Source organism: Streptomyces sp. NRRL S-37 (assembly GCF_000721605.1).
Classification (GTDB): Bacteria; Actinomycetota; Actinomycetes; order Streptomycetales; family Streptomycetaceae; genus Streptomyces.
On sequence record NZ_JOIZ01000006.1, the window covers coordinates 1 to 114434 of the forward strand.

99 protein-coding genes and 4 pseudogenes (1 of these 103 running past the window's edge) are annotated in these 114434 nt (G+C 71.5%); 60 read left to right on the plus strand and 43 right to left on the minus strand.

Annotated features, from left to right (window positions below):
- From IH50_RS42485 to hutH, 4 genes and pseudogenes are all read left to right on the plus strand, one after another.
- Positions 1-234: pseudogene (locus tag IH50_RS42485) on the plus strand (hypothetical protein); the annotation flags it as partial.
- 417 nt (positions 235-651) lie between these two features.
- Positions 652-1452, plus strand: a complete 801-nt coding sequence (locus IH50_RS0110620) for an enoyl-CoA hydratase/isomerase family protein (RefSeq protein WP_030859776.1) — start codon at positions 652-654, stop codon at positions 1450-1452.
- A 67-nt stretch (positions 1453-1519) separates the two neighbouring features.
- Positions 1520-2668 carry a GGDEF domain-containing protein gene (locus IH50_RS0110625; RefSeq protein WP_030859778.1) on the plus strand — a complete coding sequence of 383 codons (1149 nt, stop codon included), beginning with the start codon at positions 1520-1522 and terminating at the stop codon, positions 2666-2668.
- Between the two features lie 75 nt (positions 2669-2743).
- Complete coding sequence (gene hutH / locus IH50_RS0110630; RefSeq protein WP_030859780.1) at positions 2744-4282, plus strand: histidine ammonia-lyase; 1539 nt, start codon at positions 2744-2746, stop codon at positions 4280-4282.
- Between the two features lie 46 nt (positions 4283-4328).
- Here the strand turns inward: hutH and IH50_RS0110635 are convergent, their stop codons facing one another.
- Positions 4329-4643, minus strand: a complete 315-nt coding sequence (locus IH50_RS0110635; RefSeq protein ID WP_030859783.1) for an LAETG motif-containing sortase-dependent surface protein — start codon at positions 4641-4643, stop codon at positions 4329-4331.
- 109 nt (positions 4644-4752) lie between these two features.
- Between IH50_RS0110635 and IH50_RS0110640 the strand changes: the two genes are divergently transcribed.
- The 5 genes from IH50_RS0110640 (at position 4753) to IH50_RS0110660 (ending at position 12517) form a co-directional block, all read left to right on the plus strand.
- Positions 4753-5115: a hypothetical protein gene (locus IH50_RS0110640; protein WP_030859785.1), complete on the plus strand. Its 363-nt coding sequence runs from the start codon at positions 4753-4755 to the stop codon at positions 5113-5115.
- Between the two features lie 240 nt (positions 5116-5355).
- A complete protein-coding gene (locus IH50_RS0110645) occupies positions 5356-6606 on the plus strand; it encodes a L,D-transpeptidase (RefSeq protein WP_030859787.1) in 1251 nt (416 codons plus the stop codon).
- Between the two features lie 153 nt (positions 6607-6759).
- Entirely contained in the window at positions 6760-8229 is a 1470-nt protein-coding gene (locus IH50_RS0110650) for an ABC transporter permease (protein ID WP_030859797.1), read from the plus strand.
- 77 nt (positions 8230-8306) lie between these two features.
- Positions 8307-8999: an ABC transporter ATP-binding protein gene (locus tag IH50_RS0110655; protein ID WP_030859799.1), complete on the plus strand. Its 693-nt coding sequence runs from the start codon at positions 8307-8309 to the stop codon at positions 8997-8999.
- Positions 9000-9178: 179 nt separating this feature from the next.
- On the plus strand, positions 9179-12517 hold the full coding sequence (locus IH50_RS0110660) for a S8 family peptidase (RefSeq protein ID WP_030859802.1): 3339 nt from the start codon (positions 9179-9181) through the stop codon (positions 12515-12517).
- 292 nt (positions 12518-12809) lie between these two features.
- On the opposite strand, the gene IH50_RS0110665 is transcribed toward IH50_RS0110660, so the two are convergent.
- On the minus strand, positions 12810-13727 hold the full coding sequence (locus IH50_RS0110665; protein ID WP_030859803.1) for a helix-turn-helix transcriptional regulator: 918 nt from the start codon (positions 13725-13727) through the stop codon (positions 12810-12812).
- A gap of 174 nt (positions 13728-13901) precedes the next feature.
- Here IH50_RS0110665 and IH50_RS0110670 point away from each other — a divergent pair, with 174 nt between their 5' ends.
- Positions 13902-14945, plus strand: coding sequence for an NAD(P)-dependent alcohol dehydrogenase (locus IH50_RS0110670; RefSeq protein WP_030859805.1), 1044 nt, complete (start codon positions 13902-13904; stop codon positions 14943-14945).
- Between the two features lie 88 nt (positions 14946-15033).
- Here IH50_RS0110670 and IH50_RS0110675 read toward each other — a convergent pair whose 3' ends face one another.
- Positions 15034-16152 (minus strand): hypothetical protein, encoded by a 1119-nt coding sequence (locus IH50_RS0110675; RefSeq protein ID WP_030859807.1) that lies wholly within the window; start codon positions 16150-16152, stop codon positions 15034-15036.
- Between the two features lie 144 nt (positions 16153-16296).
- Between IH50_RS0110675 and IH50_RS0110680 the strand changes: the two genes are divergently transcribed.
- Positions 16297-17454: a cystathionine gamma-synthase gene (locus IH50_RS0110680; protein WP_030859809.1), complete on the plus strand. Its 1158-nt coding sequence runs from the start codon at positions 16297-16299 to the stop codon at positions 17452-17454.
- A 7-nt stretch (positions 17455-17461) separates the two neighbouring features.
- Here the strand turns inward: IH50_RS0110680 and IH50_RS42490 are convergent, their stop codons facing one another.
- The 3 genes from IH50_RS42490 to IH50_RS0110695 form a co-directional block, all read right to left on the minus strand.
- Positions 17462-17710: a hypothetical protein gene (locus IH50_RS42490; protein WP_030859811.1), complete on the minus strand. Its 249-nt coding sequence runs from the start codon at positions 17708-17710 to the stop codon at positions 17462-17464.
- Entirely contained in the window at positions 17707-18210 is a 504-nt protein-coding gene (locus IH50_RS42000) for a sigma factor-like helix-turn-helix DNA-binding protein (RefSeq protein ID WP_030859812.1), read from the minus strand. The genes IH50_RS42490 and IH50_RS42000 overlap by 4 nt, the downstream gene beginning before the upstream one ends.
- A gap of 214 nt (positions 18211-18424) precedes the next feature.
- Positions 18425-18913, minus strand: a complete 489-nt coding sequence (locus tag IH50_RS0110695) for a MarR family winged helix-turn-helix transcriptional regulator (RefSeq protein WP_030859814.1) — start codon at positions 18911-18913, stop codon at positions 18425-18427.
- A gap of 174 nt (positions 18914-19087) precedes the next feature.
- Between IH50_RS0110695 and ilvA the strand changes: the two genes are divergently transcribed.
- From ilvA to IH50_RS0110710, 3 genes are all read left to right on the plus strand, one after another.
- A complete protein-coding gene (gene ilvA / locus IH50_RS0110700) occupies positions 19088-20317 on the plus strand; it encodes a threonine ammonia-lyase (RefSeq protein WP_030859816.1) in 1230 nt (409 codons plus the stop codon).
- A gap of 183 nt (positions 20318-20500) precedes the next feature.
- Complete coding sequence (locus IH50_RS0110705) at positions 20501-21493, plus strand: daunorubicin resistance protein DrrA family ABC transporter ATP-binding protein (protein ID WP_030859819.1); 993 nt, start codon at positions 20501-20503, stop codon at positions 21491-21493.
- Positions 21490-22338, plus strand: a complete 849-nt coding sequence (locus IH50_RS0110710) for an ABC transporter permease (protein WP_030859821.1) — start codon at positions 21490-21492, stop codon at positions 22336-22338. The genes IH50_RS0110705 and IH50_RS0110710 overlap by 4 nt, the downstream gene beginning before the upstream one ends.
- Before the next feature lie 57 nt (positions 22339-22395).
- Here the strand turns inward: IH50_RS0110710 and greA are convergent, their stop codons facing one another.
- Together greA and IH50_RS0110720 are read right to left on the minus strand one after the other, a co-directional pair.
- A complete protein-coding gene (gene greA / locus IH50_RS0110715) occupies positions 22396-22893 on the minus strand; it encodes a transcription elongation factor GreA (protein ID WP_030859823.1) in 498 nt (165 codons plus the stop codon).
- A gap of 168 nt (positions 22894-23061) precedes the next feature.
- Entirely contained in the window at positions 23062-23460 is a 399-nt protein-coding gene (locus tag IH50_RS0110720; protein ID WP_030859825.1) for a DUF4307 domain-containing protein, read from the minus strand.
- 148 nt (positions 23461-23608) lie between these two features.
- Between IH50_RS0110720 and mca the strand changes: the two genes are divergently transcribed.
- Positions 23609-24490, plus strand: coding sequence for a mycothiol conjugate amidase Mca (mca, locus tag IH50_RS0110725; protein ID WP_030859827.1), 882 nt, complete (start codon positions 23609-23611; stop codon positions 24488-24490).
- Complete coding sequence (locus IH50_RS0110730; RefSeq protein ID WP_037872263.1) at positions 24483-24728, plus strand: hypothetical protein; 246 nt, start codon at positions 24483-24485, stop codon at positions 24726-24728. Before mca ends, IH50_RS0110730 begins: the two co-directional genes overlap by 8 nt.
- 211 nt (positions 24729-24939) lie before the next feature.
- Here the strand turns inward: IH50_RS0110730 and IH50_RS0110735 are convergent, their stop codons facing one another.
- Positions 24940-28140 carry a tetratricopeptide repeat protein gene (locus IH50_RS0110735; RefSeq protein WP_030859831.1) on the minus strand — a complete coding sequence of 1067 codons (3201 nt, stop codon included), beginning with the start codon at positions 28138-28140 and terminating at the stop codon, positions 24940-24942.
- 150 nt (positions 28141-28290) lie between these two features.
- Between IH50_RS0110735 and IH50_RS0110740 the strand changes: the two genes are divergently transcribed.
- Positions 28291-30324, plus strand: coding sequence for a thioredoxin domain-containing protein (locus tag IH50_RS0110740; protein ID WP_030859834.1), 2034 nt, complete (start codon positions 28291-28293; stop codon positions 30322-30324).
- 411 nt (positions 30325-30735) lie between these two features.
- Here the strand turns inward: IH50_RS0110740 and IH50_RS0110745 are convergent, their stop codons facing one another.
- The 4 genes from IH50_RS0110745 to trhA all read right to left on the minus strand — a co-directional run bounded on the left by IH50_RS0110745 (position 30736) and on the right by trhA (position 34548).
- Positions 30736-31467, minus strand: a complete 732-nt coding sequence (locus tag IH50_RS0110745) for a Mut7-C RNAse domain-containing protein (protein ID WP_030859836.1) — start codon at positions 31465-31467, stop codon at positions 30736-30738.
- A 33-nt stretch (positions 31468-31500) separates the two neighbouring features.
- Positions 31501-32145, minus strand: a complete 645-nt coding sequence (locus IH50_RS0110750; protein WP_030859838.1) for a TetR/AcrR family transcriptional regulator — start codon at positions 32143-32145, stop codon at positions 31501-31503.
- Complete coding sequence (locus tag IH50_RS0110755; protein WP_030859840.1) at positions 32142-33704, minus strand: MFS transporter; 1563 nt, start codon at positions 33702-33704, stop codon at positions 32142-32144. The genes IH50_RS0110750 and IH50_RS0110755 overlap by 4 nt, the downstream gene beginning before the upstream one ends.
- 130 nt (positions 33705-33834) lie before the next feature.
- Positions 33835-34548, minus strand: a complete 714-nt coding sequence (gene trhA / locus IH50_RS0110760; RefSeq protein ID WP_030859841.1) for a PAQR family membrane homeostasis protein TrhA — start codon at positions 34546-34548, stop codon at positions 33835-33837.
- Between the two features lie 326 nt (positions 34549-34874).
- Between trhA and IH50_RS0110765 the strand changes: the two genes are divergently transcribed.
- Complete coding sequence (locus tag IH50_RS0110765; RefSeq protein ID WP_030859842.1) at positions 34875-36695, plus strand: phosphoenolpyruvate carboxykinase (GTP); 1821 nt, start codon at positions 34875-34877, stop codon at positions 36693-36695.
- A gap of 288 nt (positions 36696-36983) precedes the next feature.
- On the opposite strand, the gene IH50_RS0110770 is transcribed toward IH50_RS0110765, so the two are convergent.
- Positions 36984-37490 (minus strand): MarR family winged helix-turn-helix transcriptional regulator, encoded by a 507-nt coding sequence (locus IH50_RS0110770; RefSeq protein ID WP_030859844.1) that lies wholly within the window; start codon positions 37488-37490, stop codon positions 36984-36986.
- A 113-nt stretch (positions 37491-37603) separates the two neighbouring features.
- Between IH50_RS0110770 and IH50_RS0110775 the strand changes: the two genes are divergently transcribed.
- The 3 genes from IH50_RS0110775 to IH50_RS0110785 all read left to right on the plus strand — a co-directional run bounded on the left by IH50_RS0110775 (position 37604) and on the right by IH50_RS0110785 (position 42000).
- Positions 37604-38104 (plus strand): cupin domain-containing protein, encoded by a 501-nt coding sequence (locus IH50_RS0110775; protein ID WP_030859846.1) that lies wholly within the window; start codon positions 37604-37606, stop codon positions 38102-38104.
- A gap of 431 nt (positions 38105-38535) precedes the next feature.
- A complete protein-coding gene (locus tag IH50_RS0110780) occupies positions 38536-40326 on the plus strand; it encodes an Ig-like domain repeat protein (RefSeq protein WP_420709046.1) in 1791 nt (596 codons plus the stop codon).
- 399 nt (positions 40327-40725) lie between these two features.
- The gene (locus IH50_RS0110785) at positions 40726-42000 is read left to right on the plus strand and encodes a serine hydrolase domain-containing protein (RefSeq protein WP_030859850.1); all 1275 of its coding nucleotides are present in this window, start codon (positions 40726-40728) and stop codon (positions 41998-42000) included.
- Between the two features lie 104 nt (positions 42001-42104).
- Here the strand turns inward: IH50_RS0110785 and IH50_RS0110790 are convergent, their stop codons facing one another.
- Together IH50_RS0110790 and IH50_RS0110795 are read right to left on the minus strand one after the other, a co-directional pair.
- Entirely contained in the window at positions 42105-42530 is a 426-nt protein-coding gene (locus IH50_RS0110790; RefSeq protein ID WP_030859851.1) for a hypothetical protein, read from the minus strand.
- Positions 42531-42655: 125 nt separating this feature from the next.
- Positions 42656-43867 (minus strand): pyridoxal phosphate-dependent aminotransferase, encoded by a 1212-nt coding sequence (locus tag IH50_RS0110795; protein ID WP_030859853.1) that lies wholly within the window; start codon positions 43865-43867, stop codon positions 42656-42658.
- A 298-nt stretch (positions 43868-44165) separates the two neighbouring features.
- Between IH50_RS0110795 and IH50_RS0110800 the strand changes: the two genes are divergently transcribed.
- Positions 44166-45098 (plus strand): trypsin-like serine peptidase, encoded by a 933-nt coding sequence (locus IH50_RS0110800; RefSeq protein WP_030859855.1) that lies wholly within the window; start codon positions 44166-44168, stop codon positions 45096-45098.
- Positions 45099-45119: 21 nt separating this feature from the next.
- Here the strand turns inward: IH50_RS0110800 and IH50_RS0110805 are convergent, their stop codons facing one another.
- Both IH50_RS0110805 and IH50_RS0110810 read right to left on the minus strand, forming a co-directional pair.
- Positions 45120-46730 (minus strand): N-acyl-D-amino-acid deacylase family protein, encoded by a 1611-nt coding sequence (locus tag IH50_RS0110805; RefSeq protein WP_030859856.1) that lies wholly within the window; start codon positions 46728-46730, stop codon positions 45120-45122.
- Between the two features lie 9 nt (positions 46731-46739).
- Positions 46740-48011 carry an amino acid deaminase gene (locus IH50_RS0110810; RefSeq protein WP_030859858.1) on the minus strand — a complete coding sequence of 424 codons (1272 nt, stop codon included), beginning with the start codon at positions 48009-48011 and terminating at the stop codon, positions 46740-46742.
- 159 nt (positions 48012-48170) lie between these two features.
- Between IH50_RS0110810 and IH50_RS0110815 the strand changes: the two genes are divergently transcribed.
- The 6 genes from IH50_RS0110815 to IH50_RS0110840 all read left to right on the plus strand — a co-directional run bounded on the left by IH50_RS0110815 (position 48171) and on the right by IH50_RS0110840 (position 54192).
- On the plus strand, positions 48171-49340 hold the full coding sequence (locus IH50_RS0110815; RefSeq protein ID WP_234328134.1) for a sugar kinase: 1170 nt from the start codon (positions 48171-48173) through the stop codon (positions 49338-49340).
- Positions 49337-50101, plus strand: coding sequence for an IclR family transcriptional regulator (locus tag IH50_RS0110820; protein WP_030859862.1), 765 nt, complete (start codon positions 49337-49339; stop codon positions 50099-50101). Before IH50_RS0110815 ends, IH50_RS0110820 begins: the two co-directional genes overlap by 4 nt.
- Positions 50098-50508 (plus strand): RidA family protein, encoded by a 411-nt coding sequence (locus IH50_RS0110825; RefSeq protein ID WP_030859864.1) that lies wholly within the window; start codon positions 50098-50100, stop codon positions 50506-50508. Before IH50_RS0110820 ends, IH50_RS0110825 begins: the two co-directional genes overlap by 4 nt.
- Positions 50509-50630: 122 nt before the next feature.
- Positions 50631-52118 (plus strand): GntP family permease, encoded by a 1488-nt coding sequence (locus IH50_RS0110830; protein WP_030859866.1) that lies wholly within the window; start codon positions 50631-50633, stop codon positions 52116-52118.
- 84 nt (positions 52119-52202) lie between these two features.
- Entirely contained in the window at positions 52203-52802 is a 600-nt protein-coding gene (locus tag IH50_RS0110835; RefSeq protein ID WP_030859868.1) for a hypothetical protein, read from the plus strand.
- 67 nt (positions 52803-52869) lie between these two features.
- On the plus strand, positions 52870-54192 hold the full coding sequence (locus tag IH50_RS0110840; protein ID WP_030859870.1) for an Nramp family divalent metal transporter: 1323 nt from the start codon (positions 52870-52872) through the stop codon (positions 54190-54192).
- Here IH50_RS0110840 and IH50_RS0110845 read toward each other — a convergent pair.
- Positions 54189-56429: a serine/threonine-protein kinase gene (locus IH50_RS0110845; RefSeq protein WP_030859872.1), complete on the minus strand. Its 2241-nt coding sequence runs from the start codon at positions 56427-56429 to the stop codon at positions 54189-54191. The genes IH50_RS0110840 and IH50_RS0110845 overlap by 4 nt on opposite strands.
- Positions 56430-56594: 165 nt before the next feature.
- Positions 56595-58298: a chitinase gene (locus tag IH50_RS0110850; RefSeq protein ID WP_030859874.1), complete on the minus strand. Its 1704-nt coding sequence runs from the start codon at positions 58296-58298 to the stop codon at positions 56595-56597.
- 410 nt (positions 58299-58708) lie between these two features.
- On the opposite strand from IH50_RS0110850, the gene IH50_RS0110855 reads away from it, so the two are divergent.
- From IH50_RS0110855 to IH50_RS0110920, 14 genes are all read left to right on the plus strand, one after another.
- Entirely contained in the window at positions 58709-59545 is an 837-nt protein-coding gene (locus IH50_RS0110855; RefSeq protein ID WP_030859876.1) for a hypothetical protein, read from the plus strand.
- Positions 59546-59615: 70 nt separating this feature from the next.
- On the plus strand, positions 59616-60323 hold the full coding sequence (cpaB, locus tag IH50_RS0110860; RefSeq protein ID WP_030859878.1) for a Flp pilus assembly protein CpaB: 708 nt from the start codon (positions 59616-59618) through the stop codon (positions 60321-60323).
- A 9-nt stretch (positions 60324-60332) separates the two neighbouring features.
- On the plus strand, positions 60333-61586 hold the full coding sequence (locus IH50_RS0110865; protein ID WP_030859880.1) for an AAA family ATPase: 1254 nt from the start codon (positions 60333-60335) through the stop codon (positions 61584-61586).
- Between the two features lie 2 nt (positions 61587-61588).
- On the plus strand, positions 61589-61975 hold the full coding sequence (locus IH50_RS0110870) for a pilus assembly protein (RefSeq protein WP_420709047.1): 387 nt from the start codon (positions 61589-61591) through the stop codon (positions 61973-61975).
- A 1-nt stretch (position 61976) separates the two neighbouring features.
- The gene (locus IH50_RS0110875; protein ID WP_030859884.1) at positions 61977-62357 is read left to right on the plus strand and encodes a TadE/TadG family type IV pilus assembly protein; all 381 of its coding nucleotides are present in this window, start codon (positions 61977-61979) and stop codon (positions 62355-62357) included.
- A 14-nt stretch (positions 62358-62371) separates the two neighbouring features.
- Positions 62372-63709 carry a CpaF family protein gene (locus IH50_RS0110880; protein WP_030859886.1) on the plus strand — a complete coding sequence of 446 codons (1338 nt, stop codon included), beginning with the start codon at positions 62372-62374 and terminating at the stop codon, positions 63707-63709.
- Between the two features lie 11 nt (positions 63710-63720).
- Positions 63721-64665 carry a type II secretion system F family protein gene (locus IH50_RS0110885; protein WP_030859888.1) on the plus strand — a complete coding sequence of 315 codons (945 nt, stop codon included), beginning with the start codon at positions 63721-63723 and terminating at the stop codon, positions 64663-64665.
- A gap of 21 nt (positions 64666-64686) precedes the next feature.
- Positions 64687-65574, plus strand: coding sequence for a DUF5936 domain-containing protein (locus tag IH50_RS0110890; RefSeq protein ID WP_030859889.1), 888 nt, complete (start codon positions 64687-64689; stop codon positions 65572-65574).
- Between the two features lie 18 nt (positions 65575-65592).
- Positions 65593-67248 carry a sensor histidine kinase gene (locus tag IH50_RS0110895; protein WP_030859891.1) on the plus strand — a complete coding sequence of 552 codons (1656 nt, stop codon included), beginning with the start codon at positions 65593-65595 and terminating at the stop codon, positions 67246-67248.
- Positions 67245-68108 carry a response regulator gene (locus IH50_RS0110900; protein ID WP_030859893.1) on the plus strand — a complete coding sequence of 288 codons (864 nt, stop codon included), beginning with the start codon at positions 67245-67247 and terminating at the stop codon, positions 68106-68108. The genes IH50_RS0110895 and IH50_RS0110900 overlap by 4 nt, the downstream gene beginning before the upstream one ends.
- Before the next feature lie 148 nt (positions 68109-68256).
- On the plus strand, positions 68257-68490 hold the full coding sequence (locus IH50_RS37585) for a hypothetical protein (RefSeq protein ID WP_030859896.1): 234 nt from the start codon (positions 68257-68259) through the stop codon (positions 68488-68490).
- Positions 68487-69089 carry a pilus assembly protein TadG-related protein gene (locus tag IH50_RS0110910; RefSeq protein WP_030859898.1) on the plus strand — a complete coding sequence of 201 codons (603 nt, stop codon included), beginning with the start codon at positions 68487-68489 and terminating at the stop codon, positions 69087-69089. Before IH50_RS37585 ends, IH50_RS0110910 begins: the two co-directional genes overlap by 4 nt.
- A gap of 33 nt (positions 69090-69122) precedes the next feature.
- A complete protein-coding gene (locus IH50_RS0110915) occupies positions 69123-69704 on the plus strand; it encodes a hypothetical protein (protein ID WP_030859900.1) in 582 nt (193 codons plus the stop codon).
- An 8-nt stretch (positions 69705-69712) separates the two neighbouring features.
- Positions 69713-70360, plus strand: a complete 648-nt coding sequence (locus tag IH50_RS0110920) for an OmpA family protein (RefSeq protein WP_030859902.1) — start codon at positions 69713-69715, stop codon at positions 70358-70360.
- A gap of 84 nt (positions 70361-70444) precedes the next feature.
- Here the strand turns inward: IH50_RS0110920 and IH50_RS0110925 are convergent, their stop codons facing one another.
- From IH50_RS0110925 to IH50_RS0110935, 3 genes are all read right to left on the minus strand, one after another.
- The gene (locus IH50_RS0110925; RefSeq protein ID WP_030859904.1) at positions 70445-70813 is read right to left on the minus strand and encodes a DUF192 domain-containing protein; all 369 of its coding nucleotides are present in this window, start codon (positions 70811-70813) and stop codon (positions 70445-70447) included.
- A gap of 78 nt (positions 70814-70891) precedes the next feature.
- Complete coding sequence (locus IH50_RS0110930) at positions 70892-72415, minus strand: hypothetical protein (RefSeq protein WP_030859906.1); 1524 nt, start codon at positions 72413-72415, stop codon at positions 70892-70894.
- Between the two features lie 93 nt (positions 72416-72508).
- Positions 72509-73189 (minus strand): DUF4232 domain-containing protein, encoded by a 681-nt coding sequence (locus IH50_RS0110935; RefSeq protein WP_030859908.1) that lies wholly within the window; start codon positions 73187-73189, stop codon positions 72509-72511.
- 299 nt (positions 73190-73488) lie between these two features.
- On the opposite strand from IH50_RS0110935, the gene IH50_RS0110940 reads away from it, so the two are divergent.
- The 9 genes and pseudogenes from IH50_RS0110940 to IH50_RS0110975 all read left to right on the plus strand — a co-directional run bounded on the left by IH50_RS0110940 (position 73489) and on the right by IH50_RS0110975 (position 82423).
- A complete protein-coding gene (locus IH50_RS0110940; RefSeq protein ID WP_051767258.1) occupies positions 73489-73725 on the plus strand; it encodes a hypothetical protein in 237 nt (78 codons plus the stop codon).
- 85 nt (positions 73726-73810) lie between these two features.
- The gene (locus tag IH50_RS0110945; RefSeq protein WP_030859911.1) at positions 73811-74470 is read left to right on the plus strand and encodes a hypothetical protein; all 660 of its coding nucleotides are present in this window, start codon (positions 73811-73813) and stop codon (positions 74468-74470) included.
- Positions 74471-74487: 17 nt separating this feature from the next.
- Positions 74488-75486 (plus strand): hypothetical protein, encoded by a 999-nt coding sequence (locus IH50_RS0110950; RefSeq protein WP_051767276.1) that lies wholly within the window; start codon positions 74488-74490, stop codon positions 75484-75486.
- Positions 75487-75617: 131 nt separating this feature from the next.
- Positions 75618-75758, plus strand: a pseudogene (locus tag IH50_RS42495) (LLM class flavin-dependent oxidoreductase); the annotation flags it as partial.
- 42 nt (positions 75759-75800) lie between these two features.
- Positions 75801-76610, plus strand: a complete 810-nt coding sequence (locus tag IH50_RS0110955; RefSeq protein WP_037872264.1) for a class I SAM-dependent methyltransferase — start codon at positions 75801-75803, stop codon at positions 76608-76610.
- 722 nt (positions 76611-77332) lie between these two features.
- Entirely contained in the window at positions 77333-78106 is a 774-nt protein-coding gene (locus tag IH50_RS0110960; RefSeq protein ID WP_030859916.1) for an isoprenyl transferase, read from the plus strand.
- Positions 78107-78411: 305 nt separating this feature from the next.
- Complete coding sequence (locus IH50_RS0110965) at positions 78412-79737, plus strand: PhoH family protein (RefSeq protein WP_030859918.1); 1326 nt, start codon at positions 78412-78414, stop codon at positions 79735-79737.
- A gap of 446 nt (positions 79738-80183) precedes the next feature.
- Positions 80184-80891: a transglycosylase SLT domain-containing protein gene (locus tag IH50_RS0110970; protein WP_030859920.1), complete on the plus strand. Its 708-nt coding sequence runs from the start codon at positions 80184-80186 to the stop codon at positions 80889-80891.
- 143 nt (positions 80892-81034) lie between these two features.
- Positions 81035-82423: an AI-2E family transporter gene (locus IH50_RS0110975; protein ID WP_030859923.1), complete on the plus strand. Its 1389-nt coding sequence runs from the start codon at positions 81035-81037 to the stop codon at positions 82421-82423.
- 457 nt (positions 82424-82880) lie between these two features.
- Here the strand turns inward: IH50_RS0110975 and IH50_RS0110980 are convergent, their stop codons facing one another.
- Together IH50_RS0110980 and IH50_RS0110985 are read right to left on the minus strand one after the other, a co-directional pair.
- Positions 82881-83414: an alkyl hydroperoxide reductase gene (locus IH50_RS0110980; RefSeq protein ID WP_030859925.1), complete on the minus strand. Its 534-nt coding sequence runs from the start codon at positions 83412-83414 to the stop codon at positions 82881-82883.
- Between the two features lie 6 nt (positions 83415-83420).
- Positions 83421-83975, minus strand: coding sequence for a peroxiredoxin (locus IH50_RS0110985; RefSeq protein WP_030859927.1), 555 nt, complete (start codon positions 83973-83975; stop codon positions 83421-83423).
- A 139-nt stretch (positions 83976-84114) separates the two neighbouring features.
- Between IH50_RS0110985 and IH50_RS0110990 the strand changes: the two genes are divergently transcribed.
- The gene (locus IH50_RS0110990) at positions 84115-85053 is read left to right on the plus strand and encodes a LysR substrate-binding domain-containing protein (RefSeq protein WP_030859929.1); all 939 of its coding nucleotides are present in this window, start codon (positions 84115-84117) and stop codon (positions 85051-85053) included.
- A gap of 133 nt (positions 85054-85186) precedes the next feature.
- On the opposite strand, the gene IH50_RS0110995 is transcribed toward IH50_RS0110990, so the two are convergent.
- The 5 genes from IH50_RS0110995 to IH50_RS0111015 form a co-directional block, all read right to left on the minus strand.
- Positions 85187-87520 carry an ABC transporter permease gene (locus tag IH50_RS0110995; protein ID WP_030859931.1) on the minus strand — a complete coding sequence of 778 codons (2334 nt, stop codon included), beginning with the start codon at positions 87518-87520 and terminating at the stop codon, positions 85187-85189.
- Entirely contained in the window at positions 87517-88212 is a 696-nt protein-coding gene (locus IH50_RS0111000; RefSeq protein ID WP_030859933.1) for an ABC transporter ATP-binding protein, read from the minus strand. Before IH50_RS0111000 ends, IH50_RS0110995 begins: the two co-directional genes overlap by 4 nt.
- Positions 88209-88733, minus strand: a complete 525-nt coding sequence (locus IH50_RS0111005) for a PadR family transcriptional regulator (RefSeq protein WP_030859935.1) — start codon at positions 88731-88733, stop codon at positions 88209-88211. The genes IH50_RS0111000 and IH50_RS0111005 overlap by 4 nt, the downstream gene beginning before the upstream one ends.
- A 186-nt stretch (positions 88734-88919) precedes the next feature.
- Entirely contained in the window at positions 88920-89174 is a 255-nt protein-coding gene (locus IH50_RS0111010; RefSeq protein WP_030859937.1) for a hypothetical protein, read from the minus strand.
- Positions 89171-90106, minus strand: coding sequence for an SPFH domain-containing protein (locus IH50_RS0111015; RefSeq protein WP_030859939.1), 936 nt, complete (start codon positions 90104-90106; stop codon positions 89171-89173). Before IH50_RS0111015 ends, IH50_RS0111010 begins: the two co-directional genes overlap by 4 nt.
- 260 nt (positions 90107-90366) lie before the next feature.
- Here IH50_RS0111015 and IH50_RS0111020 point away from each other — a divergent pair, with 260 nt between their 5' ends.
- Complete coding sequence (locus IH50_RS0111020; protein WP_030859941.1) at positions 90367-92658, plus strand: transglycosylase domain-containing protein; 2292 nt, start codon at positions 90367-90369, stop codon at positions 92656-92658.
- Between the two features lie 62 nt (positions 92659-92720).
- Here IH50_RS0111020 and IH50_RS0111025 read toward each other — a convergent pair whose 3' ends face one another.
- The 5 genes from IH50_RS0111025 to IH50_RS0111045 form a co-directional block, all read right to left on the minus strand.
- Complete coding sequence (locus IH50_RS0111025; RefSeq protein WP_030859943.1) at positions 92721-94844, minus strand: ATP-binding SpoIIE family protein phosphatase; 2124 nt, start codon at positions 94842-94844, stop codon at positions 92721-92723.
- A 273-nt stretch (positions 94845-95117) separates the two neighbouring features.
- Entirely contained in the window at positions 95118-95810 is a 693-nt protein-coding gene (locus IH50_RS0111030) for a DUF402 domain-containing protein (protein ID WP_030859946.1), read from the minus strand.
- A gap of 87 nt (positions 95811-95897) precedes the next feature.
- A complete protein-coding gene (locus IH50_RS0111035) occupies positions 95898-97301 on the minus strand; it encodes a class II fumarate hydratase (protein ID WP_030859947.1) in 1404 nt (467 codons plus the stop codon).
- 114 nt (positions 97302-97415) lie between these two features.
- Entirely contained in the window at positions 97416-98840 is a 1425-nt protein-coding gene (locus tag IH50_RS0111040; RefSeq protein WP_030859948.1) for a M20/M25/M40 family metallo-hydrolase, read from the minus strand.
- Positions 98841-99150: 310 nt separating this feature from the next.
- Entirely contained in the window at positions 99151-100830 is a 1680-nt protein-coding gene (locus tag IH50_RS0111045) for a fumarate hydratase (RefSeq protein WP_030859949.1), read from the minus strand.
- Positions 100831-101101: 271 nt separating this feature from the next.
- Between IH50_RS0111045 and IH50_RS0111050 the strand changes: the two genes are divergently transcribed.
- Both IH50_RS0111050 and IH50_RS0111055 read left to right on the plus strand, forming a co-directional pair.
- Complete coding sequence (locus IH50_RS0111050) at positions 101102-101797, plus strand: DUF1707 SHOCT-like domain-containing protein (protein ID WP_030859950.1); 696 nt, start codon at positions 101102-101104, stop codon at positions 101795-101797.
- 93 nt (positions 101798-101890) lie between these two features.
- The gene (locus IH50_RS0111055; RefSeq protein ID WP_078913925.1) at positions 101891-102265 is read left to right on the plus strand and encodes a WhiB family transcriptional regulator; all 375 of its coding nucleotides are present in this window, start codon (positions 101891-101893) and stop codon (positions 102263-102265) included.
- Positions 102266-102470: 205 nt separating this feature from the next.
- Here IH50_RS0111055 and glpX read toward each other — a convergent pair whose 3' ends face one another.
- On the minus strand, positions 102471-103505 hold the full coding sequence (glpX, locus tag IH50_RS0111060; RefSeq protein WP_030859952.1) for a class II fructose-bisphosphatase: 1035 nt from the start codon (positions 103503-103505) through the stop codon (positions 102471-102473).
- Positions 103506-103647: 142 nt separating this feature from the next.
- Between glpX and IH50_RS0111065 the strand changes: the two genes are divergently transcribed.
- The gene (locus IH50_RS0111065; protein ID WP_030859954.1) at positions 103648-104154 is read left to right on the plus strand and encodes a DUF4245 domain-containing protein; all 507 of its coding nucleotides are present in this window, start codon (positions 103648-103650) and stop codon (positions 104152-104154) included.
- 10 nt (positions 104155-104164) lie between these two features.
- Here IH50_RS0111065 and IH50_RS39580 read toward each other — a convergent pair.
- The 3 genes and pseudogenes from IH50_RS39580 to xseA all read right to left on the minus strand — a co-directional run.
- Positions 104165-104725, minus strand: a pseudogene (locus tag IH50_RS39580) (malonic semialdehyde reductase); the annotation flags it as partial.
- Between the two features lie 155 nt (positions 104726-104880).
- A complete protein-coding gene (locus IH50_RS0111075) occupies positions 104881-105141 on the minus strand; it encodes an exodeoxyribonuclease VII small subunit (RefSeq protein ID WP_030859957.1) in 261 nt (86 codons plus the stop codon).
- Entirely contained in the window at positions 105138-106361 is a 1224-nt protein-coding gene (gene xseA, locus IH50_RS0111080; RefSeq protein ID WP_030859958.1) for an exodeoxyribonuclease VII large subunit, read from the minus strand. The genes IH50_RS0111075 and xseA overlap by 4 nt, the downstream gene beginning before the upstream one ends.
- Positions 106362-106426: 65 nt before the next feature.
- Between xseA and IH50_RS0111085 the strand changes: the two genes are divergently transcribed.
- The gene (locus IH50_RS0111085) at positions 106427-107446 is read left to right on the plus strand and encodes a 4-hydroxy-3-methylbut-2-enyl diphosphate reductase (RefSeq protein WP_030859959.1); all 1020 of its coding nucleotides are present in this window, start codon (positions 106427-106429) and stop codon (positions 107444-107446) included.
- A gap of 71 nt (positions 107447-107517) precedes the next feature.
- Entirely contained in the window at positions 107518-108264 is a 747-nt protein-coding gene (gene ppgK / locus IH50_RS0111090) for a polyphosphate--glucose phosphotransferase (protein ID WP_030859960.1), read from the plus strand.
- Positions 108265-108270: 6 nt separating this feature from the next.
- On the opposite strand, the gene IH50_RS0111095 is transcribed toward ppgK, so the two are convergent.
- The gene (locus IH50_RS0111095; RefSeq protein ID WP_078913926.1) at positions 108271-108852 is read right to left on the minus strand and encodes a DUF6542 domain-containing protein; all 582 of its coding nucleotides are present in this window, start codon (positions 108850-108852) and stop codon (positions 108271-108273) included.
- Positions 108853-109034: 182 nt separating this feature from the next.
- On the opposite strand from IH50_RS0111095, the gene ychF reads away from it, so the two are divergent.
- Positions 109035-110123, plus strand: coding sequence for a redox-regulated ATPase YchF (ychF, locus tag IH50_RS0111100; RefSeq protein ID WP_030859962.1), 1089 nt, complete (start codon positions 109035-109037; stop codon positions 110121-110123).
- A gap of 127 nt (positions 110124-110250) precedes the next feature.
- Here ychF and IH50_RS0111105 read toward each other — a convergent pair whose 3' ends face one another.
- Positions 110251-110643 (minus strand): DNA-binding protein, encoded by a 393-nt coding sequence (locus IH50_RS0111105; protein ID WP_030859963.1) that lies wholly within the window; start codon positions 110641-110643, stop codon positions 110251-110253.
- The gene (locus tag IH50_RS0111110; RefSeq protein WP_018845686.1) at positions 110643-110894 is read right to left on the minus strand and encodes a hypothetical protein; all 252 of its coding nucleotides are present in this window, start codon (positions 110892-110894) and stop codon (positions 110643-110645) included. Before IH50_RS0111110 ends, IH50_RS0111105 begins: the two co-directional genes overlap by 1 nt.
- Before the next feature lie 146 nt (positions 110895-111040).
- Here IH50_RS0111110 and IH50_RS39585 point away from each other — a divergent pair.
- Positions 111041-112861 (plus strand): annotated as a pseudogene (locus IH50_RS39585) (DEAD/DEAH box helicase); the annotation flags it as partial.
- Positions 112862-113764: 903 nt separating this feature from the next.
- Here IH50_RS39585 and IH50_RS38715 read toward each other — a convergent pair.
- On the minus strand, positions 113765-114434 hold the 3' portion of the coding sequence (locus IH50_RS38715) for a glycosyltransferase (protein ID WP_030859965.1). 557 nt of this gene lie beyond the right edge of the window; the window shows 670 of its 1227 coding nt (coding positions 558-1227); its start codon lies off the right edge, out of view; it ends in the stop codon at positions 113765-113767.

Below are 114434 nucleotides of genomic sequence, written 5' to 3' on the forward strand. Positions count from 1 at the left end.
GTGGTGGGGGTGGTGGGGGTGGCCGTCGGGTCCGGGGCGGGTGTGCGGGACGGGGACGACCGTTCGGGCGGGGTGAGCGGGGCCGGGTTCTTGCCGCCCAGGGCCGTGGGGGAGGACGGGCTCGCCTCGGGGACGGAGGCGGCGGTCCCGGGTGCGGCCGGGGAACCGGTGGGTGTGCCGGCGTCCGTGTGGGGGACGGGCCGGGGGCTTGGTCCCGTGTCGATGCCGGTGTGAGGGGCGGGGCGGGGGCCCGCCTCCGTGCCGATGTCCGTGCCGCCGCCCTGGGTGGTGGCCAGGCGGACCAGGGTCACGGCGCTCGCGGCCACGGCCAGGCTTCCCGCGGCCAGCAGGACCTTGCGGGGGCGGGGCTTGCGGTGGCGGCCCCGGAGACGGGAGGTGCCCGCCGGTGGTTCATCGGTGGGTGCTGTCGGTGTCATCGTGCTTCCCTCCCCTGCGTGCGCGCCCCCGCGCGCCGCGGTGTGCGCACGCTATGCACTCCCGTGCGGGGGCGGGCCGCAGTCGGAGGGATGTCACTCGAACGGGTGGTCGGGGGGTGACAAGGGAACCGGGCGTGCGCCCTTTTCCCCGGCGGGTGCGGGCTGCGATGATCGGGACGAGCGAAAGTTAACCCGCGTTAACCGGAGGATGGCGATGAGTGAGGAACGGTTCGGGGAGTTCGTGCTGGTGCGCCGGCACGAGCGGGGGCATGTCGCGGAGCTCGTCCTCGACCGCCCCAAGGCCATGAACGCCGTGTCGACCGGGATGGCCCGCTCCATCGCCGGCGCCTGTGCGGCGCTGGGGGAGGACCGGAGCGTACGGGTGGTGGTGCTGAGCTCCTCGCACGAGCGGGCGTTCTGTGTGGGGGCCGATCTGAAGGAGCGCAATTCCTTCAGTGACGCCGATCTGGTACGTCAGCGGCCCGTGGCGCGCGGGGCGTACACCGGGGTGCTCGAGCTGCCCGTGCCGACGGTGGCGGCGGTGCACGGGTTCGCGCTCGGCGGCGGGTTCGAGCTGGCCCTGTCGTGTGACGTGATCGTCGCCGACCGTACGGCGGTCGTGGGGCTGCCCGAGGTGTCGGTCGGGGTGATCCCGGGCGGGGGCGGTACGCAATTGCTGCCGAGGCGGGTGGGAGCGGCCAGAGCCGCCGAGCTGATCTTCACGGCGCGGCGGGTGGAGGCCGCCGAGGCCCGGGAGCTGGGGCTGGTCGACGCGCTGGTGGAAGAAGGGCGGGACCGGGAGGAGGCGCTCGCCCTGGCGTCCCGGATTGCCGGGAACTCGCCGGTGGGGCTGCGGGCGGCCAAGCGGGCGCTGCGGCTCGGGCACGGGCTGGACCTGTCCGCCGGGCTGGAGGTCGAGGACGCCGCCTGGCGGTCGGTGGCGTTCTCGGGGGACCGGGCGGAAGGGGTCGCCGCCTTCAACGAGAAGCGCAGGCCGGAGTGGCCCGGGGAGTAGCGGTCCGGTGGGCCCCGTTCGCTCCCTCTATGTCACGATCCGACCTGAAACTTCCTAACCTGGAGGGATGGGTGAGGAGAGCCGGCTGGCGGCCGTGGTGGCGCTGGCCCAGGGCATGGCCGCCGCGCACGGTTCGCGGGACGCCTGGCGGGCCGCGGCCGGCGGGGCCTGCCGGGCGCTGGGCGGGAGCTTCGCCGCCCTGTCGGTGTGGGAGCGGGAGCTCGGGCGGCTGCGGGTCCTGGTGAACGTCGGGGAGCTGGCCGAGGACGAGGAGGAGTTCCCGGAGGACGAGTCCTACCCGGTGCATCAGTTCGCCGAGATCACCGAGTTCCTGCACGAGCGGTGGGCGGGGGGCGGTGAGCCCGACGCGTGGGTGGAGACCGCCGAGGGGCCCTCGGCGGGGCGTGCCGGGTACTGCCACCAGCGGGTGGCCGCGCTCAGGCGACGGGGGCGCGGGTGCTGTGTGGTCGCGCCGATCGTGCTGCACGGGCGGGCCTGGGGCGAGCTGTATGTGGCCCGGCCGGCCGGTGTGCCCGTCTTCGGGCGGGGCGACGCCGACTTCGCGACGGTCCTGGCCGCCGTCGTGGCCGCCGGGCTGGCGCAGACCGAGCGGCTGGAGGAGGCCCGGCGGCTGGCGTACACGGACTCGCTGACCGGGCTGGCCAACCGGCGCGCCGTGGACGCGCGGCTCGACGAGGCCGTGGAGCGGCACCGGCGCGACGGGGCCGTGGTCAGCCTCGTGGTGTGCGATCTGAACGGGCTGAAGCGGGTCAACGACACGCTGGGGCACGCCGTGGGGGACCGGCTCCTCGAGCGGTTCGGGACCGTGCTGTCGCTGTGCGGGGCCATGCTGCCGGGGGCCCTGGCGGCCCGGCTCGGCGGGGACGAGTTCTGTCTGCTGGCGGTGGGGCCGCCGGCCGACGAGGTCGTCAAGGCGGCCGACGAGGTGTGCCGGCGGGCCGTGGAGCTGGGGATCGGGGACGGGGTCGCCTGCGGGGTGGCGTCCACCGAGGATCCCGTCGGGCCGGTGCACTCCGCCCGGCGGCTGTTCCGGCTGGCCGACGCGGCGCAGTACCGGGCCAAGGCCGAGCGCGCCGCGCATCCCGTCGTGGCCGGACGGGAGGGGCCGGACGATCCCGTCGTACGGCTGGCGGACGAGCCGTCGCGGGCGGCGGACGGAGAGCGGCGCCGGTTCCGGGGGCGGCATTCGCCGTAGCGCATCGGTAAGGGGTGACGGCGGTTTCCAGGGGTGACATTGCTGAATTCAGTGCGTACGCTCCTGAATATGAGTATGCACACTGTGGTGGTGGGGACGTCCGGGACGACCGCGTCCGACGTGCTCGCCGTGGCGCGCGGCGGCGCCCGCGTCGAACTGTCCGCGGAGGCGGTGGCCGCCCTCACCGCGTCCCGCGAGATCGTGGACGCCCTGGCCGCCAAACCGGACCCCGTGTACGGGGTGAGCACAGGCTTCGGCGCCCTGGCGACCCGGCACATCAGCCCGGACCTGCGCGCGCGGCTCCAGCGCAACATCGTCCGCTCGCACGCCGCCGGCATGGGCCCGCGGGTGGAGCGGGAGGTCGTGCGCGCCCTGATGTTCCTGCGGCTGAAGACCGTCTGTTCCGGACGCACCGGTGTCCGGCCCGAGGTCGCGCGGACGATGGCCGACGTGCTGAACGCCGGGATCACCCCGCTCGTGCACGAGTACGGCTCCCTCGGCTGCTCCGGCGACCTCGCCCCGCTGTCCCACTGCGCCCTCGCGCTGATGGGCGAGGGGGAGGCGGAGGGCCCCGACGGCAGCGTGCGGCCGGCCGGTGAACTGCTCGCCGAGCACGGCATCCGGCCCGTCGAGCTGCGCGAGAAGGAGGGACTCGCCCTCCTCAACGGCACCGACGGCATGCTCGGCATGCTGGTCATGGCCCTCGCCGACCTGGATCTGCTGTACAAGTCCGCCGACGTCACGGCCGCCCTGAGCCTGGAGGCGCTGCTCGGCACCGACAAGGTGCTCGCCCCCGAGCTGCACGCCATCCGCCCGCACCCCGGCCAGGCCGCCAGCGCCGCCAACATGCTGGCCGTCCTCAAGGGTTCGGGACTGACGGGACATCACCAGGACGACGCGCCCCGCGTCCAGGACGCCTACTCGGTGCGCTGCGCCCCGCAGGTCGCCGGCGCCGGCCGGGACACCCTGGCGCACGCCCGGCTGGTCGCCGAGCGCGAACTCGCGGCGGCCGTGGACAATCCGGTCGTGCTGCCCGACGGCCGGGTGGAGTCCAACGGCAATTTCCACGGGGCGCCGGTCGCCTACGTACTGGACTTCCTCGCCATCGCCGTCGCCGACCTCGCCTCCATCGCCGAGCGCCGCACCGACCGGCTGCTGGACAAGAACCGCAGCCACGGGCTGCCGCCCTTCCTCGCCGACGACCCCGGCGTGGACTCCGGGCTGATGATCGCCCAGTACACGCAGGCCGCCCTGGTCGGCGAGCTGAAGCGGCTCGCCGTACCGGCGTCGGCGGACTCCATCCCGTCCTCCGCGATGCAGGAGGACCACGTCTCCATGGGCTGGTCGGCGGCGCGGAAACTGCGGACGGCCGTCGACAACCTCACCCGGGTCGTCGCCGTCGAGCTGTACGCCGCCACCCGGGCCGTGGAACTGCGCGAGGGGCTGACCCCGGCGCCGGCCACGCGGGCGGTCGTCACGGCCCTGCGGGAGGCGGGCGTGGGCGGACCCGGTGCGGACCGCTACCTCGCTCCCGACCTCGCGGCGGCGGACGCGTTCGTGCGGGACGGACGGCTGGTCGCGGCCGTGGAGACGGTCACCGGCCCGCTGAACTGAACCGTCCGGGGCCCGGCGGCCGTTGTGCCGGGCCCCGGCGGGGACGTCACAGACCCAGGCGCTCCCGGCGCACCGAGTAGACGACGAAACCGGCGCCGAGGACCAGGCAGGCCGTGCCGCCGGCGATGTACGGGGTGCTGTCGAAGCTGCCGGTGTCCGCGAGGCGGACGTCCTCGCCGGTGCTGTCGACGGACGTCGACACGACTCTCGCCTGCTGCGTGACCTGCGGAGACGGGCTCGCCGAGACCGTGTCGGCCACCGGTGTGTTCGAGGTCGCGTTCGCGGACGGGACGAACCACAGGGCGCACAGCAGGGTGCCCGCGGCGGTGGCGGTCAGCAACGGACGGAGCGCGGAAGACACGGAATATCGATCCCCTTGTGGCGCTGGCGAATTGGCCGTGTGGGCAGATGTTAGTGAAAGTCGCGGGTCACAGGAAAGTCACGGGGGCCCGGGGCCGTACGCTCCGGACATGAGCACCCCAGAGACATCACGGTTTGTACGGCTTCGCGTGGAACTCGTCCTCGAGATCGACGACGAGGAGGCGGTGACCGGAGCCGCGCTGAACAGGATCGCGGACGACGAAGGCATTCCGGACGAGGAACGGGCACACGCCGAGAGCGCTGTGACGGAGGACACGGCGGAGGCCCTCGCCCAGCTCGTCGACCCGTTCGCCCTGCTCGGCGAAGTGCCGGGCGTGGAGCTGCTCCAGGCCTCCTGGAGCGGAGAGGAGATCGACTACGACCCCGACTCGCCGGAGTGGGACCTCGACGAGGACGATGACGACGAGCCCTACGAGGACGAGGACGAGGACGGGGCGGGACGGGCCGGCTGAGGCGTTTTGGGGAAATCGTGACCCCGGACGGCAACCGCCACCGGGGTCCTGACGTCTCAAGCGGCGGAGCGCCGACCGGAAACCCCCACTGTCCGCCCTGTGGACGTGGCGAGCCCCACACCCGTGGACCGTGGGGAACGGGGGCACCCGGTCGTAGCGTTGAAGGTTGTGGACGAGCTCCCTTGTCTTCGCGACGAGGCCTCGTGGGGTTGGGATTCGGCAACGATGGAGAAGCGTGTGATGACGGACGGTAAGCGGCGCAGGGGTCTGGCGGCCGCGTCCGCTCTGCTCGGCGGAGTACTGGTGCTCTCGGCGTGTTCCGGCGGCGACGACGGTGCCTCGGGCGACGGCGACAAGGGCGGCTCACAGGCCCAGGTCGACGAGGCGGCGGCGAAGAAGTCCTCCGAGGCGCAGATCAAGATCACGCCCAAGGACGGCTCCAACAACGCCTCCATCAACAACTCCGCCACCGTGACCGTGGCCAAGGGCACGCTCACCGAGGTGAAGATGACCACCTCCGACGGCACCGCCGTCGCCGGTGAGATATCCGCCGACAAGAAGAGCTGGAAGCCCAGCGACCAGCTCGAGCGCGCCACCACCTACAAGCTGTCGGCCACCGCCGAGGACGCCGCGGGCCTCGCCGCCCACGAGAACGCCTCGTTCACCACGGTCGCCCCGGACAACAGCTTCATCGGCACCTTCACCCCGGACGACGGCACCACCGTCGGCGTCGGCATGCCGGTGTCGATCAACTTCGACAAGGCCATCACCAACAAGGCCGAGGTGCAGAAGGGCATCACCGTCACCAGCAGCAGCGGCCAGGAGGTCGTCTGCCACTGGTTCAACGCCAACCGCATGGACTGCCGGCCCGACGAGTACTGGCAGGAGAACTCCACCGTCACGCTGAAGCTGGCGCTCGACGGTGTCGAGGGCGCCGAGGGCGTCGTCGGCGTCCAGCAGAAGACGGTCACCTTCAAGATCGGCCGCAACCAGGTGACGTACGTCGACGCCAAGACCAAGCAGATGAAGGTCACGCAGGACGGCAAGACCGTCCGCACCATCCCGATCTCCGCCGGGGCGCCCGAGAACAAGACCTACGAGGGCCAGATGGTGATCTCCGAGAAGTTCAAGGAGACCCGGATGAACGGCGCGACGGTCGGCTTCACCGACGACGACGGCAAGGGCGAGTACGACATCAAGGACGTGCCGCACGCCATGCGTCTGAGCACCTCCGGCACCTTCGTCCACGGCAACTACTGGGGTGCCAAGTCCATCTTCGGCAGCGTCAACACCAGTCACGGCTGCGTGGGCCTGTCCGACACCAAGGGCGCGAACGACCCGAGCACGCCGGGCGCCTGGTTCTACGACAACTCGATCATCGGTGACGTGGTCGTCGTCCAGAACACCGGCGACAAGACCATCGCCCCGGACAACGGCCTCAACGGCTGGAACATGAGCTGGGAGGAGTGGAAGGCGGGCTCGGCGGTCTGACGCCGGCCGCGCACGCGCGGCGCTCCACCCCACCACCCGGCCGATGCCGCCGTCCGCCCCTCACGGGGAGCGGGCGGCGGCATCGGTCTTCTTCTCATGGGGCTCTTATGGAGCGCTTACCGCTTCATCACCCGCCGTCCCTAGCTTGCCGCCATGTTCTTCACCTACCTGAGGCGCGAGCTGCGCCGCCGCAGAAAGGCGGCCCTCGTCGTCGCCTCCGGGCTCGCGCTCGGCATCGCGCTGGTCATCGTGGTCGACTCCGTCTCCTCCGGCATGGGCAAGGCGCAGGAGAAGGTCCTGCAGTCCCTGTACGGGCTCGGCACGGACATGACGGTCACCAAGGCCGCGGAGGCCCAGGCCACCGGCGAACGCCCCCGGTTCCGGTTCGACGCCCAGGACGACGGCTCCGGCGAGGAACAGAGCAGCGACCGCGTCATGGTGCAGGGCTTCCAGACCCTGGCGAGCTCCACCGTGACCAAGGTCGGCGAACAGGACGGCGTCGCCGACGCGGTGGGCGGACTCAGCCTCCAAGTCATGAAGGTGAGCGGCGAGTTCACCCGGGGTCAGTTCCAGCAGGGCGGCCAGAACGCCGAGGGCGGCCAGGGCGGCGGTCCCGGTGACGGCCAGTCCTCCCCGCAGGGCCGGGTCCAGGGCGGCGGCGCCGACTTCGACGTCAACAGCTACTCCGTCTACGGCACCGACGTCACCGAGCCCGCCCTCGGCCCGCTGACCTCCTCCGAGATCACCGACGGACGCACCTTCAAGACCACCGAGACCGACGCGAAGGTCGCCGTCGCCGACTCCGCCTACGCCAAGGAGAAGGAACTCGAGACCGGTGACACCGTCACCGTCAAGGGCACGAAGTACAAGGTCATCGGCATCGCCACCGCCACCAGCGGGGACGCCGCGGCCAACCTCTACCTGCCGCTGAAGCAGGCGCAGACCCTCGCCGACGCCAAGGACAAGGTCACCACGATCTACGTCCAGGCGACCGACTCCCAGCAGATCGACAGCGTCAAGTCCGGGATCCAGAAGAACATCTCCGGTACGACCGTCACGACCTCCGCCGACCTCGCGGACACCGTCTCCGGCTCCCTGTCCACCGCCTCCTCGCTCGCCGCGGGCGTCGGCAAGTGGCTGTCGGTCGTGGTCCTCGTGGCCGCGTTCCTCGTCGCCGGCCTGCTCACCTCCTCCGCCGTCTCCCGCCGGGTGCGCGAGTTCGGCACCCTCAAGGCACTGGGCTGGAAGTCCGGCCGGGTGACCCGGCAGGTGGTCGGCGAGTCCATGGTCCAGGGCCTGATCGGCGGCGCCCTCGGCATCGCGCTCGGCCTGGCGGGCGCCTACGCCGTCACCGCCGTCAGCCCCACCCTGCAGGCCCAGCTCGGCGGCGGCAGCGGCGGAGGCGGCGGTATGGCCGGGCCCGGCGGTGGCGGCGGCATGGGCGGCCCCGGACGGCAGAGTGCCGCCAAGACCCTCGACGTCGCGCTCACCGCGCCGGTCAGCCTCACCACCCTCGCCCTCGCGGTCGGCCTCGCCGTGGCCGGCGGTCTCGTCGCCGGCGCCTTCGGCGGCTGGCGCGCCTCCCGGCTGCGGCCGGCCGACGCGCTCCGCCGCGTCGAGTAGCACCCGCCCGGCACCGGCAACCGGGGCCCGCCCGCAGCGGACGGGCCCCTCCCCGTACGCGATCCAGGAGCAGAACCATGTACGAACTCAGCGGCGTCACCCGGCGCTACACGCGCGGCAAGGAGACCGTCCACGCCCTCGACGGAATCGACCTGACCATCCCCGACGGCGACCGGCTCGTCATCCAGGGCCCCACCGGCGGCGGCAAGTCCACGCTGCTGCAGATGCTCGGCGGCCTCGACCGGCCCAGCTCCGGCGAGATCGTCCTCGACGGCACCGACCTGGCCAAACTGCCCGAGGCCCGGCTCACCCGGGTCCGCAGCGAGAACATCGGCTTCGTCTTCCAGTCGTTCAACCTGATCCCCACGCTCACCGCGCAGGAGAACGTCGAGACCGCCCTCGTCCCGCTCGGCGTGAAGGCCAAGGAGCGCAGGGAGAAGGCCGCCGAGGCGCTGGCGTCGGTCGGTCTGGGCGAGCGGCTGGGCCATCTGCCCGGCGAGATGTCCGGCGGTCAGCAGCAGCGCGTGGCCATCGCGCGGGCGCTGGTGAAGGAGCCGAAGGTGCTGCTCGCCGACGAACCCACCGGAAACCTCGACGAGTCGACGCGCGACGAGATCATGGACGTACTCATCCGCATGTGGAAGGAGCTGGGGCTGACCTTCGTCATGGTCACCCACGACTCGGCCATCGCGAAGGAGGCCCCGCGCCTGGCGACGATCCGCAAGGGGCGGATCACCGTGAAGGAGAACCCCAAGCGCGCGGTTCTGTAACGGAGTTCCGGCGGTGGTGTTACAACCACCCGGCGACTTCCGCACCCTTCCCGGCATCCCTTGAGGCGCTTGATCACCCCTCGGCATACTGCGGAATCCGGGGGGTGCGCACATGCGTACGAGACCACCCCCGGCCGGGTGGCACCGAGTTCACCCGGCGATCCCGCTAGGGGGGAACCTTGCGCAGACAAGTGAAGAGAGCGTGCGCGGCCACGGTCGCCACGGCGACCGCCGTGGCGCTCGCGGCGGGCATGGCCGGCCCGGCGTCGGCGAACGGGGAGCGCACGACCGCCGCCGCCTCCTCGACGGAGGCGTCCGCGGTGAAGGCCAAGCACCGGATCACGCTGATCACCGGTGACCGGGTCGCCGTGGACGCCAAGGGCCGCGTGGTCGGCCTGGAGCGGGCCGAGGGCCGGGAGCACATACCCGTGCAGGTCCGCCGCGCCGGCGGCCACACCCTCGTGGTGCCGGCCGACGCCGCCCGGCTGATCGCGAGCGGCAGGCTGGACCAGCGGCTGTTCGACGTCACCGAACTGAACGAGGCAGCGACCCGCGGCTCCCAGAAGCGGGGCCTGAAGGTCATCGTCGGCTACAAGGGCGCCGCCCAGGCCGCCAAGTCCGACGTCCGGGACGCGGGCACGGTCCGCCGGACCCTGAAGTCCCTGAACGCGGACGCGGTGCAGACCCCGCACGACGAGACACCCGAACTGTGGGACGCCGTCACCGACGGCGACCGCACCGCCTCCGGCATCGCCCACGTCTGGCTCGACGGGGTCCGCGAGGCCTCCCTCGACACGTCGGTGGCGCAGATCGGCACCCCGAAGGCCTGGGCGGCCGGCTACGACGGCAAGGGCGTGAAGATCGCCGTCCTCGACACCGGTGTCGACGCCACCCACCCGGACCTCAAGGGCCAGGTGACCGAGTCCAAGAACTTCACCTCCGCGGCCACCGCCGGCGACAAGGTCGGCCACGGCACCCACGTCGCCTCCATCGCGGCCGGCACCGGCGCCCAGTCCAAGGGCAAGTACAAGGGCGTCGCGCCCGGCGCGAAGATCCTCAACGGCAAGGTCCTCGACGACGCCGGCTTCGGCGACGACTCCGGCATCCTCGCCGGCATGGAGTGGGCGGCCGCGCAGGGCGCCGACGTCGTCAACATGAGCCTGGGCGGCCTGGACACCGCCGAGGTCGACCCGCTGGAAGCGGCCGTCGACAAGCTCTCCGCCGAGAAGGGCGTCCTGTTCGCCATCGCGGCCGGCAACGAGGGCCCGCAGTCGATCGGTTCGCCCGGCAGCGCGGACGCCGCGCTCACCGTCGGCGCCGTCGACGACAAGGACGCGCTCGCCGACTTCTCCTCCACCGGCCCGCGCGTCGGCGACGGCGCCGTCAAGCCGGACGTCACGGCTCCCGGCGTCGACATCACGGCCGCCTCGGCGAAGGGCAACGCCATCGCCGAGGAGGTCGGCGAGAAGCCGGCCGGCTACATGACCATCTCCGGTACGTCGATGGCGACCCCGCACGTCGCGGGCGCGGCGGCGATCCTGAAGCAGCAGCACCCCGAGTGGACCTACGCGGAGCTGAAGGGCGCGCTCACCGGCTCCACCAAGGGCGGCGCGTACACGCCGTTCGAGCAGGGGTCGGGCCGCGTCCAGGTCGACAAGGCCGTCAAGCAGACCGTGATCGCCGACCCGGTGTCGCTGAGCTTCGGCGTCCAGCAGTGGCCGCACACCGACGACAAGCCGGTCACCAAGGCGCTCACCTACCGCAACCTCGGCACGACGGACGTCACGCTGAAGCTGACGTCGACGGCGACCGGCCCCCAGGGCAAGGCGGCCCCGGCCGGCTTCTTCACGCTCGGTGCCACCACGGTCATCGTCCCGGCGGGCGGCACGGCCTCCGTGGACGCGACCGTCGACACCCGGCTGGGCGGCACGCTCGACGGCGCCTACTCGGCGTACGTGGTCGCCACCGGCGGCGGGCAGACCGTGCGCACGGCCGCCGCGGTGCAGCGCGAGGTCGAGTCGTACGACGTGACGCTGAGGTTCCTCGACCGCGCGGGCAAGCCGGCCCCCAACTACGTCACCAACCTCGCCGGCGTCTCCGGCCTGGCCACCGACCGGTGGTACCAGCCCTACGAGGCCGACGGCACCGTCACCGTCCGCGTGCCCAAGGGCGGTTACGTCCTGGACACCGGCATCTACGTCAACCCCGACCCCGCCTCGGAGAAGTACGAGGGCGCCGACTGGCTCGCCCAGCCGAAGCTGAACGTCACCAAGAACACGACGATCACCCTGGACGCCCGCAAGGCCAAGCCGGTGAAAATCACCGTGCCGGCCAAGGGAGTCAAGCAGGAGTTCGCCTCCGCCGACTACACCGTCGAGACCGACGACTCCTCCTACGGCTTCGGCTGGTGGCTGGACTCGTACGACAACTTCCGCTCCGCACACCTCGGCCCGCAGATCACCGACGGCTCGCTGAGCCAGCAGTGGGACGCCCACTTCAGCAAGGGCGCCAAGGAGCAGTACAGCGCCGTCACCGGCGCCAAGGTGAAGAACCTCGCCACCGGCTACACCCGGAACTACAAGGCCGGCGAGTTCGCCACGGTGAAGGTCGGCATGGGCGCCGCGGCGAGCGGCAAGAAGGGCGTCGTCAGCCCCTTCGGCACGTTGCCCGGGAGCAGCGGCGCCTCCTCGTTCGGCAACCCGCAGAGCCTGCCCGGCACCCGCACACTGCACCTGTCCACCGTGGCCGGGGTGAAGTGGGGCCTCGACTTCGAGCAGCAGGGCGGGGTCGACGCCGAGGGCTGGCCGATCTGGGAGGCCGGCTACGTCATCGGTTCCGCGAAGGGCTACAAGGGCGGCAAGACGTACCAGGAGACCGTGAACACGGCCGTCTTCGGGCCGCGCCTCACCTCCGACTACGGCGTCTTCCGTGACGGCAACAGCATCTCCGGGCTCGTCCCGCTGTTCGCCGACGGCAAGGGCCACGCCGGCTCCTCGGTGTTCACGTCGGCCACCACCAGCCTCTACCGCAACGGCAAGAAGGTCGGCTCGCACGACGACCCGCTGTTCGGCGAGAAGGAGTTCAAGGTCCCGTCCGGGGACGCCTCCTACAAGCTGACCACCTCGGTCAAGCGCAGCGCCAAGGTCGCCGCCGCCTCCACGCGGATCGACGCGAGCTGGACCTTCCGCTCCAAGAAGACCGCCGAGCCGAAGCAGCTCCCCGTCTCCACGGCCCGCTTCCAGGCGGCCACCGGACTGGACAGCAAGGTGACGGCCGGCAAGAAGGCCACGTTCCCGGTCACCGTCGAGGGCGCCGCCCAGGGCAAGAACCTCAAGTCCCTGTCGGTGTACGTGTCCTACGACCACGGCAAGACCTGGAAGAAGACCACGGTCACGAAGGGGAAGATCACCGTCAAGAACCCGGCGAAGGGGAAGGCCGTCTCCTTCCGCGCCAAGATCACCGACAAGAAGGGCAACACGTCGACGATCTCGGTCTACGACGCGTACTACGGCAAGTAGTCCGTGACCGGACGGCCCGCCGGAGGACTTCCCTTCCGGCGGGCCGTTCCGTGCTCTCCGGGGCCGGGGTGGACGCCCGCTCCCGCGGAGCGGGGCGAAGGGGGGGCGCGTCGCCTCCGCGGCGCCGGGCCCCGGCTGCCGGCGAGGCGGAGGCCGGGGCGGGAGGACCCGGGCGTCGAGGGCCGAGGGCCACCGCCTGTCCCGGGAAGCCGTGGCCGCCCGTCCCGGGAAGCCGTGGCGATCCGGCCCCGGGGAGCCGTGACGTCAGGCTCGGGGAGCCGTGATGTCCGCCTCAGGGAGCCGTGGCGTCCGCCCCGGCCCGCCGGGCGTCCGTGCCCCAGCTGGACAGCAGCCTCAGGGCCTCCGCCGACGGCGAACCCGGCTCCGCGAAGTACGTGACCAGCGACTGCCCGGTGTCGTCACCGGCCGGGCGGAACGACTCCCACAGCAGCGTCAGCTCACCGACCAGCGGATGCCGGACGTGCTTGACGCCGTGGCTCTTCTCCTTGACGTCGTGCGCCGCCCACAGCCTGCGGAACTCCTCGCTCTTCACGGACAGCTCGCCCACCAGCGAGGACAGCTGCGGATCGTCCGGATGGAGGCCCGCGTCCATGCGGAGGTAGGCGACCATGTCGTACGCCTTCTGCTCCCACTCCACGAACAGCTCCCGCTGGTCCGGGTGCAGGAACACCAGCCGCGCCCAGTTCCGCTCCTGCGCCGGGAGCCGGCCCCAGTCCCCGAAGACCGCCGCCGCCATCCGGTTCCAGGCGAGGATCTCCGAGCGCCGGCCCACCACGTACGCCGGGACCGCGTCCATCGACTCCAGCAGATGCCGCAGCGCGGGGCGGGCCTGCTGGGCGCGGGCCGCCGGCTTCCGCCTCTGCCGCTTCGGCTTCGCCAGATGCGTGAGGTGGGACCGCTCGGCGTCGGTGAGGCGCAGGGCGCGCGCGATCGAGTCCAGCACCTCCGCCGACACGTTCTGCCCGTTGCCCTGCTCCAGGCGTGTGTAGTACGCCACGGACACCCCGGCGAGCTGGGCCAGCTCCTCGCGGCGCAGGCCCGGCACCCGGCGGTGCCGTCCGAAGTCCGGCAGGCCCACGTCCTCCGGCTTCAGCCGGGCCCGCCGGGTGCGCAGAAACTCGCTGAGTTCCGCTCGCGGGTCGAGGCCGCCGCTCGCGGGGCCGGCCGGGTGGGTGTGCCGTTCGTCCATGACTCCAGTATTCCCGGTCGTACGCACAGCATCCTGTCCCCGTCAGTGGTACGCACGGCCAACGTAGGCAAAGCCGTGGTCTGGGTGGATCCGGGACGCTGTCGCAGGCTGGAGGCCGTGCCCGGCCGGACAGAAGGCGGCCGGGCGCACGACCTCACGAGGAGAGCACCCGGCATGACCACTGTTGCCGCATACGCCGTACCCGCCGCCAAGGCTCCGCTGGAGCGGACGACCGTCGAGCGGCGCGCGGTCGGCGAGCACGACGTCCTGATCGATATCAAGTTCGCGGGCATCTGCCACTCCGACATCCACCAGGCCCGTGAGGGCTGGGGCGAGGCGATCTTCCCGATGGTCCCCGGCCACGAGATCGCCGGCGTGGTGTCCGAGGTCGGCCCCGGCGTCACCCGGTACCGGGTGGGTGACCGCGTGGGCGTCGGCTGCATGGTCGACTCCTGCCGGGAGTGCGACAACTGCAGGGCCGGCCGGGAGCAGTACTGCACCGGCAGCGGCATGGTCGGCACGTACAACGCCGTGGACAGGAACGGCGAGCCCACTTACGGCGGCTACTCGGAGAAGATCGTCGTCGACGAGAACTACGTCGTCCGCATCCCCGACGGTCTGGCCCTCGACGTCGCCGCGCCCCTGCTGTGCGCCGGCATCACCCTGTACTCCCCGCTGAAGCGCTGGGGCGCCGGCCCCGGCAAGAAGGTCGCGGTCCTCGGCATGGGCGGCCTCGGCCACATGGGCGTCAAGATCGCGCACGCGCTGGGCGCCGAGGTGACGGTGCTGTCGCAGTCCCTGCGCAAGAAGGACGACGGCCTCAAGCTGGGCGCCGACCACTACCACGCCACCAGCGACCCGAAGACCTTCGAGGAGCTGCGGGGCACCTTCGACCTGATCGTGTCGACGGTGTCGGCCCCGCTGGACTTCAACGCCTACCTGTCCCTGCTGAAGACGGAGGGCACGCTGGCGAACGTGGGCGCTCCCGAGGAGCCGGTCGCCCTCAACCTCTTCTCGCTGCTCGGGGGCGGCAAGACCCTCGCCGGCTCGATGATCGGCGGCATCGCCGAGACCCAGGAGATGCTGGACTTCTGCGCCGCGCACGGCATCGGCGCGGAGATCGAACTGATCGGCGCGGCCGAGATCAACGAGGCGTACGAGCGCGTCCTGAACAGCGACGTCCGCTACCGCTTCGTGATCGACACGGCGACGATCTGACACCTGGCTCCGTGTCTCCGGGCCGCCGGGGCCCGGAGACACGTGGGGTCCCGCCGCCTTCGGCGGGACCCCTGCCGGGACGGCACGGTCAGTGCGGGAGGGTCGCCGGGCTGCCGCCGTTCGCCTCGTAGCCGGCCACCGCCAGGGCGCGGTAGACGGCGAACTCGGCGGCCGGGTCGGGGGAGAGGGTCCAGGGGAGGGCGCCCACGTGGCCGTCGATGTGTATGAGCTGGCTCATGGCCTCCGCCCAGCGCTCGCCGCACACCAGGAAGAAGACCAGCAGGTGCCGTACGTGCGCCGACATCGGGTCGTCGGGGCGGGCCGAGTACACCGCGTGCAGCGCGCCGTGCACCGCCTTGGTGACGGTTTCGCTCTGGTGGAAACCGGCGACCAGGTTCACCTCGGGCAGGTGCTCGAACACCGCGAAGAGCGGCATGGCGGCGAGGAGGGACCCCTGGGGCGCCCGCGCGGCCGCGGCCTCCGCGAACGCGTACGCCTGCCGCCGCGAGCCGTGCCACTTCTCGCACCAGTAGTGCAGCGCGGCCAGGTGCGCCCCCATGTGGGCCGGGGCGCGGTCCAGGATCTTCAGCCAGAGCTGCTCGAAGTCCTGCTGCGAGTAACCGAGTCCCCGCGCCACCGACAGCTCCACGATGTACGGGACCGGGTCACCAGGAGCCAGCAGCGCCGCCTCGCCGCACGCCGCCTTCGCCTCCTCCATGATGATCCGGAACTCGTCCGTCCCGGGCGCCGCCGTACGCCACGCCTGCTGCACCAGGAACTCGGCGTGCACCGCGGCTCCCCCGGCGTCCTTGGGCAGCTCGGTCCGCCACACCCGCAGCCACTGCCCGCCCGGCGCCTCGCCCACCCCGCCGGGCCGCTGCTTCAGCTCCAGCGAGGCCGCGCCCGCGAACGCCTGGACGCGCTGCCAGCGCGACTCGCCCTCCGCGTCCGTGCCGGCCAGCAGCTGCTGCGCCGCCCGGTAGTCCTGGGTGCGCTGCACCAGGTCCAGGACGTCCAGCAGGTCCTGGTCGGGGCCGGGCATGCGGACGTCCAGCTCCTCCTCGCGGGCGAAGCCGTAGGCCGCCGGGTCCGCCGCGTCCGGGTGGCCGGCGGGGACCTGCGTGATCGCCCCGCGCCCGCGCCTTATGAACGGCACCACCACGAAGCCGAGCATGACGAGCGCGATCAGGACCCAGAGAATCTCCATGTCACCAGCGAACCAGACCACGCCGACAATTGGCCAACCCGGTACCGGACCCTGTGGAAAACCCCGGCATCCGCCCCCGCCGCCGCCCGCCCCGCCCGCTCCGCGTCCGTCATCCGCACCGCACGCGCACTACCCTCGGTGCCCATGAGCGACAGGCACATCAGTCAGCACTTCGAGACACTCGCGATCCACGCGGGCAACACCGCCGACCCCCTGACGGGCGCGGTCGTCCCGCCGATCTACCAGGTGTCCACCTACAAGCAGGACGGCGTCGGCGGCCTGCGCGGCGGCTACGAGTACAGCCGCAGCGCCAATCCGACCAGGACCGCGCTGGAGGAGAACCTCGCCGCCCTGGAGGGCGGCCGCCGCGGCCTCGCGTTCGCGTCCGGACTGGCGGCCGAGGACTGCCTGTTGCGTACGCTGCTCAGCCCCGGCGACCACGTGGTGATCCCGAACGACGCGTACGGCGGCACGTTCCGCCTCTTCGCCAAGGTCGTCGCCCGCTGGGGCGTGGAGTGGTCGGTGGCCGACACCAGCGACCCGGCCGCCGTGCGGGCCGCCCTCACCCCGAAGACCAAGGCCGTCTGGGTGGAGACCCCCTCCAACCCGCTGCTCGGCATCACCGACATCGCCGCCGTGGCCCAGGTCGCCCGGGGCGCGGGCGCCCGGCTCGTCGTCGACAACACCTTCGCCACGCCGTACCTCCAGCAGCCGCTCGCGCTCGGCGCGGACGTCGTCGTGCACTCCCTGACCAAGTACATGGGCGGCCACTCCGACGTCGTCGGCGGTGCCCTGATCACCGGCGACGCGGAGCTGGGCGAGGAGCTCGCCTTCCACCAGAACGCGATGGGCGCGGTCGCAGGACCCTTCGACTCCTGGCTGGTGCTGCGCGGCACCAAGACGCTCTCGGTCCGCATGGACCGGCACAGCGAGAACGCCACGAAGGTCGCCGACATGCTCACCCGTCACGCGCGCGTGACGAGCGTCCTGTACCCGGGACTGCCCGACCACCCCGGTCACGAGGTCGCCGCCAAGCAGATGCGCGCCTTCGGCGGCATGGTCTCCTTCCGCGTGGAGGGCGGCGAGGAGGCGGCCGTCGAGGTCTGCAACCGGGCCAAGGTGTTCACGCTCGGCGAGTCCCTGGGCGGCGTCGAGTCGCTGATCGAGCACCCCGGGCGGATGACGCACGCGTCCGCGGCCGGTTCCGCGCTCGAGGTCCCCGCCGACCTGGTGCGCCTCTCCGTGGGCATCGAGAACGTCGACGACCTGCTCGAAGACCTCCAGCAGGCGCTCGGCCGGTAGGCCCCGGTCACCAGCCAGTGAGCGGTGGAGTCGTCTCCGACGGCGGCTCCACCCACGGACGGACCGTCAGCGCCCACACCACGAACGCCACGCTCCCCGCCAGCAACAGCAGCCACATCGCGCGGCGGACGAGCGTCCTGCGGCGCAGGATGCGGGCCCCGCGGCGGACCGCGTCCGCGTGGAGCTCGGGCGGTACGCGCGGCGCCGGCCGCTCCAGCATCCGCCGTACGGCCGCCTCCCGGCTCTTCCGGGTCACGACGGCACCGCCTCGACGCCGCCCACCGCGGGCGCCGGTCCCGGGGGCGGGCGCAGTACGGCGGTCATCGCGCGGTGGAGGACGGCCCGCACGCGCTCCGCGGACACACCGAGCAGAGCCGCCGTCTGTTCCTCGGCGACCCCCTCGTGCAGCCGCAGGACCAGGACCAGGCGTTCCTGCGGGGAGAGCCGGGCCAGTGGGCCCTCCAGGCGGGTGCGGGGGCGGAGCAGCCCGCCGCGCCGGTGCCAGGCGCTGTTCACGAAGCGGGTCGCCAGGTACCGGCGGGTGTGGGCGTAGGGGTCCGCGCCGTGCAGCCGGTCCCAGCTCGCGTACGTGTGGGCCAGCGCCAGGGTCAGCAGGCGCCGGGCGTGCGGGTTGGCCTCCGGCGGTTCGGCGGTGAGGAGGGTCGCGGTGTGCAGCAGGCGGGTGCCGGCGCCCGCGACGTACGCCTCGAACTCGTGGGCGCGGGGGTCGTCCTGGGACGTGTGCCGTTGTCGCAACCGCGCCTCCCCGTCGCTCCTGAGAGCCCTTGGCTCTCATATCAGGCCAGGGGGCGTCCCTCGGTCAAGAGATGTGCGCGTATGGACGAATTCCGGTTTTCTCGCCCCCGCCGCCCCTTCCCGTCCCGAAACCGGGGCTCCGCCCCGGACCCCGCTCCTCAAACTCCCCCAGAGGGGGTACCCCCGGAGGGGCTGAATCAGCCCCTCCGGAGAATCAGGAGTCCGCCCGGTCAGGGGCGGACATCCGAGCCGACAGCGCTCCGTTGAAGCGCGTCAGGAGTGCGCAGAACGCCTCGCGCTCCTCCGGGGCCCAGTCCTGCGTCAGCTCGGCCATCAACTGGCGCCGCGAGGCGCGCACTTCCTCCAGGCGCGTCTGTCCGCGCGGGGAGAGCTGGAGCACGACCGCGCGGCCGTCCTCGGGGTGCGAGGTCCGTTTGACCAGGCCGGTGTCCACGAGCGGGGCGACCTGCCGGGTGACCGTCGAGGAGTCGATGCCCATGCTCGCGGCGAGTGCCTTGACGCCCATGGGGCCTTCGTTGTCGAGGCGATTGAGCAGCAGGTACGCGGCGCGGTCCATCGAGTTGCGCACCTGGCCGACCCCGCCCAGACGCGTCTGTTCGGCACGGCGGGCGAACAGCGCCACCTCGTGCTGCAGCGTGTCGAGAAGACCGGTGTCGCCGACGGCCGTCAGGTCCGTCCTCATGTCCATCGACATATCAGGTGTTGTGGGCATGGCCGGGGGCTCACTTCGTGAAGGGCTGCTAATTGGGGGACAGGGTACGCGGCCGGACGTCGGCCCGTACCGGCGCTGCGCAAAGCCGAGTCCGCGGATTGGTCACCCCGGTCGCCGCCGGCGGCGAACTGCGATGCTGGAGTCATGAGCCACAGCACGGCCGGATCCCTGCGGGCCGTCACTCTCGACGATGTGCGCGGCGCCCGGAAGATGCTCTCGGGCGTGGCACGGACGACCGCGCTGGAGGGCAGCAGGTACCTGTCCCGGCGGGTGGGCGCACCGGTGCACCTGAAGTGCGAGAACCTGCAGCGGACGGGGTCGTTCAAGCTGCGCGGCGCGTACGTCCGGATCGCCGGGCTGCTGCCCGAGGAGCGGGCCGCCGGCGTCGTCGCGGCGAGCGCCGGCAACCACGCGCAGGGCGTCGCGCTGGCGTCGTCGCTGCTCGGGGTGCGGTCCACGGTCTTCATGCCGAAGGGCGCCCCGCTGCCGAAGATCAGCGCGACCCGGGAGTACGGCGCCGAGGTGCGCCTGGAGGGCCAGGTGGTCGACGAGACGCTGGCCGCGGCGATGGAGTACGCCCACCGGACGGGCGCCGTGTTCATCCACCCCTTCGACCACCCGGATGTCATCGCGGGCCAGGGCACGGTGGGCCTGGAGATCCTGGACCAGTGCCCCGAGGTGCGCACGATCGTCGTCGGGGTCGGTGGGGGCGGGCTGGCCGCCGGGATCGCGGTCGCGGTGAAGGAGCTGCGGCCCGATGTGCGGATCGTCGGCGTGCAGGCGGCGGGCGCGGCGGCGTATCCGCCCTCGCTGGCGGCCGGGCGTCCGGTGGCGGTGCGCGACCCGGTGACGATGGCCGACGGGATCAAGGTGGGGCGGCCCGGTGACGTGCCGTTCGGGATCGTCGGCGAGCTGGTGGACGAGGTGTGCACGGTCACCGAGGACGAGCTGTCGGCCGCGCTGCTGCTCTGCCTGGAGCGGGCCAAGCTGGTCGTCGAGCCGGCCGGGGCGAGTCCGGTCGCGGCGCTGCTGAGCCGGCCCGGTGCCTTCGAGGGGCCGGTCGTCGCGGTGCTGTCCGGCGGCAACGTGGACCCGGTGCTGATGGAGCGGGTGCTGCGGCACGGCATGGCCGCGCAGGGCCGCTACCTGGCCGTACGGCTGCGCCTGACGGACCGGCCGGGCGCGCTCGCCTCGCTTCTGGGGGCGTTGTCAGTGGCGGACGCCAACGTCCTCGACGTGAGCCATGTACGGACCGACCCACGGCTCGGGCTCACGGAGGCGGAGGTCGAGCTGCACCTGGAGACCAAGGGCCCGGAGCACTGCGCGGAGGTCAACAGGGCTCTGAGCGAGGCGGGTTACACGGTCATGGGCTGACGCCCGGCGGGGTGTCACTCCTTCGGGTGACTCCATTGTGAGACGCGATACATCGCGTTATTGTGTGTCCTGCCGCCGGGTGGCCGCCGTCCGTCCCGCCGCCCGCGCCCGGCGAAAAATCCGAGCACACCACAGCGCGCAAACCTAGGCTTTCCGAAGAATCACGATGACGTGGAGACTCATATGCCAGGCGCCATCTATGCCGAAGGTCTGGTCAAGACCTTCGGGAACGTAAGGGCACTGGACGGCGTCGACCTGGAGGTCCCCGAGGGCACCGTCCTGGGCCTGCTCGGGCCCAACGGCGCGGGGAAGACCACCACCGTCCGCTGCCTGACCACCCTGCTGCGGCCCGACAGCGGCAAGGCGGTCGTCGCCGGCCTCGACGTGCTGAAACAGCCCGACGCCGTACGCCGCTCCATCGGCCTGTCCGGCCAGTTCGCCGCCGTCGACGAGTACCTGACCGGCCGCGAGAACCTGCGGATGGTCGGACAGCTCTACCAGTTGAAGGCGAAGGCGGCGAAGGCCCGCGCGGACGAACTGCTGGAGCAGTTCCACCTCGCGGACGCCGCCGACCGCACCGCCAAGACCTACTCCGGGGGCATGCGCCGCCGCCTCGACCTCGCCGCCGCCCTGGTCGTCTCACCGCCCGTGATGTTCATGGACGAGCCGACCACCGGCCTCGACCCACGCAATCGCCAGCAGTTGTGGGAGGTGATCAAACAGCTCGTCTCCGACGGTACGACCCTGCTGCTCACCACCCAGTACCTGGAGGAGGCCGACCACCTCGCGCACGACATCGCGGTCGTCGACCACGGCAAGGTCATCGCCCAGGGGACCTCCGACCAGCTCAAGGCCCGCACCGGCGGCGAACGCGTCGAGGTCGTGGTGCACGAACGCGAGCACATCCGGTCGGCGTCCGCCCTCCTCGACAAGTACAGCCTGCGCGGCGCCGGCCAGGGCGACACCACGGTCGAGGACCACATGCGCAAGATCACCACACCGGTCTCCGGCGGCGCCAAGCTCCTCGCCGAGATCATCCGTGACCTCGACACCGAAGGCATCGAGATCGACGACATCGGCCTGCGCCGCCCCACCCTCGACGACGTCTTCCTCTCCCTCACCGGCCACGTCGCGGAGGCCAAGGACGACGAGGACACCAAGGAGACCGCGAAATGAGCGCCGTCACCGACACCGTCCGGATCACGGCCCCCGGCAACCCCATCGGCCGGTCGATCCGGGACTCCCTGGTCGTCGCCCGCAGGAATCTGATCCGCATGGCCCGGATTCCCGAGATGCTCATCTTCGGGCTGTTCCAGCCCATCATGTTCGTGGTGCTGTTCACCTACGTGTTCGGCGGCTCGATCCAGGTCGGCTCGTCCAGCTCCACCCAGGCCTACCGCGAGTTCCTGATGGCCGGCATCTTCGCCCAGACCGTCACGTTCGCCACGGCGGGAGCGGGGGCGGGCATCGCCGACGACATGCACAAGGGACTCATCGACCGCTTCCGCTCCCTGCCGATGTCACGGGGCGCGGTGCTGACCGGCCGCACCATGGCCGACCTGGTGCAGACGGCGCTCACCCTCGTCGTGCTGGCGGTCGTCGCCGTGCTCGTCGGCTGGCGCACGCACGAGAATTTCGGCAAGGTGCTCGTCGGATTCGGCCTGCTCCTGCTGCTGGGGTACGCGTTCTCCTGGATCGGCGCACTCATCGGCCTGTCCGTGCGCACTCCCGAAGCGGCGACCTCGGGCGGCTTGATCTGGCTGTTTCCGCTGACGTTCATCTCGAACGCGTTCGTGGACGCGAACCAGATGCCGTCCTTCCTCCGGCACATCGCGGAGTGGAACCCGTTCAGCGCCACCGTGCAGGCATGCCGTGAGATGTTCGGCAACCTTCCCCCGGGCTTCCGGACACCCGACGCGTGGCCCATGCAGCACCCCGTCTGGGCCTCGTTGATCTGGTCGGTCCTGATCATCGCGTTCTTCCGGACGCTCGCCGTGCGCAAGTACCGCTCGGCGGCATGACGAAGCCCCCGGCACCGCAAGGGTGCCGGGGGCCCGTCGGGGACTCGCGGGGGCCGGTCAGCCGTTGTACGGCTTCGCCTCCAGGATCTTCACCGAGGCCTTCTTGCCGTTCGGCAGCTCGTACTCCGCGTCCTCACCGACCTTGTGGCCGATGACGCCCGAGCCGAGCGGGGACTGCGGCGAGTAGGTCTCGATGTCGGCGCTCGCGTACTCGCGGGAGGCGAGCAGGAAGGACAGCGTGTCGTCCTCGTCGCCGTCGAAGGCGATGGTCACGACCATGCCGGGCGCCACCACGCCGTCGGCCGCCGGGGCCTCGCCGACCTTGGCGTTCTCGAGGAGCTGGGTCAGCTGGCGCACACGGAGCTCCTGCTTGCCCTGCTCCTCCTTGGCCGCGTGGTACCCGCCGTTCTCCCGCAGGTCGCCCTCCTCGCGCGCGGCGGCGATCTTCGCGGCGATCTCCGTGCGCGCGGGACCAGTAAGGTACGCAAGCTCGTCCTTGAGCTTGTTGTACGCCTCCTGGGTCAGCCAGGTGACGTTCTCGCTGGTCTGGGTCACAGGTGCTCCTCGTAGGTACTGGGAATACAAAGCATCGCCCTACCCAGAAGGATGTTCCTCCAGGGATGGGCGAAACCACGAGCCTAACAATTGAGTGCCCGCAGGGGGAGGACATAAGCCACCTGACTCATATCAGCGCAGGTCAGTGGCCGGGTATTCCCCGCTGTGTCAGTTCGTGTGGCAGCCGATGAGCTCGGCCGAGGTGCCCTGGGAGGTGGTGCGGAGTGTGACGACCTGGTCGACGCGCGTGGCGTCCTCGCCGAAACGGAAGTCGGCGCGGCCCACCTCGGTGCCGTCCTCGGACTGGGAGCGGACCGTGCAGTAGCCGGCGACACCCGCGTCCTTGTGCACCTCCAGGTGCACCTTCACGGAGTCCTCGGAGGTGTCGAAACCGATCACCTCGGCGCTGATCTCGTTCTGGGCGACGTAGTGGTAGCCGAACCAGCCGATCAGCCCGAGCATCAGCACCGCCAGCACGGCGCCGACGACCTTGAGCGTGCGGTCGGCACGCTCGTCCGAGGAGCGGCCGTAACGGCCCTCGGGCAGCCGCGTGCTCGACGTACTCATGATCGTCTCCTCGGCAGGAAGGGACCGTTGTCCCCGGGCGGGCCCCGGAGCGCGGACTCCGGAATTTTTCGTCCCCCGATTCGGTCACTATAGAAGCCTGCGACCGGGCCGCCGCACTGAGGGCGCCTACCGACTTGAGGATTGAGTCTTGACTGACCAGCTGCGACTGATGGCCGTGCACGCCCACCCCGACGACGAGTCGAGCAAGGGCGCGGCCACCATGGCGAAGTACGTGTCCGAGGGGGTGGACGTGCTGGTGGTGACCTGCACGGGCGGGGAGCGCGGCTCCATCCTCAACCCGAAACTGCAGGGCGACGCGTACATCGAGGAGCACATCCACGAGGTGCGCAAGAAGGAGATGGACGAGGCCCGCGAGATCCTCGGGGTCAAGCAGGAGTGGCTGGGCTTCGTCGACTCCGGGCTGCCCGAGGGCGACCCGCTGCCGCCGCTGCCGGAGGGCTGCTTCGCCCTGGAGGACGTCGACAAGGCGGCCGGTGAGCTGGTGCGGAAGATCCGCTCCTTCCGTCCCCAGGTGATCACCACCTATGACGAGAACGGCGGCTACCCGCACCCCGACCACATCATGACCCACAAGATCACGATGGTGGCGTTCGAGGGGGCGGCGGACACCGCGAAGTACCCGGAGGGCGAGTACGGCCCGGCGTACCAGCCGCTGAAGGTGTACTACAACCAGGGGTTCAACCGTCCCCGCACCGAGGCGCTGCACCAGGCGATGCTGGACCGCGGCCTGGAGTCGCCGTACGGGGACTGGCTGAAGCGCTGGAGCGAGTTCGAGCGCAAGGAGCGCACGCTCACCACGCACGTGCCGTGCGCCGACTTCTTCGAGATCCGCGACAAGGCGCTGATCGCGCACGCGACGCAGATCGACCCCGACGGGGGCTGGTTCCGGGTGCCGATGGACCTCCAGCGGGAGGTCTGGCCGACGGAGGAGTACGAGCTGGCGAAGTCCCTCGTCGATACCTCCCTCCCCGAGGACGACCTCTTCGCGGGCATCCGGGACAATGCCTGACATGAGCGCAAGCGCAAGCCTGGCAATGACCCACCTGGTGCCTCTGGCCAAGGAACTCGACGAGGACAAGGTGACCCCCGGTGTTCTCGGGTTCGTCGTGTTCGCGGTGATGGCTCTGGCGGTGTGGGCCCTGATGAAGTCCATGAACCGCCACATGGGCCGCGTCGACTTCACCGAGTCCGAGGAGTCCGGGGCGGAGAGGTCCGGGGCGACGGCCGCCGCCGAGAAGCGGGGCTGAGCAGGTACGGCCCTCCGCATCCGCTGGAGGGCCGCACAGCCGTGTGATCCGGGCACCCGGTGCCGGGGCGGGTGACGCAGCCCGGCGCCGGCGGGGTGAGGTCGCGCCCCCTTGTGCCGCCCTGGGGGACCTCCCAGGCCCTTGAGGCACTGGGGGAGACACGACTGCCCGCGGAAGCGGTGGCAGTGGTGTGACTGCCCGCGGGAGCGGGTCACGCCTTCTCGTCCACCGGTACGCCCATCACCTCCCGGGCGTGGCGGCCGGGGACCATGCCCAGGTGCCAGGCCTGCCAGCCCGCCTCCAGGCTGACGCCCCGCTCCAGGAGGAGCTGGTACGCCTCCACGCAGTCGGCCAGTTTCCCGTCGCGCGAGGCGTGGCCGGCCCGGCCCAGCCGGGACAGCTCCTCCTGCGCCACCGCCGTACCGACCTCCGTACCGCCCGGCGCCGCGTACGGCAGCAGCGTGCAGCGCAGGAAGCGCGCCCAGTCCTCGCCGCGCCGGTCGCCGTACGACACGAACAGCGACACCGCCTCGTCGCACAGCGCCAGCGCCTGCTGCGTGCGCGCGTTGCCCGCGTCGACGACCGCCAGCTCCAGGCAGGACCACGCCTCCCCGTGCGCCACCCCGATGCGCTGGAAGTCGGCGCGCGCGTCCACCAGGAGCTGCCGGGCGAACCCGGAGTTGCGCAGCGACCCCGTCCGGGCCGCCCGCTGGTCCCGGGTCACCCGCGCCGAGTGGTGCCGGGCGCAGGCCAGGCCGTACACGTCCCGCATCCGGGAGAACATCGTGCGGGCGCGTTCCAGCTCCCGCACCGCCCGGTCCAGGTCACCGGTCTCCTCCAGCGCCTGGCCCAGGTAGTACAGCGTCCACGCCTCGCCCCGCGCGTCCTCGTTGTCCCGGTGCCGGGCGGCGGCCCGGCGCAGGTCCTCCACCGCCGGTGAGGCGTCCCCGTCGACCAGCCGGGCCCGCGCCAGCTCGGTCAGCGCCCACGCCTCACCGCGGGCGTCACGGGTCCGGCCGTACAGCTCCAGGGCGGTGCGCAGCTCGGCCTCGGCGCGCGGCACGTCGTCCGTCCGCAGGTGCAGCTGCCCGAGCTGGAAGTGCGCCCACGCCTGCCCGTGCACCGACTCGCCCGCGCGGTGCAGCACCAGCGACTCGGTGAGCAGCTCCAGCGCCTCGGCCAGCCGCGCCCGGTCCCGCTCCACCGCCGCCAGCGCGTGCATCGTCCAGGCGCGGTCGGTGGCCAGCCCGGGCGCGGCCTGCAGCTCCAGCGCCTCCCGCAGCCTCGCCGACGCCTCCGTCAGGTTGCCCTGGTGGTGCAGGGTGATGCCCAGCGAGGTCAGCGCCCGCGCCGCGCCCGCGTCGTGCCGCGACTCCCGGTACAGGTCCACCACCGACGTCAGCGTGGTCCGCGCCGTGTCCAGCTCGCCCAGCTGCCGTGCCGCGATACCGGTGCGCCACTGCACGGAGCGCACCAGCAGCCCCTCGTCCACGGCCTGCGCCAGCTCGTTGATCTCACCCAGCCGGTACAGGTCGCCGCGCAGCAGGCAGTAGTCGCACAGCGCGCCGAGCAGGTTCAGCACCACCCGCCGGTCCACGCCCTCCGCGTGCCGCAGCGCCGCCGTGATGAAGCTCGACTCGTCGTCCAGCCAGCGCAGCGCCTCGTCCAGCGAGGTGAAGCCGTACGGGCTGAAACGGTCGGAGCGGGTCGACATGTTGCCGTCGACCAGCCGCAGCACCGAGTCGGCCAGCTCGGCGTAGTTCACGATCAGCCGCTCCTGCGCGGCCGCGCGCTCGGCGGGTTCCTCCTCGTCGAGGAGCCGGGCGAGGGCGAAGGCGCGGACGAGGTCGTGCAGCCGGTAGCGGCTGTGCCGTACGCGGTCGATCAGACCGGCGCGGTGCAGCGCGACCAGGTGCCGGGACGCCTCGGCCTCGTCGGTGGAGAGGAGGGCCGCCGCCGCGGCGGCGCCCAGGGAGGCCCGGCCGGCCAGGGCGAGCCGCCGCAGCAGCCGCCGCAGGGTCTCCGGCTGGTCGGTGTAGCGCAGCCACAGCGCCCGCTCGACCGGCTCGACGGGCCCGTACGCGTCCAGGCCGGCGGCGAGCGCGAGGGGAGAGCGGGGGCCCAGAGCCGCACCGGCCATCCGCAGCGCCAGCGGCAGGCCCCCGCACAGCTCCCGCACCCGCTCGGCGGAATCGGCGTCGTAGGGCCCCGAGGAGTCCTGCGCGGCGGCCGCGAGCAGCTCCTCCGCACCGGCCGCGTCCAGCGGCTCCACCGGGAGCTGATGGACCCGGGCCGGCAGATCGTCCGGCAGCCCGAGCGGCGCGCGGGAGGTGACCAGGACCAGGCTGTCGGACCGTTCCGGTATCAGTGTGCGCACCTGCTGCGGATCGGAGGCGTCGTCCAGCACCACCGTCACCGGCATCCCGGTCAGATGCTGGTGGTACAGCTCGCTCAGCCGCCTGACCTGCTGGTCGGGGGAGGACCGCTCACGGAACAGCAGCTGCTCGCGGGGCGCCCCGAGCCGGTTCAGCAGGTGCAGCAGCGCGTCCCGGGTGGACAGCGGGGGCTCGCCGGGGCTGTCGCCGCGCAGGTCGACGACGCAGGCGCCGCGGAAGTGGTCCTTCAGGTCGTGCGCGGCGCGCACCGCGAGCGTCGTACGGCCGCTGCCGGACGCCCCGTGCAGCACGACCACCGTCGGCCGGGTCTCCGTGGTCGCGCGGGCCGCCCGCACCCACTGCCGGATGCGCTCCATCTCCCGCCGCCGTCCCGCGAACGGGCCCAGCGGCTCCGGGAGCTGCCCGAACGACTGCTCCAGCACGCTCCGCCCGCGGGCGGCCGCGCTCTTGTCGGTGCCGCGCAGCCGGGGCCCCGCCTGCTTCGGCCCGGTGGACGCGGCCAGCACCCGCTGCTGGTCCAGGAACGGGCGGATCCCCCGTACCTCCAGTGCCGTCAGCCACTGCAGCCGCAACTGCTGCGGCCCGCCCGGCTGGCCCACCGCGCCGGCCCGGTGGTGTGCGGCGGGCAGATGCGTGCCGGCCACCTTCACCACCGTCGCCGCCGCGCCGGCGACCCCGACGGTCACGCCCGCGCCCAGCGCCGTCCCGGTGCCCGTCCCGAGCGCCATGTCGGCGACCACGGCCGCGATCCCCGCGACCCCGGCCACCAGCAGCGGGGTCCCGGTGCCCTCGCGGGCGTAACGCTGCCGGAAGGTGAGCTGTCCGGCCTCCGCCTCGTCCAGGGCGCGGGTGTACGCCTCGTACTCCTCGGCCGCCGCCCGCGCCATCGTGTCCAGTGCCCCGCGCGCCCGCGCGAGCAGCACCTTGCCGTCGGTGCGCCCGCCCGACCGGCGCACCTCCTCCTCCACGGCCCGCGCCAACAGCCGCTCGGCGTCCGCCCGTTGAGCGTCCCGCATCCGCTGTCCCCCTCCGGTGGCGTCGGCCGGTCCCGGCCGCGTTCCCCGGCCACAAGTGTGGCGTGCGGGGGCCGTCGTGGGGAGAGGGCCGGATCCTCCCGGCTGTGTGCTGCCGGGCTCCGGGGCGGGTACTGCGGCAGGATGGACACCATGCCGAACCGACTGGCCCATGAGACCTCCCCTTACCTGCTGCAGCACGCCGACAACCCGGTCGACTGGTGGCCGTGGTCCCCGGAGGCGTTCGAGGAGGCGCGGCGGCGGCAGGTGCCGGTGCTGCTGAGCGTCGGCTACTCGAGCTGCCACTGGTGCCATGTGATGGCGCACGAGTCCTTCGAGGACCGGGCCACCGCCGACGAGATGAACGCGCACTTCGTCAGCGTCAAGGTGGACCGCGAGGAGCGCCCGGACGTCGACGCCGTCTACATGGAGGCGGTGCAGGCGGCGACCGGGCAGGGCGGCTGGCCCATGACCGTGTTCCTCACCCCGGACGCGGAGCCGTTCTACTTCGGTACGTACTTCCCGCCCGCCCCCCGGCACGGCATGCCCTCCTTCCGGCAGGTGCTCCAGGGCGTCCACCAGGCGTGGGACGAGCGGCGCGGCGAGGTCGACGAGGTGGCCGGGAAGATCGCCCGGGATCTGGCGGGGCGGGAGCTGTCCTACGGCGACGACCAGGTGCCCGGCGAGCAGGAGCTCTCCCAGGCGCTGCTCGGGCTGACCAGGGAGTACGACCCGCAGCGGGGCGGGTTCGGCGGGGCGCCGAAGTTCCCGCCGTCCATGGTGCTGGAGTTCCTGCTGCGCCACCACGCCCGCACCGGCGCCGAGGGCGCGCTGCAGATGGCGGCGGACACCTGCGAGCGCATGGCGCGCGGCGGGATCTACGACCAGCTCGGCGGCGGCTTCGCCCGGTACTCCGTCGACCGCGACTGGATCGTGCCGCACTTCGAGAAGATGCTCTACGACAACGCCCTGCTGTGCCGGGTCTACGCCCATCTGTGGCGGGCCACCGGTTCGGAGCTCGCCCGCCGGGTCGCGCTGGAGACCGCCGACTTCATGGTCCGCGAACTGCGCACTTCCGAGGGCGGGTTCGCGTCCGCGCTGGACGCCGACAGTGACGACGGCACGGGGCGCCATGTCGAGGGTGCGTACTACGTCTGGACGCCCGCGCGGTTGCGTGAGGTCCTCGGGGACGAGGACGCGGAACTCGCCGCGCGGTACTTCGGGGTGACCGTGGAGGGCACCTTCGAGGAGGGCGCCTCGGTGCTGCAACTCCCGCAGCGCGAGGAGGTGTTCGACGCCGGGCGGATCGACGGCATCAGGGAGCGGCTGTTCGCGGCGCGCTCCGCCCGGCCCGCGCCCGGCCGGGACGACAAGGTGGTCGCCGCCTGGAACGGCCTCGCGATCGCCGCGCTCGCCGAGACCGGCGCCTACTTCGGCCGGCCGGACCTCGTCGAGGCCGCCGTCGCCGCCGGTGACCTGCTGGTCCGGCTGCACCTGGACGACCGGGCCCGCATCGCCCGCACCAGCAAGGACGGCCGCGCCGGGGCCAACGCGGGGGTGCTGGAGGACTACGCCGATGTCGCCGAGGGCTTCCTGGCGCTGGCGTCGGTGACCGGCGAGGGTGTCTGGCTGGAGTTCGCCGGGCTGCTCCTCGATCATGTCCTGGCCCGCTTCACCGACCCCGGATCGGGCGCCCTGTACGACACGGCGTCCGACGCGGAGCGCCTCATCCGGCGTCCGCAGGACCCGACCGACAACGCCGCCCCGTCCGGCTGGACCGCTGCCGCGGGCGCCCTGCTGGGTTATGCCGCGCACACCGGTTCCGAGCCGCACCGCACCGCCGCCGAACGGGCGCTGGGCGTGGTGAAGGCGCTCGGCCCGCGCGTCCCGCGGTTCATCGGGTGGGGGCTCGCGGTCGCCGAGGCCGCACTGGACGGGCCGCGGGAGGTCGCGGTGGTCGGCCCGGCGCTCGACGACCCGGCCACGGCCGCCCTGCACCGCACGGCGCTCCTGGGTTCCGCGCCCGGCGCGGTGGTCGCCGCCGGCACCCCGGAGAGCGACGAGTTCCCGCTGCTCGCCGACCGTCCGCTGGTCCAGGGCGGACCGGCGGCCTACGTCTGCCGCAACTTCACCTGCGACGCGCCGACGACCGACGCCGGCCGGCTGCGGGCGGCGCTGGGCGGCTGAACCGACGCCGTACCGGCGGTCATGCCGGTGCCGTACCGGTCGCCCGCCGTACCGACCGTCATGCCGGCGCCGTACCGGCTGCCCGTCGGTTCAGCCGTCCGCCGCCCGCAGCCCTCGGCGAGAACCGCGACGGTCCAGCCCGCAGCAGGACAGGAACGGCCCGACGGTGCGCCGAGCACCCTCGCGAGGGCGCTCGGCCGCGCCGGGCCTGCGGTTCTCCGCGCCCCGGTTCCGCGGGTCCGCGCCCTGGGCCTGTGGTTTCCCGCGCCTTGGGTCTGTGGTTCTCCGTGCTTTGGGTCCGTGGGTCCGCGCCCCGGTTCCGTGGGGCCGCGCTCCTGGCCTGTGGTTCCCCCCGCTCCGGGCCCGGGGTTTCCCGCGCCCCGGGCCCGTGGTCCCCGCGGCGTTACCGCGTCAGCCCCGCTCGGCCCGCGACGCGACCGCCCGCTCCACGATCGCGACCAGTTGCTCGTGGTGCGCCCCCTTCCAGTACGCGCGGCCGCACTCCGCGCACTGGGCGAACACGTCGTACGTGCGGTGCGTCCCGCTCCTCAACTGGTCGGCGACCTCGTCCTTGGTGACCTGCCGCAGCAGCCCGTTGCAGGCGGTGCACCGGCTCCACGGCCGCAGCTCGGGACGGAACCGGTCGAGCACGTACGTGAGTTGCTCCTCGGGCCGGGTGCTGTACACGAACGCCCCCGCCCACAGTTCCCGCCGCCGCAGCAGCCCCCGGTCCCGGCTGAGCATCACCCGCCGCTCCGCCGCCGACCGCGCGGCCAGCGCCGGATCGCCGATGTCCGTCGACTCGTACGCCGTGTCCACGCCCAGCAGCCGCAGCCGGCGCGCCAGCGTGCCGAGGTGTACGTCGAGCAGGAAGCGCAGGGGAGCGCCCGGCACCCGCTGGGGGTGTGCGACGGCCCGCACCGTCACCGACTCGCCCGCGGCCGGCACATGGCCGGCCGGCACCTCGCGGCCGTCCACGAGCAGCGCGCCGACCTCGGTCAGCGGGACTCCGAGGGACTCGACGACGTGGCCGAGGGTGGAGACGCCGTCGGTGGCGGCCTTCGTGGCACCGGTGGGCCGTGCCCTGGGGACGAAGAGCAGCAGTTCGGGGGCGAACTCGACGTGGATCTCGGGACCGTTCACCCGGTCAGGATGCCATGGCGCGGGGGCGCGGCCTCAGGTTTTCCCGGCGGCGGACAGACCGTTCTCGAGGACGTCCAGGGCGCGGTCGACCAGGTCGGCCAGGTCGTCGCGGTGGTCGTGCTCGGCCCAGTACTGGGAGGTTTCCATCAGGCCGCCGGTCAGCGACATCGACAGGACCCGCACCTCCAGGCCGTCGGGGTCGAGGCCGGTGCGCCCGGCGATGACGCGGGCGAGCATGCGGCCGGTGGCCGACATGCTCTCCAGCATCCGGGAGCGCACCGCGGGGACCTCGGCCAGCAGCTGTGTCCGCAGCCGGGTCACCTCGCGTTCCTCGCCGACCCCGAGCGCGATGGCCTTGCGCATGACGTGCCGCAGGGAGACCGCCCACGGTTCGTCGGCGGGCCGGGCCGAGAACTCCTCCATGAGGACCGTGTCGTACTCGTCCGTGAGGACGATGTCCTCCTTGGTCGGGAAGTAGCGGAAGACGGTCGACGGCGACACCTCGGCGCGGTCGGCGATCTGCTCGATCGTCGTGGCGTCGTATCCCTGCTCCCGGATCAGCCCGTAGGCCGCGGTGCGGATCGCCTCACGGGTTTTGATCTTCTTCCGCTCCCGCAGGCCCGGCTGCGGGCGGTCGGCGGGGGAGAGGGGGGAGCGTGCGGCCGTCATGCGGATCATTGTCGGGCATCCGTGGGGGGCGTGGCCACGGCCGGTGCGGTGTCCGCTTGTGCCGCCGGCCGGCCGGCCGGCAGGAGCGAGGCCGCCGACAGGGCGGTGACCAGCGCGGCGACGCCGCACACCAGCAGGACGACGCCCATGCCGTGCGCGTACGCGCCGTTCGCGGAGACGGCCAGGTCGGCCGCGCCCGTCCGGTCGGCGACGAGGTGCGCCGCGACCACGGACTCCCCGGCGGTGTCGGCGGCGCCGGGGGGCAGCCCGGTGACGTCGAGCCGGTCGCGGTAGGCGGCGGTGAGCAGGCTGCCCAGCAGGGCGATGCCGATCGCGCCGCCGACCTGGCGCAGCGTCATCAGCAGCCCGGAGCCGCTGCCCGCCCGGTCGGCGGGGAGCGCGGCGAGGGCGCCGTCCATCGCCGGGATCATCGAGAAGCCGAAGCCGATGCCGGTGACCGACAGCCACAGCGCGGTGAAGCCGTAGCCGGAGTCCACCGTCGTACGGCTGCCGAGGACCGCGGCGAAGGCGAGGACCGCCAGGCCCGCGCTCACCACGGTCCGGGGCCCGAACCGGGCGACCAGCGGTTGCGCGGCCCGCGCGGCGACGAGCAGACCGCCCATCATCGGCAGCAGCCGCAGCCCCGTGCCGAAGGCGTCGTGGCCGAGGACGGCCTGGAGGTACGGCGGCAGCACGAACAGCAGGCCCGAGAGCACGAAGGTCACCAGGGTCGCGACGACGCTGTTCAGCAGGAAGCCGCGATGGCCGAGCAGCGTCATGTCCAGCATGGGGCGTACGGCCCGCCGTTCGCGCCGCACCAGAGCGGCGATCAGCAGCAGGGACGCCGCGATCGGGACCAGGACGCGGACGTCGCCCCAGCCGCGTACGGGTGCCTCGATGATCGCGTAGACGAGGGCGCCCAGCCCGGTCGCGGTGAGCGCGGTGGAGACGGTGTCGATCCTGGGGGAGGCCGGGTCGCGCGTCTCGGGGAGCAGGAGGAGGCAGGCGACGACGCCGAGGCCGGCCATCGGCACGTTGATCAGGAAGACCGAGCCCCACCAGAAGTGGTCCAGCAGCCAGCCGCCGATGACCGGGCCGAGCGGCATGCCGAGGGCGGAGGCGGCCGAGATGGCGCCGACGGCCTTGGCGCGTTCGTCCGGTCCGAAGAGCGAGGGCAGTACGGAGAGGGCCAGCGGCATCACCAGGGCGCCGCCGATCCCCATCACCGCGCGGGCCGCGACGACGGTGTCCACGTCCCCGGCCAGGGCGCCGGCCACCGATCCGGCGAGGAAGACCAGCAGCCCGGTCACCAGCATCCGCCGCCGGCCGAACCGGTCGCCGAGCAGTCCGGCGGGGAGCATCAGCGCCGCGAAGACGACGATGTACGCGTCCGCCATCCACTGTTGTTCGCCGGTGGTGGCGCCGAGTTCCGCGGCCATCGTCGGCAGCGCGACGTTGAGGATCGTCAGGTCGAAGCCGAGCACGAGCATGCTCGCGACCAGCGCGCCGAGGGCCCACCAGCGGCGGGGGTCGGGACGCCCGTCGTTCGATTGATTGACAGTAGCCATGATTTGAAAGTAACTCTCAAATCATGGCTACTGTCAATCGATGGTCCGTGTCCGGACTTCGGGCATGCGAGAACGGCCCCGGCTCGTCGAGCCGGGGCCGTTCAGGGGTTCAGGGGTCCTGGGGGGACCGTTACGCGTGCTGGTAGGCCACCAGGGAGATGCCGATGTAGTGGGCGATGAAGGCGGCCAGGGTGAGGGAGTGGAAGACCTCGTGGAAGCCGAACCAGCGCGGTGACGGGTTGGGCTTCTTGAGACCGTAGATCACTCCGCCCACGCTGTAGAGCAGCCCGCCGACGACCACCAGGACGAGTACGGCGATGCCGCCCGTGCGCATGAAGTCCGGCAGGAAGAAGACGGCCGCCCAGCCCATCGCGATGTAGCAGGGCGTGTAGAGCCAGCGGGGGGCGCCGACCCAGAAGACCCGGAAGACGATCCCGGCCGCCGCGGCGGCCCAGATGCCCCACAGCAGCCACCGCCCCTTGGAGTCCGGCAGCAGCAGGATGGTCAGCGGGGTGTAGGTGCCCGCGATGATCAGGAAGATGTTGGCGTGGTCGAGGCGGCGCAGCACCCCGTCCATGCGGGGGCTCCAGTTGCCCCGGTGGTACAGCGCGCTCACGCCGAAGAGCAGGCAGGCCGTGAGGGCGTACACCCCGCAGGCGAGGCGTCCGCGGGCAGAGTCGGCGAAGGCGGTGAGCGCCAGTCCGGCGACCAGGGCGGCGGGGAACATGCCCAGGTGCAGCCAGCCGCGGAGCTTGGGCTTGACCGGATGCGGGAGGGAGGTCGCCACCGGACCGCGGCCGTCGGCCGGCGGGTCCGTGGGCGCGTCGGGGGCGAACGCAGTCATGTCTCGCATCGTACCTACGGAACCGTAAGTTATGCCTCCCGGCGGCCGATTGGGGCCGTCGAGTGGTCATCATCTCACGCCGCCCGGCCGGGGCGGTCACGCAAAGAAATCGTCAGGTGTACCCAACGTGCGCGTAAAGGCCCATGAAAACCGTGGCCATCGTCACGTTGCTCACCTGTGCGGCCCTCTGGACAGATGGGCGCTCCCGTCGGATGATCAAATGAGTGCGGTCGACACCGGATGAGCGCGCAGCGCACCACCGTGCAGCATCCGGGTCGCAGCCCCCACGGGGCCTCCCAACAAAAAACCCTCATCTAGGAGCAAACGTGGCGCGCGACATCGCGGAACCCGGCGTCCCCACCACCCACCAGGGACTGATCTCCTGGGTCGACGAGATCGCAGAGCTGACCCAGCCGGACAACGTGGTCTGGTGCGACGGTTCGGAGGCCGAGTACGAGCGCCTGTGCGAGGAGCTCGTGGCCAAGGGCACGTTCAGGAAACTCGACCCGGTCAAGCGCCCCAACTCCTACTACGCGGCCTCCGACCCCACCGACGTCGCCCGCGTCGAGGACCGGACCTTCATCTGCTCCGAGAAGGAGGAGGACGCCGGCCCGACCAACCACTGGAAGGCCCCCGCCGAGATGCGGGAGATCTTCCAGGGCGAGAAGGGCGTCTTCCGCGGCTCCATGCGCGGCCGCACCCTGTACGTCGTGCCCTTCTGCATGGGCCCGCTCGGCTCGCCGCTGTCCGCCATCGGCGTCGAGATCACCGACTCGGCGTACGTCGCCGTCTCCATGCGCACCATGACCCGGATGGGCCGCCCGGTCCTGGACGAACTCGGCTCCGACGGCTTCTTCGTCAAGGCCGTGCACTCCGTCGGCGCCCCGCTGGAGCCCGGCCAGGAGGACGTCCCCTGGCCCTGCAACAGCACCAAGTACATCTCCCACTTCCCCGAGGACCGCGAGATCTGGTCCTACGGCTCCGGCTACGGCGGCAACGCCCTGCTCGGCAAGAAGTGCTACGCCCTGCGCATCGCCTCCGTCATGGCCCGCGACGAGGGCTGGCTGGCCGAGCACATGCTCATCCTGAAGCTCACCCCGCCCACCGGCGAGTCCAAGTACGTCGCCGCCGCCTTCCCGTCCGCCTGCGGCAAGACCAACCTCGCCATGCTGGAGCCCACGGTCTCCGGCTGGACGGTCGAGACGATCGGCGACGACATCGCCTGGATGCGCTTCGGCGAGGACGGCCGCCTGTACGCCATCAACCCCGAGGCCGGTTTCTTCGGCGTCGCCCCCGGTACGGGTGAGCACACCAACGCCAACGCCATGAAGACCCTGTGGGGCAACTCCGTCTTCACCAACGTCGCCCTCACCGACGACGGCGACGTGTGGTGGGAGGGCATGACCGAGGAGACCCCCACCCACCTCACCGACTGGAGGGGCAACGACTGGACCCCCGAGTCCGGCACCCCCGCCGCCCACCCCAACGCCCGCTTCACCACCCCGGCCGCGCAGTGCCCGATCATCGCGCCCGAGTGGGAGGACCCCAAGGGCGTGCCGATCTCCGCGATTCTCTTCGGCGGGCGCCGCGCCAGCGCCGTACCGCTGGTGACGGAGTCCTTCGACTGGAACCACGGCGTCTTCCTCGGCGCCAACGTGGCCAGCGAGAAGACCGCCGCCGCCGAGGGCAAGGTCGGCGAGCTGCGCCGCGACCCGTTCGCCATGCTGCCGTTCTGCGGCTACAACATGGGCGACTACATGGCGCACTGGATCGACGTGGCCAAGGACAAGGACCCGTCCAAGCTGCCGAGGATCTACTACGTCAACTGGTTCCGCAAGAACGACGAGGGCCGGTTCGTCTGGCCCGGCTTCGGTGAGAACTCCCGCGTCCTGAAGTGGATCGTGGAGCGCCTGGAGGGCCGCGCGGAGGGCGTCGAGACCCCGATCGGCGTGCTGCCGGCCAAGGGCGCGCTGGACACCGAGGGGCTGGACCTTTCCGAGGCCGACCTGGACTTCCTGCTCACCGTCGACAAGGAGGTGTGGCGCGAGGAGGCCGCCCTGGTCCCCGAGCACCTGAACACCTTCGGCGACCACACGCCCAAGGAACTGTGGGACCAGTACCACGCGCTGGTGAAGCGCCTGGGCTGACGCCCGCACAGACCCCGCGGCCGGTCGCCACTCGGTTTGAGGATGCCCTGACCAGCGATCGTCACGCCACGACCGGCCGCGGAACACACCGGCGAGGCCCGCACAACGGCGTGCGGGCCATGGGGCCTGTCGTCCCCTCCCCGCCCGCCCCGGCGGTGAGACCGACGACAGGCCCTCGCCCATGCCGGGCCCGCGGGCCGGGGCCGGTCGCGTCGCGCGGCCCCTCGCGGAGGACGGCGGTGAGGAGGCCGGGCCGGCGAGCGCGATCGGCGGGCCGTCGGACGGTTCTTACGTGAGGGCCGTGTCGCCGAGGTTCTCCAGCACCTGCCGCAGGCTCCCGGCGGTCCTCTCGACCAGGTCGCGGTCCATGCCGTCGAGCAGGCGCGCGTAGTTCGTCAGAAGGTCGGCGAAGGCGGCCCGGGTGACCTCGTGGCCGTGCTCGGTGAGGCGGATCCTGACGGTGCGCCGGTCGCCGCCTTCGCGCACCCGCTCGACGAGGCCCTTGGCCTCCATCCGGTCGATGCGGTTGGTGATCGCTCCGGAGGTCACCATGGACGCTTTGAGGAAGGCCCCGGCGGTGAGGGTGTAGGGCGGCCCGGAGCGCTGCAGCGTGGTGAGCACGTCGAACTCGCCGTGTTCCACTCCGTGCGCGGCGACCGTGGCGGCGGCGGACCTGTCGATCACCCGGGCCAGCCGCTGGACCCGTGACAGGAGTTCCACCGGCCAGAGGTCCTCCACCACATCGGGGCGCTCCTGCGCCCACTGGCCGATGATCATGTCCACGATGTCGCTCATCCCCATCGCTCCTCTCTGTCCCTGTCTTCTCAACGTTAAGAGACTTGACGTTGAGGCATCCATGTTGTTTTATCTTAACGTTGAGATTATCAAGGTTGAAGGAGGAGCTCATCATGTCCGTGCCCCACACTCCGCCCGCGCCCGTGCTGACCCGTCGTGCGGACGCCGAGACCTGTTCCGACCCGAGCAGCGTGATGACCCTGCTGGCCGATTCGGACGCCGGCGCGGGCGGGTTCACGAGCTACCGGTCCACCTTCGCGAAGGGCGCGGCAGGAGCGCCGGCCCACTTCCACACCCGGGCGTCGGAGCTGTTCTTCGTGATCAGCGGCTCCCTGCGGGTGCTGGTGGGCGAGGAGGTCACCGTCCTGGAGGAAGGCGACTTCCTCGCGGTCCCGCCCCACACCCCGCACGCCTTCGCGGCCGCCCCGGACTGCGAGGCGGACGTCCTGTTCGTCTTCACCCCCGGCATGGGCAGGTTCGACTACCTGCGCCTGCTCGGCCGGGTGATGCGCGGTGAGGCCGACCCGAAGGAGATCGCCGAGTCGTCGGAGCGCTTCGACAACCACTACGTCGACAGCCCCGTGTGGCGTGCCGCCCTGGAGGGCTCCGCGTGACCGGCTCCGCGGCCCGGGTCCGGGTGGCCCGGCCCGCGGGGGACCGGGTCGCCGCGGAGCGGCTTCCGCGGGGAGGGCCCCGGGCTCGAAGTGCTCCGGCGGACCGCTGAACGGGTCCTGCCGGGGCCGGTCCGGCCCGTCGCGCCACCGCGGGACGCGGTGAGCCGCTCCGCGCCGGACGCCCGCACGACCCGCGGCGGCTCCCGGGCGGCGAGAGCGCGTACCGAGGACGACGGCGTTCTCCCGACGGTCCGTCGAAGGGGAAGCGGCCGCTCGCGGCAGGGCGGTTCCCGGGCCCGGGACCGGCCACCGGCGGTGCCGTTCCCGCGTGCGGCCGGCGCGGCGCCACGCCGACGGAAACCCGCCGCGACGCGCGGGGTGCCGGTGTACGCTCCCGATCTTGTACGACCCGAACGGCTGTTCCCCGTTCCATGGTTGGGGGGCGGCTTTCCTGTACGGGTCGCCGACACAGCCTGTGGGGGGCACAGTTGAATACAGCACGACGATCCAGACGTCTCGCGGCCACCGTTCTCGCCGCCGCACTCGCCGGAACCGGACTCACCGTCGCCGTCGCGCCCGCGGCGCACGCGGCCACCGCCGACGCCGTCGCCAAGCTGCCGTTCACCACGTACTCGGCGCTGGCCGTCGACAACGTCCACCAGCGCGTCTTCCTCGCCGACGCCGCCGTGGGCTCCAGCTCCAACGACGGCCAGATCGCCGTCTACACCTTCCAGGGCGAGCGGATCTCCCTCATCAGGACCGAAAACCACGTCTCCGGCCTGGCGCTCAGCGCCGACGCGAGCACGCTCTACGTCGGTGAGCGCTACCGGATCTCCGCGTACGACACCACCACGCTCGCTCTCAAGAGCACGGCCAACGCCAACAGCGACTACTGCGGGCGGGAAGTCGTCGTCGCGGGCGGTAAGCCGTACTACACCTCGCAGGTGGCCGACCCTCTCCCCCTGTGCTCCACGGCCACGTCCCACGTGGACGCGGTCGTCAACGGCAGCTGGCAGCGCACCGGCTGGAACGACTCCGGCAAGCTCCTGCTGGAGGGCGGCCCGAACGACACGTTCGTGATGGGCCAGGGGGTGCTCAACTCCTCGGCACCCAACCCGTTCGTCAGCGTCTTCGACGGCAGCGGACAGACCCCCGTACGGAACGCCACCCGCCGGTTCGCCGACAGCGCGGGCAACGGCGCCCTGAACCTGAAGGACATCGCCGTCTCCCCGGACGGCACGAAGGTCGCCCTCGCCGACGCCTCCGCCGGCACCCGGCTGCTGAACACCGGCGACCTGTCGGACGCCGCCGACGGCTACCGGGCCCTGCCCGCGGGCGCCACCGCCAGCTCGGTCGCCTTCAGCGGCGACGGAAAGTACGTCGCACGCGGCGCCTCGGCCACCGGCGCCACCCCCGACCTGCTGATCCAGCCCGCCGACCCGGCCGACTCGACCGCGCCGCTGGAGTTCGTCTTCGAGGGCAGCCAGGACGGCGACCGCGTCGTGCCGCGCGGCACGGAATGGTCCGCCGACGGTTCCCGGCTCTTCGCGGTCACCACCAACGCGGCCGGCAACCAGTTCTGGCTGCACATCGTCCAGCCCCCGGCCGTCCAGTACGACGTCCGCCTCGGTGAGACGCTGACCCACAGCCCCGCCCGGGCCGTCGTGGGCGAGCCGCTGTCGGTGCGGGGCCGGCTGGAACACGACGGACCGGCGCCCGCCGAGCCGCTGAAGGTCAAGGCGACCCGCACGGACGCGGACGGCACCCACGACCTGGGCACCTTCACCGTCAAGGAGGACGGCTCCTACACCGTCCTCGACGAGCCCGGCCTGATCGGCGACGCCACCTACACCGTCTCCTACCTCGGCGACCTCACCCACCGCCCGGCCACCGACGTCACCCACACCGTGTCCGTCGGCAAGGCGGCCAGCTCGATCACGCTCACCGCCCCGGAGGAGGCGTCGATGAGCACGGGCGTCCACCTCACCGGGACGTTCACCGCGCAGGGCAAGGCGCTGCCGGAGCGGGCCGTGCTGAAGGTGGAGCGCACCGACCGGAAGGGGAGCGGCACGCTGTCGTCGGTGACGGTCGCCGCCGACGGCACCTTCACCGTCGACGACCTGCCGCGCACCCGCAAGGAGACGACCTACACGGTGAGCTGGCCCGGCGACGACCTGCACGAGGCGTCCACGGCGTCGGCGACGGTTCACGTCACCCGCTGACCCCGCCGTTCCCGGGAGAGGTGCTCCCGGGAGGACCCGCGCCGGCCCGGCATCCCGGGCCGGCGCGGCTCGTTCCGGGACGCCGTCCGGCGCCGGGCGACGATCCGAGTCCCCGGACGACCCCCTCGGCGCGGGCGTCGGCTTGGGCCTCCCCGGCCCTCGACCGCGCGTATGCCGTGCGGGACCCCGTGAACCGGCGTCAACCGCGGTCCCCGGGACGGGGCAACGGGTGGAGGCGGCCTTCACGTCCCCTTCCGCGGCGGCCGGCTGTCCGCGCGTAGGTGGCCGGAGGCCGGTTTTCGATCGTTCCCCGGATGGATGTGAGGGCCATCCGTTTCCCCTGAGGATGATCTGGATCGATCATCCGTCAGTCCCGAAGGCGATTGAAAGGACAGGAAGTTGCGCATTGCCCGACTCCTCGGAGCCATCCTGGGCACCACGTTGCTGACGACCACCGCCGTCCTCACCCAACCGGCCGTCGCCGCCTCCAAAGGCTCCACGTCCCTGGACGGAACCGCGCTGCGCGACGCGCTGGACGCCGTCCACGAGGCGGGCATGTACGGCGTCTTCTCGTCCGTCCGGGACGGTGACGAGCGGTGGACCGGGGCGGCGGGGGTCGCGGACGTGGACACCGGCCGCCCGGTCACACCGGGCATGCGGCAGCGGGTGGGCAGCATCAGCAAGACCTTCACCGCCGTGGGCCTGCTCCAGCAGGCGGAACGCGGCCGGATCCGGCTCGACGCGCCTGTCTCCGACTACCTGCCGGACCTGATACCCGGGGAGCGCGGACGGCAGATCACCGTACGCATGCTCCTCAACCACACCAGCGGGATCGGCGACTACATCGCGGGCGCCTTCCCCTCCCTCACCCAGGGCTCGACGGCCAGCCTCGACGAGGAGCGCTTCCGCTCCGTCCGCCCGCGGGAACTGGTCCGGCTGGGCCTCGCGGCCCCCGCGACCGGAACCCCCGGCTCGGTGCCGGGCACGTACTCCAACACCAACTACGTCGTCGCCGGGCTCCTTCTGGAGAAGGTCACCGGCCAGAAGGCCTCCACGTACCTCACCCGCCACGTCATCGACCGGGCCGGGCTGCGCCACACGTACCTGCCGCGCACCCCGTACATCAAGGGCCCGCACCCGCGGATGTACGAGTCGTTCTACGGTCTGATCGACCCGCCCCGCGACTACAGCGTCTACGACATGTCGTGGGCGTACACGGCGGGATCGGTCGTCTCCACCACCGACGACCTCAACCGCTTCTACCGCGCCCTGCTCGGCGGGAAGCTGGTCGGCGCGGCGTTCCTCGACGAGATGACGCGCACGGTCCCCGTCTCCGGTATGGACTACGGTCTCGGCATCTACGCCCTGGACCTGCCCTGCGGACGCTTCTGGGGCCATGACGGCGCGGTGTTCGGGGCCGGCACGATCGCGCTGTCCAGCCGGGACGGCAAGCGTCAGATGGCCGTCGCGCAGAACCTGATGAAGTACCAGGAGCTCGACGAGAACGGCGTACCGCGGGTGCACCCGATCGACAACGCCCTCGGCGCGTACGTCGTCGGCGCGCTCTGTCCGGCCGAGGCCGGGGCGGCGAGCCCGGAGGCCCGCCGGGAGCGGCTCACGCGGCTGCCCCGCATCGACGACTCCCCGCTGACCGGCGGTGTCCCGGCCGTCTAGTCCCGCTCGCCGGCCGCCCGGCCGGGAGGAAGTGTGGCGCCCGGTCCGCGCGTCTCTGCGGGTGCGCGCGGACCGGGGCCGTCGGGGGGAGCCCGTGTGGGGGCTCAGTGGGAGGACGCGAGGGTGCGCGGCTGCAGGGCCGCGGTGTGCGCGTCCATCCGCTCGGCGGCGAGGATCGCCGCCGCCGTGTCGGCGCGGGAGGCGGCGACGACCAGGGCGCGTCCGGCGAGCGCGTGCGCCCGCCGGTGCAGGGCCGCCGCGTCCGGCGCGCGGCCCGTCGTGGCCGCCGGCGCGCGGGCCGGCGTACGTCCTCCCCGCAGGCGGGCGACCTCCCCGGCGAGCCGCTCGGCCGCGGTGTCCAGATCGGCCGAGGGTGCCGCCACGCGCAGCTCGTCGGTGACGGCGAGCAGCGCGGCGAGGTGCCCCGCGAGCTGGATGTCCAGCTCTTCCTCACGGGAGCGGTGGGGGAAGTCGTGGGGAGTGCCGGCCATCGTGCTGTGGACCGACTTGGCGCGGATCGGTTCGTACATGGATGGCCTCCTGTGGTGCAACAGGAAACCATCCTACCTTGGATTCAGTCTAAAGTTGAGTCGTTCGTAAAAGGTCGTCCGCGAGGAGGCCGCCCGTGTACGGGGGCTCAGCCCGCACGCGGGGCTCAGGACTGGCCGTAACCGTCCAGGAAGCGGGCGATCCGCCCGACCGCGTCCCGCAGGTCGGTCACCGACGGCAGGGTCACCACCCGGAAGTGGTCCGGCTCCGGCCAGTTGAAGCCGGTGCCCTGGACGACCATGATCTTCTCGCGGCGCAGCAGGTCCAGGACCATCCGCCGGTCGTCCTTGATCTTGAAGACGTCGGGGTCGAGGCGGGGGAACAGGTACAGCGCCCCCTTCGGCTTCACGCAGCTCACGCCCGGGATCTGGGTCAGCAGCTCGTACGCCACATCCCGCTGCTCGCGCAGCCGTCCGCCGGGCAGCACCAGGTCGTTGATCGTCTGGCGTCCGCTGAGCGCCGCGACCACCCCGTGCTGGCCCGGCATGTTTGCACACAGGCGCATGTTCGCCAGGATCGTCAGGCCCTCGATGTAGGAGTCGGCGTGGGCGCGCGGACCCGAGATCGACATCCAGCCCACCCGGTAGCCGGCCACCCGGTACGCCTTCGACATGCCGTTGAAGGTGAGGGTGAGCAGGTCGGGGGCGACGGAGGCGGTCGGGATGTGCCGCGCGTCGTCGTAGAGGATCTTGTCGTAGATCTCGTCCGAGCAGACCAGCAGGTTGTGGCGGCGGGCGATGTCCGTCAGGCCCTTGATGACCGCCTCGTCGTAGACCGCGCCGGTCGGGTTGTTCGGGTTGATGATCACGATCGCCTTGGTGCGGTCGGTGACCTTGCGCTCCACGTCGGCGAGGTCCGGCATCCAGTCGGACTGCTCGTCGCAGCGGTAGTGCACCGCCGTGCCGCCGGAGAGGGAGACGGCCGCCGTCCACAGCGGGTAGTCGGGCGCGGGGACGAGCACCTCGTCGCCGTCGTCCAGCAGGCCCTGCATCGCCATCACGATCAGCTCGGAGACGCCGTTGCCGATGAAGACGTGTTCGACGTCGGTCTCGATGCCGAGGGTCTGGTTGTGCATGACCACCGCCCGGCGCGCGGCCAGCAGGCCCTTCGCGTCGCCGTAGCCGTGTGCCGTCGACACGTTGCGGAGGATGTCCTCCAGGATCTCGGGCGGGCACTCGAATCCGAACGCCGCCGGGTTGCCGGTGTTCAGCTTGAGGATGCGGTGACCGGCCGCTTCCAGCCGCATCGCCTCCTCGAGCACCGGGCCCCGGATCTCGTAACAGACGTTGGAGAGCTTGGTCGACTGGATCACCTGCATGCTGGGAGCTTACGGCCCGGTATGGCCCTTCGGGCCGTGTTTTCCGCCACGTGAGACGCGTCGTTTCGGGTGGTTATGTCCGCGAGGCACATGCCTCCATCACCCCCGCACCGGCCCTCCCCTCCGTGACCCCCGCTTTCTCCCCACTTCCGGGCCATCCTGGGGCCCTTGCCGCGCCCGGGCACCGGTCGGAAACCAAGCCTTGCCTCCTCGTCGCCCCCGTGTTGACAATGCGCATGACAACTACGTGGGCGGCCTGGAGCTCTCCGGCCGCCCGACGCCGCAAGAGGGGACCCCCATGAGAAAACCTCTCGTCGTCGCGCTCTGCGCCCTGGCCTTCGCCGGGGCGGGCGTGACCCCCGCGGTCGCCGCCGCGCCTTCCCCCACGGGCGCGGACACGACCACGGACGCGGCCCCGACCACGCTGACGGATGTCGTCAACGGCGTGGTCGGGACCGCGGCGGACACCCTGTCCGGACTCACCGCGCCCCGGGAGGGCGCGGTGAGCTTCGCCGGCACGGTCTCGCTCAGCAACTGCTCCGGCTCCGTCGTCCGCATGCCCGGCTCGGCGGACGACGACCCGGCGCTCGTGCTCACCAACGGCCACTGCCTGGAGAGCGGCTTCCCCGCCCCCGGACAGGTCCTCGTCGACCGGGCGTCCAGCCGCACCTTCGGACTGCTGAACTCCTCCGGCTCCAAGGTCGCCACCCTGCGCGCCGACCGGCTCGTCTACGCGACCATGACCGACACGGACGCCGCGATCTACCGGCTGAACACGACATACGCGCGGATCAGGAGCGCGTACGGCATCGACGCGCTGCCCCTGAGCGGCACCCGCCCGGCGGCCGGTACGTCCATCAGCGTGGTGTCCGGGTACTGGAAACGCGTCTACAACTGCTCCGTCGACGGGTTCGCGTACCGCATGAAGGAGGGGAACTGGACCTGGAAGGACTCGGTCCGTTACACCTCCGCCTGCGACACCATCGGCGGCACCTCCGGTTCACCGGTCGTCGACGGCGCCACCGGCCAGGTGGTCGCCGTCAACAACACCGGCAACGAGGACGGCGAGCGCTGCACGGTGAACAACCCGTGCGAGGTCGACGAGAACGGGCAGGTCACGGTCCGCCAGGGCATCAACTACGCCCAGCAGACCTACCTCTTCCCCGCCTGCTTCGGCGTCGACAACACGCTCGACCTGAACGCGAGCGGCTGCGCGGTCCCCAAGCCGTAGAAGGCCGGTGAGGGCGGGCGGTCAGCGGGGAGTCCCGCGGACCGCCCGCCCCGCCAGCACGTCCGTGCGCCGCCCGTCCTCGATCACGAACCGCCCGTCGACCAGCACATGCGGGATGCCCGTCGGCAGCGTCCGGGGCTCGTCGAAGGTCGACCCCGCGGCCACCGTCCTCGGGTCGAACAGCACCAGGTCCGCCTTGTAGCCCTCGCGGACCAGCCCCCGGTCCGCCAGCCGCAGCCGCGCCGCCGGACGCGACGTCAGATGCGCCACGCACTCCTCCAGCGACAGCACCCCCAACTCCCGCACATAGTGCCCGAGGTAGTGCGGGAACGTGCCGTACGCGCGCGGATGCGGCTTCGCGCCCTGGAGGATGCCGTCCGAGCCGCCGGTGTGCACCCGGTGCCGCATGATCGCCCGTACGTTCTCCTCGTGACCGACGTGCTGGAGGATCGTCGGGGCGAGCCTGTCCTTCAGCAGCAGCTCCCGCGCCACCACCCAGGGCGACTCGCCGCGCACCCGCGCCGACTCCAGGACCGTACGGCCCACGTACTCACCCAGCGCCGGGTCACCGACACCCGAGATCTCGATGGTCTCCCACTCCACCGGCACGCCGTGGCAGCCGTCCGAGCCGGTGACCTCCAGGTGGTGCCGGATCCGCTCGGCCGTGTCGTCGTCCGCGAGCCGCCGCAGGATCTCCTCGGGCCCGCCCTCGCTCGCCCAGCTCGGCAGCAGCGCCACCAGGGTGGTGCAGCCCGGGGTGTAGGGGTAGGTGTCGAGGCTGATGTCGGCGCCGGCGTCGAGCGCGTCGTCGAGGAGGGCCAGCAGTTCGTGCGCCCGGCCCTTGTTCACGCCGAAGTTCATCGTGGCGTGCGCCAGGTGCAGCGGGCAGCCCGCCTCCCGCGTCAGCGCCACCATCTCCTCGTACGCCTCCAGCGCCCCGGCGCCGTAGGAGCGGTGGTGCGGGCAGTAGTAGCCGCCGTACGACGCCACCACCCGGCACAGCTCGGTCAGTTCGGCGTCCTTGGCGTACATGCCCGGCGTGTACGTCAGCCCCGACGACATGCCGACCGCGCCCTGCTCCATGCCCTCCGCGACCAGCCGCCGCATCCGGTCCAGCTCCTCGGGCGTCGCCTCCCGGTCCTCCCAGCCGACGGCGAGCGCCCGGACCGTGCCCTGCGGGATCAGGTACGCGGCGTTGACCGCGATGCCCCGGTCGAGCCGGTCCAGGTACTCGCCGACCGACCGCCAGTCGAAGTCGATGTCGTCGCCCGGGCCGTTCCACCCCGCGATCGCCCGGCGTACCTCACCGAGCGTGCGGTCGTCGACCGGCGCGTACGACAGCCCGTCCTGGCCCAGGACCTCGAGGGTGACGCCCTGCGCGGCCTTGGCGCTGTGGTCGGGGTCGCGCAGCAGCGCCAGATCGCTGTGGGCGTGCATGTCGATGAAACCGGGCGCCAGCACCAGCCCCTCGGCGTCCAGCTCACGGCGGGCCTTCGGGCGCTGACAGCCCGCGTCCGCCGCCTCCTTCACGATCGAGACGATGCGACCACCGTCCACGACCACGTCCGCGCGGTACGCATAGTCGCCGGAGCCGTCGACGACGTCCGCGTCCCGGATGACGAGCTCTTCCATGCCGGCCTCCTAGAAGAACGTACGGATGTAGTCGACCACCGTGCCGTCCGCCTCCGCCACGGGGATGAGCCCCCACTTGTCGAAGGACGTGCACGGGTGGGACAGCCCGAGCCCCACCCAGTCCCCGACCTCCAGATCGGCCTCCCCGGTGGTGCGCAGCCACGCGTGCTGGTCGGACAGCCCGGTCACCGAGATCCCGGTGGCCGGGCGCTCGCTCCCGTCCCGGCGCACCACCTGGGCGAACGGCAGATCGAGGTCGTAGGCCGCGTCCCGCTTGCCCGCGTTGGCGAACGCCTGCCCGTCGGACGGCCGCGACACCACCTGCGTCCACAGCCGGAACGCCGGCTCCAGCGCACCCTCCTCCGGGACCCGGTTGAAGGGGGTCAGCTCGCGGTAGTGGCCGTCGTCGTGCGAGACGTACGCCCCCGAGCGCAGCAGCTTCAGCACGGGCGCGGACAGCTCCGGGAGCCCGGCGAAGACGTCGGCCACCGCGTCGAACCAGGCGCTGCCGCCCGCGCTCACCATAATCTCGTCGAGCCCCGCGAACCGCCCGGCCTTGTCGAAGTCCACGGCGAGCGCCACCAGCCGCCGCAGCCAGGCCCGCACCCGACCCGGATCGGCCTGCGGCACCTCGCCCTCGTACCCGGCGACCCCGGCCAGCCGCAGCCGGCGCGCGCCTGCCACGGCATCGGCGACGGCGGCGCACCCGTCCTCCGTCCGCACACCGGTGCGGGCCCCCTCACCGGCGCCGAGCTCGACGACGACGTCCACCGGGCGGGAGGCTCCCGCCTCACTCAGGGCCGCGTCCATCAGCTCGACCCCGCGCACGGAGTCGACATAGCAGACGAACCGGAAACCGGGGTCGGCGTCCAGCTCGCGTGCGATCCACTTCAGGGCCGCCGCGTCCACCAGCTCGTTGGCGAGGAAGACCCGCCGGACCCCGAACGCCCGCGCCACCCGCACCTGGTGCGGAACGGCCAGCGTGATGCCCCACGCCCCGTGCTCGATCTGCCGCTGGAAGAGCTGCGGAGCCATGGACGTCTTGCCGTGCGGCGCGAAGGCGAGCCCGTGCCGGGCCGCGTACGTCTCCATCAGCCTCAGGTTGTGCTCCAGGCGCTCGGCGGAGAGCGCGAGCACGGGGGTGGTGAAGCCGTCGGTGAAGAGGTTGCGGCGCTGCGCGGCCAGCTCGCCGACGGTCAGCCCCTCGGCGTCCGGCGGGAGGCCCTTGAAGCGGTGGCCGACCCGTTCCTCGGTGAGGCGGGCGAGAGCGTCGAGGACCATCGGAACCTCCCTGATCATGCATGTTGCAGTACTTGCAACACCCATTGCGTATATCGCTTAACGCTGTCTAACATCTCGGCCACGTGCGGTCAACGGAGACCGCCCCACCCGCAGAAGAGAAGGAGTCACGCCGTGGACGTTGTCGCACTCGGCGAGTCCATGGTGACGTTCCTGCCCACCCGGCCGGGCCGCCTCGCCGACGTGCCGTCCTTCGACCGGGGCATCGGCGGCGCGGAGTCGAACGTGGCGTGCGTGCTCGCGGCGGCGGGCCACGCGACCCGCTGGGTCAGCAGGGTCGGCGCCGACGCCTTCGGCGACCACCTCGTCGAGGCGATCGGCGGCTACGGCGTCGACGTGTCCCACGTCCGCCGCGACCCGGACCGCCCGACCGGCATCTACTTCCGCACGGCCGGTGACCGCTCCACCGACGCCCACGAGGTCGCCTACTACCGGGCGGGCTCGGCGGCCTCCGCGATGACGGCCGCGAACCTCGACCTGGAGGCGGTACGCGCGGGCCGCGTCCTGCATCTGTCCGGCATCACGGCGGCACTGTCGGCCGACTGCCTGACCCTGATGCGCGAACTCACCGCCCGTCGCCCCGGCCGCCCCCTGATCTCCTTCGACGTCAACCACCGCCCGGGCCTGTGGCGCGACGCCCACGGCCCCGAGGTCCTCCTGGACCTGGCCCGCGGTGCGGACATCGTCTTCGTGGGAGAGGACGAGGCGGAGGAGGCCTGGGGCATCACAGGCGGCCCGTCCAAGATCCGCGAGGCCTTGCCGGAACCGGAAATCCTGGTCGTCAAACAGGGCGCCCACGCAGCAGTCGCCTTCTCCACTCCCGCGGGCAGTACTGCCGCCGGCCGCGGGCAGTCGTGCCGCTGGGGCGATGGGGGTCCCCCCGCTCATGGGGGTCCCCCCGCTCGAGCGAAGCCGAGAGTGGGGGAGAAGCCGAGAGTGGGGGAGGGTGGGCGCGACGGCACCTCGTCAGCGCCGGGCAGCGCGACCACCCCCCGCCCAGCCGCAGCACAGGGCACCTGTGAGCCCGCCCTCAAAGTCGACGTAGTCGCACCCACCGGCGCCGGCGACGCCTTCGCCGCCGGCTTCCTCTCCGCGACCCTCCGCGACCTCCCCCTCCGCGCCCGCCTCCGCCACGGCCACCTCACCGCCGCCGCCACCCTCACCACCCCCGGCGACCTTGCCCCGCCCCCACCCCGCGCCCTCGCGGAGCGCCTCGTCGCCCTCGACGACACCGCGTGGGGGAGACTGCGACTCGGCCCCGGCTGGACACAGGCCGACGAAAAGGCCGAAGAGGAGGCACGCACCCCATGAGCCAGACCGTAGACCGCGCCCTGAGCATCCTCCCCCTGCTCGCGGAGGGCCCCGCCGACCTCGGCCAGGTCGCCGACCGGCTCGGCGTGCACAAGTCCACCGCCCTCCGCCTCCTGCGCACCCTCCACGAGCACGGCCTGGTCTACCGCCAGTCCGACCAGCGCTACCGCCTCGGCGCCCGCCTCTTCGCCCTCGCCCAGGAGGCGATGGAGAACCTCGACGTCCGCGAGATCGCCCACGCCCACCTCGTACGCCTCAACGAGACCTGCGGACACACCGTCCACCTCGCCGTCTACGAGGAGAACGAGGTCCTCTACATCGACAAGGTCGAGAGCCGCTACCCGGTCCGCATGTACTCGCGGATCGGCAAACCCGTCGCCATCACCGTCGCGGCCGTCGCCAAACTCCTCCTCGCCGACCTGCCCGAACACGAGCGCCGCCCCCTCGCGGAGAAGCTCGACTACCCCATGTACACGCCCCGTTCGACACCCCACGCCGCCGCGTTCCTCCAGGAACTGGCCAAGGTGCGCGAACAGGGCTGGGCCACCGACCTCGGCGGCCACGAGGAGTCCATCAACTGCGTCGCCGCGCCGATCCGCGGCGCCGACGGCCGGGTGGTCGCCGCGATGTCGGTCTCCGCGCCGAACGTCGTCGTCACCGCCGACGAACTCCTCACCCTGCTCCCGCTGGTGCGCCGTACGGCGGACGCGATCAGCGGCGAGTACTCCGGCAGAACCCCAGTGAAGGACACCCCCGCATGACCGAGAAGACCGCGCTCACCCCCGCCACCCACACCACCCCGCCCGCGAAGTTCTCCCACGGCGTCCGCAAGGGCAACATCCTCCAGGTCGCCGGCCAGGTCGGCTTCCTCCCGCACGAGGAGGGCAAGGCCCCCACCCCCGCCGGCCCCACCCTGCGCGAGCAGACCCTCCAGACCTTCGCCAACGTCAAGGCGATCCTCGAAGAGGGCGGCGCGAGCTGGGACGACGTGATGATGATCCGCGTCTACCTCACCGACGTGGACCACTTCGCGGAGATGAACGAGATCTACAACGCCTACTTCGAGGAGCAGGGCCTCACCCAGCCGCCCGCCGCCCGCACGACCGTCTACGTCGGTCTGCCCGCCGGCCTCCTCATCGAGATCGACGCGCTCGCCGTCCTCGGCTGACCCGCGCCGCCCCCCACCGCACCGCCGTACGACGTCACGGCACGGCGTCCCGCACCCCTGGGACGCCGTGCCGCGATCCCCCCTGCCCGAAAGCCCCATGCCCTTACCCAGAGGACCCCCGCATGTCCCATCCGCTCCTCCCGCTCGCCGCCTCCGCACCGGCCGAGGCACCACCGCACACCGGAGGACTGCTCGTCCTCCTCGACGGCACGGCGGGTCTGCTGACCGTCGCCGCCATCGGCATCGCGCTGCTCCTCTTCCTGATCATCAAGGTCCGGCTCCAGCCGTTCGTCGCGCTGCTCGCCGTCTCCATAGCCGTCGGCCTGCTGGCGGGTCTGTCGGTCACCGAACTCTTCGGCACGGTCCAGCGGTCGGACGCGGTGTCCACCATCGAGTCCGGGATGGGCGGCATCCTCGGCCATGTCGCGATCATCATCGGCCTGGGCACCATGCTCGGCGCGATCCTCGAGGTCAGCGGCGGCGCCGAGGTGCTGGCGGGACGGCTGCTCGGCCTGTTCGGCGAGAAGCGGGCCCCGCTCGCGATGGGCCTCACCGGTCTGATCTTCGGCATCCCGGTCTTCTTCGACGTCGGCATCTTCGTCCTCGCGCCGATCGTGTACGCCGCCGCCAAGCGCTCCGGCAAGTCGATCCTGCTCTACTGCCTCCCCCTCCTCGCCGGCCTCTCCGTCACCCACGCCTTCCTGCCCCCGCACCCGGGCCCGGTGGCCGCCGCCGGACTGCTCCACGTCGACCTCGGCTGGGTCATCCTCATGGGCGTCGTCTGCGGTCTGCCGGCCGTCGCCGCCGCCTGGGTCTACTCCGCCTGGATCGGCAAGCGCGTCTTCGTCGCCGTACCGCAGGACATGGTCGAGGCCGCCCAGGAGGCCAAGGACGCCGTCGCCGCCGAGCAGCGCGCCTCCGGTGTCACACCGCGGGAGGCGCCGGTGCCGCTCGGCACGGTCCTCGGCATCATCGGTACGCCGCTGGTCCTGATCCTCGCGGCGACCTTCTCCTCGATCGCGCTGGACCCCTCCACCCTCCGCTCGGTCATCGAGTTCTTCGGCCACCCCTTCGTGGCCCTCACCCTCGCCCTGTTCCTCGCGTACTACCTGCTGGGCATCCGGCGCGGATGGTCCCGCAAGTCCCTGGAGACCGTCTCCACGTCCTCCCTCAAGCCGGTCGGCAACATCCTGCTGGTGGTCGGCGCGGGCGGGGTCTTCGGCGCCGTCCTCAAGGCCAGCGGGGTCGCCCAGGCGCTCTCGGACACCTTCAACGACGTCGGCCTCCCGGTGATCGTCCTCTCCTACCTGATCTCCGTGGTGCTGCGGGTCGCGCAGGGTTCGGCGACGGTGGCGATCGTGACGACGGCGGGCATCGTGGCCCCGCTGCTGGCCGAGGGCGACCACTCACAGGCGTTCGTCGCGCTGGTCATCATGGCCATCTCGGCGGGCTCGATCTTCGCCTCGCACGTCAACGACGGCGGCTTCTGGATGGTCGCCAAGTACTTCGGCATCAGCGAGCGGGACACGCTCAAGACGTGGACGGTGCTGGAGAGCGTGCTCTCCGTGGCCGGGTTCGTGGTCGCCGCCGCGCTCAGTCTCGTCGTGTGAGCCGTGGTGCCCATGTAGGCGTCTGATAACGAAGTTGGGGGCTGGCTGTGTCCGTCACAGGTTCGTCGACCATACTCCTGCGGTGTGGAGCAGCGCATAGGATCGAGCAGCCAGCCCCTGGAAGGCGCCGGATTCGACCCGGCATTCATCCCCGGGCTCACCTCGCCCGTGTCCGGCCGGGAGGAGGACGCGAAGGCGAAGCCGGAGGAGCCGGAGGACACGGCCCCGGAGGAGGACACGACTCCGGAACCGGCCCCCGAGGCGGAGGAGGACTCCGCCCCCGAGGAGCCGACGGCCCCCGACGGCCCCGTCTTCGAGGCGTCCGACCGCCGCGCCAAGGTGGTCGCCGACCACAGGGGCGTACGACTGCGCCTGGACGACCAGGAGTGCGAGTTCCGCTGGGACGAGATCGGCGCGGTGGAGACGGAGACCGCCCGTTTCGGCAAGCGTTACACGCTCACCGTCCACACCCCGGACCGCCGCTGGTACCCGATCGAGGTCGAGGCCCCGTCCCGCGGCAGCTTCGCGGAATGGGACACCGCCCTGGACGCGGTCCTGGACGCGTACTTCGAGGACGGCGAGGAGCGGTCCGAGAAGGACGACCGGCCGGACGAAGCGAAGGACGAAGCGAAGGCCGACGCGGAGGACAGCGGGGACGACGGCGACGGAACCGACGCCGACTAGGCACATCGGGTGAAGATCCGCGCACGCCCTCTTGTCCCCCCGGCCGCCATGGGCTTTCTTGACCCCCATGGCGGACACCACGGGCAACACCAGAGACGTAGGCGTACCGGACGGGGCCGACTCGGCTCCCCGTAAGTCCAGTTGGCGTTACATCGGTCCCGGCATCGTCGTCGCCGCGACCGGTGTCGGCGCCGGCGACCTCGTCGCCACCCTCATCGCGGGCAGCAACTTCGGCTACACCCTGCTGTGGGCGGCGATCCTCGGCTGCCTGGTGAAGATCTCCCTCGCGGAGGCGTGCGGACGCTGGCACCTGTCCACCGGCCGCACCCTCTTCGACGGCTGGGCGAGCCTCGGCCGCTGGACGACCTGGTTCTTCGCGGTCTACGCCGTGATCTGGGGCTTCGTCTACGGCGCGGCGGCGATGTCGTCCAGCGCCCTGCCGCTCCAGGCCCTCTTCCCGGACGTGATGGGCCTCGAATGGTGGGGCATCGCCTGCGGCCTGGTCGGCCTGGTCTTCGTCTGGTTCAACAAGTACGACGTGTTCGAGAAGGTCATGACGGTCCTGGTGGGCGTCATGTTCGTCGTCACCGTCTACCTGGCGATCCGCGTCACCCCCCACCTCGGCGACGCCTTCGCCGGCCTCCTCCCGGTCCTCCCGGACGAGAAGGACTCGGTCCTCAACACCCTCGGCCTGATCGGCGGCGTCGGCGGCACCATCACGCTGGCCGCGTACGGCTACTGGGTCAACGCCAAGGGCTGGACGAACACCGGCTGGATGAAGGTGATGCGCCTGGACAACCGGGTCGCCTACGCCACCACCGGCGTCTTCGTCATCGCGATGCTCCTCGTCGGCGCCGAGCTGCTGCACTCGGCGAACATCGCGATCGCGAGCGGCGACAAGGGCCTGATCCAGCTCGGCGACATCCTGGAGGAGGAGTACGGCACGGCCACCGGCAAGCTCTTCCTGATCGGCTTCTTCGCCACCTCCTTCACCTCCCTGATCGGTGTCTGGCACGGTGTGAGCCTGATGTTCGCCGACTTCCTTGCCCGGCAGCGCGGCGAGCGCGAGGCGCGGGGCGACGAGCTGGCCTCCGGACGCCGCGAACGCTCCTGGGCCTTCCGCGCCTACCTGCTCTGGCTCACCTTCCCGCCCGTCGTCCTGCTCTTCCAGGACGAGCCCTTCCGCCTGATCATCATCTACGGCGTCCTGGGCGCCGCCTTCATGCCCTTCCTCGCCCTCACCCTGCTCTGGCTCCTCAACTCCTCCCGCACGCCCCGCGAGTGGCGCAACGGCCCGCTGAGCAACGGCATGCTCGCGATCGCGGGCCTGCTGTTCCTGGTCCTGTGCGTGAAGCAGGTCTGGGACCAGCCGTGGTCGGAGTTCTTCTAGTCCGCGCGACGGTAGACCGACGGAGGCTGGTCGTCACCGAGCACGGTCACGGCCAGCTGGTCGGCGCTCTTGAGCCGCAGCGTCTCCGTGTTGCCGTCCTCGCACTGGTCCTCCGGTTCCGCGACCGTGACGACCGGCGGGCCGAGCCGCACCCCCGTGCCGGTGGCGTCCACCACGACGCTCTCCCACTCGCAGTGGTACGCCGCCCCGTCACCGGTCCATTTGGCCACCACCTCGCCGTAGGCCCCTTGCTCCAGCACGAGAGACATGCTCTCGCCGGAGTCGGGGCCCTCGCGCTTCCAGGTGCCGAGGAAGGGTTCCGGGATGGGGGTGTCGGACGGTTCGGTCCTGGTGAGGATCGCGGTCTCGCCGCCGTCGCCGCTGGTCCAGGTGATCGAGCCGTCGTCGCCCAGGCGCAGGGTCTGCTCGCCGCCGTCGGTGCAGCCGGACTCGGGGATGCTGGTGACCGCGCGGGACTCCAGCACCATCAGGCTGCCGAACGAGACGAGTTTCCCGGCGCCGGTGCACAGCACGTCCTCGAAGGAGTTGAACGTCGTCGCGACGTCCTCGCCCTCTATGCCCTGGGTGATCGTGATGCGCCGGAGCGATCGCACGTTCCCGTCGGAGTCCTTGCCCTGGCCCTGCCAGGTGCCCAGGTACTCGTCGGCGATCGCGCCCTCGATGGAGGCCGAGGGGGCCGGGCCCGAGGAGGTGTCCTCCTCGTCCTGGGTGGGGTCGTCCGCGGGTTCTCCGGTGTCGTCGTCGGCGGGCTGCCCGGAGCCGTCCGTCCTCCCGGCGCTGGTGTTCCTGCCGTCGTCCTTGTCGTCGCCCAGGTTCATGGCGGCGTACGTGATGCCGCCGGCGAGCAGGGCGACGGCCAGGGCGACGGAGCCGACGACCAGCCGGGTCCGCCTGCGGGCCGCCGGGGCGGGCGCGGGGGCCGGCGCCGGAACGGGGTCCCCGAACACACCGAGCGGCGGCGCGACCGGTGTCGGTGCGGGCGCCGGGGCCGGGGTGGGGGCGGGCGCCGGGTCCGCGGCGGGCGGTGCCGGGCTCATGGCGGCCGGCCTCGGGTCCACGGCGGGCGGGTCCGCAGCGGGCGGCGGGACCGGGTCCGGCATGGGCTGCGGAGTGGCCGGCGCGCCCGTCGGCGGCGGGGCCGCGGGCGGCGTCGAGGGCGGAGCGGAGGGCGGCGTCGCGGGCGGAGCCGCCGACGGGACCGGCGGCGCCCCGGGCGGTGGCGGGGTGGCCGCGGGCGGCCCGGTGACGGGCATCGGCGGCACGGTCGGCGGTGCGGCCGGAGGCGCGGGGACGGCCCGGGTGCCCGGTGCCTCCGAGTCCAGCAACCGGGCCGCCCTGCGGCCCAGTTCCGCGATCAGGCCGGCCGGCAGCCACGGCTCGGTGTCCGCGCTCGCCGCGTCGGCGGCCGTGCGCTCCACCAGATCGGCGGGCGTCGGCCGGGCGGCGGGGTCCTTGGCCAGGCAGTCGCGTACGAGTTCCGACAGGCCCTCGGGCAGCCCGGTCAGGTCCGGCGGCTCCTGCGCGATCCGGTACATCACCGCGTGCATCCCGCTGTCCGACGAGCTGAACGGCTGGCGCCGGGTCGCCGCGAAGGCCAGCACCGAGCCGAGCGAGAAGACGTCGCTGGCCGTGGTGAGCGGCTCGCCGCGGACCTGCTCGGGGGACATGTAGCCGGGCGAGCCGATCACCGCGCCGGTACGGGTCAGCTTGCCGTCGGCGGTCACCGCGTCCAGCGCGCGGGCGATGCCGAAGTCGATGACGCGCGGCCCGTCGATCGTCACCAGGATGTTCGCCGGCTTGAGGTCGCGGTGGACGAGTCCCGCCTCGTGGACGGCGGTGAGCGCCCGGGCGAGCCGGTTGGCGAGGATGCGCACCGACCGCTCGGGCAGCGGCTCCGGCCGTTCGGCGATCACCTCGTGCAGCGAAGGGCCGGGGACGTATCCGGTGGCGACCCACGGCGACTCGGCGTCGGTGTCCGCGTCCAGCACGGGCGCGGTCCACTCGCCGCCCACGCGCCGCGCGGACGCGATCTCCTGGGCGAAGCGCCTGCGGAACTCGGGCTCCGACGCGAGTTCGGAGCGGACGAGTTTCACGGCGAGGGTGCGGCCACCGGCCGAACGGGCCAGATAGACCTCGCCCATGCCGCCCGCGCCGAGGCGGGCGAGGAGCCGGTAGGGGCCGATACGTGACGGGTCGTCGGGTCTCAGCTCATCCACGGGCCGATCCTCGCACAGCGGCCGCGCCGGGAGGCGTACGGAGACGTATCGGTTACTTCCGTATCCCGCTCGTGACCTGCGGTCTCCGGCCGGGCCGCCGGGCATCGCGCGCATCGCCCCCGCCCCACGCGGCCGTGGGGCGGGGGCGAGGGCGGTCCGGACCGGTTACGGCAGGGCGTGGACGTGCGGGCCCACCGCGCTGGACCAGGCGTTACCGGCCGTGGCGTCCCAGTTCGTGGACCAGGTCATCGCGCCCCGCAGGGACGGGTAGGTCCGCGACGGCTTGAAGGTGCCGCAGCCGGTGCCCCTGGTGAGGCAGTCCAGGGCGTTGTTCACGACCGACGGGGAGACGTAGCCGCTGCCCGCGCCCCTGGTCGAGGCGGGCAGGCCCAGGCCGACCTGGGACGGGTCGAGGCCGCCCTCGAGCTGGATGCAGGCGAGCGCGGTCAGGAAGTCCACCGAGCCCTGGCTGTAGACCTTGCCGTCACAGCCCAGCATGGAACCGCTGTTGTAGTACTGCATGTTGACGACCGTGAGGATGTCCTTCACGTTCAGCGCGGTACGGAAGTACGAGCCGGACGTGGACTGCATGTCGATGGTCTGCGGTGCCATCGTCAGGATCATCGACGGGCCGGCCTTCGCCGACAGCGACCGCAGCGCCTGCGTCATGTAGGTCGGGTTGAGACCGTTCTCCAGGTCGATGTCGACGCCGTCGAAGCCGTACTCCCGCATCACGGAGTAGACCGAGTTCGCGAAGTTCGCCGCGGAGGCGGAGTCGTTCACCGAGACGGTGCCCTTCTCGCCGCCGACCGAGATGATGACCTTCTTCCCGGCCGCCTGCTTGGCCCGGATGTCCGCCTTGAACTGGTCGACGGTGTAGCCGTTCAGGCCCGCCGAGTCCAGGTTGAAGGTGACGGCGCCCGGTGTGCCGGTGGCGTCGGCGAAGGCGACCGCGATGATGTCGTACGCGGACGGGACGTCGGAGATCCGCTGCACGGCGGCGCCGTTGTCGAAGTTCTGCCAGTAGCCCGTCACCGCGTGCTCGGGCAGGTCCCCGCCGGTGTCCCCGCCGCTCTCCCTGGTGCGCGCCGACACCGCCGTCGACTTCGGCGACTCGCCCGCCGCGTTGGTGGCGGTGATCTGGAAGGAGTACGAGGTGGCGGCCGCGAGCCCGGTCACGGTCGCCGAGGTGCCCGACACGGCCGTCACCTTCGTGCCGTTGCGGTAGACGCTGTAGCCGGTCGCCCCCGACACCGCGTTCCAGGCCAGCGACACCGACGAGGCGGTCGTACCGGAGACGGTCAGTCCGCCCGGGGTGCCCGGGACCGTCGGCTCCGGGTCTCCGCCGCCGCCCCCGTCGGGGCCGAACACCGAGAGGTCGTCGGCGTAGTAGGGGGCCTGGCCGTACCAGCCGTGGGTGTAGACCGTCACCGAGGTGGTGGAGGAACCGGTGGAGAAGCTGGTCGAGAGCTGCTTCCAGCTACCGGAGTCCGGGGTCCAGGTGGACACGTCCGTCGTGCCGGTGCCGGTGACGCCCAGGTAGGTGTATCCGCCCTGCACCCAGCCGCTCAGCCGGTAGGTGGAGTTGGGCTTCACCGCGACCGTCTGGGAGCAGCGGGCGTTGTCCTGCCCGGCGGGCGTGGCCTTGAGCGCGGCCGTGCCGCCGTGCACCGGGGAGGAGACGGTCGTGCCGCTGTTCGCCGAACAGGTCCAGTTGCCCAGGCCCGCCTCGAAGCCGGCGTTCCTGGCGTTGTTGACGTCCGCCGCGGACGCCTGGCCCGCTCCGGCGAAGGTGAGGGCGAGGGCGGAGACGACGGCTGATGCCCAGACGCGTCTGCTGCGGCCGGGCGTTCCTGGTGCGCGGTTCACTGGGGCCTCCGGTGGGGGAGAAGGGTGGGGGAGAGGGGAGGAGGGACTCGACGGTGGCCACCGTGTGCAGCACAAGGTGGTCCAGACCAATCCGGTTGTCAATAGGTCCAGACCAAAAACGACCAGTGAACCGGCCCCGCGGCATCATCCGGCGTCAAGGCGATGCACAGGACCTCCACCCGTAAGGCCCGATCGAGACCGGCGAGATGATCGACCTGCCCCGTTTTGGCGCACCTTGTGCGCCGACGGTTGCCGTTCGGCTGCTCAATCGCTGTTCTCCGGCCACCGGCCCGCGGATACAGTGCTGAGGTAGTCACGCAGTGAAGTCGTCAGGGTGTACCGGAGTAACGGCCGGTGGGCCGAGGGGCCTGGGGGAGAACGGGGAGCCGCGCGTGCCAACTGCCATCGCCGTGACCGGCGCCGACATGGCGCTGCCGGCCCAGGACGAACGAACCCTGCCCGCCGTGGTGCTGCGGGACGTCGACACCCGCCCGCTCGAACAGGTCCTGACCGAACTGCAATTGATCATCGAGCACCACGGTCACGTCATCGTCGTCTGCTCCCGGGCCACCCCCGTCACCGTCCAGCGCCGCCTGCACACCCTGCGCTCCCTGCTGGAGAGCGACCGGATAGCCCTCTTCCGCCCCGATCTGCCACCGCTCGGACTGGCCGTCCTGGCCCGCCAGTTACGGCAGCTCGCCTCCTGCGACCTCAGCCCCGGCGTCCTCGCCTCCGCCGGCCGGCTGCTGATCCACTACCTCCACTCCGGGGCCCTGCTCGGCTCCGTCGCCCGCCTCGACCGCGTCCCCGTCGACCTGAGGCAGCACGCGAAGTCCTGGATGCCCGGCAGCCAGTTCGCCGTACTCGCCCACCCGCAGCCGCAACTCGTCCGCCTCGGCCCCGAAGCCTCCCTCGCCGGACCCGAGTTCGGCACCTGGATGCTCGTCGCCAAGGGCCACCTCCAGTCCGACTGGGTCACCACCACCCTGGCCCCCTCCTGGAAGGTCCAGGGCCTGCGCGAGACACCGCTCCCCGCCGAGTCCCCCGACTGGTGGGGAACCGGCAAGGTCATCGAGTTCTGCACCTACCTGCCCGACCTGTCCGTCCTGTACCAGCTCGTCACCTCCGTACGGCGCGGCGTCTGCCACTGGTGCGGCATCGACGTCATCGGCGACCGGTGCGTGTTCTGCTCCGCCGTACCACCCGCCCCCGAGGGCACGCCGGCCCTCACCCGGGGCCGTACCTGACCCCGCCCGACCACCGCAGACCCCCGCCCGAGTCCGCTCGACCGATATCCCCGATGAGGTTGCACGGTTCATGAACTCCCGTCAGCGCCGCGGCGTGATACTCCTGCTCCTGTCGGTCCTGTGCGCCCTCGGCGCGTTCGCCGGCGTCCTCTCCGTCATCGACGACGTGGAGTCCAAGGTCGGCCCCGAGGTCACCGCGTACCGGCTGAAGACGAACGTGGCGCCCTACACCCCCCTCAGCACGGGCCAGTTCGAGAAGATCGAGATGCCCGAGCGGTGGCTGTCGAAGAACGCCGTCACCGACCTGGACGAGATCCGGGGCAAGATCGCCGTGACCGATCTGCGGGAGGGCTCCCTGCTGCAGAGCGACATGATCGTGAACCAGCCCGCCCTGCAGCCGGGACAGCAGGAGGTCGCCATCATGATCGACGCGGCCACCGGCGTCGCCGGCAAGATCACACCGGGCTCCTCGGTCAACGTCTACGCCACCTTCGAGGGCGAACGCGAGGGCGACCCCGACCAGTCCAGGATCATCGTGACCAACGCCAAGGTCCTCGACGTCGGCAAGATCACCGCCCTCCGGCCCGACGAGAACGACCGCGGCCGGGAGCCCACCGACGCCGTCCCGATCACCTTCGCGCTGTCCGCCGCCGACGCCCAGCGCATCACCTACGCCGAGTCGTTCGCCCGGCGGGTCCGCCTCGCGCTGGTCGCACCCGGAACCGACGGCACCGTCCCGGACTCACAGCGGACGTACGAACTCGCGAAGGACAAGTGAGAGGCCCGCATGCCCACGAGGATCCTGCCGGCAGTCGGCGACGCGGACGCGGTCCGGTCCCTCATCACCCTGCTCAGCCAGCTCCCGGACGCCGAACCGGTCGCCCCGGTGACCGACTCCACCCAGCTCATCGACACCCTCGCCCGCCTGGCCGCCGAGTCCGTCGACGAGCTGCCCGAGGTCGTGGTCGTGCACGAGCGGATCGGCCCCGTCCCCGCCCTGGAACTGATCCGCGAAGTCGCCCTGCGCTTCCCCGCCGCCGGCGTCATCCTCGTCACCTCCGACGCGAGCCCCGGCCTCTTCCAGGCCGCCATGGACTACGGCGCCCGCGGCCTGGTCGCCCTCCCGCTCGGCTACGAGGAACTCGCCAGCCGCGTCCAGGCCGTCGCCCAGTGGTCCGCCGGCGTACGACGCCACCTCGGCTCCGGCGGCGACGTCTTCACCGGTGCCGGCGGCACCGTCGTCACCGTCAGCGGCGCCAAGGGCGGCGTCGGCACGACCCTGACCGCCATCCAGCTCGCCCTCGCCGCCCAGGCCTCCGGCCGCACCACCGCCCTCGTCGACATGGACCTCCAGACCGGCGACGTCGCCGCCTACCTGGACGTCCAGTTCCGCCGCTCCGTCGTCGACCTCGCCGCCGTGGGCGACATCTCCCCGCGCGTCCTCGCCGACGCCGTCTTCCGCCACGACACCGGCCTCGCCCTGCTGCTCGCCCCCGGCGAGGGCGAACGCGGCGAGGACGTCACCGACCGCGCCACCCGGCAGATCGTCAGCGCCCTGCGCTCCCGCTACGAGGTCGTCGTCATCGACTGCGGCGCCCAGCTCGGCGGCGCCGGCGCGGCGGCGGTGGAGATGGCCGACACGGCCCTGCTGGTCACCACCCCCGACGTGGTCGCCGTACGGGGCGCGAAGCGGGCGGTGCGGATGTGGGACCGGCTGCAGATCCGCAAGGCCGAGGAGACCACCGTGGTCGTCAACCGGCACACCCGGTCCACGGAGATCCAGCCCCCGCTCATCCGGAAGATCACCGGCACCGCGGTCGCGGCCACCGCGATCCCCGCCCACTTCAAGGAACTGCAGGCCGTCGTGGACGCCGGCCGCGTCCACGAACTGGAGAACAAGAGCACGGTGAAGCAGGCCCTGTGGGGCCTGGCCGGCGAACTCGGCCTGGTCAAGGCCGCCGAGGGCGCCCGCAAGGGCGGCCGGCCGCGCGGCGACCGGGGGTCGGTGAGCTTCCGGCGGCGCAGGGACGGAGGGGGATGACCATGAAAGCGGCATCACCCGCGCGTGACCGGGGCCAGGTGACCATCGAGTTCCTCGGCATGACCCCCACGATCCTCGTGACGCTGGTGGTGCTGTGGCAGCTCGTCCTGGTGGGGTACGCGTTCACACTCGCGGGGAATGCTGCGGACGAGGCCGTACGGGCGGCCACGGCGGCGGCACCGGGCGCACGCCAGGGCGCCTGCCGGGCGGCAGGGCTGGACAAGCTGTCGGGAGCGTGGGCGGGGGGAGCGACCGTGAACTGCACGACCTCGGGCGGCTTCGTCACCGCCGACGTGAGGCTGGACGTCCCCCTCCTCTTCCCCGGCGCCGTCTCCCTCCCCCTCGACGTGGAGGGACACGCGGGCGCGGTCGAGGAGGAGACGGACTGACATGTCGTACGAGCCCTGCGAGCCGCCCGCACACCGGCTCCGCGCCCGCGACCGCGGCCAGGTCGCCATCGAGTACCTCGGCTTCCTCCCGGTCCTGCTCATCGTCGCCATGGCCGCCGTACAGCTCGGCCTGGTCGCCTACACCGCCCAGCAGGCCGGCACGGCGGCCCGCGCGGGAGCGCGCAGCGCGTCACTGGGCGAGGCGTACGGCTACACCTGCAGGGACGCCGTCAGCACCTGGCTCGCCGACGGCACCTCCTGCGAGGGCTATCCGGGAGGCGACGAGATCACCGTCACCGCCACGGTCGACATCCCCTCGATCGTGCCGGGCTGGGACTTCGGCCCCGCCCGCAAGTCCGCCACGATGCCGCGAGACCACTGAGGAGCGAGCGACCCATGAGCCTGCGGGCACGCATCAACTCCCCCGAGGAGACGGCCGGCCGGGGCGAGGACGGCCACCTGGTCGCCTCCTACCGCGCCAAGCTCCTGGAGGAGATCGACCTCGCGGAGATGAGTTCGCTGGCGGCGGCCGAGCGCCGGGCCCGGCTGGAACGCGTCCTCGGCCACATCATCAGCCGCGAGGGCCCGGTCCTGTCGACCGTCGAGCGCTCCCAGCTGATCCGCCGGGTCGTCGACGAGGCCCTGGGCCTCGGCATCCTGGAACCCCTGCTGGAGGACGCGTCCATCACCGAGATCATGGTGAACGGCCCGGACGCCATCTTCGTCGAGCGCGGCGGCCGCGTCGAACAGCTCCCGCTCCGCTTCGCCTCCAACGACCAGCTCATGCAGACGATCGAACGCATCGTCTCCACCGTCAACCGCCGCGTCGACGAGTCGAATCCCATGGTCGACGCCCGCCTCCCCTCCGGCGAGCGCGTCAACGTCATCATCCCGCCGCTCTCCCTGACCGGCGCCACCCTCACCATCCGCCGCTTCCCCCGCTCCTTCACCCTCCAGGAACTGATCGGCCTCGGTTCCCTGAACGAGCACATGCTGTACCTGCTGGCCGGCCTGGTGCAGGCCCGCTTCAACGTCATCGTGTCCGGCGCGACGGGCACCGGGAAGACGACCCTCCTCAACGCCCTCTCCGGCCTGATCCCCGAGCGTGAACGCATCATCACCATCGAGGACTCCGCCGAACTCCAGCTCCAGCAGCCGCACGTCATCCGCCTGGAGTCCCGCCCGCCGAACGTCGAGGGCAAGGGCCAGGTCACCATCCGCGACCTGGTCCGCAACTCCCTCCGTATGCGCCCCGACCGCATCGTCGTCGGTGAGGTCCGCGGCGGCGAGTCCCTGGACATGCTCCAGGCGATGTCGACGGGCCACGACGGCTCCCTCGCCACCGTCCACGCCAACAGCGCCGAGGACGCCCTGATGCGGCTCCAGACCCTCGCCTCCATGTCGGACGTGGAGATCCCCTTCGTGGCGCTCCACGACCAGATCAACAGCGCCGTCGACGTCATCGTCCAGCTCACCCGCTTCGCCGACGGCGCCCGCCGCATCACCGAGGTCGCCCTGCTGGAGAGCCACGCGTCGGAGCCGTACCGGCTGACCACGGTCGCCCGCTTCCGCGCACAGCCCATGACCGCCGACGGCCGCGTCCACGGCGTCTACGAGCACCACCCCCTCCCGCGCCGCACCGCCGACCGCCTCTACATGGCGAGCCAGCCCGTCCCCCAGGCGTTCGGCGTCGCCCAGTCCTACGACCAGCTCGCCACCCGAGAAGCCAGGTAGGAACCGCCCCCATGGAGCTGCAGAACCTGATCACGCTGACCACCGGCGTCACGCTGCTGGCCTGCGTCCTCGCGGTCGTCGGCGTGCAGTCGTACGCCACCGGCAGGGCACAGCGGCAGGCACTGGTGGACCGGCTGTCGGCCACCGGCCGGATCCCCGTCGCCGGCCGCCGGCGCCACTTCCCCACCCTGGACCGCCGCCTGCGCCGCACCCGGCTCGGCAAGAAGCTCGAACTGCGCCTGTCGGCCACCGGCCTGGACATCACCCCCGGCGAGTTCTTCGCCTGCATGCTGGCCACGGTCGCCGGCCTGTGGCTCATCGGCCAGGCGACCCTCGCCCCCTTCTTCGGCCCGATCGCCGGCCTGCTCGGCGTCTGGGCGGCGCTGCAGTTCCTCAACTGGCAGCGGCAGAAACGCATCGAGAAGTTCATCAACCAGCTCCCGGAACTGGCCCGCATCCTCGCCAACGCCACCCAGGCCGGCCTGGCCCTCCGGACGGCCATCGGCATGGCGGCGGAGGAGCTGGAGGCCCCGGCGGGCGAGGAACTGTCCAAGGTCGCCAACCAGCTGGCGGTGGGCGCGTCGATGGACGACGCCCTCGGCGAACTCGCCGACCGCCTTCCGTCCCGTGAGCTGGTCGTCCTGGTCACCACCCTGGTGCTGTCCAACCGGGCGGGCGGCCAGGTGGTGAGCGCCCTGCGGAACCTGACGGAGACGCTGGAGGAGAGGAAGGAGACCCGCCGGGAGGTCCGTACACAGCTCTCCCAGGTCAGCATGACGTCGTACGCCGTCCCCGTGCTCGGCGTCGGCTCGCTGTTCCTGATGAACGGGGTGAAGGACGGGGCCCTGGACCGCATGACCGGCTCTCCGGCCGGGCAGGCCGCGGTGGTCGTCGCGTTCGCCCTGTACGCCATCGGCTTCGTCCTCATCCGCCGCCTGTCCCGCATCGACGTCTGAGCGGCGAGGAGGCCGACCGACATGGCACTTCTGCTGGCCCTCCTGATGGGCCTCGCCGTCTACGGCGTCTTCGCCGGCGTCCGCATGTACCGGGCGGAGGCGAAACTCCCCGGCGACCTGGCCCTGGCCCTGGAGGTCGGCGCCACCCGCACGGGCGCGGTCGACTCCCTCGTCGACCGCATGGGCATGCGCTACGCCCCCGCCGTGCTGCGCCTCATGGGCCCCAAGCAGGTCGCCAAGTACCGCCGCAAGATCGACCTGGCGGGCAACCCCGGCGGTCTGACCATCGACCGCTACGCCGCCCGCCGCGCGGTGTACGGCTTCCTGGGCGTCGTCGGCTTCCTGGTGTTCCTGATGCGCGGCCAGCTCTTCATGGCCCTGCTGCTCCTGGCCTTCGGCGCGTTCTGGACGGAGGTCGGCATCTGGTCGGCGATCCGCGTCCGCAGGGACGTCATCGAGCGGACGCTGCCGGACTTCCTGGACGTGCTGGCGGTGGTGGTGAGCGCGGGCCTGGGCTTCCGGCAGGCCCTGGACCGGGTGTCGTCGAAGTACGAGGGCCCGTGGGCGGACGAACTCCGTATCACCCTGCGTCAGATGGACCTGGGTATGAGCCGCAGGCAGGCGTTCGCGGAACTGCGCCGCCGCAACGACTCGGAGCAGGTGGCGATGTTCGTCACGGCGTTGCAGCAGGGCGAGGAGCTGGGGGCGCCGATCGTGGACACGCTGGTGTCCCTGGCGAAGGACATGCGCCGTACGGACTCCCAGAACGCCCGCCGCAAGGCGGCCCGCGCGGTCCCGAAGGCCACCATGATGATCACCACGTTCATGGTCCCGGCCACGATGATCCTCCTCGGCGCCGGTCTGATCCTCGGTTCCGGCATCGACTTCGGCGCGGTCACGGGCGAGTAGGGCAGAGGACAGGGGGTGATGACGACGACCAGGGAACGCACGGGGCTGTTCCGCCGCGCGGCCAGGCCGTCGGAGATCACCACCCCGCCGACGGGTACGGTCCTTCCGCCCTGTGCGCGGACGGGCGCCCCGGACATCCCGGTGACATCGGTGACCCCGGCACTGCCACCGGGCTGGGAACCGGTGGGGGACACACAGCCACGGCTGCCCGAACCACCGGCCGCGGAGGCCGCTCAGCCCTCGCAGGACCACGGAGCGTCAGCCGCCGATGGTGCTGGTCCCCCACAGGGGCCACCCGCACCCGACGACGAAAGCCGCACGGGTGGTGCGGGTGGGAACCCCCATCCGGCCGAAGGCCGGATGCACCCCCCACTACCCGCACCCGCATCCGCACCCGCACCCGCACCGGCACCGGCACCGGCATCCGCACCGCGCCCGGACGTCCAGATCCAGATCAACGCCCTCCAGGCCCTGTGCCGGCAGGCATTCGGTTTCCGCCTGGCGATGATCGCGCTGGCGACCCCCTCCGCCCTCCTCAACGCCGCCCCCGGCTGGAGCACCCGCCTCGTCGGCATGGCGGTGGTGGTCACTTTCATGGCCTCCTACGTCCTCTTCAGGGACTGGGAACGCTTCGGCCCCCTCCTCCTCCGCCACCCCACGCTCCTCGCGGCGGACACCCTCTTCGGAGCCCTGCTCCTGATCTCGGCGGGCCCCGGCACCACCCTCGCCTACGTCAGCGTCTGCACCCCCCTCCTCGCGGGCCTGATCTACGGCTGGCGCGGCGCGGCGGTCTTCGCCTCCCTCCAGGGCCTGATCCTCCTCCTGGTGTACGCGGCCCTGGACAATCCCCGGACGGACCCGGCGGAATCACTCCTCCTCCCCGGCCTCTGCGTGATCGCGGGCGCGGTCGGCTCCAGCCTCCGCAACCTCATGCTCCGTCTGGGCACGGCGACCCAGGCCCTCACCACGGTCCAGGCCCGCCTGGCCGTCACGGAAGCGGTCAGCGCCGAACGGGCCCGCCTGGCCCGCGAGATGCACGACTCGGTGGCCAAGACCCTGCACGGGGTGGCCCTGGCGGCGGACGGCCTGGCCGGCACGGCGGGCGCCCCGCACCTGGACCCGGCCCTGGTGAAACAGCAGGCGGAACTGGTGGCCCGCTCGGCCCGCAGAGCCGCCGCCGAGTCCCGCGAACTCCTGGCGGACCTGCGCAGGGAGTCGGACCCCGGCCAGGGCACGGACGTACTGGTCGAACTGGCCGCCCGTACCCGCGACTTCACCACCCGCACCGGCGTCCCCGCGACCTACCGCCCCACCGGCGAGCACACGGTCCCGCCCGTCCCGCCCGCCGTGGCCCGCCAGCTCCTCACGATCGCCTCGGAGGCCATGGAGAACGCCCACCGCCACGCGCGACCGACCAAGGTCGACGTCCACGCCGGCGTCCACGGCGACCTGCTCCGCATCAGCGTGTACGACGACGGCACCGGCATCCCGCCCGGCACCGACCTCGAACAGCTCCGCCGCGCCGGCCACTTCGGTCTCGTCGGCATGGTCGAGCGGGCGGCCTCGGTCGGCGCCCGCATCCGCATAGGCCGGGGCGCGCACACGCAAGGCACCGAAGTCCGCCTGGAACTGCCCCTGGCGGCCGTGACGACCCCCACGGAGGCCACCCCGTGAAGACACCACCGAACCCCTTCGCGAACGTCCCGCCCCCGGCCCCGCTCCGGGTGGTGGTGGCCGACGACAACCCGGTGGTCCGCGCCGGCCTGACCGCCCTCCTCACCGGACGCGAGGACATCACGGTGGTGGCGGAGGCGGCCGACGGCCGGGAGGCCTACGAGGCGGCCCACACGCATCGCCCCGACGTGGTCCTCCTGGACGTCCGCATGCCCGGCGTGGACGGCATCTCGGCGCTCCCGTACCTGGTACGGATCGCACCCGTGGTGATGCTGACGTACAGCGGGGAGTCGGAGATCGTCCAGGAGGCGCTGCGCAGGGGAGCGGGCGGCTACCTGGTCCACGGCGAGTTCACGGTGGACCAACTGGTGTCGGCAATCCGCGACATCAGGGAGGGCAAGCCCCACTTCACCCCCACAGCGGCAGGAGCGTTGCTCTCGCAACTGCGTCAGGACCCACGACCGGCGAGGCCGCTGCCGGAGGGGCTGGGTAATACACGCACAACTAACGCCACCACAAACGGACTCGGCCTGTCCCGCATCCCGCCCCCGCCTACTTCTGCGGAAAACCTTTCGCAACTGCAACCGGATATGGCACGATCGTCGTCTGGGTGGACAGGCGGCCGCCCGGCCGCTCCCGACAGGTCGGGGTACCAACTGAGCGCGAGGGAGGCGGAGATCATGGACCTCATCGCATCCGGCATGAACAACCAGCAGATCGCCGCCATGTGCTTCATCAGCGAGAAGACGGTCAAGAACCACATCAACCGCATCTTCGCGAAGCTCCACAGCACGAGCCGTTCCGAGGCCGCGGCGAAGTGGCTCGGTACGGCACCGGGTTCGGGCCGAGGGGCGGGGTGACCTCCGGTGACGGCGAGGACGACGAGGAAGTGGGCCCGGGATTGGGCCCTGGGACCCTCCGGCGGGCAGGGCTCCCGCCCGTACGGTGCGGATGCCGAAAGCGGCCCCGCGAAGCGGGCCGCTGTTGTGTCAGCCGGAGGGGAACACCATGAGCGACCTGATGATGAAGACCGCCGTCGCGACCAAGGTCCGGGTCAACGGCTGGAAGAACACGACGGTCGAGGCCATGCGGCGCCGCAACGCCGACAAGGGGCAGACCGCGGTCGAGTACCTGGGCATCATCGCGGTGGTCGTGCTGATCGTGCTCGCGATCACCGGCACCAGCATCGGTCAGACCATCCTCGGCAAGATCAACGCGCAGATCGCCAAGGTCGCTCCTTGACGCGATTCCGCCGGTACGGAGACGCAGGGCAGGCCTTCCCCATCTACATCACGGTGGTGGGGGGCCTGCTCTTTCTCGCGTTGGCGTACTTCGCGGTCGGCCAGGCCGCGGCGAATCGGAACGGTGCGCAGACCGCCGCTGACGCGGCGGCACTCGCGGCAGCTCAGGACAGGCGGGACCAGCTTGCCGGTGCGTGGTTGCGGGACCTGCTCGATCCGACCAAGTGGCAGGACGTTTTCGACGGTGACGCGGAAGGGCTCTCTCCGTCGTGCTGGCGGGCGGAGGAACTCGCGGCGCGGAACGACGCCGACATTCTGAGCTGCGGTCCCGACGGATTGCTGGGCTACACGGTCGAGGTCGAGACCACCAAGTCCGTGGGGAAGTCCATCGTCCCCGGCACGGAGGCACGCAGGTCCAACGCGTCCGCCACCGCCGTGATCGAGTCCCGCTGCGGGTTCGAGCTTCCGGCCGAGGACGCCGGAGACGATGTGCTGCCCGCCCTCGACTGCGATGGAACGACGTGGGAACTGGACCCGAAGGGCCCCGCCGAACTCCTTCCCCAGCCCGAGGACCTGTTCGAAGTCCACCTGGCCAACTGACAAGTGACGACGAGTGGTGAAGGAAGCGGAAAGATGAGTATTCGGATCACTGCCAAGGCGCGCAGGGGGATGGTCGCGTTGACCGCTGTGGCCGGCCTGGCCCTCGGAATGGCGGGCTGTGGCGGCGGTGGTGGCGACGATGAGAAACCGAAGCCTTCGTCATCCGCTTCCAAGGACGGTGGATCGCAGCCGAGCGCTCAGGAGGGGCAGGCGGAGACTCCACTGGCCGAGCTCAAGGGTACGGACGGACTGCTTCTCCAGGTCACCTCTGCCGTACGGGATTCCGGCGGCTTCATCACCGTGAGCGGCAACCTCAAGAACGACGGCGCGGAATCAGTGGCCGTCCCACCTCAGATGAGCGGTGACGAGACCGAGGTCGTCAGCCACGGTCCGTCGCTCGGTGGTGCCACCCTCGTGGACTCGAAGGGAAAGAAACGCTATTACGTGTTGCGAGACACGGACGGCCGACCGCTGACGACGACGGGTCTCACCACCCTCAGCGCAGGTCAGGCCCTTCCTGTCTTCATGCAGTTCCCCGCCCCGCCGGCCGACACGGCAGATGTGACCTTGCAGGTGCCGACGTTCTCCAGCGGCACGATCAAGATCTCCGGGTGAGGCCGGCCATGACTCGTACCCCGACCCGCCTGGCGCAGCCCCGCCTCGCCCTGGTCCTCTCGGCCGCCACGGTCATGGTCACCGTCAACCTGTACGGCGCGGCACCGGCCCACGCGGACGACGGCCCCAGCGTTCCACCGGGAACCGAGGCGTCCGCGTCCGCACCCGTGGAAATCGACCCCAATGACCCGGACCTCAAGCTCCCGGAGGGCGCCACCCTCACCGAACCCAAGGTCCTCGACATCAAGCAGATCGTGGAGGACAAGAGCGGTGACGAGCGCCGCGAGGACACCAACTCCGACGTGACGTTCGCGCTCCAGGCCGAGGTGTTGTTCGACAAGGACAGCGCGAAGCTCGGCGCGGAGGCGAAGGCCCGTATCGCCACGATCGCGGGCGAGATCAAGACGCAGAACGCGACGAAGGTCCGCGTCTTCGGCTTCACCGACAACCTGGGCTCGTCCGCGCACGGCGACGTCCTGTCCCGCCGGCGCGCCAACGCCGTACAGGCCGTCCTGGGCCAGGAGCTGAGCGACGCGGACATCACCTACGAGGTACGCGGTTACGGCGAGCAGTACCCGATCGCCGACAACTCCACGGAGGCCGGCCGCAAGAAGAACCGCAGGGTCGAGATCACGTTCCCGCGCACGGCAAGCTGAGCCGGGGCCGCGGGCACGCCGGCGGCGTGTCCTCGGGGCGGTCCTGCCCAGGGAGGGCGCGCGGACGTGCCCGGAGGCGGCGTCCTAAAGGCCCACTTCCACCCGGGCCCCGACCCGCAGCCCCCACCCCTCCATCGCCCCGGCCTCGGCTTCGAGCACATGCCGTGCCCGGAGCCGGGGCAGACCGAGCCGCCCCGGCGGCATGGTGCGTACGGCGATGACACGGAGCCGCCGGTCGAGGTAGGCGACGTCGATGGGTATGCGCATACGGAAGGTGTGCACGCTGTTGGCGGGCGAGAGCAGCAGGGCCCCGTCGAGGGAGTCACGCCCGAGCAGCCCTTTGGTACGGGCCCGGTAGGAGGTGGCGATCTCCAGGGGGACGCGCACCGGCACCCCCTCACCCTCCCCCCGTACGACGGTCAACTCCCCACGTCCGTCCCGCCAACGCGCCATTCCGACCGACCCCCTCGACCACCGATCACCGACCGACGAACCGTCCGCCCCGAACGTATCTCCGCAGGCCCCTCGGCATCAGTACGTGCGGAGTTGCGCGGCCAGGGCGGCGAGGGTCTGGGCGGTCTCGGACAGGCTCGCGACGGCGGCCTGGAGCTCCGAGGCGACGCGGGGAGCGGCGGGAAGGGCGGCGGACGCGGCGGCGACCGGTGTGCCGCGGTAGCCGATGGGACCCTCGTTCCAGCGCTGGTAGTAGCCGGTGAACGCCTGCCCGGCGGGGGCTTCCGCGAACCGGACCCGGGCGAGCTGGACCTCGGACCCGCCGGAGTTGCGGGTGATGTCGAGGCGGTAGTGGCGGTAGGCCTGGGCGTGGGAACGGAGGTGGAACTCGCGGGTCTGGAACCGCTCGGTGAACTTCTCACCGCCGCGCGTGTCCAGCGGCGTCCACGTGTGGCCGTCGTGGGAGCCGAGGAGGGTCCAGTCGCGGGGGTCGCGTTCGTCGAAGTCGTTCGCCGACGTCAGGGAGTACGAGGCGACGGCGGTGGGGCGGGCGAGGGTGAAGTCGAGGTGGGCGGTCTCCTCGAACGTCAGCCACTTGCTGCGCCGCTCCTCGAGGAGGTTGTCGGCCCCCTCGCCCCCTTCGTCGAACTCGCCGCTCGCCTCGACAGCGGTCACCTCGACCTCGGCGGCGGCGGTGTGCAGCACGGCCACTCCGGAGTTGCCCCGCTGGTCGCGCCAGGTGAACCGCTCGACGGGCGCCCCGCCGTCGTCGACCAGCAGCCGCAGTTCGTGCGAGGTGTGCCAGCTGCCGCCCCACCCCTCCTCCGTGTGGAAGCGGTGCAGGGGGGACGCCGAGAGGTTCCGGGTGTCGTCCGAGAACGGCCGGCGGTCGGTGAGCCGCCCCCGGTACTCGTACGCCGTACCGTCCGCGGCGCGGTACACGCCGTGGAAGTCGGACATGTTCGACTGGAAACTGATGGCGGCCTCGGCGCCGTCCTCGCCGTGCCAGCCGAGCTGTGCGGGCAGGGAGTGCTCGTCCCGGTCGATGTGGAAGAGCAGCCGCGGGGCCGCCTGCCAGGAGGCGGAGGAGGAGTGGGCGGGGCGGAGCTCCGTACGGTAGGCGAAGACCGAGTCCCGGGCGGCCTCGGCGACCCGCGCGCGCTCGGAGCGGCCACGCTCCCAGACGGGGTCCAGGGTGATCCGGTAGAGCCAGAGCATGCTGCCGGACTTGGCCGAGGAGCGTATCTCCAGGGTGTTGGTGCCGGGCTTCAGCAGACGCCCCGGCACGGCGAAGACGTTGTCCTGCGGAAGGTCGCCGCCACCGGGCACGGTGAGGTCCTCGGCCACGACCTCCCCCTGGACCAGGACGTCCATCGGCGCGTACCCGAGGTCGGAGCCGAGCTTGGAGACGAGGGCCGTGACGGTGAGCGTCACCTGGGGGACGTCCTCCGGGTCCTCCACCTCGAAGTCCAGCGTCACACTCCCGCCCGCGCTCAACGCCACGTGCGACCCGGCGAACCGGGCCCGCTGGTACCTGACATCGGCGTTGGCCAGCCGAGCCGGATCGACGGAAAAGTCGGCGTAGGTGACTTCAAAACCCATGTCAGCTCCAGATCATGACGGTACGTCAGTGAACATCGCCACGCGATGGTGACTGTGATCCAGGACCCTAGTGGGCCGGACTGACAACGTCGTTCAGGCGAAGGGAACGGCGTCCGCCGGGGAGGTGTGCCAGTTGGTGACGATCGGGTCCTCGACGGTGATGGTGTCGACCGGCAGGGAGACCGGGTTGGGGTCGGCGTCACCGACGGCGACGATGATGCTGTCCAGTTCCTTGCCACCGTCTCCGTTGGTGGTCTTCGGGTTCACCCCGGCGTAGGCGGTGGTGCTCCCGCTCAGCTTGACCTGCTCACCGACGGACTGCTCCGCGGGACCCGCCTCGGTGCCGTCGGATCCGAACGCCACGACCGGCAGCGCGGCGGGCAGGTAGCAGGTGATCCCCGGCTTCGCCTTCGCCATGATCAGGATGTATCCGCCGGCCTGGGTCTCCGACTTGGTGCTCCAGGAGATGTCGTTGGCGCCGCAGGTCTGCTCGACCGCCGTCCGCTTCCCGTTACCGGTGTCGACGCCGGAGCCGGCCCCGTCCTCGGTTCCCGTGCCCGTCGTGCCGGTGCCCTCGTCGGTGCCCTGACCGCTGCCCGCGGCCTCCGAGCCGGACGACGGGGCCGCCGTACCGCCGGTCGAGGCGGCGGACGAAGAACCGTTCGCGGCTCCGGTGTCCGTGGCCGCGTCCGTGTCCTGGCAGGCGGTCATCAGCATGGCGCCGCCCACGAGGGCTGCGGAGACGAGGAAGGCCTTGCGACGGTTGCCGGACATGAAATCCCCTTGAGAATCAGCTGGTTGAGGCCGAAGCGGTTTCGGCTTCTCGGTGCTTGCTTGATCACTATGAGGGGTCTGCGAGCCAAAGGGATGCCACCGCCGTCGTTCCACGACATCGCTGTCACAGAAAGGTGACATGGCCACGAACTCGTCCGAATGCCGGCCGAGTTTGAACCGATGGCCTGCCGCTCACCGCCCGATCGCTCCGGCTGACGGAGCGAGGCTCGGTTGGGCCGCACCTGGCCGCACTGACTGCACACCTGGACGCCCACTGGAGCCCCCATCGCACGCTGAGCATGCGAGCCCTCCTGCTCCGACGCGGCTCCGGCGAAGGGTTCCCCGAACCCTTCCACACCCTCTCCGCCAAGGACTGCTACGGCGACCTGACGCTCTGGGGCCCGCTGCCACCCACCCTCCCGTCCCCCCCGCTGGGCCGCCCTCTCCCTCAACAGTCCGACGGCGACGCCCCGTTGATCCTCACGGTCCTGATCACCGACCACCCGCTCACGGAACCGCGGAACCCCGCAAGTTGACTCCGTTCGCTCTGGTGCCTCGACTTACGCACCGGATAGCTTTGGACTTCGCTGAAGCCAAGCCTCGCCCCATTGGGAGCCGACTGTGACTCGCCGCCCCACCCTGCTCGCAGCGCTCGCGCTGACCGCCACCGCGGCCCTGACGCTGTCCGCATGCGGAAGCGACGACGACAGCCCGACAAAGGACAACGACAAGATCGCGGGCGCGGACACCGGCGGTGAGAAGTCACCCTCCCCGAGCCTCAGCCCGTCGGACTCCGGCGGACGTCCGAAGATCACGTTCCCTTCCGACGCGAAGAACGTCTTCGAGTACCAGAAGACGGGCGACGCGGCGAAGGACGCGGCGCTCGCCGACAGTACGCTCACCGTCAACGCCGTGGACGAAGCGATTTTCGAGGCTGACACGGGAACCGAGGCTCTGGGCTTCTACATCAAGGACAAAGCCTTGAGTTCGTACATCACTTACGTGCAGAAGTACATCGACGATGGCGAGACGTGGGTCGGTGAGACTCGTTACTTCAAGTACAAGGTGACACTTTCGGGTGAGCAGAAGGCCTACGTCACCTACTGCTCCGACGAGAGTGAGTCGTACATCAAGAACAAGAAGACGGGAGAGGTTGACAGGTCGCCGGCCACGGAGAGGTCATACGTCCTGTACAACACGAGTCTGACCGAGAACTCCGATGGAATTTGGCAGACCACCGACGTCGTCTCGGACAGGGGGAGCAAGGCGTGTCAGCCGTAAAGAAATCGGCGAGGACCATCACGGTCCTCACGCTCGCGTGCGCTTGCCTATTTGCTTCACACGCGGCTTATGCTGGTCGTGACGAAAACGGAAATGCCAATCAGACGGACCAGAGTGCCCACGCCGACGACGAAGGGAACCTTTCCGTCACCGTCGGCGGCGTCGTCTTCGACCACTCGAAGAACGGCAGCGGCGACTCCGCTGGGGCATTGACCTCGTCCACGTCGTGGAGTCCGCCCCCCTGCTGGTACGCCCCCAAGTACACCCCCGAGCAACTGCAGAAGCACCTGGAACCGATCTGGGAAGCCGGCTCGACGGGCTACGAGTGGGACGCCAAGCAACGCGAGAAGTACAACGCCGACGACGAGAAGAAGGGCTTCAACAAGGACAAGTCCGGCGAAGGCTATTGGTGGGGCTCGTACGTGGACAAGAGCTACCCGCCGGGCTGGGACTCCTGCGACGAGGACTACTTCTGGGTGGACACGGGCGACGCGCCGCCCGCGAACATCGAGAACGCCATCACCCCCGAAATCCTCGCCGAACTCGCCTACGCGGAGATCCGCGTCCCGGGCACCGAGGTGACGCTGGCCCCCGCGGAAGCCACCAAGGTGAACCTCCCGACGTGGGCGTGGCTGGACGGCGCTGAGTTCAAGCCGGTCTCGGTCACCGCGTCCGTCGAGGAGATCGGACTCGAGGCGACGGCCACGGCGGAGCCGGTCTCACTGGAGATCAAGCCGGGCACGCCGGATGCGGAGACCTACCCGGCTTCGGGCGTCTGCGAGATCAATGACGGCCGTATCGGTGAGCAGTACGAGAAGGGCAAGGCGGACAAGACGCCTCCATGTGGCGTGAAGTACCTGCGCTCCTCGGGCGACGGCACGTTCCCGCTCCAGGCGACGGTCACCTGGGAGATCCACTGGACCGGCACCGGCGGCGCGGGCGGCGACCTCCCCGACGGCGAGTTCGGAGCGACGCAGGACGTCGAAGTCCAGGAAATCCAGGCCATCAACCGCTGACCCCGAGCCTCGCCCCACCGGGAGCCGGCTGTGACCCGCCACCCCACCCTGCGCGCAGCCCTCGCGGTGACCGCCACCACGGCCCTGGCGCTGTCCGCCTGAGGAAGTGGCGACGGCAGCGCCGCCAAGGCGCCGGTGCCACCGGGCCCCGTACCGTGCGGCTTGCCGAGGCCGGGGCCGACCCGGTGATTCCGTAGCCGGCCGGCGATGAACCGGACCCGGAGGGTTTCGTGCGGTTCGTGGCGGAGGAGGTACGGCCGTCGGTGCCGTAAAGCCGGAGGACAGGCGGAGGCCGCTGCGTGCATGATCGGAGCATGACGGACAAGGCGGCCCGCCGTACCTTCGACGACCTGATCGCGGAAGGAGCCTCCGTGCCCACCGAGGGGTGGGACTTCTCCTGGTTCGAGGGGCGGGCCAGCGAGGCCCGGCCCTCATGGAGGTATGCCGAGGCGATGGCCGGCCGGCTGGGCGGGGCCGGCGCCGTGCTCGACATCCAGACCGGGGGAGGGGAGGTCCTGGACTTCGCCCTCGCCAACACCCCCCGGCGACCCCGGCTCGCCGTCGCCACCGAGGGCTGGCCGCCCAACCTGGCCAAGGCCACCGCCCTGCTCCGGCCGCGCGGTGTCGCCGTCGTCGCCTCACCCGAGGACGCGCCGCTGCCCTTCGCGGACGGGGCCTTCGACCTCGTCGTCAGCCGGCATCCCGTCGAGGCCCGCTGGGAGGAGATCGCGCGGGTGCTCGAGCCCGGTGGTGTCTACTTCGCCCAGCACGTCGGGCCCGGCAGCGTTTACGAGCTCGTCGAGTACTTCCTCGGGGCGCAGCCGGGAGAGCGGCGCGAGGCGCGGCATCCGGACCGCGAGCGGCGCGCGGCCGAGGCCGCCGGGCTGGAGATCGTCGAGCTGCGGGCCGAACGGCTGCGCGTGGAGTTCTACGACATCGCCGCCGTCGTTCACTTCCTGCGGAAGGTGATCTGGATGGTGCCCGGCTTCACCGTCGAGGCGTATCTGCCGCGGCTGCGCGCCCTGCACGAGCGGATCGAGCGCGAGGGGGCCTTCGTGGCCCACAGCACCCGGCATCTCTTCCACGCCCGCAAGGGCGGAGCCGACCGCGCCCCGCGTCCGTGAGTTTCCTCATCGTTATGGGGTGCGGCTGGTCCGCGGAGCAGGGGATCACATAGGTTCGGACCAAGGTGATTCGCGTCGGCAAAGCCGCGCGGGGCGTCGGTACCGCGCAGCGGAGGGGGCTGCGCGGTGCCCGGTCCGGTCCCTTCGGGTCAATCCGGTGTCCGCGCCCGGGTCACCCGTCGGAGGGACGGCCGAAAGTGTGGTCATCCGGTCGGCGGGTGGTGCCACATCCGGCACAGAACCCCCTCGTCGCTCGATTTTCGCTCGATTCCGCCGGTTTTCAGCCACCTCGGGTCCCGGAACGGCGCCCTCCGGAGTCGTCCGCGTGTCGCCGGACGGTTTCGGAGAGTAGTTGTGGCGCGCCGATGTACGCGGCATCCCTCACGAAGGGTTATGGTGGAAACCCCCCCTCGGGCCGGTCCGTCTCCCCCCCACGGACCGGCCCGTTTTTTCTTGGCCCCAGAGTGCGCGGGGCGCGGGGCACGCGGGACGAGCACCCGACGGGACGGCGGTACGGGCGACCGTCCGGGACGGCGGGCAAACGCGACCACCCGGACTTCCCCCCTGGGCTTTGGGGGCCTCCGCCCCGTCAGGGGTACGCTTCGCCTTCGGGGACCGCCATACGGACAGGGGTCGCCCGCGGCCGAGACCGGGCCGCTTGCCGCGCCACGCGGTGGGGAGCGCCGCGCCTGTCCGATCCGTACGGAGGGGCTGACGATCACGTGAACCTGCGCGACAAGCTGCGGGGCCTGCTGGTCAGGCTGTACGCACGCCGGGTGGAAGGTCACCTGGACACCGCTCAGGTGCCCAAGCACATCGGCGTCATCATGGACGGCAACCGCCGCTGGGCGAAGGCCGCGGGTTCCAGCACCGTCCACGGCCACCGGGCCGGCGCGGACAAGATCGGGGAGTTCCTCGGCTGGTGCAGCGAGACGGACGTCGAGGTCGTCACCCTCTGGCTGCTGTCGACGGACAACTTCGACCGGCCGAAGGAGGAGCTCGTCCCGCTCCTCGGCATCATCGAGGACGTGGTGCGCACCCTCGCCGCCGACGGACGCTGGCGGGTCCATCACGTCGGCACACGCGACCTGCTGCCGTCCGGGCTGCAGACCATCCTGAAGGAGGCCGAGCAGGCCACCGCGGACATCGACGGGATAATGGTCAACGTCGCCATCGGATACGGCGGCCGCCAGGAGATCGCCGACGCGGTGCGGTCCATGCTGCTGGACGCCCACGAACAGGGCACGTCGATGGACGAGCTCGCCGAGGCCGTCGACATCGACATGATCGGGCGTCACCTCTACACCCGCGCCCAGCCCGACCCGGACCTCGTCATCCGCACCAGCGGTGAGCAGCGGCTGTCCGGATTCATGCTCTGGCAGACCGCACACTCGGAGTACTACTTCTGCGACGTGTTCTGGCCGGCCTTCCGCAAGGTCGACTTCCTGCGCGCCATGCGCGACTACGCCGCCCGCCACCGGCGCTACGGCGGCTGAACACCCCGCGCATCCTCCGCAGGTCACACGGAGTTCACCGGCGCGCCGTCATATGCCGTGGCATGGCGGCGCTCGTTCGAGGGCATAGACCAGACAGGTCGACACCCGAACCACGGGTGTCGGATCTCAGCGGGCGGCGCAGAAGCCGTCCGCCCGGGAGGCCCTTTGCACCAGCCCGACCGTGCGGTCACGGCACGGAAGAAGCGGCGGAGGGCCGGTTTCCGGCCCGCTGTGCATGCGGGCCGTCGACCGGTCCAGTCCCGCCTCGTCGCTCCCCGACCTCATCCGAGGGGGTACGTTCTTCCGTGGTGACCAGCGCAAAGCGCCACAAGCCCGACCGGCGCACCTATGTTCTCGACACCAGCGTCCTGCTGGCCGATCCAGGCGCCCTGACCCGCTTCGACGAGCACGAGGTCGTGCTCCCCGTCGTCGTGGTGACGGAGCTGGAGGCCAAGCGGAACCATCCCGAACTCGGCTATTTCGCCCGTCAGGCGCTGCGCCTGCTGGACGACTACCGGGTGCGGTACGGCCGTCTCGACGCCCCCATCCCGACCGGGGACCTCGGCGGGACGCTGCGGGTCGAGCTCAACCACTCGGACCCCAGCGTGCTGCCCAGCGGCTACCGCCTGGGGGACAACGACTCCCGCATCCTCGCGGTCGCCCGCAACCTGCAGGCCGAGGGGTTCGACGTCACCGTGGTGTCGAAGGACCTCCCGCTCAGGATCAAGGCGTCCTCCGTGGGACTCCTCGCCGAGGAGTACCGCGCGGAGCTCGCCATCACGGACTCCTCCGGCTGGACCGGAATGTCCGAACTGACCCTGCCCGGCGAACAGGTGGACGTCCTCTTCGAGGAGGGGCACGTGTACGTGCCCGAGGCCGCAGGGCTGCCCGTGCACACCGGGCTGACCATCCAGTCCGAGCGCGGCAAGGCGCTCGGGCGGGTCACGCCCGAGGGCAACGTCCGTCTGGTGCGCGGCGACCGGGAGGCGTTCGGCATCAAGGGCCGCAGCGCCGAGCAGCGCATCGCGCTCGACCTGCTGCTCGACCCGGACGTCGGGATCGTGTCCATGGGCGGCCGGGCCGGCACCGGAAAGTCGGCGCTGGCCCTGTGCGCGGGTCTGGAGGCGGTGCTGGAGCGCCGGCAGCACCAGAAGGTGATGGTCTTCCGTCCGCTGTACGCGGTGGGCGGGCAGGAGCTCGGCTACCTGCCGGGTTCCGAGGCGGAGAAGATGAGCCCCTGGGCGCAGGCCGTGTTCGACACACTGTCGGCGGTCACCAGCCGGGAGGTCATCGAGGAGGTCACCGCGCGCGGCATGCTGGAGGTCCTGCCGCTCACCCACATCCGGGGCCGCTCGCTGCACGACGCGTTCGTGATCGTCGACGAGGCCCAGTCGCTGGAGCGGAACGTCCTGCTGACCGTGCTGTCCCGGATCGGGGCCAATTCGCGGGTCGTCCTGACCCATGACGTCGCCCAGCGGGACAATCTGAGGGTCGGCCGGTACGACGGTGTGGTCGCCGTCGTCGAGAAGCTGAAGGGGCATCCGCTGTTCGCGCACGTCACCCTGACGCGGTCCGAGAGGTCCCAGATCGCCGCGCTTGTGACCGAAATGCTCGAAGACGGGCAGATCTGACCCGCGGTATCCAACACGGGCCGGTTACCGATCGGTTGGCGCCGTCCGGAAAGGCGTAGAGCCTAGCCGGGCGGCGTCGGCGTGTGTGCGGCTTTCCGGAATTCCCTGGGGCCAAACGGGGTGTGAGCTTTCACACGCAACGGAGAATTGCCTTGCGGCGCCGGGTTACGGCAGAGTCTCACTCCTGTCAGGCCCCGCATACGACACACCTGTACCCCTGGGGGTACCCCCACACTTTTGCAGTGGGGGAGGTACGGCACCACAGCAGGACACAGTTCCAACTCCATAGCGTCGTCGTATGCCGCCCGAGCACCACGCGGCGCTCCCGCACGGGAGTTGCCCACCGGGCCCGCGCCTTCCGTGACCCGTAGTTGGGGAGGCCAGTGCCAGGGGCACGATCGCGTCCGCGAGGGTCACCGAAGCGGGCGATGCTGGAAGGAAACCGTGTGAGCCGGATCTCGGTCCGGGGATTCGCAGTGGCCTCGGCCACGGCGGTCACCGCTGTCGGAAGTGTCGTCGGCGTTGCCTCGGGCAGCACCGCGCAGAACAACGACGCCGAAGCGACGGCAAGCGGCACCACGCTGCTCGCGGACATCCCCGCGGGCCAGCAGGCCCAGGTGCAGACCGCGTCCCTGACGCAGCAGGCCGAAACGATGGCCATCGCCGCGGACGCGAGCGCCAAGAAGGACGCCGAGGAGGCCGCCCGCAAGGCCGCCGCCGAGACCGCGGTCGCGAAGAAGAAGGAAGCGGCCGACAAGGCGGAGAAGGCGAAGCAGGAAGCCAAGGAGCGCGAGGAGCTCAAGACCGCCTCCAGCCGTTCCGCGACCCGCGACGCGTCCAGCTTCCCGGTCCAGTCCTCCTACACGATCGCCGAAGTGCAGGCGATGGCCCGGCAGATCGTCCCGGCGGACCAGTTCCAGTGCTTCAGCACCATCGTGGACCACGAGTCCAGCTGGAACTACCGGGCCGACAACCCCACCTCCGACGCCTACGGTCTGATGCAGGCGCTCCCGGGTTCCAAGATGTCCTCCGCCGGAGCCGACTGGGCGACGAACCCGGCCACCCAGATCAAGTGGGGTCTCGGCTACATGAACGAACGCTACGGCAGCCCGTGCGCGGCCTGGACGTTCTGGCAGGCCAACCACTACTACTAGGCCGACCGGGAGCCCGCCGCCCCGGCCCCGCTCAACCACGGCACAGCCCCGCACCGTCCTACGGTGCGGGGCTTTCGCCATGTACGGTCTGACCGACGACTCCAGGGGGAGTGGTGGGGAGAAACGGGGGAAGAGGACGGATCATGTCGCGAGTGCCAGGATGGCTCGGCCGGGTCGGAGCCGGGCTGACCGAGGTCAGCAAGCGGTTGGAGGAGCGCCGTGCCGAGGTGGAGCGGGACCGCCCGCCGGACGCCGACCCCGGCTCCGGGCCCGGACGGGTGAAGACCCCGCCCCCCGACCCCGAGCCGCCGCTCGGGTACACGGCCGCCGTCGTCCCGGTCCGCCCCGACCCGGCACAGGCCGTGCCCTGGGGGGTACGGGTCGCGGCCGAGGCCGGCTGGCGGCTGCTGGTCCTGGCCGGCACGGTCTGGGTGCTCATGCGGATCATCAGCGCCGTCCAGCTCGTGGTGCTGGCGTTCGTGGCCTCGCTGCTGATCACCGCGCTGCTGCAGCCGACGGTGTCGCGGCTGAAGCGGCTGGGCGTGCCGCGCGGGCCGGCCACCGCGCTGACGGCGCTGTTCGGGTTCGTCGTGATCGGCCTCATCGGCTGGTTCGTGACCTGGCAGGTCATGGAGAACATCGACCACCTCTCCGACCAGATCCAGGACGGCATCGACGAACTGCGCAACTGGCTGCTGAACAGTCCCTTCCACGTCACCGACAAACAGATCAACGAGATCGCCAAGAACCTGCGGGAGGCGGTCGGCGCCAACACCGAGCAGATCACCTCGGCGGGCCTGGAGGGCGTGACCGTCGTGGTCGAGGCGCTCACCGGCATCCTGCTGGCGGTCTTCTCGACGCTGTTCCTGCTCTACGACGGCAAGCGGATCTGGCAGTGGTCGCTGAAGCTCGTTCCGGCCGCGGCCCGTCCGGGCGTCGCCGGGGCGGGTCCCGCGGCGTGGCGGACGCTGACGGCGTACGTGCGCGGCACGGTGATAGTGGCTCTGATCGACGCGATCTTCATCGGCCTCGGCATCTACTTCCTCGACGTGCCGATGGCGGTGCCGCTCGCCGTGTTCATCTTCCTGTTCTCGTTCATCCCGCTCGTGGGTGCGGTGGTGTCGGGAGCGCTCGCGGTGGTCGTCGGACTCGTCACGCAGGGCGTGTTCACGGGCGTCATGGTGCTGGTGGTGGTGCTGGCGGTGCAGCAGATCGAGGGGCACATCCTCCAGCCGTTCATCCTGGGGCGCGCGGTCCGGGTCCATCCGCTCGCGGTGGTGCTGGCGGTCGCCTCGGGCGGGATGGTGGCCGGTATCGGGGGAGCGGTGGTGGCTGTGCCGCTGGTCGCGGTCACCAATACCGTCGTCGGCTATCTGCGCGCGTACACGCACGAGACGGCCGTGGCCCAGGCTCCCCGGCCGCGGGGGGCGACGGCGATGTCCGAGCCGGACGCCCCGCCGCCGGCGGTGTCGGAGGCCAGGCCTCCGACACCGGACACGGAGAAGCGACCGGGGGACGCCGACGAGGAGTAGGCGCGGGCAGTGCCGTGCAGTTGCGGGCGGTGGTGCCACTTACCTTCGCCGCTGCGGGCGGTGATGCTGCCGCACCTCCGCCGCTGCGGGCAGTCGTGCCTCCCCCAGTGCCTTAAGGGCCTGGGAGGTACCCCCAGGGCGGCACGGGTGGGCGGTGGGGGTACCTCCCGCTCGAGACCCTCCCCCACTCTCGACTTCGCTCGAGCGGGGGACCCCCATCGCCCTGCGGCACGACTGCCCGCGGCTTGGCGGGGGTGGTGCGGCGCGGGGCACGCGGGACGCGGAGAGCGGGGAGTGCGGGGCACCGCGTGTGCGGGGCGCGGGGAGTGCAGGGCACCGAGTGCGCGGGGCCGGGTGTGCCGGACACGTGGGGTGCAGGGGTGGGCCCGGCCACCGGGGGTGTGGGTCGGGCCCGGCCACCGGGCATGGTGGACGGGCCCGAGAGGGGGAGGCGGAGTCACTCCGCGAGGGCCGCCTCCGCGTCCAGCGTCGCGGCGACCGCCTGGATCACCGCGGCGATCTTGAACGCCTCCTGGACGGTCTCGCGCTCCACGCCGGCCTTGCGCAGCACCTGCTCGTGGGAGTCGAGGCACATGCCGCAGCCGTTGATCGCGGAGACCGCGAAGGACCAGAACTCGAAGTCGACCTTGTCGACGCCCGGGTTGCCGATGACGTTCATCCGCAGACCGGCGCGCAGGTTGCCGTACTCGTGGTCCGACAGCAGGTGACGGGTGCGGTAGAAGACGTTGTTCATCGCCATCACCGCGGCGGCGGCCTTCGCGGCCGTGTACGCCTCCGGCGACAGGTTCGCCTTCGCCTCCGGCTCCAGCTCGCGCAGCACGATGGCCGAGCGCGAGGCGATCGCCGTCGACAGCACCGTGCCCCAGAGCTGCTGGGCCGGCAGGTCGGAGTTGCCGATGACCGAGCCCAGGTTGAGCTTCAGGTCCTTGGCGTAGTCCGGTATGCGGGACTTCAGGGAGTCGAGGGACATGTCAGGTCACTCCCCGGCCAGCAGCGCGACCGGGTCCAGGGTCTCGTCGCCCTTGCTCCAGTTGCACGGGCAGAGCTCGTCGGTCTGCAGGGCGTCCAGGACCCGCAGGACCTCCTTGGGGTTACGGCCGACGGAGCCGGCGGTCACCATGGAGAACTGGATCTCGTTGTTCTGGTCCACGATGAACACGGCGCGCTTGGCGAAGCCGTCCTCGCCCTCGATGCCGAGGTCGCGCATCAGCTCGTGCTTGGAGTCCGCCATCATCGGGAACGGCAGGTCACGCAGGTCGTCGTGGTCCTTGCGCCAGGCGTGGTGGACGAACTCGGAGTCGCCGGAGAAGCCGAGGACCTGGGCGTCACGGTCGGCGAACTCGTCGTTCAGCTTGCCGAAGGCGGCGATCTCGGTCGGGCACACGAAGGTGAAGTCCTTGGGCCACGCGAACACGATCTTCCACTTGCCCTCGTAGGTCTTGTGGTCGATCGTCTCGAACTCCTTGCCCTTCTCCAGCGAGACGCAGGCGGTCAGTTCGAACTCGGGGAACTTGTCACCGACAGTGAGCACAGGCTCTCCTTGCAGCGAGGAAATACCCGGATTGCGGGCGTTTCCCATGGGTTGGACCTTGTTGATGTTGGCACATCGTGCATTGATTAGTGAAATAGCTACACTCGGTCGTGTTGATCGGAGGTAGCTATCAGTGACCATGAGCAAGAGGCGCAGACAGCCCAGCTTCGCTCAGCTCCGCGCGTTCGCCGCGGTGGCCGAGCATCTGCACTTCCGGGACGCCGCCTCGGCGATCGGGATGAGCCAGCCGGCGCTGTCGGGTGCCGTGTCGACGCTGGAGGAGACGCTCGGCGTCACCCTCGTGGAGCGTACGACGCGCAAGGTGCTGCTCTCACCGGCCGGTGAGCGGCTCGCCGCCCGCGCCAAGGCCGTACTCGGCGAGGTCGACGCGCTGCTGGAGGAGGCGGACGCGCTGCGGGCGCCGTTCACCGGGGTGCTGCGGCTCGGCGTGATCCCGACCGTCGCGCCCTATCTGCTGCCGACGGTCCTGCGGCTGGTCCGCGGCCGCTATCCGCTCCTCGACCTCCAGGTGCACGAGGAGCAGACCGCGAGCCTGCTGGACGGACTGGCCGCCGGCCGGCTCGACCTGCTGCTGCTCGCGGTGCCCCTCGGCGTGCCCGGTGTGACCGAGATCCCCCTCTTCGACGAGGACTTCGTGCTGGTCACCCCGCTCGGCCACCGGCTCGGCGGCCGGGAGGGCATCCCCCGTGCGGTGCTGCGCGAGCTGAACCTGCTGCTGCTCGACGAGGGGCACTGCCTGCGCGACCAGGCCCTGGACATCTGCCGGGAGGCCGGGCGGGCCGACGTCCCGGCCACGACGACGGCGGCCGGACTGGCCACACTCGTCCAGCTGGTCGCGGGCGGCCTCGGGGTGACCCTGCTGCCGCGCACCGCCGTCCAGGTCGAGACCGCCCGCTCCAACCGGCTGCTCACCGCCCGCTTCACCGATCCGGCCCCCAGCCGCCGCATCGCCCTCGCCATGCGCACGGGCACGGCGAGGGCGGCGGAGCACAAGGAACTGGCGGTGGCCCTGCGGGCGGCGATGCGGGACCTTCCGGTACGGATGGTGGGGAGCTGAGCGCCCCCGCGGTCCGTGCGGGCTCCCAGGCCCCGCGGCCCGCACGGCTCCGCGGCCCGCACGGCTCCGCGGCCCGCACGGCTCCGCGGCCCGCACGGCTCCGCGGTCCGTACGGCCCCGCGGACCGTACCGCTCACTCCGTCCGCAGGCCGTCCGGGCGCATCATGCGCAGCAGCGGGGGCAGGCTCAGCAGCGTCACCACGAGGACCACGCCCGCGCCCATACCGGTCATCCGCAGCACGCTCGGCCAGTCCACACCGACCGGTGTCGCGGTCATCTTCAGCAGCACCGCGCCCAGGGCGATGCCCACCAGCGAGGCCAGCAGCAGACCCAGGCCGATCGGGACCGCCGTCTGCCACAGCACCGACAGGCTCAGCGTGCGGCGCCGGGTGCCGAAGGCGACCAGGGCCGACAGCAGCTTGCGGCGTTCCCGCAACTGCTCCAGCTGGGAGACCAGCAGACTCGCCCCGATCAGCGCCAGCACGGCGGCGGCGCCGACGAACAGGCCCGTACGGATGGATTCGTAGCGTTCGGAACGTTCGACGGAGTTCCACGTCGTCGGATGGGCCAGCGGGTCGATCGCGGCCGCCGTGTTGCGTATGTGCTCGCGGGCGTACGGCACCGAGTCGTCGACCGACAGATACAGCTCGCCGGTGACCACCTCCGCGATGTCCGCGGGCACCGCAGCCGGGGTCAGGAGGAAGCCGCCGCGCCTGTTCCCGGTCGGGTCCTCGATGGAGTCGGCCTGCTTCAGCCCTTCGGGGAGGGTCCAGGCGACGCTCTCCCCGTCGCCGTCGCCGACGTACCTCTCCAGGTACAGCTTCTGGCCCGGCCTGCTCAGCGACGGGGTGTCGGTGTCGTACTCGCCGCCCCGGAGCGTGAACACGGCGCCGTCCGCGCACGAGGGCAGCTTCGCCACCTCGCGCAGGGTCGCGCAGTCGCCGATGGTCAGCTGGGCGGTGCGCTGCGGCTCCTTGTCCCAGGGCCGGTCGCCGAAGTACCCCTCGGACAGCGGGTAGACCTTGCGGACGCCCTCGGTCTCCTCGAGTTTCGTGGTGGCCGCGGCGAGTTCGGTGCCCTCCGGCACCCGTACCTGCATCTGCGCCAGTGACGTGTCGTAGCCGGTTTCCTCGGTGTAGTCGCCCTCCACCCCGGCGAACAGCATCTGCAGCGCGATCGCGCCGGCCACCGCCACCGCGATGCCGTTGACCATGCGGGCCGCCGCGCCGCTGCTCAACTGCAGGCGTCGCACCGCCAGTTGCCAGGAGACACTGCCCGGGCCGAGCCGGGCGACGACCGTCTCCACGATCCACGGCAGCAGCGCGGTGACGCCGACGAGCAGACAGATGACACCGCCGGTGACCAGGTACTGGTTGAAGTCCCCGTTCTCCCGGCCCTGGCCGATCATGGGGAACAGCATGCCGGCCCCGGCCAGCGGCAGCAGCAGCCGCCACCACAGCCGGCGGCGGGCGGGCCGCGCCGTGCGCACCACCCCCAGCGGTTCGATGACCACCCCGCGCAGCGCCAGCAGCGTCACCAGCACGGCGGCCCCCGGGACCGCCACCGCGACCAGCAGCGCCAGCAGCGGGGAGGGGTTCAGATAGCTCGGGAAGACACTGATGTCGAACACCTCGACGGACGCCGCGAACTCACGTCCCGACAGGAAGAACCCGGTGCCGAACACCAGCCCGAGCAGCGCCCCGGCGAGCGCCTCGCCCGCGGCGATCCGCCGGGTCATGCCGCCGTCGGAGCCGACCAGCCGCAGCGCGGCCAGCCTGCGGTCGCGCCGCTCGCCGCCGAACCGCACGGCCGCGGCGATGAACACGGCGACCGGCATCAGCAGCACCACGAAGACGACCAGGACCAGCAGCACGAGGACCGGGTCCGCCTCCTCCTCCACCGGGTCGGGGTTCCCGAAGGAGTCGATACGGCCCACCAGCCCGTCGTTGGGCCGCCCCGCGAGGCCCTCGGCGCCCGCGTAGTAGGCGAGCTCCTGCGCGCCGATCAGCCCCTGCTCGCCGATCGTCCCCACGATGTCGTACGGCAGCCGCTCCCGCAGCAGTTCGCCTTCGTCGGAGGCGAGGAACTCCTTCAGCGCGGGGGAGACCACCATCTCGTCCGGCGCCGGGAACTCCCGCAGCCCCGGCGGCAGCGGAGCCTTGTCGCCCTCCGGCTCCAGCAGCCGGCCGCGGATGTCCCGGCCGTCGAACTCGGTGTCGTTGTCCGCGGTCATCAGGGTGTCGTCGGCGCGCTCGATCTTCTCGCCGTAGGTGTAGTTGAGCCGCGCCTCCTCCCGCCGGTCCCGCTCCGCCAGCGCGCCGGGCAGGGCGGTGGTGAGCAGCAGCAGCGCCACCCCCAGCCCGACGCCGACGGCGGTGAGCAGCGCCCGGATCCACCCCTCGCGCCCGCCGGCGAAGGCGAACCGGATCCCCATGCCGAGATCCCGCGCCCACTGGCTTGCACTCATACGACGCGCTCCATGTCCCGGGACTTCCCGTCGCGCACGACGACCTCGCGGTCGGAGTACGCGGCCACCCGCGCCTCGTGGGTGACGAGGACGACGGCGGCGTTGGTGGACCGGGCGGCGTCGGTGAGCAGCTCCATCACCCGCTCGCCGTTGAGCGAGTCCAGCGCGCCGGTCGGCTCGTCGGCGAACAGCACCCGCGGGCCGGTGACCAGCGACCGGGCCACGGCGACCCGCTGACCCTGACCGCCGGAGACCTCGCCGGGGCGCTTCTTGCGGACGTCGTCGACCTCCAGGCGCTCCATCCAGGTCAGCGCGGCCCGCTCGGCCTCCTTGCGGGGCGTGCCGTTCAGCCGCAGCGGCAGGGCGACGTTCTCCACACAGGTGAGCTCCGGCACGAGCTGCCCGAACTGGAAGACGAAGCCGAACTCCGAGCGCCTGAGCGCGCTGCGCTCGGCGTCGCTCATGGCGGTCAGCTCACGCCCGTCGTACGTGATCGACCCGGAGTCGGGGGTGACGATCCCGGCGAGGCAGTGCAGCAGCGTGGACTTGCCCGACCCGGAGGGTCCCATCACGGCGACGACCTCGCCGGGGTGGATGGAGAAGGCGGCGCCGTCGAGCGCGGTGGTGGGGCCGTAGACCTTGCGCAGGTCCTGGGCGGTGAGCAGGGAGCCGGGGGGAACGGGCGCGGTCATCGGGTCACCGCCGCACGGAGCTTGTCGAGACGCGCCGCGGTCAGCTCCAGCCAGCGCAGGTCGGCTTCAAGGTGGAACAGGGCGTGGTCGCAGATGAGCTGGTCGGCGAGGTCGCCCTTGCGCTTGCGGTCGGTGAGGATCCGCATGCCGCGCAGGTGCTCCGAGCGCTGCGTGTCGAGGATGTCGGCGGCGTCCCGGCTGGTGAGCAGGGCGAGGACGACCTTGGTGTAGAGCGTCGACTGGAGGTACGGCTCCGGCTTCTCCGGTGTGGCGAGCCAGCGCTCGACGTCGGTGACGCCGGCCTCGGTGATCGCGTACCGCTTCCGCTCGGGGCCGTCGCCGGCCTCGATGCCGTCGACTTCGACGAGCCCGTTCTTCAGCAGGCGGGACATCGTCGAGTAGACCTGGCCGTAGTGCAGCGGCCGGTCGTGACCGAACTTCTCGTCGAAGGCCCGCTTCAGGTCGTAACCGTGACGCGGACCGGACTCCAGGAGCCCCAGGAGGGTGTGACCGATGGACATACGGAGCACTCTACACACGGTGTATACGCGGTGTGTATACGCGGAGTGTGCAGGTCACGCCGGGGTGTACGGAGGCGCAGGTGGGGGTCGATTGTCACGGTTCCGCTACGGGGCAGGGCGGGCTGTGCGTGGGTACCGATGGGGCGTGCGCGCGCCGGCCCGCCCGGCGCGCGAGGACGAGGCCCTTCAGGCCGACGGAGGCTTGGGGGCGGAGCCCCCGGGCGGCCGCCCGCGGCGGGGAAGGGGCCCGGTGTCGCCGGGCAGCCTCCCCGCCTCCGCCAGCGCCCGCCGCAACAGGAACTCGATCTGCGCGTTGGCGGAGCGCAGCTCGTCGTTGGCCCACCGCGCCAGCGCCTCGTACACCGACGGGTCCAGCCGCAGCAGCACCTGCTTGCGCCGCGGCCGGCCCTGGGGGGCGGAGCCCCCGGACGGAGTCGTCACTGGTAGAGCGTCCCGGTGTTGAGGACCGGCTGCGCGGAGCGGTCACCGCACAGCACCACCATCAGGTTGGACACCATCGCCGCCTTCCGTTCGGGGTCCAGCTCCACGATGTCCTGCTCCTGGATCCGGGCCAGGGCCGACTCGACCATACCCACGGCGCCCTCCACGATCTGCTGCCGCGCCGCCACGACGGCGCCCGCCTGCTGCCGCTGGAGCATCGCCGAGGCGATCTCGGGAGCGTACGCCAGGTGGGTGAACCGGGACTCGATGATCTGCACACCGGCCGCCTCCACGCGCGCGTGCAGTTCGACGGCGAGCTTCTCGGTGATCTCCTCGGCGTTGCCGCGCAGCGAGAGACCGTCCTCGTCGTGGGCGTCGTAGGGGTACTCGATGGCGATGTGCCGCACGGCCGCCTCGGTCTGGGTGGAGACGAACTCGATGTAGTCGTCCACCTCGAAGGTGGCCTGGGCGGTGTCCTCGACCCGCCACACCACGACCGCGGCCAGCTCGATCGGGTTGCCGTAGGCGTCGTTCACCTTCAGGACCGCGGTCTCGTGGTTGCGCACCCGCGTGGAGATCTTCCTGCGCGAGGTGAGGGGGTTCACCCAGCGCAGTCCGTCCTGCCGGATCGTGCCCCGGTAGCGGCCGAAGAGCTGCACCACCCGCGCCTCGCCCGGCGCCACCATGTTCAGCCCGCACATCGCGAGGAACGCGGCGATGACGACCAGGATGCCGCCGACGATCAGTGCGGCCTTGGCGCCGGCCCCGGTGACCGCCGTGGCGGTGACGATCAGCGCGGTGCCGAGCAGCAGGCCGAGGAGGCCGAGCAGCAGCGCCAGCCCGCCGCCGATGCTGTGCGCCGCGAACTCCCGTACGCGCGGGGCCGGCATCTCGGGCACATCGGCCGTGACCTGCGTGTCATGTATGGACATGGGTGATCCCCCGTCTCTCCGGGCGCCCGCCGAGTGGCTAGCGCCTGTCTAGCTAAGTGATATCAGATTACCCCGTCCCGGCAACCCTGCGCCCCTCTCGGACGTCGGTTCCGTTGGAGCGGGTGCTGATTGTCACGCCCGTAAAGGCCGGATCGGCGGCCCTTTGTCATAGCTCCCGGTGTTAGTTTTCTGAGCTGACCCGAGCGGCGAACTGGTGTGGCCCCAGAGCACACACGAACGAAGCGGAGCGGAACGGACGCATGGGACGAGCGGAAGAAAGACGCGCACGACAGCGCGGTGGGCGCCGTGCGGCACCCCGGGGCCGCCGTTCGTCGGGCGCGGCCGGACGCAGCGGCATACGCCGCCTGTTCACCTGGAAGAAGATCCTCGGCACGTTCTTCGGCCTCTGCCTGCTCGGCATGGGCGCCTTCATCGTGCTGTACATGGTGATCGACATCCCCGAGGGAAACGCCGACGCCGAGCTGCAGGGCAACGTCTACAAGTACAGCGACGGTTCGATCATGGCCCGCAGGGGCTACAACCGTGAGATCGTCGACCTCGCCAAGGTGCCCAAGGACGTCCAGCGCACCTTCGTCGCCGCCGAGAACAAGACCTTCTACAAGGACTCCGGCGTCGACCTCAGGGGCACCGCGCGCGGCGTGCTCAACACGCTCTCCGGCAAGGGCGCGCAGGGCGGTTCCACGATCACCCAGCAGTACGTCAAGAACTACTACCTGACGCAGGAACAGACCGTCAGCCGCAAGCTGAAGGAACTGGTCATCTCCCTGAAGCTGGACCGGGAGAAGTCCAAGGACTACATCCTCGCCGGCTACATCAACACCAGCTACTACGGCCGCGGCGCCTACGGGATCCAGGCCGCCGCGCAGGCCTACTACCGCGTCGACGCCGAGGACCTCACCGTCGAGCAGGGCGCGTACCTCGCCGCGCTGCTCCAGGCACCGAACCAGTACGACTGGGCGATCGCCAGCGACACCGGCAAGAGGCTCGCCCAGGAGCGCTGGAACTACGTCCTGGACAACATGGTCGAGCAGAAGTGGCTGGACCGGGCCGACCGCCAGGGCATGAAGTTCCCGGTTCCCGAGGAGCCCAAGGCCGTCCCCGGGCTGGAGGGCCAGACCGGGTACCTGGTCGAGGCGGCCAACACCGCGATCAAACGGCAGCTCGTCACCCAGGGCGTCGCCGAGGACACCAAGCAGGCCGACGCCATGCTGGACCTCGGCGGCTACACCATCACGCTGAACATCGACAAGAAGAAGCAGAAGGCGCTGGAGGAGGCGGTCAAGACCAAGCTCACCAGCAAGCTCGACCCCGGCGAGCGCAAGGTCGACGCCGACGTCCAGGCCGGCGCCGTCTCCGTGGACCCGAAGACGGGCGCGGTCCTGGCGATGTACGGCGGCGTGGACTACGTGAAGCACTACCGCAACAACGCCACCCGCGACGACTACCAGCCCGCCTCCACCTTCAAGCCGCTGATCCTCGCCGCGGCCGTCGACCAGGACGCCGAGACCCAGGACGGCGTGCCGATCACGGCGAACACCCTCTACGACGGCACGAGCGGGCGCCCCGTGGTGGACGACGGCAAGGAGGTCGGCTTCGCGCCGCCCAACGAGGACGACCAGAACTACGACGACATCACCGTCCAGGAGGCGATGAACAAGTCCGTCAACTCGGTCTTCGCGCAGATGGGCGCCGACGTCGGCATGACCGAGGTGATCGAGACCGCCGGCGACCTCGGCATGGACACCGAGAACGTGCCCCCCGTGCCCGCGCAGACACTGGGCACCATGGGCGCGAGCCCGCTGGAGATGGCCGGCGTCTACGCCACCCTCGACAACCACGGCAAGAAGGTCACCCCGGCGATCGTGAAGTCGGTCGAGCACAAGGACCGCGCGGTCGAGTTCCCCGACCCGATCGGCGAGCAGGTCATCAGCCGCGAGGCCGCCGACACGGTCACCTCCGTGCTCACCGGCGTGGTCGACGACGGTACGGCCCAGAAGTCCGTACGGGACAACCCGCTGCGCGACGGCCAGCAGGTCGCCGGCAAGACCGGTACGTCCGACAACAACAAGTCGGCCTGGTTCACCGGCTTCACCCCCGGACTGGTCACCTCCGTCGGCCTGTTCGGCGAGGACGACAAGAGCGGCAAGCAGGTCCCGATGTACCGGGCGGCCGGCGTCGACTACCGCGTCAACGGCGGTGGCCCCCCGGCGGAGATCTGGGCCGCCTACACCTTCGGCGTCATGGACGAGGTCACCGAGTTCGACCTGGACACCAAGCAGGGCAACGCGGTGAGGAAGCCGAGCAGCTCCCCGCCGGTCTCGCAGTCGCCGTCCGGGACGCCGAGCGACGAGCCGACGAGCGAGGAACCGACCACCGAGGCACCGCCGGAGACCTCCGCGCCGCCGTCGTCGGAGCCGCCGGCGTCGCCGCCGCCGTCGTCGGAGCCGCCGCCGGACCCGACCACCTCCGAATCGCCGACGTTCGAGCTCCCGGGGGTCCCGGAAAAACCCGGGGACGACGAGGAGCAGTAGACGGCGACATGAGGGGCGCCCGGTGACCGCACCGGGCGCCCCTCGTCATGCCGTACGACGGTTCAGCCGTGGTTCAGCTCGAACCACACCACCTTGCCCGTGCTCAGCCGGGTCGCGCCCCAGCGCCGGGCCAGCCGGTTCACCAGGTACAGCCCGCGCCCGCCCTCGTCGGTGGCCCGCGCCTGCCGCAGCCGCGGCAACTGCGGCACGTCGTCACCGACCTCGCAGCGCAGCACGTCGGTGCGCAGCAGCCGCAGCGTGACCGGCCGCGTGGCATAGCGCACGGCGTTCGTCACCACCTCGCTGACCAGCAGCTCCACCGAGTCGCTCAGCTCCTCCATGCCCCAGCGGGACAGCGCCCGCCGGGCCAGCCGGCGGGCCCGGCCGGGGGCCGCGTCCTCCGGCTCCAGGAACCAGTACGCCACGTCGCTCGGCGCGATCCCGTCGAAACGGGCGGCGAGCAGCGCGATGTCGTCGTCCCGGTCGCCCGGACCGAGCATGTCCAGCACCTCGTCGCACAGCGCTTCCAGGGGCGGCGGATGGTCCGGCCCGGTGAGCTGCGCGGTCGCGGCGAGCTTCTCCCGGAGCTGCTCGATACCGGTCCACACGTCCCGCAGCCGGGACTCCACCAGGCCGTCGGTGTACAGCAGCAGGGTCGCCCCGGCGGGCGCGTCCAGCTCGACCGCCTCGAAGTCCACCCCGCCCACGCCGATCGGGGCGCCCGCGGGCACCCGCAGCACCTCGGCGCGTCCGCCCAGCTCCAGCAGGACGGGCGGCGGATGGCCGGCGTTGGCGATGGTGATGCGGTGCGCCACCGGGTCGTACACCGCGTAGAGGCAGGTCGCCATGCGGTCCACGCCGAGCCGCTGCGCCTGCTCGTCGAGGTGGTGCAGCACCTCCTGCGGGGGCAGGTCGAGCCCGGCCAGGGTCTGCGCGGTGGTGCGGAGCTGGCCCATGATCGCCGCCGAGGTCATGGAGTGGCCCATGACGTCGCCGACGACCAGCGCGACCCGGCTGCCGGGCAGCGGGATGGCGTCGTACCAGTCACCGCCGACCCGCGCGGTCTCCGCGGCCGGCAGGTAGCGCGAGGCGAGCCGTACGCCGGTGCAGCGCGGCAGGTTCTCCGGCAGCATCGTGCGCTGCAGCTCGTCGGCGATGTACGCCTCCCGCCCGTACAGCACCGCCTTGTCGATGCCGAGGGCGCTGTGCGTGGCGAGCTGGGCCGCGACCAGCAGGTCGTCGGCCTCGAACGGGATGCGCTCCGGGCGGCGCAGGAACAGCGCCGCGCCGATCACCCGCCGCCGGCCGCGCAGCGGCGCGAGGATCGCCCGCTGCCCCTCCGGCACGGCCGGCGCGCCCTCCTCACCGAGGAGTTCGGGCAGCGCGGCACGGGCCGCCGGCGCGTCCGTGAACACCGGCCGTACGCCGCGCAGCACCTCGGCGAGCGCGCTGCCGGGCCGCACGGTGCACAGCTCCGCGCCGACCGAGTCCAGCTCGGACGGCTCCGGCGGGGCGACCGGGGCGAACCCGCCCTCGGTGTCCCGTTCGGCCGGGATCCGGTCGGTGCGGCGCAGCCGCAGCACCAGCGGGCCGGTGGGCCGCTCGTCGCCGACCGGCAGGGGCTCGCGCAGATAGACCAGGATCGCGTCGGAGAAGGTGGGCACGGTGGCCCGGCACAGCCCCATCACGATCTCGTCCAGGTCGATGCCGCGGGCGATCCGCCGGGTCGCGGCACCGACGAACCGCAGCCGGTCCCCGTCCCTGCGCATCGGCGTGGGCCGTCCGGGCTGCGCCTGCTGCCCGGTACGGCGCTCCGTGCCGTCGGGACTCCGGACCGGCCGGCCGTGGCCCGCGGCCGGCTGCACCGGGATGCCCTCGGGCACCGGACGCGGCCGGTGCGCGTCCGGCTCGGTGCCCTGCCCGGCACCCGGCTGGGAGTGCTCGGGACCGGACCCGGCGGCCGGGTCCTGGCCGGTGCCGTCCGGTGTCACCGTGTCCGGCGACGCGGCCCCGGGCACGGGAGGCTCACCGCCGGAGCGGCTCTGTACGGGTAAGGCGGACCCCGTGCCCGGCACACGCTCCGGCGGCGGGGTACGCGGAAGCGCCCCGCGGGGATCCGCGGGGTCGACGCCCGGCTGGGGGCGTTCGAAGGAGGTCGGCTGCTCCGTCACGCGTGTCGAGTCCATCCGTCCGGCGCACGCCGTGCGCGCGGTTCGTCCCGCCGGAACTCCGATACCCGGAACACGTGCCCCCGGAACGGATTTCCCGCGTGGTCAGAGGTTGTTCCTGTGCCGTCGGCCGGCCGTTCCCGGCCGGCACCGGTGTTTCCGTACCCCTCGCTCACGTCCTGCCGCCCCTCGGTGACGATCGGTCAAGCCTGGTGCGCGTTCCGGTGGTTGCTGTCCGCACCCTTGCGGAGGACGATCCTACGTTTCCCGCCCGGGGGCGCAGCAAGGGTCTCACGAGGACAGATGCACGGGAGTGCGGTCCCAGTCCTGTGGCAGTGACGGTACCGTCCACGACGGGTCGGGGCGCCAGTTCTCCCACCCGTCCGCGAACGGTGTCCCCCAGGCCTCGATCGCCGCCACGGCGGCCCGCCCGGCCTCCCGCACCCTCCCGGCCAGCGCGGAGTCCACCAGACCGTCCTGTCGGGCCTGCGCGAACTCGTCCTCGTCGAGCCAGCGCCAGGTGCGGTCCGGGTGCACGGAGATGTCCAGGAAGTGATCCTCGGAGTCCACTCCGCCGGCCCAGCGGGACAGCGGCTCCTCCAGGTTCACGTACCAGTTCCTGAACCGCCAGCCCGGGTCCCAGAACAGCCACACCGACCAGGGCTCGCCGGGCCGGGCCAGCTTCAGCACCCCGGTGCCGGACCAGCGGTCCCGCCGCACCGCGCGCGGCTTGGTGTACCGGGTGCCGAGCGGCTCCCGGTGCACCGGCGTGCCGTCGGCGAGCACCGGCTTCACGCACTCGGTACCGGGCGCCATCCACACCGCGAGCAGCTCCGGGTCGTCGCGTACGACCGTGACGGGGCGCGCGATGTGGATGCGCGCGCCGCCGTTCTCCCGGTACCGCCACAGGACCTGTGTCCCGGGCGTCCAGTGTCCGGCCGTCCCGCCCGCTTCCTCGCGCATCGTCGCTCCGCCCTCCGCCATGGCCAGATAGTAGGTGCCATGGGCATACGACGCCGCGTCCCCCGTCACGGTTCGCGGCTCCCGGCACGACGCCCTACGGCCGTGCCGTCACGGCCGTGTCATCCGCAGGACGTCCAGCGCCGCGTCGAGCTGCTCGACGGTCAGGTCGCCGCGCTCGACGTAACCGCCCTCCAGCACGACCTCCCGGATGGTCTTCCGCTCGGCCAGGGACCCCTTGGCGACCTTGGCGGCCTCCTCGTAACCGATGTACTTGTTGAGCGGGGTGACCACCGACGGCGAGGACTCGGCGTACTCGCGGGCCCGCTCGCGGTGCGCGACGATCCCGTCGACCGTGCGGTCGGCGAGCAGCCGGGAGACGTTCGCGAGCAGCCGCACCGATTCCAGCACGTTCTTCGCGATGACCGGCAGCATGACGTTAAGCTCGAAGTTGCCCGCGGCGCCGGCGGCGGCGACGGTCGCGTCGTTGCCGGTGACCTGCGCGCACACCATGAGCACGGCCTCCGGGATCACCGGGTTGACCTTGCCGGGCATGATCGAGGAGCCGGGCTGGAGGTCGGGCAGGGAGATCTCCGCGAGGCCGGTGCGGGGGCCCGACGCCATCCACCGCAGATCGTTCGCGATCTTCGTCAGTCCGACGGCGATGGTCCGCAGCTGCCCGCTGGTCTCCACGATGCCGTCGCGGGCGCCCTGTGCCTCGAAGTGGTCGCGCGCCTCGGTCAGCGGCAGCCCGGTCGCGCGGGCGACCTCCTCGATGACGGCGGCGGAGAACCCGGGCGGGGTGTTGATGCCGGTGCCGACGGCGGTCCCGCCCAGCGGCAGCTCGGCCAGGCGCGGCAGGGAGGCGTTCAGCCGCTCGATCCCGTACCGCACCTGGGCCGCGTACCCGCCGAACTCCTGGCCCAGCGTCACCGGCGTGGCGTCCATGAGGTGCGTCCGCCCGGACTTCACCACGTCGGCGAACTCCCCGGCCTTGCGCTCCAGGGCGGCGGCGAGGTGGTCGAGCGCCGGGACCAGATCACGGGTGACGGCGGCGGTCGCGGCGATGTGGATCGACGACGGGAAGACGTCGTTGGACGACTGCGAGGCGTTGACGTGGTCGTTCGGGTGCACGTCCCGTCCCAGCCGCTCGCCGGCGAGCGTGGCGAGGACCTCGTTGGTGTTCATGTTGGACGAGGTCCCGGACCCGGTCTGGAACACGTCCACCGGGAAGTGCTCGTCCCACCGCCCCTCGGCGACCTCCCCGGCCGCCTCCTGGATCGCCCCGGCGATGTCCTCGTCCAGCACCCCGAGCCGGGCGTTCACCTTGGCCGCGGCGCCCTTGATCCGGGCGAGGGCCTCGATGTGGGCGCGCTCCAGCCGCTGCCCGGAAATGGGGAAGTTCTCCACGGCGCGCTGGGTCTGCGCACGCCACTTGGCGTCGGCCGGTACCCTCACCTCCCCCATGGAGTCGTGCTCGACGCGGTAGTGCCGGTCGTCGTCCGTGGTCGTCATCGTCGTACCTCCGAGCATGCACAGCAGCGGTGTCCGGCGAGCGTATTCCCGCGCACGGCCTCCGCCCCGCCGCGCGGGGAGCGCGGCGGGGCGGAGTACCCGTGGGGGGTGGTCTCAGTCGCTCAGCAGGGTCACGTCGTCCAGGACGAAGCTCGTCTGCAGCGAGGAGTCCTCGCTCCCGGTGAAGGTCAGGGTCACCGTCTGCCCCGCGTACGCCGACAGGTCGACCGAGCGCTGCACATAACCGCTGCCGGCGTCGGCGTTGGACAGCGTGGCGAGCGTGGTGCCACCCGCCTTCACCGTGAACCGGTCGTACGGCGTCGAGCCGGACTCGTCGGTGTCGATGTGCAGCCAGTAGCCCAGCGTGGCCCGGGTGCACCCGGCCGGCACGGTCACCGACTGGCTGATCGACTCAGTACGGGTGGAGCCGTACCCCGACAGCCAGGCGAACCGGGTGCCGGTGTGGGCGGACTGGCCCGACTGGGCGCCGATGGCCCCGGTGCTCCCGGTCCACGGCGAGGTGCCGCTCTCGAACCCGCCGTTGGCGACGACGCCGGTGGTGTCACAGGTGCCGCCGGTGCCGGTGTCCACCGCCCGCTGCCAGATCGTGTACGCGATGCCGTCGGACGCGCGGTCCAGGCCGGTGGTGTTGATGTTGGTGAGGGTGTCGCAGGAGGAGTGGTAGCAGGGGTCGTACGCCCTGCTCGCGGTGCCGCCCCACTTGGCGGCCTGCGCGGAGGTCTTGCGGGCGCTGGCCCCCATCGCGTAGCCGGAGGTGGGAATGGAGTACTGCTCGAAGGAGTAGTCGTCGCTGCGCCCCGCGCCCTCGGTGTTCTCCTCGGGCTGGAGCCCGAGCGAGTCCCAGTACGCCTTCATGGGGGCGGCGGCCGAGGAGGTGATGTGGTTGATGAAGTAGCCGCCGTTGACGGAGGCGACCATGTCGAAGTTGTAGTACGCCTTGATCCTCGCGCGCTCGGTGGACGACAGCGAACGCACGTAGAAGTCGGACCCGTTGAGGCCCTGCTCCTCGTCGGTCCACCAGGCGAAGCGGACCCGGTTGCGCAGGGCGGGGTTCTGCCGGGCGAGCGTCAGGGCGTTCTCGAGGAGGGCGGCGGAGCCGGAGCCGTTGTCGTTCATGCCGGGGCCGGCCGAGACGCCGTCGAGGTGGGCGCCGAACATGTACACGTTGTTCGCGTCGCCCTTGGGCCACTCGGCGATCAGGTTGGGCCCGGCCCCGCTGGTGCAGCCGGAGGTGCACGGCTGCTCGGTGACGGTGTACCCGGCGGTCTGGAGCCTGCCCTTCACATAGGCGACGGAGTCGTCGTACCCCTGGCCGGTGGAGCGGCGGTTGCCGCCGTTCCGGCCGGCGATGGCGCTGAACTCGTTCAGGTGCGCCTTGACTTGGTTCACGTCGACGTCGGGCGCGGCGCTGAGGGTGGTGTCCGCGGTGGGTACGGAGTCGGCGGCCACGGCGGGGAGTGTTCCGCAGCCGAGCACGACGGCGAGCGAGAAGCCCGCCACGGCGAATCTTCGTTTCACCTGGTCTCCTCCGGGAGGTGGCTGTGGGGTGAGCCACGCAGGGATGACATGGCATGTGCATGCCGGAGCGCCGAGAAGACTCACAGCGATGGTCGGGCCAGTCAACGGAACGGACCGGGCCGGGGCTCGATTGTCCGAAAGAAGCACACGGAATCCGCTATGCGGACGGCGGTGATGCGCCCTCACATGCCGGAAAGGCTAGAAATCAGCCCCTCCGGCGTTTGAGGAGCGGGGTCCGGGGCGGAGCCCCGGTTTCGGGACGGGAAGGGGCGGCGGGGGCGAAAAAACCACCCCCGCCGCCCCGCGACAGCTACGCCAGCCCAGGCCCCCGCACCGGAATCGACGTGAACGTCGGCTGCTGCGGCGAGGGATCCTGGAAGAAGTCATTCCCCTTGTCGTCGACGACGATGAACGCGGGGAAGTCCTCCACCTCGATCTTCCACACCGCCTCCATCCCGAGCTCCTCGTACTCGACGACCTCGACCTTCTTGATGCAGTCCTGCGCCAGCCGCGCCGCCGGCCCGCCGATCGACCCGAGGTAGAACCCCCCGTGCGCGTCGCACGCGTCGGTCACCTGCTTGCTCCGGTTCCCCTTCGCCAGCATCACCTTGGACCCGCCCGCCGCCTGGAACTGCTCCACGTACGAGTCCATGCGCCCGGCCGTCGTCGGCCCGAACGACCCCGACGCGTACCCCTCCGGCGTCTTCGCGGGCCCCGCGTAGTACACCGGGTGGTCCTTCAGGTACTGCGGCATCTCCTCACCCGCGTCCAGCCGCTCCTTGATCTTGGCGTGCGCGATGTCGCGCGCCACGACCAGCGGGCCGGTCAGGGACAGCCGGGTCTTGACCGGGTACTTGGTCAGCTCGGCGAGGATGGCGTCCATCGGCTGGTTGAGATCGATCTTCACCACGTCGCCGTCGGCGTCGAGCTGCTCGTCCGTCGTCTCCGGCAGGAACCGCGCCGGGTCGGTCTCCAGCTGCTCCAGGAACACGCCCTCGGCGGTGATCTTCGCGACGGCCTGCCGGTCCGCCGAGCAGGACACGGCGATGGCGACCGGGCAGGACGCCCCGTGCCGCGGCAGCCGCACCACCCGCACGTCGTGGCAGAAGTACTTGCCGCCGAACTGCGCGCCGATCCCGATCTTCTGCGTCAGCTCGAAGACCTTCTCCTCCAGCTCCTTGTCCCGGAAGCCGTGCCCGAGCGGGGAGCCCTCGGAGGGGATCTCGTCCAGGTAGTGCGCGGAGGCGTACTTCGCGGTCTTCAGCGCGTACTCGGCCGACGTGCCGCCGACGACGATCGCCAGGTGGTACGGCGGACAGGCGGCCGTGCCCAGCGAACGGATCTTCTCCTCCAGGAACTTCATCATGGAGGTCTCGTTCAGGACGGCCTTGGTCTCCTGGTAGAGGAACGACTTGTTGGCCGACCCGCCGCCCTTGGCCATGAACAGGAACTTGTACGCGCCGCCGTCCGTCGCGTACAGCTCGATCTGCGCGGGGAGGTTGGAGCCGGTGTTCTTCTCCTCCCACATGGTGAGCGGGGCCATCTGCGAGTAGCGCAGGTTCAGGTTCTTGTAGGCGTCGTAGATGCCCCGGCTCAGGGCCTCCTCGTCACGCCCCGACGTCAGCACGTTCTGCCCGCGCTTGCCCATGACGATCGCCGTACCGGTGTCCTGGCACATCGGCAGCACGCCCGCCGCCGCGATGTTCGCGTTCTTCAGCAGGTCCAGCGCGACGAACTTGTCGTTGCCCGACGCCTCGGGGTCGTCGATGATGCGGCGCAGCTGCGCCAGGTGGGCGGGGCGCAGGTAGTGCTGGATGTCGTGGACGGCCTCCTCGGCGAGCTTGCGCAGCGCCTCCGGCTCCACCTTGAGGAACGTCCGCCCGTCGGCCTCGAAGGTGGAGACACCTTCGGAGGTCACCAGCCGGTAGGGGGTGGTGTCCTCTCCCATGGGGAGCAGATCGGCGTACTCGAACTCAGGCATCTCGCCCATTCCTCACTCGACAGGAAGTCTTCCGGGGCGGCTCGCCTCCGGGGCGCCGAGGCCTGTGCACAGGGCCCGTCGTGCCCGGGCCCTCCGGGCCTTCGCGCACTCGGATCCTCCGCACGGGCGCGCCCCTTCGGCTCGCTCGCCGGCCGCCCGCCGACGTCGGCGGGCGCCCACCAGCGTAGGACCTGCTCTTCGCGGTGAGTCTGTGAGGTTGTCCTCAGTCGTCCCCGTCAGGGGGTAGTCGCGATCTATCGCGTTTCGGTACGCTGCTGCCGTGGACCTTCAGAAGCACGCCCAGCAGCCGGACGCGGCACCTCGGACGGCCGAGCTGCGCGCCTCCGACGCTGACCGGGACCGTACCGCCGACCTCCTGCGCGAGGCCCTCGCCGAGGGCCGTCTCACCGCCGACGAGCACGCGGAGCGCGTCGAGGGCGTGCTGGCCGCCAAGACGGTCGGGGAGCTGGAGGTGTTCGTCCGGGACCTGCCGGCGGCCCACCAGCGGCGCGCGGCACACGCCTTTGCCCCCAGCCGCCCCACCACCGGCGCGATCCCGATGGACCCCGATGACAACGTGGTCGCGGTGTTCAGCGCCGCCACCCGCAAGGGCCGCTGGCGCACCGGCCGCCGCATTCACGCCTACGCGGTCTTCGGGAGCGTGGAGATCGACCTGAGCGAGGCGCTGTTCGACCACCAGCAGGTCATGATCAAGGCGTTCTCCGTCTTCGGCAGCGTCGAGATCCGCGTCCCGGAGAACGTGTCGCTGCGCGGCATGGGCGGCGGCGTGCTCGGCGCCTTCGAGGTGGACACGCTCGACGCGGCCGATCCCGAGGCCCCGGTGGTCTACGTGGACGGCTGGGCGGTGCTGGGGTCCGTCGAGGCGCGGCCCAAGCGCGGCAGGCTCGTGGCGGACATCCTCGACCGGGTGCAGCGCAAGGTCGACCGGAGCATGCGCAGGCACCTGGGCCACTGACGTACGGTCGGGACTCTGTGCATAGGCGCGCGTACATCGGGTAAGCCTTGCTGCATCGTGTCTCGCTTGCGAAGCCGTCGTCAGGAGTAGACCGTGCTGCAACCGCCGCATTCGTCCCTGCAGATAGCCGCTGTCCCGGCCCAGCGAGCGGCAGCGCGGGACAGGGACCAGGACGCCCCCTGGCACACCGAGGCGGTGTGCCGGCGCGACGAGGCGGGGCTGTTCTTCGCACCCTCGAAGGAACCCACGGCCGCCCGGCTCTCCCGCGAGGAGGCGGCCAAGCGCGTCTGCGCCCGCTGTCCGGTGATGGTCGAGTGCCGCGAGCACGCCCTGCTCCAGCCCGAGCCCTACGGCGTCTGGGGCGGCCTCACCGCCGCCGAACGCCGGGTGGTGCTGGCCCGCCGCCGGCGCCGCGAGATGGAACTGAAGAAGAACGCCCGCCCGGGCCGCATCGCGGCAGCGGGCTGAACCACACGCAAGCGACAAGAAGGGGCGCCCCCTCCGCACAGGGGACGCCCCTTCACCACCGGGAAACCCGCTTCCCAGCACCAGGGAACTCGCTCACCTCTCAGCGCCGGGGGACTGGTCTCACCTCAGGGGCGCGGGGAACTGCGCGATCAACCACAACGCACCCGCACTGGCCCACGCGCCGCAGGCTCCCCGCACCGGCGTTTCACTTGGCGCGATCGAAGTCAATCGCGCTGTACGCCCGCAGCTTCGAGAGCCGATGCTCGGAATCGATCCTCCGCACCGTCCCCGACTTCGACCGCATCACGATCGAATCGGTCGTGGCCGTCTCCGACCGGTACCGCACCCCGCGCAGCAGCTCGCCGTCGGTGATGCCCGTCGCCACGAAGAACACGTTGTCCCCGGTGACCAGGTCCTCCGTGGTCAGTACCCGGTCCAGGTCGTGCCCCGCGTCGACCGCCCGCTGCCGCTCCTCGTCGTCCTTGGGCCACAGCTTGCCCTGGATGGTGCCGCCCAGGCACTTCACCGCGCACGCCGAGATGATGCCCTCGGGAGTGCCGCCGATGCCGAGCAGCAGATCGATACCGGTGCCCTCGCGCAGCGCGAGGATCGAGCCGGCCACGTCGCCGTCGGAGATCAGCTTGATGCGCGCCCCGGTCTCCCGGATCTCCTTGATGATGCCCTCGTGCCGCGGCCGGTCGAGGATCACCACGGTGACGTCCTCGGGAGTGGCCCGCTTGGCCTTGGCGACCCGCCGGATGTTCACGCTCACCGGCGCGTTGATGTCGACGAAGTCCGCGGCCTCCGGCCCGGTGACCAGCTTGTCCATGTAGAACACGGCCGACGGGTCGAACATCGAGCCGCGCTCGGCGGCGGCCAGCACCGCGATGGCGTTCGTCATGCCCTTGGCGGTCAGCGTCGTACCGTCGATCGGGTCGACGGCGATGTCGCACTCCGGGCCGGTCCCGTCGCCCACGCGCTCCCCGTTGAAGAGCATCGGGGCCTCGTCCTTCTCGCCCTCGCCGATGACGACGACGCCGTTCATCGAGACGGTGGAGACGAGGGTGCGCATGGCACGTACCGCGGCGCCGTCGGCGCCGTTCTTGTCGCCGCGCCCTACCCAGCGGCCGGCTGCCATGGCCGCGGCCTCGGTGACCCGTACGAGCTCCAGGGCGAGGTTGCGGTCGGGGGCCTCGGAGGGGACATCGAGTTCGGACGGCAAGTGATGGTGTTCGGTCATCGGAGCGCACCTTTCTGTACGACGACGGCCGGATGAGGGTTGGGCACGACTCTATCGCCAGTCCGACAAAATGAGCAGGGCCCCCCACGGATGAGCGCACCGGGCACCTGCGACGATAGGGGGCGTGGCAGGAAAGAGCAGTATGCAGAAAACGGCCCGGGACATGATCCTCTCCATGGTCCTCATCGGGCTGGTGGCGGGAGTGGTCTGGCTGTTCATCCCGCACGAGGACGGCGAACCCGACCTCAAGCGGGTCGACTACCGGATCGACCTGCTCACGGCCCGCCGGGCCGCCTCCTACCCCGTCGCCGCGCCGGAGGGCCTGCCCGAGGAGTGGAAGCCCACCTCCGTCCGCTATCAGGGCACCGAGTCCGAGGCCTGGCACCTCGGCTTCCACGCCCCCGACGGGGAGTACGTGGCGGTCGAGCAGTCCACGGGCAAGCGGGCGGCGTTCATCGAGGACAGGACGCAGGGCGCCGCGAAGACGGAGGCCACGCAGCGGATCGACGGCAGGACCTGGACGCGCTACGAGGGCGACCGTTACGACGCGCTGGTGCTGGAGGGCACCGAGGGCTCGACCACGGTGGTGACCGGCACGGGATCGTTCGGCCGGCTGGCGGAGATGGCCGGGGCGCTGCGCACGGAGTGAGGAAGACGTACAGGGGCGGGGAGCGGGGGAACCACGCGTCCGGGCCGGGGCGGCCGATGTTGACGACCATCAGCGGGGTGTGGTCGTCGTCGAGGAACTCCTTGCGGACGCCCTCGAAGTCGAAGCCGGTCATCGGGCCGGCGGCCAGGCCCGCGGCGCGCACGCCGATGATGAAGTAGGCGGCCTGGAGGGCGGCGTTCACCGCGGCGGCACCCTCGCGCACCGGGCGCTCGCTGAAGAAGGCGTCCTTGGCCTGCGGGAAGTGCGGGAAGAGCTGCGGCAGCTCCTCGTGGAACTCGTTGTCCGCGGAGAGGATCGCGACCAGCGGGGCGGAGGCCGTCTTGGGCCGGTTGCCCTCGGCCATGTGCGCGACCAGGCGCTCGCGGGCCTCGGGGGAGCGGACCAGGGTGACGCGCAGGGGGCTCTGGTTGAAGGCCGTGGGGCCGTACTTGACCAGGTCGTAGATCGCCCGCACCTGCTCGTCGGTCACCGGCTCGTCGGTGAATGTGTTGGCGGTGCGCGCCTCGCGGAACAGCAGGTCCTGGGCGGCGGGGTCAAGGGCGAGTGACATGCGTGAACCTTCTCGGGGGGTACGTCGGCCCGTCTGTCCGTGGGGGGGACCACGGATGTCCGCGCAGGAGCCACGGACCGGTGGACGGGTCCGACGGTACGCCTATGAAGTTCAACGCTCAACTAAATCTGAAGTCCAGTGGTCCACTTCACAGCTCAGGCCTCCCCTGAGCCCTCCGCCCCGCCCTCCTCCTTCCGCTCCTCCTCCGCGAGCGCCGCGTCCAGCCGGGCCCGCGCCCCCTCCAACCGGCGTCGGCACACCCCGGCCAGCTCCTCGCCCCGCTCCCAGAGCGCGAGGGACTCCTCCAGCGTCGTACCGCCCGCCTCCAGCCGTCGTACGACCTCGATCAGCTCGTCCCGCGCCTGCTCGTACCCGAGCGCCTCGGCCGCCGCCGTCTGCTCCGTCTTGCCGTTCATCCGTCCACCCTCTGTGTATCGACTCGAACCGTGAACTCGCCCTCGGACACCCGCGCCCGCAAGGTCTCACCGGCCTCCACCTCGGCCGGATCCCGCACCGCCTGCCCGTCCGCCCGCTGGAGCACGGCGTACCCGCGCTTCAGCGTCGCGGCGGGGGACAGGGCCACCACGCGCGCGTGCGTGTGCGTCAGCTCGGAGTCGGCCCGGTCCAGCTGATGCCGCAGACTGCGCCGGCTCCGCTCCAGCAGCGCCGTGACCTCCTCCGCGCGCGCCTCGACCATCCGGTGCGGATCCTGCAGCGAGGGGCGGGCCAGCGCGTGCGCCAGCCCGCGCTCCTCCCGGTCCAGCAGCGCCAGGACCGAGCGCCGCGCGCGGTCGCGCAGCATCCGTACCCGCTCGTACTCCTCGCCCACGTCCGGCACCACCTTCTTGGCGGCGTCGGTCGGCGTGGAGGCGCGCAGGTCGGCCACGTGGTCGAGCAGCGGGTTGTCCGGCTCGTGCCCGATCGCGGAGACGACCGGCGTACGGCACGCCGCCACCGCCCGCACCAGCTGCTCGTCGGAGAACGGCAGCAGGTCCTCCACGCTGCCGCCGCCCCGCGCCACGATGATCACGTCCACCTCGTCGACCGCGTCCAGCTCCTTCACGGCCTGGACGACCTGCGGCACCGCGTGCACCCCCTGCACGGGCACGTTGCGCACCTCGAAGCGGACGGCGGGCCACCGCAGCCGCGCGTTCTCCAGCACGTCCCGCTCGGCCGCCGAGGCGCGCCCGCACACCAGCCCGATCAGCCGCGGCAGGAACGGCAGCGGCTTCTTGCGCTCCGGCGCGAACAGCCCCTCCCGCGCGAGCGACTTCTTCAGCTGCTCGAGCCGCGCCAGCAGCTCGCCCACCCCCACCGGCTTGATCTCGGCGGCCCGGAGCGAGAGCTGCCCACGCGGCGCGTACCACTCCGGCTTGCAGTGCACCACCACCCGCGCGCCCTCGCTCACCACGTCCGCGACGGCGTCGAACACCTGCCGGTAGCAGGTCACGCCCACCGAAATGTCGTGCGACGGGTCGCGCAGCGTCAGGAACACCACCCCGGCGCCCGGCCGCCGCGACAGCTGGGTGATCTGCCCCTCGACCCACACCGCGCCGAGCCGGTCGATCCACCCCCCGATCAGCCGCGACACCTCACCGACGGGCAGCGGCGCTTCCGCAGACGTGTTGAGAGCCATGTCCGCGAGAGTAGTGCGCCCCACCGACAACGCACCGTGACCGGGCCCCCGCAGGCGGCCTTACGATGGGACGCATGACCGCTTCGCCTGGCCGCCGTGTCCTGCTCGCCGCCCCCCGTGGCTACTGCGCGGGAGTGGACCGCGCCGTGATCGCCGTCGAGAAGGCCCTGGAGCAGTACGGGGCCCCCGTCTACGTCCGGCACGAGATCGTGCACAACAAGTACGTCGTGCAGACCCTGGAGAAGAAGGGCGCGATCTTCGTCGAACGGACGGAGGAGGTCCCGCCGGGCAACATCGTCATGTTCTCCGCGCACGGCGTCGCCCCCGTCGTCCACCAGGAGGCCGAGCGCGGCCGGCTCGCCACCATCGACGCCACCTGCCCGCTGGTCACCAAGGTCCACAAGGAAGCCGTCCGCTTCGCAGGCGACGACTACGACATCCTCCTGATCGGCCACGAGGGCCACGAGGAGGTCATCGGCACCTCCGGCGAGGCCCCCGACCACATCCAGCTCGTCGACGGGCCGGACGACGTCGCGAAGGTCGAGGTCCGCGACCCCTCCAAGGTCGTCTGGCTCTCCCAGACCACGCTGAGCGTCGACGAGACCATGGAGACCGTCGACGCGCTGAAGGAGAAGTTCCCCCAGCTGATCTCCCCGCCCAGCGACGACATCTGCTACGCCACGCAGAACCGCCAGCTCGCGGTCAAGCAGATGGGCGCCGAGGCGGACCTGGTGATCGTGGTCGGCTCCCGCAACTCCTCCAACTCCAAGCGGCTGGTGGAGGTCGCCAAGCTGGCCGGCGCCCGCGCGGCGTACCTGGTGGACTTCGCCGACGAGATCGACGAGGCCTGGCTGGACGGCGTGTCCACGGTCGGCGTCACCTCGGGCGCCTCGGTGCCGGAGATCCTCGTCGAGCAGGTGCTGGAATTCCTGTCGGGGCGCGGCTTCGAGGACGTCGAGATCGTCAAGGCCGCCGAGGAGTCCATCGTCTTCTCCCTGCCGAAGGAGCTCCGTCGCGACCTGCGCGAGGAGGCGGCGGCCCTGGTGGCCGAGCGCGGCGGATCCGGGGCGGATTCCGCGCGGTGACGACGGAGCGGCCGCGACGGTCACGCGGGCTGCCTCGCGTGACCGTCCGTCGTCCGTCGTAACGTAGGGCCATGCAGATCTTCGGCGTGGACATCGGCGGTTCCGGGATCAAGGGTGCCCCGGTCGACCTGGACAAGGGGGACCTGGCGCAGGAGCGCCACAAGGTCCTCACCCCGCACCCGGCCACACCCGACGCAGTGGCCGACGGCGTGAAGCAGGTCGTCGACCACTTCGGCTGGACCGGACCGGTCGGGGTCACCTTCCCGGGTGTCGTCACCGGCGGCACCACGATCCGTACGGCGGCCAACGTCGACAAGAGCTGGATCGACACCGACGCGCGCGTGCTGCTCGGCGACCGCCTGGGCGGCCTGCCGGTGACGGTGGTCAACGACGCGGACGCGGCCGGCGTCGCCGAGATGCACTTCGGCGCCGGACGCCACCGCCGGGGCACGGTGATCCTGCTGACCTTCGGCACGGGCATCGGCAGCGCCCTGTTCGTGGACGGCGTCCTCGTCCCCAGCACCGAGCTGGGCCACCTGGAGCTGCACGGCCACGAGGCGGAGAAGCGGGCCTCCAGCAAGGCCAGGGAGGACCACGACCTGTCGTGGGAGGACTGGGCGCACCGGGTGCAGAAGTACCTGGCCCACGTGGAGATGCTGTTCTCGCCCGAGCTGTTCATCATCGGCGGCGGCGTCAGCCGCAAGTCCCACAAGTTCCTGGACCACATCCAGGGCATCAAGGCGGAGATCGTCCCGGCCCAGCTCCAGAACAACGCGGGCATCGTGGGCGCGGCGATGCGCGCGGCGACGGGCGGCTGAGGGACGTCAGGGGCGGGGACGGTTCCGCGCGACGCGCCGGTTGATCCCGCGCACCCGGCGCACCCTGCGGCCGAGCACGATCAGGCTCGTGACCAGTGTCCCGCCGTAGAGCCACCCGGCCTGGGTGGCGAGGCCCGTCACCATGCCCATCAGCCGGCCGCCGGTGCCGTCGCCCCCGTCGGCGAGCGGGACCAGCCCCACGGCGAAGGCGATCGGCACCACGACGGGGGCGACGAGCAGGTCCCCCTCGCGCACCCACAGCGCGGTCAGCACGCACACCGGCAGGAAGAGCACGCCGTACACGGTCCCCGACGACCCGAACAGGGCGTCGGTCAGCAGGCCGAGGACGAGCGCCACCAGCCCGCAGAACAGGCTCAGGCCCAGTCCGGTGAGCCGCGGGTTGGGCAGCCGCCGGACCGCGGGCGGGGGAGTGGGCCGGCTCACCGGCACCCGGGCGGGCCGGACGGGCCGCGCGACCCCTCCCCCCGCCGCCCGCCCCGCCGGGGGAGGCAGCGGCGGCTCGGCCGGCCTGTCACGTCGCGGTCCGTACCGTCCGTACCGCGCGGGTCGCGTCCTGTGTTGCTCCACTGCACCAACGTAGGTCGTTTTATGTGCCGAACGGCCCGTCAGACACGCCGGGGATCGCGGTCCGGCCGCACGTTCGACGGATCGCGGGGGTGCGGGCGGGCACGCCGTAGACTGGTGGATCGGCCCACACAGCCCCGTCGGCCGGTCCTCGTCCCCCATCCTCACGTACGGGAAGTCGCAACGTGTCGCTCACGATCGGAATCGTCGGTCTGCCGAATGTCGGCAAGTCGACCCTGTTCAACGCCCTGACCAAGAACGACGTGCTGGCGGCCAACTACCCGTTCGCCACGATCGAGCCGAACGTCGGCGTCGTCGGTGTCCCCGACCCCCGGCTGACCAAGCTGGCCGAGATCTTCGGCTCCCAGCGGATCCTCCCGGCCACGGTCGACTTCGTCGACATCGCCGGCATCGTGCGCGGCGCGTCGGAGGGCGAGGGCCTCGGCAACAAGTTCCTCGCGAACATCCGCGAGTCCGACGCGATCTGCCAGGTCATCCGCGCCTTCAAGGACGAGAACGTCGTGCACGTCGACGGCAAGGTCTCGCCGAAGGACGACATCGAGACGATCAACACCGAGCTGATCCTCGCCGACCTCCAGACCATCGAGAAGGTCCTGCCCCGCCTCCAGAAGGAGTCGCGGATCAAGAAGGACGTCGCGCCGAAGGTCAAGGCGGTCGAGGAGGCCAAGGAGATCCTGGAGAAGGGCGACACCCTCTTCTCCCAGGGCGTCGTCCAGGGCACCGAGCGCGCGGAACTCCTCCACGACCTGCACCTCCTCACCACGAAGCCGTTCCTCTACGTCTTCAACGTCGACGAGGACGAGCTGACCGACGAGGACTTCAAGAACGAGCAGCGCGCCCTGGTCGCCCCCGCCGAGGCGATCTTCCTCAACGCCAAGCTGGAGGCGGACCTCGCCGAGCTGGACGAGGCGGACGCGATGGAACTGCTGGAGTCGGTCGGAGCCGAGGAGCCCGGCCTCGCCACCCTCGCCCACGTCGGCTTCCGCACCCTCGGCCTGCAGACCTACCTCACGGCCGGCCCGAAGGAATCCCGCGCCTGGACCATCAAGAAGGGCGCCACCGCCCCCGAGGCCGCCGGTGTCATCCACACCGACTTCCAGAAGGGCTTCATCAAGGCGGAGGTCATCTCCTTCGCCGACCTGGTGGAGACCGGCTCGGTGGCGGAGGCCCGCGCCAAGGGCAAGGCCCGCATGGAGGGCAAGGAGTACGTGATGCAGGACGGCGACGTGGTGGAGTTCCGCTTCAACGTGTGACGCCATGTCAATACCTGCGCCCGGCTCGCCTGTTGGCGGGTCGGGCACAGGTTTCTGTCCGCGGCGAGTCCTCGATCCCGCGATGCCGTGACAGCGTTTGGCCGGGCGGCGTGGCGGCGGCACGGTCTCAGACCTTGACGACCTCCACGGAAGGGCTGCACAGGAGTGTCAGGTCCTCGGGGTCGGAGGTCAGAACAGTGACCGGCTGGGGGGCGTTGCGGGCGATGGCGGCGAGAACGGCATCGATGGCGTACTTGTGGCCGTGAAGGTGATGGGTGCGAAGGAGGACGGCGGCCCGGTCGGTGATCTCCTTGGTGACGTCGTGAACGTCGACGCGGGAGAGGACCCACTTGATGCGGGCCGGGTGGATGCGCTCGTAGTCGGCCTCAAGCGTGGTCATGGCGCTGGTGGCGACGCGGACGCCCTCCTCCGACGCCGCCTGGACCAGGGCCACGACGGTGCGGTCCTTGCGGTAGAGCTTTGAGAGTCCTTCGCTGTCGAGCAGGAGGGTGCCGGGCATCAGGCGGCGGCCCCGCCGGCCTGCCGGTGGTCGTGGCGCAGCAGTGCCCTGGCGGCCTCGACCTCCTCGCGGGTGAGAGCTTCGTTGTCGGTCTCGAAGTCGGCGACGATCTCCCGCAGCTTGTCCATGGCGACCCGCTGTTCGAGAGCCTCGGCGACGTAGGCGGAGAAACCGCCGGGCCCGACATGGGCGCGTACGGCCTCGGCGAGATCCTCGGGCAGGCTGATCGAATACTTCCTGCTACCACTCATGGCACCGATCCTACCGGCGGTCGTAAGCCTGGAGGTGTGAATGACTGCCCCGGGCTCGGTGGATCCGCACGGAGCGGCGGACGCCGGTCGAGGCCCGGTGCGGGCGATGGGAAGATGCCGGGGAGGGGCGGAGAAGGGCGGGGAGCGTGGGGCGGGGCGAGCGGGACACAGTCGCGAGGGGAGCGCGACTGTATGAGGCGGCGCAGGCAGTGGTCGGTGACCACGGAAGGGCGGTGGAGGCGGTACGGGCGGCACTGAAGCCCATCCATGACGCGGCGGTGAAGCGGGAGCTCGACGCCATTCCCGTCGCCCGGCTGCAGGACGTCACCGAAGGGCGGCTGCGGCTGGGGAGCGTCGAGAAGAGCGGACTGCGCACCCTGGGCAGTGTTCTCGAAGCGGGCCCCTACCGGCTGCGGCAGATTCCCGGTGTCGGGCAGCGCACCGTCGACCAGATGCTCGCCGCCGCCCGCCGGCTCTCCGAGGCTGTGCACGAGACCGTGGCCGTCCACATCGACGTGGACCGGCCGGAACCGCGCACCACCGCGCTCGTCACGGCCCTGCACGTCCTGGTGGAGGCCGGCCCGGAGGCCCGGCGCGCGGTCGACAAGGCCACCGTCCTGACGGAACGGCTCGGTCCGTTGCTGGCCGACGCGAGGCCCGCCGCTGGAAGGGTCCGGATGCTTCTGGCCGGCCGGGAGAAGAAGGCTCGCGCATGGGCGGCGGTCGCCGAGACCCGGTCGCTGGTGGACGAGGCGGAGCGTGTCGGCCTGCCCGAGCTGCTCGCCCAGGCGTCGGTGGACCTGCTCCGAGGTCCTTCGTCCGACGTTGCGGCCTGGGTGGACTTCGAACTCCGCTCCGCCGAGTACTACAGCCTGCTCGCCGAGATCTCCGGACGGCCGCCGGACGCGGCTGCCGCAGAGGGATTTCTGCCCGACGAGATCGCGGAGCGGGTACGGACCCAGCACCTCGACGACACGCACCGGCGGGTCTCCCTGCGCGGCTACCAGGCGTTCGGCGCACGGTTCGCGCTCGCGCAGCGCAAGGTGATACTCGGCGACGAGATGGGCCTCGGGAAGACGATCCAGGCGATCGCCGTCCTCGCCCACCTGGCAGCCGAGGGACAGAGTCACTTCATGGTCGTCTGCCCCGCGAGCGTCCTCGTGAACTGGACACGGGAGATCGAGGCCCGCAGCGCCCTGCGCGTCATGGTGCTCCACGGTCCCGACCGGCACCACGCGTTCGCCGACTGGAAGGGGCGGGGCGGCGTCGGGGTGACCACGTTCGACGCGCTGCGCGGCTTTCCCGCTCCGGGCGGCGGGGAGGTCGGGCTGCTGGTGGTCGACGAAGCGCACTCCGTGAAGAACCCGAAGGCCAAGCGGTCCCAGGCGGTCGGCCTGTGGGCGGAGCGTTGCGAGCGCGCCCTTTTCATGACCGGAACCCCGATGGAGAACAGGGTCGTGGAGTTCCGCAACCTGGTCCGGATGCTCGACGGCGACGTCGCGGACTCCCTCGGTGAACGGGACGCGTTGGCCGGATCGGTTGCTTTCCGTAAGGCTGTGGCCCCGGTCTACCTGCGGCGCAACCAGGAGGACGTGCTGACGGAACTCCCGAGCCTTCAGCAGACCGACGAGTGGGAAGAGCTGAGTACTTCGGACGAGGAGGCGTACCGCGAAGCCGTGCGCGCGGGCAACTTCATGGCCATGCGCAGGGCCGCTTACATGCGCCCCGAGAAGTCGGCCAAACTGGACCGGCTCCGGGAGATCGTCCAGGAGGCCGGCGAGAACGGGCAGAAGACGGTGGTCTTCTCCAACTTCAAGGACGTGCTGGACGTGGTGAAGGAGGCCCTGGCGGCCGGAACCGCCAGGGCCACTCCGGTGTTCGGTCCGCTGACCGGCGGCGTCCCGGCCCAGCGTCGCCAGGAGATCGTCGACGACTTCGCCGGTGTCCAGGGCCCGGCGGTGCTCCTCCTCCGCAGTGACGAGACCGGTGACATCCTCCCCCCAGGCAGCCAGCCGTTCCCGGGCGATCCACCGGTAGTACGAGTCCGCGCTCACGGCAAGGACCTCGCGAACGGCGGGCGCGTACCGGGGTACGGACGAGGCGAGGGCGGGGTCGGCCAGCAGCAGGGCGGTGGCCGCGAGTGCGGCCTCCTTCACCCGTGGATCGTCTGCGTCGCAGAAGTCCGCGATGCGGTCGTGGAGCAGTGGCCTTGCCGTTCGGGCGGCGGCCAGATCCTGTGCGGTGCCGACGCCGTCCTTGACGTCCAGGCGGGCGATGTCGGCGAACGAAGCCAGCCAGTTCAGCAGTTCGGCGCGAAGCGACCGCCGGCCGGCCGTGCGCTCCCACCGGTCCTCGGCGAGGGTGCGCGGATCGTCGAGAAGACAGGCCAGGACCAAGGCCGCCGGAGCGGTCGCCGGAAACACCTGCTCCCGATTGAGGAGCAGTCGATACAGATCGCCCACCGCCCGTACCCGGCGGGCCGGGTCGGCGGCGAGCACGGCGCCGAGGATGTCCGGTGTGTCGGGCACACCGTGCCGGCCCGTACAGACGTGCGGCAGCTCTTCCCAGGCGGTGCCGGCGAGCTCTGCCTGCGCTCTGGGTGGCAGGGAGCCGATGGGAGCACCAGGAAGGTCCGGGGCCATCTTGTTGATCACAATCGCAGTGTTCCAGCCGACTCCGACACCAGCGGCGCCGAGGCGGAGGAAGGTGTCAGGGCGACGGCATCGATCGTCTCTCGGGTGGCAGGCCGGTGTCGGAGACCCCGGGGTCCCGAGGGGAGCGGATGTCCCGGAGACACGCCGTCGGCGTGCGTTCCGCCGGGACATCCGCTCCCGTCGACGCCCTGGGGCCGGGTTCGCCCACAGCGTTTTTTAAGGGGTGGGCCCCACCGTCGTGTCCGTGCCGCCCCGGTGCCGGCCCGCGACCGCCCGCAGGGCCGCCTCCCGTACGCGGGCGGTTGCGTGTTCGGGCAGGTACCGGCCGGTGTGCAGCCGGCTCGCGGCGGCGGTCGTCGCGTCCCTGCGGGCCCGGTCGGTGAGCAGGTCCGCGCAGTGCCGGGCCAGGTCCCCGGCGGTGTCGGCGAGGGCCAGGTGCTCACCGGGGACCACGTCGAGGCCCTCGGCGCCGATCGTGGTGCTGACCACCGGCACGCCGTGCGCGAACGCCTCGAGGATCTTGATGCGGGTCCCGCTGCCCACGCGCAGCGGGACCACGACCAGGTCCGCGGCGCGCAGGTGGGGCGCCATGCTCGGGACCGCGCCGGTGACCTCGACGTGCGGGCCCGCCAGCGCGGCGACCTGCGGGGTGGACGCGCCCGCCAGTACGACCCTCGCGTCCGGCACCCGCTCGCGGATCAGCGGCAGGATCTCCCCGGTCAGCCAGGCGGCGGCGTCCGCGTTGGGCGCCCAGTCGAAGGAGCCCTGGAACAGGAGGGTCGTGCCGCGGCCGGTGCGCGGCGGCTCCGGCGGGCGGGCGGGGTAGGTGTTCGGCACCACCACCGTCCGCCCCGTGCCCAGCCGGGCGGCGTCGCGGGCGCAGGCG

Bases quoted from the DNA above. Each gene is read 5' to 3' on its own strand.
- IH50_RS0110620 (WP_030859776.1), top strand. From the start codon at position 652: ATGAGTGAGGAACGGTTCGGGGAGTTCGTGCTGGTGCGCCGGCACGAG.
- IH50_RS0110625 (WP_030859778.1), top strand. From the start codon at position 1,520: ATGGGTGAGGAGAGCCGGCTGGCGGCCGTGGTGGCGCTGGCCCAGGGC.
- hutH (WP_030859780.1), top strand. From the start codon at position 2,744: ATGCACACTGTGGTGGTGGGGACGTCCGGGACGACCGCGTCCGACGTG.
- IH50_RS0110640 (WP_030859785.1), top strand. From the start codon at position 4,753: ATGAGCACCCCAGAGACATCACGGTTTGTACGGCTTCGCGTGGAACTC.
- IH50_RS0110645 (WP_030859787.1), top strand. From the start codon at position 5,356: ATGACGGACGGTAAGCGGCGCAGGGGTCTGGCGGCCGCGTCCGCTCTG.
- IH50_RS0110650 (WP_030859797.1), top strand. From the start codon at position 6,760: ATGTTCTTCACCTACCTGAGGCGCGAGCTGCGCCGCCGCAGAAAGGCG.
- IH50_RS0110655 (WP_030859799.1), top strand. From the start codon at position 8,307: ATGTACGAACTCAGCGGCGTCACCCGGCGCTACACGCGCGGCAAGGAG.
- IH50_RS0110665 (WP_030859803.1), bottom strand. From the start codon at position 13,727: ATGGACGAACGGCACACCCACCCGGCCGGCCCCGCGAGCGGCGGCCTC.
- IH50_RS0110670 (WP_030859805.1), top strand. From the start codon at position 13,902: ATGACCACTGTTGCCGCATACGCCGTACCCGCCGCCAAGGCTCCGCTG.
- IH50_RS0110675 (WP_030859807.1), bottom strand. From the start codon at position 16,152: ATGGAGATTCTCTGGGTCCTGATCGCGCTCGTCATGCTCGGCTTCGTG.
- IH50_RS0110680 (WP_030859809.1), top strand. From the start codon at position 16,297: ATGAGCGACAGGCACATCAGTCAGCACTTCGAGACACTCGCGATCCAC.
- IH50_RS0110695 (WP_030859814.1), bottom strand. From the start codon at position 18,913: ATGAGGACGGACCTGACGGCCGTCGGCGACACCGGTCTTCTCGACACG.
- ilvA (WP_030859816.1), top strand. From the start codon at position 19,088: ATGAGCCACAGCACGGCCGGATCCCTGCGGGCCGTCACTCTCGACGAT.
- IH50_RS0110705 (WP_030859819.1), top strand. From the start codon at position 20,501: ATGCCAGGCGCCATCTATGCCGAAGGTCTGGTCAAGACCTTCGGGAAC.
- IH50_RS0110710 (WP_030859821.1), top strand. From the start codon at position 21,490: ATGAGCGCCGTCACCGACACCGTCCGGATCACGGCCCCCGGCAACCCC.
- IH50_RS0110720 (WP_030859825.1), bottom strand. From the start codon at position 23,460: ATGAGTACGTCGAGCACGCGGCTGCCCGAGGGCCGTTACGGCCGCTCC.
- IH50_RS0110730 (WP_037872263.1), top strand. From the start codon at position 24,483: ATGCCTGACATGAGCGCAAGCGCAAGCCTGGCAATGACCCACCTGGTG.
- IH50_RS0110735 (WP_030859831.1), bottom strand. From the start codon at position 28,140: ATGCGGGACGCTCAACGGGCGGACGCCGAGCGGCTGTTGGCGCGGGCC.
- IH50_RS0110740 (WP_030859834.1), top strand. From the start codon at position 28,291: ATGCCGAACCGACTGGCCCATGAGACCTCCCCTTACCTGCTGCAGCAC.
- IH50_RS0110750 (WP_030859838.1), bottom strand. From the start codon at position 32,145: ATGATCCGCATGACGGCCGCACGCTCCCCCCTCTCCCCCGCCGACCGC.
- IH50_RS0110755 (WP_030859840.1), bottom strand. From the start codon at position 33,704: ATGGCTACTGTCAATCAATCGAACGACGGGCGTCCCGACCCCCGCCGC.
- trhA (WP_030859841.1), bottom strand. From the start codon at position 34,548: ATGACTGCGTTCGCCCCCGACGCGCCCACGGACCCGCCGGCCGACGGC.
- IH50_RS0110770 (WP_030859844.1), bottom strand. From the start codon at position 37,490: ATGAGCGACATCGTGGACATGATCATCGGCCAGTGGGCGCAGGAGCGC.
- IH50_RS0110775 (WP_030859846.1), top strand. From the start codon at position 37,604: ATGTCCGTGCCCCACACTCCGCCCGCGCCCGTGCTGACCCGTCGTGCG.
- IH50_RS0110780 (WP_420709046.1), top strand. From the start codon at position 38,536: ATGGTTGGGGGGCGGCTTTCCTGTACGGGTCGCCGACACAGCCTGTGG.
- IH50_RS0110790 (WP_030859851.1), bottom strand. From the start codon at position 42,530: ATGTACGAACCGATCCGCGCCAAGTCGGTCCACAGCACGATGGCCGGC.
- IH50_RS0110795 (WP_030859853.1), bottom strand. From the start codon at position 43,867: ATGCAGGTGATCCAGTCGACCAAGCTCTCCAACGTCTGTTACGAGATC.
- IH50_RS0110800 (WP_030859855.1), top strand. From the start codon at position 44,166: ATGAGAAAACCTCTCGTCGTCGCGCTCTGCGCCCTGGCCTTCGCCGGG.
- IH50_RS0110805 (WP_030859856.1), bottom strand. From the start codon at position 46,730: ATGGAAGAGCTCGTCATCCGGGACGCGGACGTCGTCGACGGCTCCGGC.
- IH50_RS0110810 (WP_030859858.1), bottom strand. From the start codon at position 48,011: ATGGTCCTCGACGCTCTCGCCCGCCTCACCGAGGAACGGGTCGGCCAC.
- IH50_RS0110815 (WP_234328134.1), top strand. From the start codon at position 48,171: ATGGTGACGTTCCTGCCCACCCGGCCGGGCCGCCTCGCCGACGTGCCG.
- IH50_RS0110820 (WP_030859862.1), top strand. From the start codon at position 49,337: ATGAGCCAGACCGTAGACCGCGCCCTGAGCATCCTCCCCCTGCTCGCG.
- IH50_RS0110825 (WP_030859864.1), top strand. From the start codon at position 50,098: ATGACCGAGAAGACCGCGCTCACCCCCGCCACCCACACCACCCCGCCC.
- IH50_RS0110830 (WP_030859866.1), top strand. From the start codon at position 50,631: ATGTCCCATCCGCTCCTCCCGCTCGCCGCCTCCGCACCGGCCGAGGCA.
- IH50_RS0110840 (WP_030859870.1), top strand. From the start codon at position 52,870: ATGGCGGACACCACGGGCAACACCAGAGACGTAGGCGTACCGGACGGG.
- cpaB (WP_030859878.1), top strand. From the start codon at position 59,616: ATGAACTCCCGTCAGCGCCGCGGCGTGATACTCCTGCTCCTGTCGGTC.
- IH50_RS0110865 (WP_030859880.1), top strand. From the start codon at position 60,333: ATGCCCACGAGGATCCTGCCGGCAGTCGGCGACGCGGACGCGGTCCGG.
- IH50_RS0110870 (WP_420709047.1), top strand. From the start codon at position 61,589: ATGAAAGCGGCATCACCCGCGCGTGACCGGGGCCAGGTGACCATCGAG.
- IH50_RS0110875 (WP_030859884.1), top strand. From the start codon at position 61,977: ATGTCGTACGAGCCCTGCGAGCCGCCCGCACACCGGCTCCGCGCCCGC.
- IH50_RS0110880 (WP_030859886.1), top strand. From the start codon at position 62,372: ATGAGCCTGCGGGCACGCATCAACTCCCCCGAGGAGACGGCCGGCCGG.
- IH50_RS0110885 (WP_030859888.1), top strand. From the start codon at position 63,721: ATGGAGCTGCAGAACCTGATCACGCTGACCACCGGCGTCACGCTGCTG.
- IH50_RS0110890 (WP_030859889.1), top strand. From the start codon at position 64,687: ATGGCACTTCTGCTGGCCCTCCTGATGGGCCTCGCCGTCTACGGCGTC.
- IH50_RS0110895 (WP_030859891.1), top strand. From the start codon at position 65,593: ATGACGACGACCAGGGAACGCACGGGGCTGTTCCGCCGCGCGGCCAGG.
- IH50_RS37585 (WP_030859896.1), top strand. From the start codon at position 68,257: ATGAGCGACCTGATGATGAAGACCGCCGTCGCGACCAAGGTCCGGGTC.
- IH50_RS0110915 (WP_030859900.1), top strand. From the start codon at position 69,123: ATGAGTATTCGGATCACTGCCAAGGCGCGCAGGGGGATGGTCGCGTTG.
- IH50_RS0110920 (WP_030859902.1), top strand. From the start codon at position 69,713: ATGACTCGTACCCCGACCCGCCTGGCGCAGCCCCGCCTCGCCCTGGTC.
- IH50_RS0110925 (WP_030859904.1), bottom strand. From the start codon at position 70,813: ATGGCGCGTTGGCGGGACGGACGTGGGGAGTTGACCGTCGTACGGGGG.
- IH50_RS0110930 (WP_030859906.1), bottom strand. From the start codon at position 72,415: ATGGGTTTTGAAGTCACCTACGCCGACTTTTCCGTCGATCCGGCTCGG.
- IH50_RS0110935 (WP_030859908.1), bottom strand. From the start codon at position 73,189: ATGTCCGGCAACCGTCGCAAGGCCTTCCTCGTCTCCGCAGCCCTCGTG.
- IH50_RS0110940 (WP_051767258.1), top strand. From the start codon at position 73,489: ATGCGAGCCCTCCTGCTCCGACGCGGCTCCGGCGAAGGGTTCCCCGAA.
- IH50_RS0110955 (WP_037872264.1), top strand. From the start codon at position 75,801: ATGACGGACAAGGCGGCCCGCCGTACCTTCGACGACCTGATCGCGGAA.
- IH50_RS0110975 (WP_030859923.1), top strand. From the start codon at position 81,035: ATGTCGCGAGTGCCAGGATGGCTCGGCCGGGTCGGAGCCGGGCTGACC.
- IH50_RS0110980 (WP_030859925.1), bottom strand. From the start codon at position 83,414: ATGTCCCTCGACTCCCTGAAGTCCCGCATACCGGACTACGCCAAGGAC.
- IH50_RS0110990 (WP_030859929.1), top strand. From the start codon at position 84,115: ATGAGCAAGAGGCGCAGACAGCCCAGCTTCGCTCAGCTCCGCGCGTTC.
- IH50_RS0110995 (WP_030859931.1), bottom strand. From the start codon at position 87,520: ATGAGTGCAAGCCAGTGGGCGCGGGATCTCGGCATGGGGATCCGGTTC.
- IH50_RS0111000 (WP_030859933.1), bottom strand. From the start codon at position 88,212: ATGACCGCGCCCGTTCCCCCCGGCTCCCTGCTCACCGCCCAGGACCTG.
- IH50_RS0111005 (WP_030859935.1), bottom strand. From the start codon at position 88,733: ATGTCCATCGGTCACACCCTCCTGGGGCTCCTGGAGTCCGGTCCGCGT.
- IH50_RS0111015 (WP_030859939.1), bottom strand. From the start codon at position 90,106: ATGTCCATACATGACACGCAGGTCACGGCCGATGTGCCCGAGATGCCG.
- IH50_RS0111020 (WP_030859941.1), top strand. From the start codon at position 90,367: ATGGGACGAGCGGAAGAAAGACGCGCACGACAGCGCGGTGGGCGCCGT.
- IH50_RS0111025 (WP_030859943.1), bottom strand. From the start codon at position 94,844: ATGGACTCGACACGCGTGACGGAGCAGCCGACCTCCTTCGAACGCCCC.
- IH50_RS0111030 (WP_030859946.1), bottom strand. From the start codon at position 95,810: ATGGCGGAGGGCGGAGCGACGATGCGCGAGGAAGCGGGCGGGACGGCC.
- IH50_RS0111035 (WP_030859947.1), bottom strand. From the start codon at position 97,301: ATGACGACCACGGACGACGACCGGCACTACCGCGTCGAGCACGACTCC.
- IH50_RS0111045 (WP_030859949.1), bottom strand. From the start codon at position 100,830: ATGGGCGAGATGCCTGAGTTCGAGTACGCCGATCTGCTCCCCATGGGA.
- glpX (WP_030859952.1), bottom strand. From the start codon at position 103,505: ATGACCGAACACCATCACTTGCCGTCCGAACTCGATGTCCCCTCCGAG.
- IH50_RS0111065 (WP_030859954.1), top strand. From the start codon at position 103,648: ATGCAGAAAACGGCCCGGGACATGATCCTCTCCATGGTCCTCATCGGG.
- IH50_RS0111075 (WP_030859957.1), bottom strand. From the start codon at position 105,141: ATGAACGGCAAGACGGAGCAGACGGCGGCGGCCGAGGCGCTCGGGTAC.
- xseA (WP_030859958.1), bottom strand. From the start codon at position 106,361: ATGGCTCTCAACACGTCTGCGGAAGCGCCGCTGCCCGTCGGTGAGGTG.
- IH50_RS0111085 (WP_030859959.1), top strand. From the start codon at position 106,427: ATGGGACGCATGACCGCTTCGCCTGGCCGCCGTGTCCTGCTCGCCGCC.
- ppgK (WP_030859960.1), top strand. From the start codon at position 107,518: ATGCAGATCTTCGGCGTGGACATCGGCGGTTCCGGGATCAAGGGTGCC.
- IH50_RS0111105 (WP_030859963.1), bottom strand. From the start codon at position 110,643: ATGCCCGGCACCCTCCTGCTCGACAGCGAAGGACTCTCAAAGCTCTAC.
- IH50_RS0111110 (WP_018845686.1), bottom strand. From the start codon at position 110,894: ATGAGTGGTAGCAGGAAGTATTCGATCAGCCTGCCCGAGGATCTCGCC.